Origin of the sequence: Azospirillum endophyticum, assembly GCF_016595245.1 — a bacterium.
Lineage (GTDB): Bacteria > Pseudomonadota > Alphaproteobacteria > Azospirillales > Azospirillaceae > Azospirillum > Azospirillum endophyticum.
Genome location: NZ_JAENHM010000017.1, coordinates 1 through 108,918 on the forward strand (window position 1 = coordinate 1; position 108,918 = coordinate 108,918).

Sequence of the window (108,918 nt, forward strand, 5' to 3'; positions counted from 1 at the left end):
CCACACCGCGTGCGGCTACCCCGAGTCCCTAACAGCCTCTAGCAAAACTCAAAGACACAAGGGGTGCGGCCGACCGAAGGTCGATGGAAATCAAACTTGCACCCCCTCACCCCAACCCCTCTCCCACGAGGGGAGAGGGGCTACGCGCAACGGTAAGATGCTTTTCTTGCCGCAAGCGCGAGATCTGTGCATGCCGTAGCCCCCCGGGGAGAGGGTCGGGGCGAGGGGGGAATCCGCTTTCAAACGCGATTGCCCTGATCAAGCGCCGCCGTCTCCCTGCGCCGGCTGACGCTCCTCCATCTGCAGGGCCGTCTGCAGGATATGGTCGGCGGTCAGCCGGCGCAGCGCGCCGGCGTCGCCGGCCGCGATGGCTTCGACCATGCGGAAATGTTCGCGGTTCGACTGCTCGATGCGCGCCCGCGTCTTCCACTGCGTGACCGGCGCCGACGGGCCGCGTCCCCGCAGTTCCCAGACGATGTTGATCAGCTCGCGGTTCGACCCCAGCGCCAGTAGCTTGGCGTGGAAGGCGATGTTGGCCTCGTAGAGGTCGAGCAGCGTCCCCTCCAGGATGAGGTCGGCGAAGTGCTGCGCCAGCGCATGAAGCTCGGCGATGTCGGCGGCGGTCGCATTGGCGACGACGCTGCTCGCCGCCGCGGTCTCCAGGATCAGCCGGACCTCGCGCACCTCCTCGGCCTGCCGGTCGTCGGGGGTGTGGACGTGGTAGCCCCGGTTCGGGACATGCCGCACCAGCCGCTTGAGCGCGAGCTGGTCGAGCGCGCGCCGCACCTCCATCCGTTTGGCCTCGTAGCGGGTCTCCAGGTCGATCTGCTTCAGCCACATTCCCGGCGCGAAGACGCCGGCCTGGATGTCGCGCGCCATGCGGTCGACGAGGTTGCCGGTGACGGGATCCGCTTTGACGCTCATGGGACGCAGATGACCTCGCATTCTGTCTGAACCCTCGCTCCGGCAACGCCGGAAGAGGCGCCGTATCGTAAGGCCGCCCCACGCACGCGGCAACGGATGTGGCGACGGATCTCCGGGGGATTCCCTCTCCGCCGAAGGCCAGCCGCCACTCTCCGTCATCCGGACCGGCGGAACGTTGTGTCCGCCGATCATCGGAAAAACGGAATTGCCCCCTTGCCAAGGCGCCGGCGATGTGTAACCAATTTTGGCGCCAATTTCTATACCAATTGGAATCGCGATGACTCTCCTCGACGTGCCGCCGGGCGGCCCTACCGGTGCCCAGGGCGGTGCTCCACAGGACCGCGGCCGGCAAATCTACGACCTCGGCCACACCACGGTGTTCGCCAGCCGGCAGGATCCGCGCTTTTCCTACTGCCTCTATGTTCCGCCGCCGGTCGAGGGCGTCGCTCCGGATCTGGCGGTGGTGGTGCACGGGACCGGCCGCGCCTTCATGGCCTACCGCGACGCCTTCGCCGACTTCGGCCGCTGGAACAACTGCGCCATCCTCTGCCCGCTGTTCCCGGCGGGGGTGCGTGGCGACGGCAACCGCGACGGCTTCAAATACATGCAGGAAGCCGACATCCGGTACGACGAGGTGCTGCTGTCGATCGTCGACGAGGTCGGGGAGCGCTACGGCTTCGACGTCTCCCGCTTCGCGCTGTTCGGCTATTCCGGCGGCGGGCATTTCGCCAACCGCTTCTTCCTGCTGCGGCCGCAGCGGTTGTGGGCGGTTTCGATCGGCGCGCCCGGATCGGTGACGCTGCTCGACCCGACGCGCGACTGGTGGGTCGGCGTGCGCGACATGAAGGCGCGCTTCGGCATCGAGGCCGATCCCGCCGCCATGGCGTCGGTTCCGGTCCAGATGGTGGTCGGCGCCGCCGATTTGGAGACCTGGGAGATCACCCACCGCGAGGACGGCCGCCATTGGATGCCCGGCGCCAACGACGCCGGCCGCACCCGGCCGGAACGGCTCGACAGCCTGCGCCGCTCCTTCGAGGCCGCCGGCCTGCAGGTCCGCTTCGATCTGGTGCCGAACGTCCCGCATGACGGCAACAAGGTGGTCGGCCATGTCCAGGACTTCTTCGCCGACATGCTGAAGCGCCGCCGCGCGGCCAGGGGCTGAGACAGGGGGGACGGACCATGGCGGCAGAGCGGATCGGGGACGCGATGATCGTCGCCCCGCAGCCCGAGGCGGCGGAGGCAGGCGCCGAGGTGCTGGAGCGCGGCGGCAACGCCGTCGACGCGGCCATCGCCTGCGCCTTCGTCCAGGGGGTCGTCGATCCCCAGATGTCGGGCATCGGCGGCTTCGGCTCGATGCAGGTCTACATGCCCGGACGCGGCGTCCACGACATCCTGGAATTCTACGCCCGCGCCCCGCTCGCCGCCCGGCCCGACATGTGGACCGACCTGCTGCTCGGCCAGACGCGCGACGGCTTCGGCTTCCTGCTCGAAGGCGGCATCAGCGAGATCGGCCATCTCGCCGTCTGTACGCCGGGCAGCCTGAAGGGCTATGCCGAGGCGCTCGGCCGCTACGGGACCTTCGACTGGGCCGACGTGATGGCCCCAGCCATCGCCCAGGCCAGGCGCGGCTTCATGGTCCGCCCCCATGTCCACTGGTATTGGTCGCTCGACCAGAGCGGCAGCGGCGAGGTCGATACCATCGACAAGCTGCGCCACAGCCGCACCGGCCGGGACATCTATTTCCGGCCCGACGGCACGGTGAAGCGCCCGGGCGACCTCGTCCTCAACCCCGACCTGATGCGGACGTTGGAACGCATCGCAGCGGGTGGTCCCGACCTGTTCTACCGCGGCGAGATCGCCGGGGAGATCGCCGCCGACATGGCGGCGCATGGCGGGCTGATCGGTCTCGACGATCTCGCCGCCTACGAGGTCTCGACCGCCGCGCCGGTCTGGGGCGAGTATCGCGGGCACCGCATCTCGACCAGCCCGCCGCCGGCGAGCGGCTTCCCGATGCTCCAGCTTCTCCATATTCTGGAGAATTTCGACATCGGCGCGCTGGAGCATGGCTCGGCCGAGCATGTCCGCCTGCTCGCCGAGGCGATGAAGCGGATGACGGTGGACAAGGACAGGCACATGGGCGACCCGGCCTATGTCGAGGTCCCGGTGGACCGGCTGATCGCCAAGGACTATTGCAGGGCGCTGGCCGAGGACATCCGCGCCGGCAACCGGGCCGAGGTCTCGCGGCTCGACAAATCCAGCCGAGACACCACCCACATCTCGGTGGTGGATGCCCGGGGCAACGCGGTCGCCCTGACCCACACGCTGGGCAGCCCGTCGGGCGCCATCACCGACGGTCTCGGCTTCATGTACAACGGGACCATGGCCCGCTTCGACCCGCGGCCGGGCCGCGCCGGCTCCATCGCGCCGGGCAAGCGGCGCGCCAGCTCCGCGGCGCCGACCATCGTCTTCAAGGACGACCGGCCCTTCGTGGTGATGGGGGCACCGGGCGGCAGCTACATCGCCCCGGCGATGGCGCAGGGGATCATGAACGTGATCGACTTCGGCATGCCGATGCTGGAGGCGGTCAGTGCCCCGCGGGTCATGGCGGTCTCCAACACCATCGACGTGTCGAACCGCATCCGCCGCTCGGTCACCGATGCGCTGACCGGGCAGGGCTACGCGGTGAAGCGGTCGTGGCAGAGCTACGCCTTCGCCGCCCTGCACGGCATCCGCATCGACGACGGCATCTGCAGCGGCGGCGCTGATCCGCAGCGGGACGGCATGGCGATCCGCGTGCGGCCGCCCGCCGCGATTTAATCTTTTCGGCGCCAGCCGGCAAAAAGGCCGGCGTTCAACGACAATGACGCATGAACAGAGGGGTAGGTCGATGACGAGGTTCCTGGCAGCCCTGTTGGGCACGGCGCTGGCGGCTGGAGCGGCCACCGCCTCCGCCCAGAGCATCACCGTCGCGCTGAACGCCGACATCCGCAGCACCAATCCGGGCGTGAACCGGGACGACAACACCGATGCCGTCGTCCTGCACATGGTCGAGGGGCTGGTGGGCTACCGCGCGAACGGCTCCGTCGCACCGCTGCTCGCGGAATCGGTCGACCGGTCGGACGACGGCAAGACCTACAGCTTCCGCCTGCGCCAGGGCGTGACCTTCCACAACGGCGCTCCGCTGACCTCGGCGGACGTGCTGTGGAGCTGGAACCGCTACATGGATCCGAAGACGGACTGGCGCTGCCGCTCCGATTTCGACGGGCGGAACGGCCTGAAGGTCGAGAAGGTCGAGGCGCCGGACGACCGCACCGTCACCATGACGCTCGATCACGCCAGCGCGCTGTTCCTCGATGCCCTCGCCCGCACCGACTGCGGCGGCACCGCCATCCTGCACAAGGACTCGCTCAAGCCCGACGGCAGCTGGGACAAGCCGGTCGGCACCGGCCCCTTCCGGTTCGGCGAGTGGCGCCGCGGCGAGTCTGTGACGGTCTCCCGCTTCGACGGCTACCAGTCGCCGCCGGGCGACAAGCCCGACGGCATGGTCGGCGCCAAGCGTACGGCCCTCGCGTCAGTGAAGTTCCTGGTCGTTCCCGACGCCTCCACGGCCAAGGCGGCGCTGGCTTCCGGCGCGGTGGACGTCGCCCAGGTGCTGGAAACCGACGTGCCGGAGCTGAACAAGACCAAGACGGTCGAGGCCGGCTTCTACCCGTCCACCACCAAGCACACCTTCCTGTTCCAGACGCGCGACCCGCTGCTCGGCAACGTCAAGCTGCGTCAGGCGATCGCCGCCTCGCTCGACATCCCGCAGCTGGTGGCCGCCGTGTCGAACGGCGAAGGCAAGCCGAACAATTCCGGCGTTCCCGTCACCTCCGCCTACTACGACGCCGTCCAGGCCAAAGGCTACGCCTACGACCCGGCCAAGGCGAAGGCGCTGCTGAAGGAGGCCGGCTACAAGGGCGAACCGATCAGAATCATCGCCAACAAGCGCGTCCATGTCCCCAGCTTCAACGCCGCGGTGATCGCCCAGGCGATGATGCAGGCGGTCGGCATCAACGCCCAGATCGAAGTGCTGGAGTGGGTGACGCAGCTCGACCGCTACAACACCGGCAATTACCAGATGATGTCCTTCTCCTATTCCGGACGCCTCGACCCGGCGCTGAGCTACGAGCAGTTCTCCGGCCCGAAGGACAGCCAGCCGCGCAAGGTGTGGGACGATCCCGCGGTCCAGGACCTGATCACGAAGGCGTCCACCATCTCCGACGAGGCGCAGCGCCAGGCGGTCTTCGACGAGCTGCACAAGCGCCAGATGGAGGCGACCCCGCTGATCATCTTCTCCAACGGCCAGGAGGCTTGGGCTCACACCAAGCGCGTCCAGGGGGCCGACCCGTGGGAAGGCAAGGCGCGCGTCTGGGGCGCCAGGGTGGTCGGGAACTGACCTTTCGCTGTGAAGGTCAGAGCAATCGCATTTGGCGAATGTGATCTTATGCCAGGAAACCCCGTCATTCCCGCGAAGGAGCCTGTGAAGAAATCGAACGCATCCATCCAAGAGCTGATCGAGTAGGTGCGCGCGTCTCCAATGCGTCATCCCCGCGAAGGCGGGGATCCAGAGCTCCCAGTGCAAGCACTTGCAAAGCCTGGATTCCCGCCTTCGCGGGAATGACGGTCGAGAGGGGCTCATGATGGGATCCGATGTGAAACGCTTCAAACCAGAGGCCTCTATCAGCAAGTCTCCGATTTCTTCACAAAGTCAAAGGCGGGAATCCAGCCAACCCAGCAACTTTTCGCATAAGTTTCCTGGATCCCCGCCTTCGCGGGGATGACGGAAATCCTGTCATAAGGAATGCCACTTTCAGAGGCGATTGCCCTTCCGTGAAGGCGGGGGCGCGGGGCACCCCTTGCGGGAGCCCCGCCGCGGAGAGGAGACGGGCGTGCTGCATTTCGTGTTCAAACGGGTCGCCATGGCGGTGCCGACGCTGCTGATCATGGCGGTGACGGTCTTCGTGCTGATCCGCCTCATACCGGGTGATCCCGCCGCACTGATGCTCGGCGATCTGGCGACCCCGGCCAGCCTCGCCGACCTGCGGGAGCGGCTCGGCCTCGACCAGAGCCTGCCGGTCCAGTTCGGCATCTGGTTCGGCAACGTGCTGCGCGGCGACTTCGGCATCTCCATCACCTCCTCCCAGCCGGTCCTGCCGCTGGTGCTCGACCGCTTCTGGATCAGCGCGCGCGTCGTCCTCATCGCCGTGCTGCTGGCCAGCCTGTTCGCGGTGCCGGCCGGCATGGTCGCCGCGTGGCGCCAGAACAGCAGCACCGACCTGTTCCTGGTCGGGCTGGCGACGCTGCTCTATTCGATCCCGACCTTCTGGCTCGGCCTGCTGCTGCTCCTCTTCCTCGGCCTGCAGCTCAACTGGCTTCCGGTGGTGGGCTACGTGTCCTTCTCCGAGGATCCGGGGGCGGCGCTGCTCTACATCGTCATGCCGGTCATGACCCTGTTCCTGCACGAGATGGGGGTGCTGATCCGTATGTCCCGCGCCAGCACGCTGGAGGTGCTGCGCCTCGACTACATCACCCATGCCCGCGCCAAGGGGCTGTCCGAATCCGCCGTGCTGTGGCGGCATGCCTTCAAGAACGCCTTCGGACCGACCTGGACGCTGATCGGGCTGGTGCTCGGCAACCTGCTGGGCGGCATCGCGGTGGTCGAGACGGTCTTCACCATTCCCGGGCTCGGCCGTCTCCTCGTCGACGCGATCTTCGCGCGCGACTATCCGGTCATCCAGGGCTGCCTGCTGTTCATCGCCTTCGTCTACGTGGCCGTGAACCTCGTGGTCGATCTGCTCTATCCGGTCTTCGATCCCAGGGTGACCGCGGAATGAAACGGCTTTCCCTCAATGTCGTCCTCGGCGGCGCGATCGTCGGCATCGTCGTCGCCGGGGCGGTGCTGGGCGCGGTCTGGACCCCCTACGACCCGCTCAAGATCAATTTCGTCGGCCGGCTGGCGCCGCCGGGGGCCGCCCACTGGTTCGGCACCGACGAGTTCGGCCGCGACGTGCTGAGCCGCCTGATGGCGGCGGCGGCGACCAGCATGCTGATCAGCCTGTCCACGGTCGCGGCGGCCGGCCTGCTCGGCACTGCGGTCGGCCTCGTCTCCGGCTATGCGCGCGGCTGGACCGACCGCATCCTGATGGCCTTCAACGACGCCCTCCTGGCCTTTCCGGCGATCCTGCTGGCGCTCGGCCTGCTGACGGTGGCGGGGGCCAACAGCACCGGGATCATCGTCGCCCTCGGCCTCGCCTACACCCCCTCGGTCGCCCGCATCGTGCGCGGCACGGTGCTGTCGCTGCGCGAGCGGGAATTCGTCGAGGCGTCGCGCGTGATGGGCAATTCGGAACTCTACACCGTCCTGCGCCACATCCTGCCGAACTGCGTCGGTCCGATGACCGTGCTGGCCACCTCGATGTTCGGCTGGGTGCTGCTGGCGGAAAGCGCGCTCAGCTTCCTCGGGCTGGGCGTGCCGCCGCCGGCGCCGACCTGGGGCAACATGCTGGCGGCAAGCCGCCCCTTCATCGCCCAGGCGGTCTGGCTCGCCATCTTCCCCGGCCTCTGCATCTCCCTGACCCTGCTCGGCATCAACCTGCTGGGCGACGCGCTGCGCGACAGGCTCGACCCGCGCATGAGAGGGGCCTCCTGACATGACCGGCACCACCCTCCCCGCCCCCCTTCTCGAGGTGGAGAACCTGAGCCTGGCGGTCACGGCCACCGGCACCGAGGTCGTCCGCGGCGTCGGCTTCGCGGTGGCGCCGGGCGAGATCGTCGGCATCGTCGGCGAGTCCGGCAGCGGCAAGACGCTGGCCGCACGCTCGATCATGGCGCTCCAGCCGCCGGCGATCCGCCGCACCGCCGGCACCATCCGCTTCGAGGGGCGCGACCTCGCCGGCCTGTCGGCGAAGGAGCTGCGGGATTTGCGCGGCGGCCGCATCGGCATGGTTTTCCAGGAGCCGATGACCTCCCTCAACCCGTCGATGCTCATCGGCCAGCAGCTGGAGGAGGGGCTGGCGGTGCATCGGCACGCGCTGTCCGCCGACGAACGGCGCGCCCTGGTGCTTGACATGCTGCGGCGGGTCGGCATCGCCGATCCCGACGGGGCGCTCGCCGCCTACCCGCACCAGTTCTCGGGCGGCATGCGCCAGCGGATCATGCTCGCCTCGGTCATGCTCCTCCAGCCGGCGCTGCTGATCGCCGACGAGCCGACGACGGCGCTCGACGCCGTGGTCCAGCGCGACGTCCTCGAACTGATGGTCGGGCTGACGCGGGCGCACGGCACCGCGGTGCTGATGATCAGCCACGACCTGTCGATGGTCGCGCGCTACACCGACCGCATCATCGTCATGCGCAAGGGCGAGATCGTCGAGCAGGGGCGCAGCGACGAGCTTCTGCGGGCGCCGCGGCACCCCTACACCCGGGCGCTGCTGTCGGCGATGCCGCGACGCCAGCCGGCGCGCCCCGTTCCGCCCGCCGCGACGCCGATCATCGAGGTGCGCGACCTCGTCGTTGACTATGGCGGCCGCCGCGGCCTGTTCCGCAGGGAGTCGGGCAAGCGCGCGCTGCACGGCCTGTCCCTGTCGATCATGCCGCGGGAGGTGGTGGCGCTGGTCGGCGGCTCGGGCTCGGGCAAGACGACTCTCGGCCGCGCCATCGCCGGTCTGCTGCCCCCCAGCGCCGGCACCATCCGCTATGCCGGCCGGCCGATCATGGCGGGCGGCGCGGGATGGGCCGACTACCGCCGCAACTGCCAGATGGTCTTCCAGGACCCCTATTCCTCGCTCGATCCGCGGATGACCATCGGCGCGCTGGTTGGCGAGGCCCTGCGTACCGTGCCCGCCATGGGCCGGCGCGAGAAGGCCGAGCGGGTGGCCGAGGTGCTGTCTGAAGTCGGCCTCGCCGGACCTTTCGCCGACCGCTACCCGCACGAGCTGTCGGGCGGCCAGCGCCAGCGCGTCGCCATCGCCCGCGCGGTGGTCCGCCGCCCGGCCTTCGTCATCGCCGACGAGCCGGTTTCCGCCCTCGACGTGACGGTGCGCGCCCAGGTGCTGGAGCTGTTCGCCGACCTCCAGGCGCGGCACGGCTTTTCCTGCCTGTTCATCAGCCACGACCTCGGCGTGGTCGAACAGGTGGCCGACCGGGTGGTCGTCATGCAGGACGGCCGCATCGTGGAACAGGGCGACCGCGACACCGTCTTCGACCATCCGGCCCATCCCTATACGCGGCGGCTGCTCTCCGCCATTCCCGCGCTGGAACCGGCTGGGGAAGGCGGCGTGCGGCTCAAATGGCGGTTCGACGACGCGGCTCCGGAGCCCGTGCCGTCCTGAAGACGCCGTCAACTTGTTGACCACCCAGTTTCCGCTCAGCCTGCGGATGGTCGAGGAACCGCTGGCGGCGCGCGGCATCACCGTGAGCTACGAGACGGTGCGCCAATGGGCCCGGAAGTTCGGCCCCGAGATCCGCTACCCGGTTGCGCCGACGGGCGCCGCGCCGGGGCGACAAGTGGCACCTCGACGAAGTGGTCCTGACCATCGGCGGCCGCAAATATACCTGTGGCGGGCCGTCGATCAGGACGGCTTCGTGCTCGACGTGCTCGTCCAGAGCCGGCGCGATACCAGGGCGGCCAAGGGTTTGGCGCGCGCAAGCTTCTGAAGGCTCAGGGCCGGGCGCAGCGGGTGCCGATCACCGACAAGCTGAAGTCCTACGCCGCCGCCAAGCGGGAGATCATGCCGGGAGTGGAGCACCGCCGGCACAAAGGCATCAACAACCGGGCCGAAAACTCGCATCAGCCGACCCGACGGCGAGAGCGCCAGATGAAGCGCTTCAAGTCGCCATGTCAGGTCCAGCGGTTTCTCTCCATCCACGATCCCGTTGCCAATCCCTTCCACCTTCGCCGAGGCCACCGACCCGTCGCCGACTACCGTACCGCCCACGCCCAGGCCTTCGAGGCTTGGGCGGAGGTGGCCGGCGCCCGACCTACCAGATCACACTCCTTCCGCAACATCCTTACTCAGCTTAAAGCAGCATCCCGGCTAAAGCTGGATGGGGCGCACCCGCTGCGAACAGGTTCTCATGCTGTCCCCGCTCGCCTCGATGCACCACGGTGACGGCATCGGCCGCTAGGGTGGCTGGTATCAACGGCGCACGGCTTCTACGCCGATCTGCAAGCTACCGCCAATCCGGCATCCCTGCACCACGCCGACCTGAGCGTCAACGGCTTTGCGGAGAACCCGACGCCATTCTCCGCAGAATATGCGGCGAATTGCTTGAGCACTGCGGCGAAAGCGCCTACACTCGCCGCAGGGGATGCGGAGAACGTGAACCATGGCGACCTACATTTGGCAGCGAGAAGACTGGCCGAGCTTCCGCTGGGACGCCGGCGCTCTGCTCTCCCCTCTGGCCGACGCACGGCATCGCCAGGGGCTGTTCCTCGGCAAGATGCGCGACATCGGCATCGATGGCCGTCTTGAGGCCGAGTTGGTGGCGCTGACCGAGGATGTCGAAAAGACCAGCGCGATTGAGGGTGAGGTTCTGAACCCGTCCAGCATCCGCTCCTCCATCGCGCGCCGCCTCGGCATTCCTGACGCCGGACTCGGCCCCACTGATCGGAAGGTCGAGGGGGTCGTCGAGATCGTCCTGGACGCGGCCAAGAACCACGCGGCGCCGCTGACCGACGAGAGGATCTTCGGCTGGCACGCAGCCCTGTTCCCGACCGGCTACAGCGGAAAAGACCGGATTGATGTCGCGCGCTGGCGTAGCGATCGCCACGGCGCCATGCAGGTGGTCTCCAGCACATTCTCGCCGGCCCCGGTCGTCCACTTCGAGGCGCCGCCGGCCGGTTGCGTCCCTGGCGAGATGGCCGCGTTCCTGGCGTGGTTCAACACCCCCCAGCCGATCGATCCACTGCTGCGGGCAGGGCTCGCTCATCTCTGGTTCGTGACGATTCACCCGATGGACGACGGCAACGGCCGTATCGCCAGAGCCATCGCCGACTTGGCGATTGCCCAAGCGGAGCGGAGTGGTCAGCGCTTCTACAGCATGTCGGGCGCCATCGAGCGGGACAAGCGAGGCTACTACGCCGCTCTGGAGGCCGCGCAGAGGGGCGATCTGGACATCACCGACTGGCTTCTGTGGTTCCTCGAATGTTACGCCCGCGCTATCGCCGCCGCTGAGGCCACCACCGACCGGGTCTTCACCAGGGCGAAGTTCTGGATGGCGCAGGACGGCTTGCCACCCTTCTCCGAACGCCAGCGCAAGGTGCTGACCAAGCTGCTCGACGACTTCGAGGGGAATCTGACAACGAAGAAGTGGGCGAGCATCTGCGGCTGCTCCGCGGACACTGCGTTGCGCGACATCAACGATCTCGTCACTCGCGGGCTGCTTGTCAGGAACCTCGGAGGGAGCAAGAATACGAGCTTCACCTTCCGCTGGCCGCCCACGCGACCGCCAGACACGCCAACCGGCTGAGCGCTCCTCCCGTGATGAAATGGCCCAACCTCAGCCGTAGCCGAGGGACATAGCGGTGTTCAACGATCACAGGGCTCGCGTCGGCGCCCGGCTCGCGGCGTAACATTGGGCTTCGCTGCCGGCACCGGTCTCCGCCGCGTCTTTCGTTGGCCACAGGTCAATCAACTTGACGATGCCTCCCGAGGACGCCGCCGGTTCTTCCGCCCCCACCGGGGCCATGGCCTCAATCGAGGGCCAGCAGGGGACCGAAGGCCTCCTCCAGGCTGCTGCGGTGCAGGCCGAGCTTCGCCGGGTTGCCGGGCGTCAGGTTCACCGCGCGGATCAGGCGGCGGACCACCCGTCCCTCCGCCCGCCCGCCCTCCCGGTCGTCCACCACGTCGATGTCGATTATGTTGAGGCAGCCGTAGTCCTGCTCGAAGGCCGACAGCGCCGACAGGCCGGCGCCGCAGGCCCAGGACAGCAGCATGCGGTTCACGCCATCATGGGCGACCAGCGCCAGATGGGTCCAGCCCGGTTGCCGCACCAGCGCCTCGACGGCGGCCACCACCCGGTCGCGCACGGCGGCGAAGCCGTCGCCGCCGGCGAAGCGCCCTCCCTCCGCCGCCGCGTCGAAGCCATAGACATAGGCGGCCTCGCGGTGCTCCTTCGGCACCCCCGACAGCCGGCCGGCGCGGATTTCCAGGAAGTCGGGATGATCCTCCACCGGCAGCCCATGCGGCGCGGCGACCAGTTCGGCCGTCTGCCGCGTGCGGGCAAGTCCGGAACACAGCACGCGGTCCAGCGGAACCCCGGCCAGCAGCGCGCCGGCGGCCCGCGCCTCCTCCCGCCCGCGCTCCGTCAAGGCTGCCAGCTTCGGGTTCAGCGGCTTGCCGTCGGCGTCGTAATAGGCGACATGGCCGTGGCGCAGCAGGTAGAGGCGGCGGCGGGCGGCCGTCCCCTCCAGGGGTGCAAACAGGCTCATCGGCTGGCTCCCTGCCCTTCGGCGACGAGGCGCTTCGGATTGCTCACCGCCAGCCTCGCCAGGGTGATGTCCTTCAGCACCGCCCGCAAGGCCGCCTGCCGGTCGGGCGCGTCGAAACGCCCGGCGTCGATGGCGGCGCAGAGCCGCGGCAGCAGCGCCGGAAGGTCGCCCGCCTCGCCCAGCAGGCCGCCGACGGCGGCGGCCAGGGCCGGCTCGGCCGTGGCGCCGGCGGCCAGCTCCCGCTCGGCGACCCCCAGCGCGTTGGCGATCATCAGGGCGATGAAGCGCTGGTCGGCCGGCACCACCGGCAGGATCGCCTCGCGAAAGCTGCGCAGCGCGATGGCGACCAGGTCGCGGGCACTGGGATCGTCGTTGATCATGCCCCGTCTCCGTTCATAGCGAAGCCTCGACGGCATCGAGGTGGCGCAGGAGGTCCATTTCGATCTCCGGCAGCATCCGGCCGGTCAGCGCCAGTTCCAGCGACGGCTCGGTGCCGGAGATGTGGCGGTCCGCCTGCTGGATGGCGATCACCGCCCAGCGCATGCAGGCGGCGGCCTCCCAATAAGCGACGGCCTTCGGGTCCACCCGCCGTCCGGCGGTCTCCTCGTAGCCGGCATAGAGGTCGCCGCGGTCGGCAATGCCGCCGGCCTCGCGGTCGTTGCGGCCGAAGCGCCAGCAGGCGGCGCAAAACCAGCCCAGATCCTCCATCGGGTCGGACCAGCCCGCGAACTCCCAATCGATGATCGCGGTCAGCTTGTCGCCATCGACCATGTAGTTGCCGGTGCGGTAGTCGCGATGGCACAGCACCAGATCGCCGGGCGGTGGCGCGTTCCGCTCCAGCCAGCGCAGGCCATAGGCCAGCACCGGATCGCTGGCGGCATGGCGCCCGGCCCAGCGGCGGAAATCGGCCGTCGCCTGCAGCGCCGCCGTCGGTTCGGGTTGCGCCAGGAACTCCAGCCCATCCGCACCCGGCCGCACCCGGTGGATCAGGCCGAGCTGCCGGCCAAGTTCGCGGGCCAAATCGCGCCGCGGCTCCTCGCTCTTGACCATGCGGAAGCCGGCGGCGGTGCCCGCCGCCCGCCGCATGATGTAGAAGGGCGCGCCCAGCATCGCCGGGTCGGCGCCGACGAACAGCGGTTCCGGCACGGTGGCGCCGGCGGCGAAGACAGCGCGCAGGACCGCGGCTTCCTCCGCCTTGCCCAGGCTGGCCGATACGCCGGAGGACGATCCGGTGCGCAGCACGCAAGGGTGGCGGCCGGACAGCGGTCCGCCGTCGATCTCCAGCGTCACCGCGAGGTTGAGCGAGATGGCTCCACCGCTGAGCCGCCCCTCGTCGATGACGGCGACCGACTGCGCCCCGGCCCGTTCAGCCAGCCAGGTTTCGAGAGCCGTCTTCCGGTCGGCTTCGAGACCGGCCTTCCCGCCGCCGCTCACCGCCAGCCCCAGAAATCGTCGCCCTCGGCGAGATAGCTGCGGCTCAGCACCATCTTGTGGACCTCCGACGCGCCGTCGACCAGCTTGGCCTGCCGGGCGTAGCGGTAGATCCATTCCAGCACCGTGTCCTTGGAATAGCCCCGCGCGCCGCAGAGCTGGATCGCCGTGTCCGCCGCCTTGAACAGCGTGTCGGCGACCTGGACCTTGGCCATCGACACCTCCTTGCGGGCGAAGCTGCCGCTGTCCAGCGCGTGCGCCGCCTTCATGGTCAGCAGCCGGCCGATCTCGATCTGCATCGCCGTCTCGCCCAGCATCCACTGCACGCCCTCATGCTCGGCCAGCGGCATGCCGAAGCTCTCGCGTTCCTTGACGTAGGCCGCGGCAATCTCCAGGCAGCGCTTGGCGAGGCCGGTCCAGCGCATGCAGTGGGTCAGCCGCGCCGGCCCCAGCCGGATCTGCGTCGCCTTCAGCCCGTCGCCGACCTGCATCAGCACGTTTTCGTCCGGGATCTCCAGCCCCTCGAAGACCAGTTCGCAATGGCCGCCATGCTCCTCCGGTCCCATGATCGGGATGCGGCGCTCGATGCGCCAGCCCGGCTGGTCACGATCGAACAGGAAGGCTGTCAGCCCCTTGCGCGGATCGTCAGAGGTGCGCGCCATCAGGATGAAATGCTGCGCCGTGCCGGCCCCGGTGATGAACCATTTGCGCCCCGTGACCACCCAGCGGTCGCCCTTGCGCTCCGCCCTGGTCTTCATCATCGACGGGTCGGAGCCGCCGCCCGGATGCGGTTCGGTCATGGCGAAGGCGCTGCGCACCCGGCCCTCGACGATGGGGGCGAGCCAGCGCTCCTTCTGGGCCGGCGTGCCGACCATGCTCAGGAGCCGCATGTTGCCGTCGTCGGGGGCGGCGGCGTTGAAGCAGACCGGCCCGAAGATGGAGCGGTTCATCTCCTCGTAGCAGGCGGCGATGCCGACCATCGGCAGGCCCAGGCCGCCGGCCTCCCTCGGCAGCTGCAGGGTCCACAGGCCGGCCGCCTTCGCCTTGGCGCGCAACGCCTCCAACGGCGCCTCGGCAATGTTCTCGTGTTCGTCCCAATTGGCGCGGTCGGCCTCGACCGGAAGGATCTCCTGCTCGACGAAGGCGCGGACGCGGCGACGGATGTCGTCCAGCTCCGGGGAAAGGGTGAAGTCCATGGATCCGCTCCTTATCGTTTAAAGCGACGAGACCAGATGGCCGCCGTCGACGGCCAGCACCGATCCGGTCATGTAGGCGCCGGCATCCGACGCCAGCAGCAGCAGCGGGCCGTCGAGATCGGCCAGCCGGCCGAGCCGGCGCTGCGGGATGCGCTTGACCAGCGCCTTGCCGGCGTCGCTGGCGAAGAAGTCGGCATTCAGTTCGGTCTCGACATAGCCGGGGCACAGCGCGTTGACCCGGATGCCGTAACGGGCCAGTTCCAGCGCCATCGCCTTGGTCAGATGCACCAGCCCGCCCTTGGCGGCGATGTAGGACGAGACCTGCCCCGCCACCCGCATGCCGAGGATGGAGGCGATGTTGACGACCGCCCCGCCCTGGCCGTCGTCGCGCATGCGCCGCGCCACCGAGCGCGCCACGCGGGCGCAGCCGGTCAGGTTGGTGTCGACCACCCGGTCCCACTCCTCCTCGCCCATGTCGAGGAAGGGGCGCGTGGCGGTGACGCCGGCATTGTTTACGAGGATGTCGACGCGGCCCAGCGCTCCCCAAGCCTCATCCACCGCGGCGGTGACGGAGGCCGAATCGGTCACGTCCATGGCGACGACGACGGCGCTGCCGCCTGCGGATTCGATCGCGGCGCGGGTTTCGGCCAGCGCATCGGTCCGCCGCGCCGCCAGGGCAACGCGGGCGCCCGCCTTCGCCAGCACGCCGGCGAAATGGCGGCCAAGGCCGCTCGATGCGCCGGTGACCAGCACCGTCTTGCCGATCAGGTCGATGGTGACGCTCATCGTTTCTCCTATGGGCGGGCTATGGGTGGGACCTCGCGGGACGGGCGCCGATGCGCCATCCCGGTGGCTCCCAAAAAATCGAGCGAGCGCTCGATTTATACCCTCGCCGCCCGTTCCGCGCAAGAATGATTGGCGGCGCGAACGGTGGGCACGGTACCCAGGACCTGGGCAATCGCATCCGGCGGCGGGCCGGCAGGGCTCCGAAGTCAGGTTAAGAAGGGCGCCTATAAGCCCTCTCCCCCCTGGGGAGAGGGTTGGGTGAGGGGGCAGCGCGGGCGGAACGCCCGTGCCAGGGGATTGCCAAGGGGCAGTATGCCCCTTGGCGGCGCGCTAAGCGCGCCGGCCCCCTCACCCTCCCCACGCCTTCGGCGTGGGTCCCCTCCCTCTCCCCGGGGGAGCTAACGTATCAACATATCTCTGTGGACGTGCGGCAGGTTGCCTCGGGGTGAGGAAAACGCTGGCGGGGTGAAGGGGCGGTCTGATTCTGTTCGTGACGTTCTTTGAGCGAGGACGTGACGAATGGACAGTCTGTTGCAGGCGGTGGGGCGCTTTTCCGACCAGCGGCTGGAAAAAGGGGGCAGCGTTTGCTGCAACGTATGGTTGAGTGTTCGACCGTCTGTCTGCGCCGTTTGGCCGAGAACCGCGTCGAGGAGATGCGCTTCGGGCGCTGGCTGGCCAATCCCAAGGTGAGGCTGGCCGCGATGGAGCGCGAGCTCAACGAGCAGATCGGCCCGCGCGTCGCCGGCCTGCACGTTCTGGCCATCCAGGACACCAGCGAAATCAACTATCAGGCCCATGCCCGACGGACCCGCGGCCTGGGCACCGTCGGCAACGGCCGCGACCGGGGCCTGTTCGTCCATCCGGTCCTGGCGGTGGATGCCGAGAGCGGGGCCTGCCTGGGGCTGGTCGGCACCCAGGTCTACGCCCGCACCGAGGCCGCCGCTGCGAACTACCGGGACCTGCCGATCGAGAGCAAGGAGTCGCTGCGCTGGCTGCGCGGGGCCTTGACCGCCAAGCGCGCCCTCGGCCAAGCCCGGCAGGTCACAGTCATCGCCGACCGCGAGAGCGACATCTACGAGGAATGGGATCGGCTGCCGGGACCGGGGTTCGACCTGCTCACCCGGGCCTGTCGCGACCGGGCGCTGAGTGGCGGCGGCAAGCTGTTCACGGCCGCCGACGCCTGGCCGGTGGCGGGACGTCTGGAACTGGAGCTTCCCGCCCGCCCCGGCAAGCGGACCGAGCGCACGGCCACCGTGGAGGTGCGCTACGGCGTGGTCACGGTGAAGCGCCCCAAGCACGGTTCAGACCCCAGCGCCGCACCGACGGTGACCTTGAGGCTGGTCGAGGTGCGCGAAGCGGCCGCCCCACCCGGCGAGGAACCGGTGCATTGGCGTCTGCTGACGACGCATGCCGTCGACAGCTTGCAGGACGCCCTGCGGATCGTGCAGTGGTATCGTCGGCGCTGGCTGATCGAGCAGCTTTTCCGAACCTTGAAATCGCAGGGGTTGGATGTCGAGTCGAGCCAAGTGGAAAGCGCGGAGGCTTTGAAGCGCCTGATCGTCCTGGCACTCCTTGCCGCCACCCACATCCTGCAACTGCTCGGCGTACGCGACGGCTTGATGATCCGGCCATTGGACGACGTCTTCGCGGCCGGGCAGAGCGGCGTCCTGACGGCCCTGTTGCCCAGCCTGGAAGGGCGCACCGCCGCCCGCAAGAACCCCCATCCGCCGCACACGCTGGCGTGGGCAACCTGGATCGTCGCCCGCCTCGGCGGCTGGGATGGATACCCCAAGTCAGCACCGCCAGGACCGATTACCATCGCCCGCGGCTATGCCCGTTTCTCAACCCTGTGCGAGGGCGCTGCCCTCGCAAAGTACTTGTGTTGATAGATTAGCCGGGGGAGAGAGGGCCTTACGTCGCATACCGTCAACCTGACTTCGTTACCCTGGGTGGGCCGGTCGGCTCAGGCGGTGGACACTTGGTCGCGCAGCACCCGCTTGGTCACCTTGCCGTTGGCGTTGCGCGGCAGCGCGTCGCCCAGCAGGGTGACGTAGTCGGGCACCTTGTACTCGGCCAGATTGGCGCGGCAGAAGGCGCGCACGTCGTCTTCGGTCAGGCCGCCGGTCTTGGAGATGACGAAGACATGGATCTTCTCGCCCAGCACCGGATCGGGATGGGCGACCACCGCCGCCTCCACCACGTCCGCATGGCGGACCAGCAGATTCTCGACCTCCACGCTGTAGATCTTGTGGCCGCCGCGGTTGATGACGTCGTTCTTGCGGTCATAGAGCCGCAGATAGCCCTGCGCATCCACCGCGCCGATGTCGCCGGAGCGCCAATAGCCGTCGACGAAGCTGTCGCGGGTGGCATCCTCGCGGTTCCAATAGCCGCGGATGGTCATCGGACCGCGGATCCACACCTCCCCGCTCACCCCCGGCGGACATTCGCGGCCCCCCTCGTCGACGATGCGCAGGTCGCCGCAGGGCACGCACAGGCCGACCGAATCCAGGCAGGCCCGGGTGTGGCCGATCGGGACCACGCTGATGATGGTGGCGCATTCGGTGGAGCCGTAGGCGTTCAGCAGATGCAGCCCGGGCAGCCGCTCCGCCATCGCCTCCACCGTCGCTTCCGGCATCGGGGCGCCGCCGAAACCGCCGATCCGCCAGGACGACAGGTCGTAGCGGCTGAAATCGGCGCGCAGCAGGCAGAGATTGTACATGGCCGGCACCAGCACGGTGGTGGTCATGCGCTCCCGGCTCGCCAGCTCCAGGAAGCCGGCGACGTCGAAGGCCGGCATCATCACGGTGCAACCGGCGACGCGGATCATCGCCATGACGATGGCAACCAGCCCGGTGACATGCGAGGCCGGAACCGCCAGCACCGCCCGCTCGCCTTCGCGATAGTCCCAGCATTCCTCGAAATGCATCGCGGAGTGGATGATGTTGACGTGGGCCAGCAGCGCGCCCTTCGGCTTGCCGGTGGTGCCGGAGGTGTAGAGGATGACGGCGGTGTCCTCCTCCCGCTGCGGTTCCTTCGGGTCGGGAAGGGAGGCGCCGGCTTCCAGCAGTTCCTCGAAGGGGCGGCAGCCCTCCGCCGCGCCGCCGACGGAGAAGCGCGAGACCAGCGACGGCACCTCCGCGGCATCGGGCATCCGGTCGGCCAAACCTGAGTCGTGGACCAGGATTGAAGCGCCGCAGTCGTTCAGGATGCCAGCGATGCCCGGCCGCTGTTCCCGCGCGCTGACCGGCACCGCCACGATGCCGGCGCGCGCCGCCGCCAGCAGGGCGATCAGGAACTCCGCGCGGTTGGTCAGGACCAGCGCCATGCGGTCGCCCGGCCGCGCCCCTTGCGCCAGCAGGGCTGCGGCGATGCGCGTCACCAGCCCTTCCAGTTGCCCATACTTGTAGCGCCGCTCGCCATCGACCAGAGCCTCCCCATCCGGCCGCCGGGCGACGGCGGCGCGGAACAGGGCGTCGATGGTGGCGGGACGCTCCCTGTAGCATGGTACGAGACGCGTGCCGAAAAGCAGCTCGCGCCGTTTGGGAACGCCCGTTCCGTCCGGCCAGGCCATGCCCGTCCTCCCTGACGATTTCGTTGGATTGCCGGGCGGACAACCGGTGCCGCGGTGAGGATGCTGCGCGGGCTCACCGGTGCCGCCCTTGTCGGTATCGCAAAAACTATGTCATTCTATGAACTGAGTGTCAAACAGTGGCACCATCAGTGTAACCAACATTTTTCTGCCGTCTGCCGCGGGCACACTCCGCGCGCCCGATCCCACGCATCGAAGATCGCCAGCCGAACGGCCAAACAACCGGCTGAACAACCGGGAGGAACCCCATGTCGACCCCCCTTTACGTGACCCTCGCCGACAGCCAGATGCGTGTCTGGCGCAGCGGATCCGGCCCGGACCTGCTGGTCCTGCCCGGCCTGATCGAGGCCGCCTCCGTCCGTGCCGACCGGCTGGCGCAGGCCTTGCCCGGTTGGACCGTCACCGCCTTCGACCTTCCGGGAACCGGCGGGTCGGTCACCTGCTGGGCGGAGGACATCGCCGGGCTCGCCGGCCTGATCGCCGATGCCGCCGGCAGGCTCGGCCTGACCGGCTGCCCGCTGCTCGCCTTCGACCTTGCAGCCCCCCTGGCCCGCGCGCTACCCGCCGCCGGCTGGCGGCCGGACGGGCTGCTGCTGGCCGATGCCGCCGCGGCCGCCGGCTGGAGCGGCCGGGATCTGCGCCCCGCCCCGCTGACGCCGCGTGCCGACGGAACCCATCTGGCCGTGCTGTGGGCGCATCTGCGCGATGCCCATATCCTGGAGCCCTCCGACCCCAGCCATCCGGCCGCGACCGGCGCCCCCCTGCCCGGCCCCGCCGACCTGGACGCGATGCTGCGCACCGCCGCCGTCGCGCCGGATCGCTATGCCGCCCTGTGGTCCTTCTGCCTCGACGCCCTGCGCGGGGAGCCCGGCGAGGATGGGGAAGTCCGCGCCGACGGACTGGAAGGGATCACCCGCCGTCTCGCACCGATGGCCGCCGGCCGCCGGGACGCCGCTCCGCCGCCGCCGGCCCGGCCCTTCGCCGACCCGCTGCGGGTCTGGCACGATTACGCCGACACGCCCCATGGCCGCATCCATTTGCGCCGCGCCGGGCGCGGCCGGCCGCTGCTGGCCTTCCAGTCGGCGCCGGGCTCGTCGGCGCCGCTGCTGCCGCTGCTGCACGGGCTGGCGCCGGGGCGGGAGATCATCGCCCCCGACTATCTCGGCAACGGCGAGTCCGACAAGCCGGAGCGGACGGTGGACATCGGCGCGCTGGCCGACGACATGCTGGCGCTGGCCGACGCGCTGGGCCTGGACGAGTTCGACCTGTGGGGAACCCACACGGGCGCCCTGGTGGCGCTGGACCTGACGGTGCGCCATCCCGAGCGGGTTGGCCGCGCCGTGCTGGAGGCGCCGGTGCTGATTGCCGCCGACTTCAGCGCCGACATCCTCGACCATTATTTCCCGCCGATCGCCGCCGATCGCTGGGGGCTGCATCTGCTCCAGGCCTGGAACATGCGGCGCGACATGTTCCTGTTCTGGCCGTGGTACCGGCAGGAGCGCGCCGCCGCCCGCGCCATCGGCGTCCCTGACGCGGCGGTGCTGCATGACTGGACCATGGGGCTGCTGGCGAGCGGCGGCCATTACGACCGCTCCTACCGCGCCGCCTTCCGCTACGATACGCGGGCGGCCCTGGTGCGCCTGACCCGTCCGGCCCTGATCTGCGCCGGCCCGGCCGACATGCTGGTCGAAGGGCTGGCGGAAGCCCGGACGCTGGCGCCTGCGGGGACGACGGTCATACCGACCCCGGCCACCGTCTGGTATCCCGGCCAGGGGGCCCAGGCGGTGCGGGACACCATCGGCTGCTACGCCGCCTTCCTCGACGGAGCGCTGGGGGCCGCGAATCCGCACCCGGTGTCATAAGGCGATACCGCGGTGATCCACTCCCGCTGCCCGCCTCAGCCGCCGATGGCGGACTGGGCGCGGGCGGCGCGGTGCAGCGGCGGGGCCGACAGTGAATGGAGGTTGGCCGAAATCTCCCGCACCGCGTCGCGCATCTCCTCCAGGAAATTGGGCTGGCCGTTGCGGACGATGTGGGGGGTCAGGCCGGTCAGGCTGACCGCGGCGATCAGCCGGCCGTCCGGCTCGAACAGCGGCATGGCGATGGCGGCCAGCCCTTCGATCACGTCGTCGATCGCCACCGACCATCCCCGCCGCCGCACCTCCTCCAGTTCCCTCGCCAGCTCACCGGGGTCGGTGGTGGTGTGGGGCGTCAGGCGGGTCGTCCCGCGGGCCAGCACGCGGTCGACCTCCGCCTCCGGCAGATAGGCCAGCAGCACGCGCGGCGCGGCGCCGCAATTCATCGGCAGCTGTCCGCCGACGATCCACCAGCGCACTTCCACCGAGCGGTCGCTGTGGAACTGGTCGAGGCAGACGGCCGACCCGTCGTGGTAGACCGACAGGAACACCGTGCTGCCGGTCGACTTCGCCAGCCGCGACAGGATGGTGGAGGCGATCTGGCGCAGGTCGCGGCGTTCCGGCACCGCCCCGGCCAGCTTCAGGATCTCGAGCCCCAGGCTGTATTTCTGGCTCTGCGCGTCGAAGGCGGCGAAGCCGTCCTGCACCAGAGTCAGCAGGATGCGCCGTGCCGTCCCCTTGTCGAGCTTCGCCGCACCGGCGACCTCGGTCAGGGTCAGCGTCGGGCCTTCCTGATAGAAGCTGCGCAGCACGGCCAGGGCCCGCGACACCGCGCGGACGCTGAGACCGTTCTTTTCCGTGGCCTGATCCACGCCCTGGTTGTCGTCCTGTCCGGTGTCCATACGTCGAAGCCCCTTATGGATGTCCCGCATCTCTGGTCCAGGCGGAAGTCCTGCCCTCCGCACAGCCGGCGGAAGACGGCAGACCCATGGTCATCCCGCCGCGGTAGCGGCGCCGGCTAGCATTGAAGGTCGGCGCGGAGTTCCGCAACCCCTTTCCACCGTCCCTAACGCGATGCGCCGTCCGTGTCAAACAGTGACACCAATTTTGCCTGTTGACACGATCCAGCGCAAATGGTTTCCTTGGCAAACAAACAAAACGAGCCAAACAGAACAAGCGCGCCCCACCGCCTCTGCGGATGGCAGGCGCCCCATGCTCCGGCACGCCGTCGTCCCCTGATTTCCCGGACCGGCCGCCGGCATCCTGCACGAGGGGAGGACTATGCACACCATCGCCCTTGGTGCGTTCACGGTCACGCGGATCGAGGAAATGCTGACGCCGGGCTTCGACCCCGGCTTCCTGTTTCCGGCCTACGATGAGGCGATCCTGACCCGGAACCCCGAACTGGCCGAACCGAATTTCCTCGACCCGGCATCAAAGCGCCTGATGTCGAGCATGCACAGCTGGCTGATCCGCACCGACCGCCATGTGATCCTGGTCGACACCGGCTGCGGCAACCACAAGGAACGCCACACCCCCGGCTTCGAGCGCTTCCACATGCTGGACAAGCCCTATCTGCGCAACCTCGCGGCAGCGGGCGTGCAGCCGGAGGACGTGACGCTGGTCATCAACACCCATCTGCACATCGACCATGTCGGCTGGAACACCCAGCTGGTCGACGGGCGCTGGGTCCCGACCTTCCCCAACGCCCGCTACATCTACGGCGCGCAGGAATTCAAGCACTGGCGCAGCCCGGAAGGCGGGCTGATCGGCATGCCCGGCAACGGCCCGGTGATGGAGGACAGCGTCCTGCCGGTCTGGGAAGCCGGACAGGTCGAGCTGATCGAGGACGGCGACCGCATCCTCGACGGGCTGTCGGTGGAGCTGGCCCCCGGCCACACCGCCGGCCAGATGTTCGTCCGGCTGGAGTCGGACCGGCACGCCGCCTACTTCACCGGCGACTGCCTGCACCAGCCGATGCAAGTAGCGCGCCCCGACTGGAACAGCCGCTTCTGCGAGGATCAGGCCCAGGCGATGGCGACCCGCCGCCGGCTGCTGGACCACGCGGCCGACCGCGGCGCCCTGGTCTTCCCCGCCCATTTCGGCGCTCCCCACACCGGCTTCGTCCGCCGGACGGCCGAGACTTTCCGGTTCGAGCCGCTCGCGGCCTGATAAATCAGAGGGACATCCCATGAGCATCGCCGCCCTCGACGGCCCGGCCACTCTAATCGACACCCTGCGCACGGCGCTCGGCCCCGACGGCCTGCTGGATGACGAGAAGAGCCGGAATTTCTACGCCAACGACGTGTTCTGGCAGCCGGGCATCGCGCCGCTCGCCATCGCCCTGCCGCGCGACCGCGACGCGGTCGCCGCCTCCGTGCGCGCCGCCCATGAGGCCGGGGTGGCGGTGGTGCCGCGCGGCGGCGGCATGTCCTACACCAAGGGCTATCTGCCCGAAGGCCCGAATTCGGTCGTCATCGACAGCCGCCGGCTGAACCGCATCGTCGAGCTGAACACCGACAGCCTCTATGTGACGGTGGAAACTGGCTGCACCTGGGCGGCGCTGAACGAGGCGCTGGAGGGCACCGGGCTGCGCACCGGCTATTGGGGGCCGCTGTCGGGCATCAACGCCACCATCGGCGGCGCCCTGTCGCAGAACAGCGCCTTCTTCGGCTCCGCCCTGCACGGCACCGTGGCGGAGAGCGTGCTGGGCGTCACCGTGGTGCTGGCCGACGGGCGCACCGTCACCACCGGGTCGGGCGGACGCGTCGGCACCAAGCCCTTCACCCGCTCGGGCGGTCCCGACCTGACCGGCCTGTTCCTGGGCGACAACGGCGCCATGGGCTTCAAGGTGGCGGCGACGCTGCGGCTCCACCGCCGGCCGGAGCACACCGATTTCCTGTCCTTCGGCTTCGCCACCATGCAGGCGATGGCTGCCGCCCAGGTGGAGATGGCGCGGGCGCGCTGCGTGTCGGAAGGCTTCGGCATCGACCGCACCAAGGTCGAGCATTCGGCCAGCGTGAACAAGCTGTCGGATGGGCTGAAGACGCTGGGCAACGTGGCGAAGGCCGGCAAGTCGCTGTTCCAGGGCGCCAAGGAGGCGCTCAGCGTCGCCACCGCCGGTACCGCCTTCCTCAAGGACCACAACTTCACCCTCCATCTGGTGGTGGAGGGGCGCAGCGAGACCCAGCTGCGCGAGGCGATGCAGATTGTGCGCGAGATCGGCGCCCGCCACGGCAAGGAGATCGAGAACAGCGTGCCCAAGGTCATGCGCTCCAAGCCCTTCGGGCCGGTGCGCGGCATGCTGGGGCGCGAGGGCCAGCGCTGGGTCCCGATCCATGCCATCTTCCCGCTGGGCGACGCCGACACGGTGGTCGCCGCCAACGACGCCTTCTTCGCGGAGAAGCGCGGCTTCATGGAGCGGCACGGCATCATCTATTCGGTGATGACCATGACGGTCGGCAACGACTTCTTCCTGGAGCCGGCCTTCTACTGGACCGACGAGATCACGCCGCTGCATGCCGCCAGCCTGGGCGACGAGGTGGTGAAGCCCTGGCGCGACCGCCCGGCCAACCCGGCGGCGCGCAACGCGGTGGCGGAACTGCGCCGCGCGACGCAGGAACTGTATTGCAGCCTCGGCGGCGTCAGTTGGCAGGTCGCCCGCGACTATCCGTTCCGCGAGATCGTGACCCCCGAAACCTGGTCGCTGCTGGAGGGCGTCAAGCGCGCCGTCGATCCGCAGGGGCTGATGAATCCCGGTTCCCTCGGCCTCGGCCGCTGAGGACCGGGAGCGGAGACATCCACGCCATGGGCTACACCATCACCGAGAAGATCCTGGCACGCGCGGCGGGACTGCCCGCGGTGCGCGCCGGACAGGACATCAAGGCGAAGCCGGACTTCGTGCTGGCCTACGACTTCCCCGGCTACACCGACGTCTATTTCAAGACGATGAAGGAGGATTTCGGCATCGAGCGGGTGGCCGAGCCGGAACGCTTCGGTATCTTCATCGACCACATGGTGCCGACCGCCACCGCCAAGGAGGAGGAGCTGCACATCAACACGCGCAACTGGTGCGCGGAGAACGATGTGCCGCTGTTCGAACGGCACGGCATCGGCCATCAGGTGGCGGCCGAGGTCGGCTATGCGACGCCGGGCGCCTTCGTCGTCCATTTCGATGGCCATGTCAGCCAGCTCGGCACCTTCGGCACGCTCGCCATCGGGCTGCGCCGCAACGTGATGGAAGCCTTCGTCAGCGACACGGTGTCGATCCGCGTGCCCGATACGGTGCGGGTGAACCTGCGCGGGTCTTTGCGGCCCGGCGTGATGGCACGCGACGTCTTCCATCATCTGGTGCGGCGTCTGGGCCCGAGTTCCTGCCGCTTCCAGGTGCTGGAGCTGGGCGGGCCGTCGGTGGCGGCGATGTCGACCGAAGGGCTTCAGACCATCACCGGACTAGCCATGTTCACCGGCGCCCTGACCGCCATCGTCAATCCCGACCCGGTGCGGCTGGACTACGCCCTGCCGCGCGCCCGCAAAAAGCTGGAGCCGGTGTCGAGCGATCCGGACGCCCACTATTCGGCGGTCCACGACATCGACCTGTCGGATCTGGAACCGATCGTCGTCGTCCCGCCGACCCCGGCGGATACCCGCGACCTGACCGAGTTCCTCGGGCTGGAGATCAATGCCGGCTATCTCGGGTCCTGCGCCTCGGGCCGGCTGGAGGATCTGCGGGCGGCGGCCAAGGTGCTGGAAGGCCGGCGGGTCAAGACCGGCGTCTCGCTGCACATCGTGCCGACCAGCCAGGAGCTGATGGCGGCGGCGGCGCGCGAGGGGCTGGTCTCCACCCTGGTGGAAGCCGGGGCCTTCGTCTCCTCCCCCAGCTGCGACTATTGCTTCGGCCGCATCGCGACGATGACGGCGGGCCAGCGCGCGGTATCGACCGGCACGCTGAACGTCCGCGGCCGCATGGGCAGCCCGGACTCCGAGATTTACCTCTGCAACGCCGCGGTGGTCGCCGCCTCCGCCATCGAGGGCCGGATCGCCGATCCGCGCCCGTACCTGTGAGGGCCGCCATGACGATGCCTGTTATGCGGGGCCGCGTCGCCTTCATCTTCGATGAGGTGAATTTCGACGTCGACCAGATCGTCGGCGTCAAGAACATCAAGATCACCGACGTGGCCGAACTGGCGCAGGTCGCCATGCAGGCCTACGATCCGGACTTCGCCCTGTCGGTTCGGCCGGGCGACCTGCTGGTCGGCGCCGACAATTTCGGCTACGGCCACCCGCACTACCCACCGATGAAGGCGATGCGCCATCTCGGCGTCAACGGGGTGATCGCGGAGTCCTTCTCGCCCGGCTACTGGCGCGGCGAGGTCAGCATGGGCTTCCCGCAGGTCAGCTGCCCCGGGATCCTCGGCTTCGTCCGGCGCTGGGACGAGATCGAGGTGGACTGGGCGGCGGGCGTGGTCCGCAACCACACCCAAGGCACCGAAATTCCCTTCGAGCCGCTGCCGCAGGCGGATGCCGAGATGATCGAGGCCGGCGGCCTCGTCCCCTTCCTGAAGCGGCAGGCGGCCCAGCAACGCGAACAAAAGGACCATGCCAATGTCTCGGGGATCTGAATTCCGCAACCGCATCCTGGCGCAGAAGACCGTCTGGTCGGCCGGCGCCTATGACGCCCTGTCCGCCCGCTTCATCGAGGCGGCCGGCTTCGACGCGCTGATGACCTCGGGCTTCGGCGTCTCGGCCTCCTTCCTCGGCCAGCCGGATGCCGAGCTGTACACCATGTCGGAAAACCTGACGGTGGTCCGCAACGTGGTGTCGGCGGTCAACGTCCCGGTCATCGCCGACATCGACACCGGATACGGCAATGCCATCAACGTGATGCGCACGATCCGCGAGTTCGAGGCGTCGGGCGTATCGGCCGTCATCATGGAGGACCAGGTGGCGCCCAAGCGCTGCCCGATCTGCGTCGGCGGAGTCGAGGTGATCCCGATGGACGAGGGCGTCGCCAAGATCCAGGCGGCGGTCGAGGCCCGGCGCGATCCCAACATGCTGATCATCGCCCGCACCGACGTGGTCGATCCAGCCGCCGCGATGGAGCGCGGACGCGCCTATGTCGCCGCCGGCGCCGACATGATCCAGCCGATCAGCAAATGCTTCAAGGACATCGACGGCTTGCGCGCCATGCGCGAGGCGGTCGGCGTGCCGCTGTCGCTGCAGCTGCTCGGCTGGCTGGAAAAGCTGTCGGCCGACGAGGTCGAGGAGGTGGCCGGCATGGCGACCTACGCGCTGGTGCCGCTGATGACCGTCGCCTCGGCGCTGAAGGAGAATCTGGCGGCGCTGGCCGAACGCCGCTCCACCCGCGACCTGCCGCGTCCGGTGACCGACCACAACAGCTTCATCGACTTCATCGGCTTCCCGCAGATCGAGGAATTGCAGAAGCGCTTCCTGAAGACCGCCTGACGATCCCTTGCCGGCGGGCATCACCCGCCGGGGCCAAGGGCAACGCAAAAGACGACCAATCCACGGAGGAACCCCATGTTCGGTAGGCGCACTCTCCTTGCCGCCGCGGCGGCCCTGGCCCTGACCCTTCCCGCCTTCGGCGCACAGGCGCAGCAGCCCCCGGTCCGCATCGCCCTCATCGGCCCGATGAGCGGCACCGGCGCCTTCGAAGGCCAGCTCGGCCTGGAGGGCGCGCAGGCGATGGCCGCGGTGATCAACGCCAAGGGCGGCGTCGCCGGCGGCCGCAAGATCGAGCTGCTGACCTACGACGACAAGGGCTCCCCCGAGGATGGCGTCAGCGCCGCCAAGCGGGCGATGGAGCAGGACAACGTCGACATGATCATCGGCGGCTGGTTCAGCGCCGTCGCCCTGTCGATGAAGGAAGTGACGCGCGACAAGATCATCACCGTGATGACCAGCTCCCAGCACCCGAAGGTGACGGAGGAGGGACACAAGTACCTGTTCCGCCTCAACGCCACCTCGGCGATGATGTCGGAGTTCTATTCAAAGGCGATCTGCGAGCGGATCAAGCCCAAGTCCATCGCCTTCATGAACGTCAACGACGACTGGGGCCGGCTGGAGCTGGACAACTACACCAAGCTGCTGACCGGCTGCGGCATCGAGGTGAAGGGGCACGAGTTCTACAACCGCACCGACACCGACTTCACCACCGCGCTGACCAAGCTGAAGTCGCTGAACGCCGACGCGATCTATGTTGCGGCGATCAACACCTCGCAGGGGGCGACGATCTACCGGCAGATCAAGCAGACCGGCTATCGCGGCAAGGTCATCGCGTCGGCCGGCAACATGAACCCGAAGCTGGTCGAGCTGTCCGGCAACTCGCTGGAGCAGGTCTATTCCGCCTCGCCCTTCACCGAGGACGGCGCCGCCCCGTCGCTGAAGCCGTGGCTGGACGAATACCGCAAGGACTACAAGAACGACCCGTCCTTCATCGCCGCGCTCGGCGCCCAGGCGGTCCAGACCCTGGCCTTCGGCATCGACGCCGCCGGCGGCGACCCGCGTGCCTACGACAAGATCGCCGCGGCCCTGAAGTCGCAGGCCGTCCCGACCGTGATGGGGGAACTGCGCTTCTCCGACAAGGGCCAGGCAAGCCAGGCGATCCATCTGGTGCAGGTCCAGAAGAAGCAGATCGTCAGCGTCCGGGATTAACGAGCGGCAGCGAAAGCCCTCTCCCCCTTCTTCCCCCTCTCCCCCCCGGGGAGAGGGTCGGGGTGAGGGGGACGCACAGCGAGGATTCTCGGGAAAATCCCGCCACGCCACCCCCTCACCCTAACCCTCTCCCCGGGGGGGAGAGGGAGCGCCAGGAAAGCCCCCCGACAGGAAGATTCGACATGGATTTCACCGTCTTCGCCCAGCAGATCGCGAACGGCCTGGTCAACGGGATGGCCTATGTGCTCATCGCCACCGGGCTGACGCTGGTCTTCGGGGTGCTGCGCATCGTGAATTTCGCCCATGGCGAGTTCTACATGCTCGGCGCCTACATCACCTATTTCGTCGGCACCCTGTTCGGGCTCGACTACATCGCGGCGGCGGCGATCTCGGCCGTGGTGGTGGCGGGGCTCGGCGTCGCCGCCAACAAGCTGATCTTCTGGCCGCTGCGCCGCGACCACGAATTCACCATCCTGCTGTCCAGCCTGGGCCTCGCCCTGCTGATCGCCAACGGCGGCGAGCTGCTGTTCGGCGCCGACCCGAAATATGTCGAGAGCCCCTTCGCCGACGAGGTGCTGGAGATCGGCACGGTGACCCTGACCCAGCAGCGCGTGCTGGTCTTCGCCGCCGCGGTGGTGGCGCTGGTCGCGGTCTACCTGTTCATCCGCTATTCGCGCTTCGGCAAGATGATGCGGGCGACGGCGCAGAATCCGGACGGCGCGGCGCTGACCGGCATCAACATCGGGCTGGTCCACACCTACACCTTCGCGCTCGCCTGCGGGCTGGCGGCGCTGTCGGGGGCCCTGGTCGGCCCCACCGTGATGATCTTCCCGACCATCGGCAACTGGGCGGTGCTGAAGGGCTTCATCGTCGTCATCATGGGGGGTCTGGGCAGCGTCACCGGCGCCCTCTTCGCCGGCCTGCTGCTTGGCGTCATCGAATCGCTGGGCGGCGGCTACATCTCCCTCGGCTTCATGGAGGCGATCGGCTACGCGATGATCATCGCGGTCCTGCTGTGGCGCCCCAACGGCCTGTTCAGCACGGCGCGGGGTCTGCGATGAACACCACCTCTCATGGGCATTCCCTGGGCCAGCCCCTGGCAATCGCCGGCGGCATCGCCGCCCTGGCGGTCCTGCCCTTCCTGGCCGGCAACGCCTATCTGGAGCATCTGCTGGTGCTGTGGATGCTGTATGCGCTGCTGGCGCTCAGCCTCAACATCGTGATCGGCTATCTCGGCGAACTCACCTTCGGCCATGCCGCCTTCGTCGGCGTCGGCGCCTACACCTCGGCGATCCTGTCGACGCAGCTGGGGCTGCCGCCGCTGTTGGGCCTGCCGCTGGCCGGGCTGGTGGCGGCAGGGTTCGGGCTGGTCATCGGCTATGCCGCGCTGCGGGTGGTCGGGCCGCAATTCGCCATCCTGACGCTGGGCTTCGGCGCCATCCTGTTCACCATCACCAACCATTGGGTGGACCTGACGCGCGGGCCGATGGGCATCACCGACATCCCGCCGATGGCGATCGGCCCGCTGGCCTTCGACAGCGCCCGCCCGACCTATTATCTGGTGCTGGCGCTGGTGCTGGCGACCGCCTGGCTCTGCCACGCGCTGGTCGGCAGCCGCACCGGCCGCGCCTTCCTGGCGGTGCGGGAGAATGCGCCGCTCGCCGCCTCGCTCGGCATCAACGTCTTCCACACCAAGCTGCTGGGCTTCGTCGCCGCCACCGCCATCGCCGGCATCGGCGGCGCCATCTACGCCCACTACATCCGGGTCATCACCCCCGACATCATGGGCGTCCACAACGTCGCCGCCCTGATCATCGTCGTCATCATCGGCGGGCGCGGCACCATCCTGGGGCCGATCCTGGGGGCGCTGGTCTATATCGGCCTGCTGGAATCGCTGCGCGTCGCCGGCCCGCTGCGCATGGTCATCTTCGCGGCCCTGCTGACCGGCACCGTCGTCTTCCTGCCGGGCGGGCTGATCAGCCTGTGGCAGCGCTGGCGCAACGCCCACAAGTCGGAGAACAATCTGCCGGCCACGCCCACCGGTCTGCCCAGCACCGAGGGAGGTGCGAAATGAACTCACCCGCTCAAGAAATTCTGGCGGTCAGCAACCTGACCCGCATCTTCGGCGGCCTGACCGCGGTGCGCGACGTCACCATGACGGTCCAGGCCGGCGAGGTGGTCGGGCTGATCGGGCCGAACGGCGCCGGCAAGACGACGCTGTTCAACATGCTGGGCGGCTCGCTGCCGCCCTCGTCCGGCAGCATCCGCTTCGCAGGCACCGACTGCACCGGCGCGCCGTCGCATGTCATGGGCCAGCGCGGCGTGTCGCGCACCTTCCAGATCACCAGCCTGTTCCCCAGCCTGACCGCGCTCGACAATGTGCGCAGCGCCGCCTTCCGCACCACGCGGGCCGGCTGGGGCGCCGCCATCCTGCGCAGCCCCGCCTACCGGCGGGAAGAGGCGGAGCTGCGGCGCAAGGCGCTGGAGATCCTGGAGTTCTGCGACCTCGACCACCGGGTCGACACGCTGGCCGACGCCATGTCCTACGGCGAGCAGCGCCGTCTGGAGATCGCCATCGCGCTGGCCGCCGCGCCGCGCCTGCTGCTGCTCGACGAGCCGGCCGCCGGCATGAACCCCGAGGAAGGCCAGCGGCTGGTCGAGATGATCCGCCGCATCCGCGCCCGCGGCGTCACCGTGCTGCTGGTGGAGCACCACATGCGCGTGGTCGCCAGCGTCTGCGACCGCTTGGTGGTGCTCGACCATGGAGTGAAGATCGCCGAAGGGCCGCCGGCCCAGGTGCTGAACGACGCGGAAGTGATCCGCGTGTATCTGGGACGGGAGCCGGTCGATGCTTAAGGTCGAAGGTCTGAAAGTCCGCTACGGTCACCGCGAGGCGGTGCACAACGTCTCCCTGACCGTCGAGGACGGCGAGCTGGTCACCCTGGTCGGCTCCAACGGCGCCGGCAAGACGACGACGCTGAAGGCGATTTCCGCCCTGCTGCGGCCGAGCGGCGGGACGATCACCTTCGACGGCGAGCGCATCGACCGGCTGGCGCCGCATCAGGTGATCGAACGCGGGCTGGTCCATGTCCCGGAAGGCCGCCAGCTTTTCCCCGAGATGACGGTGCTGGAACATCTGGAGCTGGGCGCGCTGCGCGGCCGGCCCGGCAGCATGGGCTTCGCCGAGCGGCTGCGCTGGGTCTACGAGCTGTTCCCCATCCTGGCGGAACGCCGCACCCAGAAGGCCGGCACCATGAGCGGCGGGCAGCAGCAGCTCGTCGCCTTCGGCCGCGGCCTGATGGCCAACCCGAAATGCCTGATGCTGGACGAGCCGACGCTGGGGCTGGCGCCGATCATCGTCGACACGCTGGCCGACACGATCAAGAACCTGCACGGCACCGGCATCACCATCCTGCTGGTCGAGCAGCGGGTGGATCTGGCCCTGCGCCTGGCCGACCGCGCCTATGTGCTGGAAACCGGGCGGGTGGTGATGGAGGATTCCGCCCAGACCCTGCTGGCCGATCCGCGCATCAAAACCGCCTATCTCGGGCTGTGACGGGCATGTCCGGCATGGAGGTGGTGGAGCGGGCGCGGGCGATCCTCGGGCCGGCGCATGTGCTGTCCGATCCGACCGACACCGCCCCTTTCCTGGCGGACTGGCGCGGGCGCTACCGCGGGGCCGCGCTGGCGGTGGTCCGCCCGGCCGATGCGGCGCAGGTCGCGGCCATCGTCCGGCTGTGCGCGGAGATCGGCACCCCGCTGGTGCCGCAGGGCGGCAACACCGGCGTGGTCGGCGGCGCCATTCCCGATGCGACCGGCCGCAGCCTCGTCCTCAGCCTGTCGCGCCTCAACCGCATCCGCGAGACCGATCCCGTCGGCGACAGCCTGACGGTGGAGGCCGGCTGCACCCTGGCCGCGGTCCAGGCCGCCGCCGAGGCGGCCGACCGGCTGTTCCCGATGAGCCTGGGCAGCGAGGGAAGCTGCCAGATCGGCGGCACCATCGCCACCAACGCCGGCGGCACCGCCGTCCTGCGCTACGGCCCGATGCGCGACCTCGTGCTCGGGCTGGAGGTGGTGCTGCCCGACGGCACGCTGTGGAACGGGCTGCGGGCGCTGCGCAAGGACAACACCGGCTATGCCCTGAAGCATCTGTTCATCGGGGCGGAGGGCACGCTGGGCATCGTCACCGCGGCGACGCTGAAGCTGTTCCCGCGTCCGCGCAGCGTCGCCACCGCCTTCCTCGCCCTGCCCTCGCTGGAAGCCGCCCTGCGGGTGTTCGCCCGGTTGCGCGGCGCGCTGGGCGACCGGGTGACCACGGCGGAAATCCTGTCGGAACCGCAGCTCGCTTCGGTGCTCGCCCATGTGCCCGGCACCGGCCGGCCGCTCGCCGCCGTCCTGCCCTGGTATCTGCTGGTCGAGGTCACCGACCCGTTGGCCGGCCTGGAGCTTGCCGAGAGGCTGGAGGATCTGCTGGCGGAGGGGCTGGAGGACGGCAGCGTCGCCGACGCGGCGGTCGCCCGCAGCCAGGCCCAGGCCGCTGCGATGTGGAAGCTGCGCCACAGCGTGTCGGAAGCCAACCGCAAGAGCGGCATCGTCGTCGGCCACGACACCGCGGTGCCGGTCGCCCGCATCCCCGACTTCGTCGCCCGCGCCACCGCGGCGGTCGCGGCGGTGCGGCCCGATGCCCGGGTGGTGGCGGTGGGGCATATCGGCGACGGCAACATCCATCTGGTCGTCCTCCTGCCGGAAAGCCTGCGGGCGTCGGCCGAGCCGCTGGACGCCGTCGCCCAGGCGATCAGCGCCGCGGTCCACCGCGAGGCGATCGCCCTCGGCGGCACCATCAGCGCCGAGCACGGCATCGGCCAGGGCATGCGCGACGCGCTCGCCGCCTTCAAGGGACCGGCGGAGATGTCGCTGATGCAGGGCATCAAGCGCCTGTTCGATCCGCAGGGGCTGATGAACCCCGGCAAGCTGGTGGCCCCGGCCCCCGACTGACCGCCACCCGTCGGCATTACGAGGTCGCCGCCGGTGTGCCATCCCGCCCCATCGATCACGGTGGCGGCATCGGCCCGGGTGCACGCCCTCATCCGATCCCGGCGACCGGCCAAGGACGCCCCATCCACCGGGTGGGGCATCTCCTCTGCGCATCCCTGTCAGCTTGCCGGGTTGCGCGCCATGACGATCCAGGTCGCGCCGTCGATCATCACAAGCCGCTCACCGGGACGGCCCGCGAAGGCAGCACGAACCGCGGCCGAAGCGCGGGCACGGATGTCGTCGGGCTGATCGGCGAGAACGCGCGACAGCGGGCCGACCTCGAGCGTCGTCTCCACCGCGTCGTCGATCGCTGCGTCCCGCGTCGCGCCCTTGCCGAACGGGACGGAAGCATCGAAGGGTGTGATGGCGATATCGGTGAAGCCCGCCAGCGTCAGGATGCGCGCCACCCGCTCCCGGTCGCCGAACGAGAATGGGCCGGGGGCTTCGGGATCGGGCGGCGCCAGCGGCGGGACGATGCCCTTGATCGCGCCCATCGGCAGGCGCACCCAATCATTCTCGGCCATGCCGCGCCAGCAGACGAAAACGACCCGCCCGCCCGGCCTGAGCGCACGGCGCATATGAGCGAACGCACCCGTCGGATCGTCGAAGAACATCACGCCGAAGCGCGAGAACAGGATGTCGAACGCGCCTTCGGGCAACTCGGCGCTGCTGGCGTCGGCCACCTGGAACAGGACGGGCGTATCCTGGGGCGCCAGCGCGCGCGCTCTGCCGATCAGCGGCTCGGATATGTCCACGCCCAGCACATGGCCCTCCGCGCCGACGCGGGCGGCCAGATCCAGACTGGACGCGCCCGCGCCGCAGCCGATGTCCAGCACGCGCTCGCCCGTCGCGGGCGCGGCGGCTTCGATCGCGGCTTGGCCGAACACCGCCAGCATGGCGTCGAGCCGGGCCTGGTGGGCGGCCCAGCGCTCCCCGCTTTGGTCATTCCAATCGGCGACCCGATCGGCATCGTGCTGTGCCATGACGTAGCCTTGTTCTGATTCGTTTTTGCCTACGGCGCCGTCGCCTTTGGTGGACGATCGGATTCACGCTGCAAGTCGATTCCGATTTCACGCGATCCGATCTAGGCGATCCCGCCTCCGCCAGCGATCAGGCGCCGGACTTCGACGGACAACCGCGCCCGCGGCAACCGGGGAAGGGAATTCTTGCCCTCAAACCAGCATCGATTGCTGGGCGAAGATACCCGCCATCGCGCCCTGCCAGGATGCGGTGGTGACCGAGGGCATGAGGGGATTGGCGAGGTCGCCGGCGGCGTAGATGCCGGGCATGCTGGTTTGGCGGCGCTCGTCGGTCTTGAGGGCGATGCCGACGGGCGTATCGGCCGTGGCGAGACCCAGTGTTTCATGCAGGCTTGCGGACGGCTTGTTGCGCGGATGGGCGAACAGGATGTCGACGTCGACATTGGGGCCGGTATCGAGCTTGACGGTGGCATCATGGCCCCCGTGACGGGCGATTTCGGTGATCCGGCCATCAATGACGGGTATCCCGCGGTGCGCCAGGTCGGCCTGGATATCGGGTGCAATGTCGTGACCATCCGCGAAGACCGTCAACCTGTCGGTCCAGTCGCGGAACAGCCTGACCTGATTGTGCGACTGCGGGCCGGACCAGACGAGGCCCCAATGCTGGCCGGCGACTTCGAAGCCGTCGCAATAGGGGCAGGGCACGATGGATGTGCCCCAGCTTTCGGCAAAGCCCGGAACATCGGGCATCTGGTCGACGACGCCATAGCTCAGGATCAGGCGGCGCGCCCCAAGGCTTTCGCCAGTGCCGGTGAGGACGCAGAAATTGTCGATGGCGCCGGAGATGCCGTCGGCCCGGACACTGGCCAGCCTGACCGTGGGATACCGTGTCAGCTGCCGCCGCGCCTCGGCCAGGATGTCCAGCGGTGGCTTGTGGTCGTGGCCGAGCAGGCCATGCGAGTGGCCAGCGAAGCGATTGCGCGGCAGGCCGGTATCGAGAACGGTGACCTTGCGGCGGGCACGGCCGAGCTGCAGGGCGGCGGCGAGGCCGGCAAAGCTGCCGCCGATGATGATGACGTCATCCATGGTGACGGAATCCGTATTGTGGATGGAGGGGGGCGGCCTGGGGAAATTCGCTTTGGCGGGCAGCTGAAGCCGGCCCAGTGGCTTGCGCCTTTCGGATACTGCATGGTATCGTAATGCAGGAATTTGGATACTGTCAAGTACCGGAATTGCGATGAGCGAAAAAAGCACCCAGGCCCGGCGGGGTCGGCCCGCCAACGAGGCGCTTGGCCAAACGATCGTCGACGCAGCATACGAACTCTTTATGGAGCTGGGTTTTCAAGCGACCACCTTGGACAAGGTCGCCCAGCGGGCGAAGGTATCCAAGCTCAGCATCTATCGGCACTTCGAGAGCAAGGAGGCGCTGTTCGGCGCGGCCATCGCGGCCCGCTGCCATCGGTTCGCACCACAGGTCTTCCTTGATGGCGTCGGCGGCTCGGCCGAAGAACAGCTGATGGCGGCGGGATCATCCCTGCTTCGCACGCTGTTGAGCCCCGACGTCCGCGGTGTCGAAGCCATGGTCATGGCCGACAAGACAAATCAAGAGTCGTTGAGCAGGCTCCATTACGAAGCCGGTCCCGCCCATGTCATCGCCCAGATCGAAACCCTGTTGCGGCAGTTGCACGCGAAGGCACTTCTGAACGTGCCCGATCCGCTCCGGTCCGCCCGCTTGTTTGGGGCACTTTTCAAAGGATCCGATTTGCTGATCATCGCACGCTTCGATCAGGCGCGAGCAGAGGACGGCGACGAAATCGAATCCTATTGCCGGTCGGCCGTCGCCATGTTCATCGCCGCGCACGGCGGCAACGGCCACGCCGGCGGATAAGCGTCCGTTTGCTCCGGGCAGCTTGGTCGGGACCGTCGTCCAGGCGCTTCGTCACATTGGGTCGGCGCATGCGGCCCAGGCGAGTTCCCGCTGGTGGTGCCGATCGATCGGCCCGAGAGCCGCCCAGCCTTGGATTTCCTGTGCCATTGCTCCCCGCCCCCCAATGACGTCCACTGTTACGTGAAGGATTCGGAAGTCAAACGCTTAACGGAGCACGACCGGGGCAGGCTTCGGACGTCATGGTAAGCCGGCCCTGCGGGATGGCGGAGTACACGCTCTCACCGTGTTCCCGCATCCCGGACAAGCTGGCCGCTTTCGTGTAGGGACCCCTTGGCCGGGATGACGAAAGTCCTCTTACGGGAATTCGGCTTTCATATCCGATCGCCTTGCCGTGGCCCTTGAATTCCGGCGCGAATCCGGCCATGGTCGGCGAACCATGACGTCTCCTGTCCACCATATCCGTGCTCTTCTGCGCGCCGGCCGTGTCCACGCAGGCACGCCCGCCCCGGATCTGGTCGCCTGAGGCAAGGCTCCCGGACCGTCCGGGGCCACCATACTTCGACGATTTCCGCACAATCGAGATAGCCGCCCCGGACCGCAGGACTGCGGCATCCGGGCAGTTGCGCAGGATCGCTGCCGGCCGAAGAGGCGCCCACCGGGAGGCGCGCCCGGCCGCCGCATCCCGCGCCCATCGGCAACCATGGGAAACCCACGATGCGTTCCGCAGGCCAATTTCCGCCCATCGTCCTCACCGCGACCGATCACGACCGGCTTTCCAGCCTGGCCGAAGCCGTCGCCGAGGGGGCGCCCGACGTCTACGATTACCTGTCCGCCGAATTGACCCGCGCGGTGGTGGTCGATGCCGGCGAGATCGCCCCGACGGTCGTCACGATGGGCGCGCGCGTGACGTTCCGGGACGAGACGGCGATGCAGGAGCGGACCGTCACCCTGGTCTATCCGCAGGAGGCCGACATCGCGGCCGGACAGGTGTCGGTGCTGACCCCCGTCGGTGCGGCGCTGATCGGCGTCGCGGAGGGGCAGTCGATCACCTGGTACACCCGCCAAGGCGAGGCGAAGACCCTCAGCGTCCTGCAGGTCGAGCATCCCGTGCAGGGCGCCGGCGCCGCCGCCGTTCCTCCGATCTGAGGCGGGCGCTTCGGGCCTTTCCCGCCGGACGCGCGAAATACGGCGGCGCCCCGCTACGCGACGGGGGAACCGGACCTCGAAGACCGTCTTCGAGGCGCGGCTCCCCCGGCCTGCCGCTGTCCGGGCATGCCGACATGCCGACCTCCCGGACGGTCGCCCGATCTCTGGTCTCCATCGCCCCCGGGCGAAATCCGTCCGCAGGCTGGGTTCCGCACCGAAGCCGCGGCAATGCGGCTACCGCTGCCTCTCGACCAGGGCATTCGCATAGGCGGCCTGGGCGCGCAGGATGTGCTGGGACAGCAGTTCCCCGAGCAGCGCCGCATCCCGATGTTCGAACGCCTCGATGATGCGGCAGTGCTCGCCGAACGACAAATCCTGCTGATCGCTGTGCGGCACCGAGAGATGGGCGCGCAACGCCGCCACCCGGCCGGAGATCGTCCGGTAGGCGTTCGCCAGATGCACATTGCCGCAATGGTTGACGAAGCTTTCGTGGAAAACGGTGTCGGCGCGGGCATAGGCCTTGGTATCGCCCGCCTCGCGCGCCGCGCGCATCGCCTCCAGGGCGGCGGCCATGTCGTCCCGCGTCTCCGTCGGCGCCCTCTCCATGCAGCGTTCCAGCGCGCTGGTCTCCAGCAGCAGGCGGAAGGAGGCGAGCTGTTCGACGTCCTCCAACGTCGGCTGGAAGACGAAGGTCCCCTTCTTCGGCACGATCACCACCAGCCCCTGCTGCTCCAGCCGGGTCAGCGCCTCGCGCATCGGGGTGCGGCTGACGCCGAGCGACAGCCCCACCGCATCCTCCGACAGGGCCTGGCCGAAGGACAGCTCTGCGTTGACGATGGCATCGCGCAGCCGCTCCTCGACGATCGTCGACAGGGGCTTGGGAAGCTCGATCTGCAAGCGGGGTATCATTGTCTGTTCCACGGTCCGCCGGTTGCGCGCGCCCTGTCAGGCCTTCATCGGGCGGTCATCGAACCGCCGGGCCGTCACGCAGAGATAAGCTCTCCAGCTTCGAAGAGCAATATCTTCCATCTTGGACACTGTATCCAAGGTACAGCGTCTTGCACACAGTTTGGCGTCATGATAGAGGGTATCCCCAGCAAACGGGCCGGCCAGACGCCGGAGACACGAAATCATGCGAGGGAAGACGCCGATGGAGATCGTGGCCACCCAGAGGATCCCGGACGCCGAGGGCGGCAGGCGGCTGCCGGACGCGATGCTGGTGGAGCTGCGGCAGCTTCTGGGCACGCGCTTGGCCCTTGGGCTGGCGGAGCGCGAGCAGCATGGGCGGGGCGAGTCCTACCACGCCACCCGGGCGCCCGACGCGGTCTGCTACGCGGAGAGCACGGAGGAGGTGTCGGCGATCCTGCGCCTCTGTTCCGCCCACGGCGTTCCGGTGGTGCCCTTCGGGGCGGGCACCTCGCTGGAGGGGCATGTCGCCGCCCTGCGCGGCGGCGTCTGCGTCGATCTCAGCCGCATGACGCGCGTCATTGCCGTGCGGGCCGAGGATCTGGACGCGACGGTCCAGGCCGGGGTGACGCGCGTCCAGCTGAACGAGGAGCTGCGCGCCACCGGCCTGTTCTTCCCGATCGATCCCGGCGGGGAAAGCACCTTGGGCGGCATGGCGGCGACGCGGGCGTCGGGCACCAACGCGGTGCGCTACGGCACCATGCGCGAGAACGTGCTGTCGATGACCGTGGTGACCGCCGACGGCGAGATCATCCGCACCGGCAGCCGCGCCCGCAAATCCTCGGCCGGCTACGACCTGACGCGGCTGTTCGTCGGCTCGGAAGGCACGCTCGGCATCATCACCGAGCTGACCGTCCGCCTCTACGGCATCCCGGAGACCGTCTCGGCCGCCGTCGTGCCGTTCGAGACGGTGGAGGCCGCCGTCGCCTCGGTCGTGTCGGTCATCCAGTGCGGCATCCCGGTCGCGCGGGTCGAGCTGATGGACACGCGCACCGTCCAGGCGACCAACCGCTACTGCGGCCTGTCCTACCGCGAGACGCCGACGCTGTTCTTCGAGTTCCACGGCTCGCCCGGCACCGTCGCCGAGCAGATCGCGATGACGAAGGAGCTGACGGCCGACCACGGCGCGCTGGATTTCGAATCGGCCAGCGATCCCGACACCCGCGCGACCCTGTGGCGCGCCCGGCACGCCGTCCATTACGCGGTCCAGGCCATGCGCCCCAGCGCCAAGGTGTGGAGCACCGACGTCTGCGTCCCCATATCGAACCTGACCCGCTGCATCGCCGAGACCCAGGCGGACATCGCGTCGGCGTCCTTCTTCGTCGCGATCGTCGGGCATGTCGGCGACGGCAACTTCCATCTCGGCCTCGTCATCGACCCGTCGGTTCCGGCGGAGCTGGAGGAGGCGGACGGCATCAACGACCGGCTGATCCGCCGCGCCATCGGCATGGACGGCACCTGCACCGGCGAACACGGCATCGGTTCGGGCAAGATCAAGTTCATGGAACTCGAACACGGCCGCGCCGTCCGCGTCATGCAGGCGGTCAAGGCGGCGCTCGACCCGGCCAACATCCTGAATCCCGGCAAGGTCCTGCCGGCGGCCTGACCGGCCGGCCCCTCCCCCCGGAATCGCAACGTCTTCACGACAAGAACGGCCGACGCCGTCATTTCGAGGAAACACCCATGCAGAACACCCCGATTTCCCGCCGCGGCCTGATCGCCGGCGCCGCCACCCTCGGGACCGGCCTCACGCTCGGCGCCGGGATCGCCGGCCTGGGCATCGCCGGCTCCGGCCGCGCGCAGGCGGCGGCGCCGATCACCCTGCGCGTCTCCTCCTCCGCCCCGCCGGACCGCTTCGGCGCGCATTACCTGTGGTTCAAGCCGTTCCAGGAGGAGCTGGCCAAGCGCGTCGGCGACCAGATCAAGCTGGAGTATTTCCCCAACGGCCAGCTCGGCCGCGAGGCCGACGTCGTCAACCAGGTGAAGGGCGGCTCGGTCGACATGATGCTGACCGGCGCCTCGATCTGGGCCACCATTGTGCCGGAGTTCGGGCTGCTGGATCTGGGCTTCCTGTTCAACAGCTACGACCATTGCGCCCGCGCGCTCGACACCGGGGTCGGCGCCGCCTACGACGCGATGCTCCAGGAGCGGGCCGGCGTCACCATTCTCGGCTGGGGCTTCCAGGTCGGCGCCCGCAGCATCTACACCAACAAGGAAATCGCCACGCTGCCCGAGCTCAAGGGCAACAAGCTGCGGGTGCTGCCGACCAAGGCCTTCATCGACACCTTCAACATCATCGGCGCCACCCCGACGCCGATGCCGATCAACGAGGTCTACACAGGTCTCCAGACCGGCGTCGTCGACGGCTTCGAGCATGATCCGGGCACGGTGCTGTCCTACAAATGGTACGAGGTGTCGCGCCACTGCCTGCTGACCCGGCACATCTACACGCCGCTGCTGGCCTACATCGGCAAGCGCGGGATGGCGAAGATTCCGGCCGCGCTGGTGCCGCAGTTCCAGGAGGCCGCCGCCGCCGCGACCGCCGCCTGCCGGGCCGAGGTGCCGAAGGTCGAGGAGGAGGCGATGGTCCAGCTGCGCGAGAAGGGCCTGACCTTCCTGGAGGTGAAGCCGGACGAGATGCAGGACCTGAAGCGCCGCATGAGCGAGCAGCTCTACACCGCCTACCTCAAGCAGTATCCCGCCACGGCGCCGCTGTTCGAGAAGATCAAGGCCAGCGCCTGACCGGTCCCCCGCCCCGCCCCCCTCTCCCAAGCGAGGTGACTGTCATGGAGATAGCGCTGCCCCCGCGCAGGGAATACGCCGACACGGCGCTGACCGGGCGCGTGCTCGCCCGTCTCGTCACGGCGATCGAATATCTCGGCGCCGCGATCCTGGCGCTGGACATGGTCATCGTGGCCGCCTCCGTCGTGGCGCGGTATTATTTCCACGCCCCGTTCGACTGGGCGGAGGAGATCGCCAGCGGCCTGATGTCGACGATGATCTTCCTGGGCGCCGCCAGCGGTCTCGGCCGCACCCAGCATATCGGCATCGACGTCGTCGTGAACCTGCTGCCCCCGCGCTGGCGGCCCTTCATCGCCTCCGTCGCGGCCTGGGCCACCGCCCTGATGGCCGGCATGCTGCTCTACTCGACCTACGACCTGATGCTCGACACCCACGGCCAGACGACGCCGATCGGCCTGCCGCAATGGTGGTTCCACCTGCCGGTGCTGCTGGGCGTCGCCGCCATGACGGTGTTCGCGGTCAACAATTGTTTCAAGGCGGAGCCGGCGGCCCGCTGGCCGGCCCTGGCCGTCTGCCTGACCGTCGTCGCCGGCATCCTGGGCTGGAACGCCCTGCTGCCGGACGACACGCTGTCGCCGATCCTGCTGCTCTGCGTCACCGCGATCGGCGGGCTGGTGCTCGGCGTGCCGGTGGCCTTCGCGCTCGGTCTCGGGTCGATGTCCTATTTCCTGATGGACCCGTCGCTGTCGATGCTGATCTGGGCGCAGCAGGTGTCCTCGGGCGCCCATCACTTCGTGCTGCTGGCCATCCCCTTCTTCGTGCTCGCCGGCCTCACCATGGAGGTGAACGGCATGTCGTCGCGGCTGATCGAGCTGCTGCTGCGCATGATCGGGCGGTTCCGGGGCGGGCTGAACCTGATCGTCATCTTCGCCACCATGCTGTTCTCCGGCGTGTCGGGGTCGAAGCTGGCCGACATCGCGGCGGTCGGCGGCGTCATCATGCCGGCGATCCGCAAGACCGGGCAGGACGAGAACGAGACCGCCGGGCTGCTCGCCTGCACGGCGGTGATGGCGGAGACGATCCCGCCCTGCGTCAACCTGATCATCTTCGCCTTCGTGTCCAACATCTCGATCGGCGGCCTGTTCATGGCCGGGGTGATCCCGGCCGTCCTGATGGCGCTGTGCCTGGCCGGCGTCGCGATCTACGCCGGCACCCGCGTCGACCTCGACCGCGTCTTCGTCGAGGTTCCGCGCCGTCCGCTGCTGCCGCTGATCGGCGGCGCCGCGGTGACGCTGGCGATGATCCTGATGATCGGCCGGGGCGTCACCACCGGCATCGCCACCTCGACCGAGATCTCGGCCTTTGCCGTGATCTACGCCTTCGTGGTCGGCGGGCTGATGTTCCGCGAGCTGACGCTGAAGATGACGGTCGCCCTGTTCGTGCGGGCCGCCGCGATGACCGGCAGCATCCTGTTCATCGTCGCCGTCGCCTCCAGCCTGTCCTACGCGCTGACGATCGAGCGCATTCCCGACCAGATCTCCACCGCGATGATCGCGCTCGGCCAGCAGTTCGGGCCGCTCAGCTTCGTGCTGGTGTCGATCGTCATCATGTTCGGCTTCGGCATGATCCTGGAGGGCGCGCCGGCGCTGATCCTGTTCGGGCCGCTGCTGACGCCCATCGCCGGCGCGCTCGGCATCAACCCGCTCCAGTTCGGCGTCATCATGGTGATCGCGATGGGTCTCGGCTTCTTCGCCCCGCCGATCGGGGTCGGGCTGTTCGTCACCAACGCGCTGACCGGCACCCAGATGAAGAACGTCGTGCGGCCGATGATGAAGTATCTCGCGGTGCTGCTGGCGGCCCTGCTGGTCCTGATCCTGGTGCCCGACGTCTCGCTGTGGCTTCCCCGCCATCTGGGGATGATCCGATGACGACGGCGCCGGAAGACTCCGCCCCGGTCCTGCGCTGCGCCTTCTTCCGGGGCCGGGTGTCGCCCGGGCGCGAGGCCGAGTTCGAGGCCCTGCTGGCCGAGCGGCTGGTGCCGCTGTGGCGCCGCTTTCCGGGCGCGCTGGAGGTGCGGCTGCACCGTCCGCTGGACGCCGACGACCACGCGCCGCCGCTGGCCCTCGTGCTGTCCACCCGCTACCCGAGCCTCCGGGCCATGCGGGACGCCCTGGCCTCGGACATCCGCGAACGGACGCGGGAGCCGACGCGCGACCTGCTGGCGATGTTCGAGGGCGAGGTGTTCCACACCACCTTCGCCGTCCAGGATTGCGGCACGACCCCGCCGGGCCTGGCCGCCTCATGAAAACCGGGCCGGCGCTTTTCCGCGCCGGCCGCCAGAACGGGACGCCGTCATGAATTCCGCGAAGACACTGAAGCAACTGCTCGGCCGGGGCGAGATCGTCATGGCCCCCGGCGCACAGGACGCCCTGACCGCCCGCCTCGTCCAGGCGGCGGGCTTCCCCGCCCTCTACATGACGGGGTTCGGCGCCACCGCCGTCCGGTTGGGAACGCCGGATCTGGGGTTGATGACCCAGACGGAGATGACGACCCACGCCCGCGACATGGCGCGCGCCGTCACCATCCCGATCATCGCCGACGCCGACACCGGCTATGGCGGCCCGGCCAACATCGAGCGCACGGTCCGCGAATACCTCCAGGCCGGGGTCGCCGCCGTCCATTTCGAGGACCAGATGGCCCCGAAACGCTGCGGCCAGCTGGCCGGCGTCAAGCTGATCTCCGCCGAGGAGAATGTGCGCCGCCTGAAATGCGCCCTCGCCGCGCGCGGCACCGACGATCTGCTGGTCATCGGCCGTACCGACGCGATGGCGGCGGTGGGACCCGGCGAGGCGATCCGCCGCGCCAAGCTGTACCAGGACGCCGGGGTCGACCTCGTCTTCGTGGACGGCATCAAGACGATCGCCGAGGTCGAGGCCGTCGCCCGGTCGGTCGAGGGGCCGAAGGTCGTCAGCATCGTCGACGGCAACGAAACGACGGCGCTGACGGCCGGCGTTCTCCAGGAGATGGGCTTTTCCGTCGTCCTCTACGCGGTGTCGGCCCTGTTCTCGGCCACCCGCGCCATCGCCCAGACGCTGGCGGCGCTGCAGGCCGAGGGGACGCCGAGGTCGCGGGAATCCGCCATGATGACCTATGCCGACTTCAGCGCCCTGGTCGATCTTGAGCGGTTCAAGACGCTGGACGACGATTTCGGCTGGTCGTGATCCTGCGCCGGCCTTCCGACCCCGAAATTGCGACGTTGCTGCAGCGAGGCGTCGTCTTAAATCGGACTCGATTTGAAGCGTGAATCCGATCGTCACTCGAAGCCTGCAGCGTCGCGCGTTTCAAATTGAACGCATGACGCTGTAGGAGAGGCCTGCCGTTCTCTCCACGTCCTGAGCCGGACGATCAAGGCAATCGGATGAAGGACTCCAGTCGTGAGACTAGGATTTCCCGTCATCCCCACTAAGGCGGGGATCCAGAGTTCGCAGAACGAATCTTGTGGGAAAGCCTGGATCCCCGCCTTCGCGGGGATGACGGCCGAGGGAAGCACACGATGCGATGCGATGCGAGGCGACGCGCTTCAAACTTGAGGCCTCTCTCGGCAAGTCGCCGATTTCTTCACAGGCTCGAAAGCGGGGAACCAGGATTTCCGTAAGAGGGGCAAAAGTCCGGGCGTTCACGGGCGAGTGGCGGCCTTGCGGATGAGGTTCGGGAGGTCGGAGACGCTGCGGGGCCGGCTTCCGGAAAGCCGGGGAGCGGTTTGATCCGGCGGGCAGTTTGCGTTTGCGCAAAGACATGGCGGCCCGGTCGTGTTGCCTTGGCCGGGCCCTCTCCGGGAGTTTTCCAGCGTGGGGGGCCGAACTCGTCAGCGTCGCCCGTCCAGCCAGCAGGAGTGCCAGCAAGGACCGCGCTCCTTCCCTCCGGCTCGATGGACCCAGCCATGTTCCGCATCACCCGCCGCAGCGTGCTCGCCGGCATCGCCGCCGGCTCCGGCCCCGCCTTGCTTCGTCCCGGCCGCGGATGGGCCGCCGCCGCATCTCCGGCCCCGGCACCGCTGGCGGAACTGACCCTGTGGGGACCGCCGGCGGGCCCCTCCATCACGCTGGTGCACGCCATCGCCTCCGGCCTGCTCCGCCCGGTCGCCGACAAGGTCGTGTTCAAGGCCTGGCGGACCCCGGACGAGCTGCGGGCCGGACTGACGTCCGGCACCATGAAGACCTTCGTGCTGCCGACGCAGTCCGCCGCCAACCTGTTCAACAAGGGGTTGGGCATCCGGCTGGTCAACGTGATGACCAACGGGCTGCTGCATCTGGTGTCGGCCGATCCGTCGCTCTCCTCGATAAGCGCGCTGAAGGGACGGACGGTCGCCCTGCCCTTCCGCAACGACACGCCCGAGTTCGTCCTTCGCCGCCTGCTGGCGGCCGGGGGGCTCGCTTCCGACGCGGCGCCCGGCGGGGAGAAGGCCGGCGGGGAGAGGGCCGGCGGGGAGAAGGTCGCGCTGCAGTTCACCGGAACGCCGATGGAAGCGATCCAGCTCCTCGTCACCGGCCGGGCCGACGCCGCCCTGCTGCCGGAACCGGCCGCCTCGGCCGCCATCCTGCGCGCCGGACAGGCGGGCAGGACGGTGACGCGGGTGATCGACATCCAGCAGGCCTGGGGAGCGGCCACCGGGCTCGGCACCGACCTGCCGCAGGCGGGCCTCGGTGTCACCGGCGATTTCCTGGCGCAGCACGCCCCCGCCGTCGAGGCCCTGCACGCGGCGCTGGCGGCCGCCACCCTTTCGGTCAACGCCGGCCCGGCACGGGCGGCGAACGACGCCGCCGCTCCGCTCGGCCTGCCCTGGCCGGTGATCGAGCAGGCGATCCCGCATTCCCGCCTGGTCTGCCAGCGCGCGAGCGCGGCGCGGAACTCGCTGGAGTCGCTCTTCCGCGTCGTGTCGGAGTTCGATCCCAGGATCATCGGCGGCGCGCTGCCCGCCGCCGACTTCTATCTGTAGGCGCTCCATGGGCAAGACGATGGTTCGCACGATCCTGTCGGTGCTGGTCGACCGGCTGGGCCGGGTCGGGCAACTCCTGTGGTCGGGCTGGGCCGGGCTGGCCGGGCTCGCCCTGTTCGCGGCACTGTGGCAGGCCGGGCACGAGCGCTACGGCGGCTTCATCCTGCCGGCGCCCCTGGCGACGCTGGCCGCCGGCGTGGAGATCGCCGCCGCCCCCGCGGCCTGGGCGCTGGCCGGCCAGACCGCGCTCCGCGCCGTCGAGGGATTCGCGCTGGCCGCCGCCGCCGGCACGGCCGGGGGGCTGGCTGCCGGCTACTCGGCCGCGACGATGCGGCTGGCCCGGCCGATCCTGACCGTCCTGCTCGGGGTGCCGCCCATCGCCTGGATCGTTCTGGCGATGATCTGGTTCGGCTCCACCGACGGGACGGTCGTCACGACGGTGCTGGTCGCGGCGACCCCGGTGGTGTTCGTCGGCGTGGCCGAAGGCGCCGCCACCCGTGACCGCGGGCTGGACGACATGGCCCGCGCCTTCGGCGCCGGCCCGCTCGCCCGGCTGACGACGCTCGGCCTGCGCCATGTCGCCGCCTTCCTGTTCCCGGCGCTGACCGTGGCGCTGGGGTCGGCCTTCAAGGTGGCGGTGATGGCGGAGCTTCTCGCCAACACCGGCGGCATCGGCGGCGCGCTCGCGACCGCCCGCGCCAATCTCGACGTCGCCGAGGCGATGGCCTGGGTGCTGATCGCCGTCGCCGGCCTGATCCTCGTCGAATACACGCTGGTCCACCCCGTCCGGTCCGAATTCGAACGCTGGCGCAACGCCGCGCGGCCCTGGGGCGTCAAGCGTTGACCGTCCATTCGCCACGCCTCGCCCCGCGGGACTGGCGCCGGATCCGCTCGGCCGCCCCCTTCGCATCGTTGAGCGACGGGGATTTCGCGCCGATTGCCGACAGGACCCGCTGCGAGACCCGCCGGGAGGGCCAGACCCTGTTCTTCCAGGACGAACCGGCGGAGGCCTTCTTCGTCGTCCTCGACGGCTGGGTCGTCCTGTCGCGCGACCGCAGCGACGGGACCAGGACCGTCATCAGGATCGTCGGCCCCGGCGAATCCTTTGCCGAGGCGATGATCGCCGAAGGCGCCCGCTATCCCGTCGGCGCCGAAGCCGCATGCCCGCTGCGGGTCGCCCGGTTCGAAACGGCACGGCTCCGCGCGCTCGTCGCCGCCACCCCTGGCCTCGGACTGTCCATCGTCGCGGCGACCTTCCGGCAGATGCACCGTCTGGTCGATCAGATCGAGCATCTGAAAAGCTGGCCGGCAGACCGCCGGGTCGCCGCGATGCTGCTGCGGATGTGCGATTGCCGGGCGGATCGTGACCGGGTGAGCTGTGACGAAGCAGGCAGCGATGCCGGTTCCTGCCGGTTCGACCTGCCGGTCAGCCAGCGCCTGATCGCCGCCAAGCTGTCGATCACGCCGTCGACCCTGTCGCGCAGTCTGAAGCGGCTGGAAGCGCTCGGCGTGACGGCCGACCGCGGATGCATCGCCATCGGCGACACCGCCCGCCTCGCCCGGTTCGCCGCAGGGCAGGGCGGCGAGCGCTGCCGCCGGGCCGGTGAGAAATCGCCCGTGCACGTCGCTTTTCCCGCTCCGACTTGACCAAGGACAAGTGGTCCCCCGGAAGGCCCGATAAAATGCGAACGACTATCACTCGCAATATCCGACCGGCCTTTGGGGGAAAGACCATCATGATCACACGGGCACAGGCAAGCCGCGCGCCCCTTCTTCTCGCCGGCCTCGCGGCGGCTTCGCTGACCGGCACGGCGCCGGAACCGGCCCGCGCGCAGTCGGCGGCGCCGGGGGCCGCCGTCGTCCTTGATGCGGTGACCGTCGAGGGGCATGGCGACGGTGCCGAGGCGGCGGCCCGCAAGCGGCTGGAGGCGATCCCCGGCGGGACCGCGCTGGTGGCGGACGAGGATCTGGCCGGCAAGGCGAACGTCACCGTCTCCGATGCGCTGGGCGGGGTGCCCGGCGTCGTGGTGCAGAATTTCTTCGGCGGCAACGACCAGCCGCGCATCCAGATCCGCGGCTCAGGGCTTCAGCAGAACCCGGTCGAACGCGGCATCCTCGCCCTGCAGAACGGCCTGCCGCTGAACCGGGCCGACGGGTCCTACATCGTCGGGCTGGCCAACCCGCGTCAGGCGGAACTCACGGAGATCTACCGCGGCTACACCGCCAACCGCCTGGGCGCCAGCGTGATGGGCGGGGCGGTCAACTTCATCTCCCCCACCGGCTCCTCGGCGCCGGGCGTCCGCCTGGGCATCGAAGGCGGCAGCTTCGGGCAGCTCAACACCACCGCGCAGGCCGGCGGCCGCGCCGGGGATCTCGACGGGCTGATCCAGTTCCAGCGCAGCCGGCGCGACGGCTTCCGCGACCACAACGGTTCCGAACGCACCGGCTTCGACGCGAATATCGGCGCCGCCCTGTCGGACACCGTCAGCACCCGCTTCTTCGCCGGCTACACCGACCTGTCCTTCGACGTCGCCGGCCCGCTGACCCGCCAGTTGCTGAACTCCAACCCCGAATCCGTCTTCGGCGGCCCCACCGTGGTGAACGGCGTCGCCACCAATCCGGGGCCTAACGTCGTCCGCGACCGGCCGCGCCGCGAGGCCAGGCAGTTCCGCATCGGCAACCGGACCACGGCGACCTTCGGCCCGCATCTGCTCGACGTCGCGCTCGGCTACACCCACACCGACGACATGTTCCGCTTTCCGGTGTCGTCGGGCATCCGCAGGACCGACGGCGGCGACGTCACCGCCGTCGCGCGCTACGCCTACAGCCCCGACGAGACCCAGCCCCTGCCGCTGTTCGAGACGACCGTCCGCTATGTCGTCGGTTCAGCCGACCGCGAGGATTACCTGAACAACGCCGGAACCCGGGGGGCGCTGTTCGGGCGCAGCAAGCTGGACGCCAGCACCCTGTCGCTCCATTCCGGCCTGAACCTGCCGCTGGCCGGCGGGGTCACGCTGTCGCCGGCGGTCACCGTCACCCACGCCACGCGCAAGAACGACGACACCTTCGGCGCCGCGCGGCGGCCCACCCTCGCCTTCAACCCGGCCAATCCGAGGGCGGCGCTGCCCGCCGGGTCGATCCCGGCGGGCGACACCGGCTACGACCGCAGTTACGACGGCGTCAGCCCCAGCCTCGGCCTGACCTGGAAGCCGCACGAGGACCACACCCTCTTCGCCGCCGTCAGCCGGACCTTCGAGCCGCCGACCCACGACGACCTGATCGCCACGGTCAACGGCACGCCCAACAGCAGCGCCGGGCGGCCCAATCCCGCCCAGCCCGGCTTCGTCTCCACCGCCTACCGCACGCCGGACCTGAAGGCGCAGACGGCGACCACCGTCGAGGCCGGATGGCGCAGCCGCCTCGGCAGGGTCTCGATCGACGCCGGCAGCTATTATTCCTGGGTCAGGAACGAGCTGCTGAGCCTGCGCGACGTCACCGGCGCCTCGCTCGGCGCGGTGAACGCCGGGCAGACGCGGCATTTCGGCGTCGATCTCGGGCTGTCGGCCAGCCTCACCGAGAAGCTGGGCGGCCGCATCGCCTACACCTTCCAGGATTTCCGCTTCCACGACGACCCGGTGCGCGGCGGGAACCGGCTGGCCGGCGCGCCGCGCCACGTCGTCAACGCGTCGGCGCGCTACGCCGTCACCCCGGCGCTGTCGCTGAAGGCGGAGGTCGACTGGTTTCCCGGCAGGACCCCGGTGGACAACATGAACAGCGTCTACACCGACGGCTACGCGACCGTCGATCTCGGCGCCACCTACGCTATCACCGAGCATGTCAGCGTCTATGGCGAGGCGCGCAACATCTTCGACAAGACCTATGCCTCCTCCACCCTGATCGTCGATCAGGCATCCCCCACCCAGGCGGTCTATCTGCCGGGCGACGGCCGCGCCTTCTACGCCGGGCTGAAGGTGAATTTCTGACCCGCCGCTCTTCCGACCCGGCTCCCGGCCGGTTCCCCGCCCGACGAAAGCGCATGCCATGAGCCGAGAGACCGCGTTCCCCTCCCCTCCTCCCGCCCCGTCCCTGACCCTGTCCGGCATCGGCCACGCCTATCTCGGGCGCACGGTCCTCGACGCGGTCGACCTGTCGCTGGCGGTCGGCGAGGTGGCGGCGCTCGTCGGTCCCTCGGGCTGCGGCAAGAGCACCCTGGCCCATATCGCCGCCGGGCTGGTCGAGCCGTCGCGCGGCCGCGTCCTGCGGGGCTACCGCCGCCACGGCATGGTGTTCCAGGACCCGCGCCTGCTGCCCTGGGCGACGGCGCGGGCCAACATCGCCTACCCGCTGCGCCTGCTCGGCCTGTCCCGGGGAGAACGGCGGGACCGGGCGGAGGAGGCCGCCGGACGGGTGGCGCTCGATGCCGCCGACCTCGACAAGTTTCCCGTCGAACTGTCGGGAGGCATGCGCCAGCGCGCGGCCATCGCCCGGGCGCTGGCGGTCGACCCCGACTTCGTCTATTTCGACGAACCCTTCACGGCGCTCGACGTCGCCCTGAAGCGCCGCCTGCAGGATCTGGTGATCGGCTCCTCGCGGGCCGCCCGCTTCGGCGCCCTGTTCATCACCCACGACCTGATGGAGGCGGTCCGCATCGCCCACCGCGTCCTGGTCATGGATGTCCTCGGCCGCGGCATCGCCGGGTCGCGCATCGTGCCCGGCGAACCGGGCGGCCGCGACGACGGCGACCTCTACCGGCTGGTCGGGGCTTTCCTGGCCGACGATCCGCTGTTCCGCCACATCCACGACATCGACGAAAGGCGGGTCCCATGACCGCCCTCGGCCGGACCGGCCCCATGCCGCCCCTTGCCCGCATCCTCGGCGACGAGGGGTTGCGGCTGTTCTTCCCGCTGGCGGCCCTGCATGCCGCCCTGTGGCCGCTGCTGTGGGCCGTGGTCGCCGGTTTCGCCCTGCCCGTCGACGGCACGATCCCGCCAAGCCTCTGGCACGCCCATGAAATGCTGTTCGGCGCCTTCGGCGCGGCCGTGATCGGCTTCGTCACGACCGCCATCCCGGAATGGACCGACACCCGGCGGATGCAGGGACGCGCCCTGTTCGCCCTGGCCGGGATCTGGGGCCTCGGGCGGGCCGGCGGGCTGTTCGGCGGCGACGCGGCGGCCGTCGTCGCCGCCGTCGCCGACACCGTCTGGCTCGTCCTCCTTCCCCTCTATGTCGCGGCGGTGTCCTGGCGCAAGCGGACCGCCCGCCTGTTCGGCATGCTGGTCTGGCTGGGTGCGCTGGCCGTGTCCGGGGGCGTCGTCCACGCCGCCTTCCTCCTTGGCGACGTCGGGCTGGCGCAGGCCGGACTGCACCGCGCCGGTCTGGTCCTGCTCGGGCTGCTCGGGCTCGTGCTGGCGCGGATCGCGGTGCCCATCACCAATCTGGTCCTCGATCCCGGCGGCACCAGTTCGCCCTACAGGCCGCATCCCGGCCGCCTCAACCTGGCGCCCGGGCTGGTCGCCGTCGCGCTCGCCGGGGACATCGCCGGCGTCTCGCCGGCCGTCGGCGCCTATTTGGCCATCGCCGCCGGAGCCGCCTTTCTCGACCGGGTCGCCGAGGCCTTCGTCGGCCGCGAGTTCTTCCGCACCGAGATCCTGGCGCTCGCCGGATCGAGCCTGCTGGCAGGGTCCGGACTGCTGCTCGCCGGCGCGGCGCGGCTGGGCGCCCCCTTTCCCGAGACGCCGGCCCTGCATCTGGCGCTGATGGGCGGGCTCGGCCTCGGCGTGCTGGCGGTCTTCGCCGTCGCCGGGCTGTTCCACACCGGCCGGGCGCTGCCCCTGCCGCGGCCGGCCCGGCTGGCGATCCTGCTGCTGGTCGCGGCGGTGCTGCTGCGGGTCCTGCCGGACCTCGGCGTGCTGCCCCCGCCGCCCGGGCCGCCGCATGCGCTGGCGGGGCTGTCCTGGGCGGCGGCCTTCCTGCTTTGGCTCCGCATCTACTGGCCGTTCCTGTCGGCCCCCCGCATGGCGGACGCCGATGTCTGCTGATCCGTCACCGTCGCCCCGGCCGGCCGGAGCGGCTCCGGCCGCCGCCGGTCCGGTGCTCCGCCCGCTCGTCCTGTGCGCGGCGCTCTACGCCGCCGGCCTCATCGCCGTCTGGGTGCCGTGGTTCCTCGGCTTCATCAGCCTGGACGTGGATATCCCTCCCGTCGCCTGGCACGCCCACGAGCTGCTGTTCGGCTTCGTGCCGGCCGCCATCGCCGCGGTCCTGCCGGTGGCCGGGCCGGGCCGGACAGGGTGCCGGCCAGGGCGCTGGCCAGGGCGCTGGATGCCCGCCGGGCTGGTCGCGGCATGGCTGGCGGGGCGGCTGGGGGTCGCCGCGTCGCCCACCCTCGGCCCCCTGGCGACCGCACTGGCCGCCCTGCTGTTCCCCCTGGCGCTCGCCGCCCTGGCCGGGCGGGAGATCGCGGCGGGGAACCGGCGTATCCTGACGGCCCACGGCGTGCTGTGCGTCCTGATCGGTGCCCAGATCCTCTTCCATTGGGAACTGTGGCGCTTCGGGCAGAGCGTTTGCGGCACACGCTTGGCCGTGGCGGCGATGGTGACGCCGGTCATGCTGGCCGGCGGCTGGGGCCGGTCGGACCCTGCCGGGCCGCACCCGATCGGCAGGTCGTCGATCCTCTTCCGCCTGGACAGGCTGGCGGCAGGTCTCGGGATCCTGGCCCTGACCGCCTGGGTCCTGGCCGGCCGCGGGAGCGTGGACCGGATGATGCGCGGGACATTGCTTCTGTCGGCGGGAATCGCGCTGTCAATCGCGTTGCCGGTGGCGTTCGCCCGCAGGCCGCGACCGTTTGGGCAACTTTGCGGGATGGCCGCTCCGTTCACCGTCACCGCTTCTGTCACCCGTGCTTTCGTTCCGGCCGGTTTCCTGGCCGCCGCCTGGGCCTCGTTCACCGCCGTCCCCGCCTATGACGGTGTGGCGGTGCACGCATGGACGGCGGGCGCCGTCGGCGGCATGATGCTGGCGGCGGCGGATCGTTCCAGACCGGTGCGCCCCCTCTCGTGGCCGACAGCCGTGATCCCCGTCGCCGTGACGGTTGGCGCCGTCACACGGATCGCCGCCGCTCTCGCCCCGCAACAGACGATGCTGCTGGTTCCGTTGTCCGGCATCGCCTGGATCATCGCCTTTCTGCTGTTCGGCATCGCCTGCTGCCGCTCCACCCCGATGAGGCTTTGAGGACGCGGCAGGCGTTCACCGGGCGGCCTTTTTCAAGTCGCCCAGGCCGGTACCGTCCCCCCCTGCGATCTTCCGGTGCCGCCGTGATGTCGACCGGCTGGACGGCGGGGCATCGAGGATTTTCATCCCGGCATTGCCGCGGAACACCGCTTGGTATAGGAATAATAGCACATTCTAAAATCACGGAGCCGCTGCCATGCCCGCCGATTGCCTGAATCCCGCCGCTCATGCCGCTGCCCCCGGCGGCCGTCCTTCCAGCAGCCTTCCCCATTGGGTGGCGGAGCCGCCGGAAGCGCCGGAGGGGCTGGTGCCCGGATCGCGCTTCCATGAAGAGCAATGGGTGATGGCCGCCGGCATGCTCGCCCGCGGCGCGTCCTTCCTCAACGTCTCGCGCGCCATGGGGTGCAGCCGCACCACCCTGTGGCGGGCCTATTACGGAGCAAAGGACTTTCGGCGGCGGGTGTGGTGGGAACGCCAGACGCTGAACCGCGAATCCGACCTCCGGCTCGCCTCCCTGCACGGGCTGTTGGCGGAGCAGCTGGAACGGCTGGTGTCGGCCGGCGATCCCGCCACCATCCGCTGGCTGGCCGACCGGCTCGGTCTGTTCTCCACCCTCGACGACACCAAGGCGCCGGGTGCGGCGGCCGGACCGTTGCCCGGTCCGCTCCCTGATCCCGTGTCCGCTCTGGCGGCCCAGCCGCTCCCGGATGACGACCCCGACGGCGACCCCGGCATCGCCGCGGTCGCCGCCGCTGCCGCCGCAATCGCCGACGACGATGACGATTCCGTGCCCGGCGCCTTCCGCGAACGCACCCCGCCCGACCCCAGGGCGGTCGCCGCCATCCTCGCCCAGCCGGAGGCCGAGGGGCCGAAGGGCGTCTATCCCTGGACCCTCAACCCCGACGACCCCTATCCCAATCTCGGCTCGGCGCAGGAGCGCCGGGGCGACAAGGGGGCGTTCCGCCGGTGAAGGGATGGCCGGTGAACGGATGGAACGCTGAACAGGGCGGGCCGCCATGGTTCACCCGGTTTCAAACGTTCCATCCGCCGCCCGGCCGCCGCCCGCAGACCCCCGCGGACGTCCGCCTCAGTGGCTGATCATCCACGGCCGCGCGGTCGGGAAGCCCTTGGCCCCGTCGGGGGTGCGCAGCACCGACCGCCCCTTTCCGCTGCTTCCGCAGCCGCAGCCGGGGCCGTGCTTATGCTTGGGGCCGACCTCGGACAGCAGGCTCGGCCGGTCGGCGCTGCGCTCGTTGGTGGCGTGGGCCGTCCGCGTCGCGGCGGAGACGGTGGAGAAGGCCGGCGTCCTGCGGATCACCCGCCGCGACGGCACCTCGCAATAGGGACAGGGCTGCGGCAGGCTGCTTTCCGCCATCGGCCGCATCTCGGTGAAGTCGCCGCAGGTCGGGCACTCGTAATCGTACATCGGCATGGCGCCGCCTCCTTCCTCTGCCGGTTACACGCGGTCGGGGGCGACCGGCATGTCGACGTCGCCGCTGATGAACTTGGTCGGGCCGTCGGCGTTGGGCGTGATGTCGAAGTCGAAGATCTGCGTCGGCAGGAACAGGGTGGCGCAGGCGTTGGGCACGTCGACCACGCCGCTGATGTGGCCCTGGACCGGGGCGGTGCCGAGGATCGAATAGGCCTGGGCGCCGGAATAGCCGAACTTCTTCAGGTATTCGATGGCGTTCAGGCAGGCCTGCCGGTAGGCGACATGGACGTCCAGGTAATGCTGCTCGCCCGCCTCGTCGACCGAGATGCCCTCGAAGATCAGGTAGTCGTTGTAGGTGGGCACGATCGGGCTGGGCTTGAAGATCGGGTTCCTGATCCCGTACTTCGCCATGCCGTCCTTGATCAGGTTCACCTTCAGGTGCGCCCAGCCCGCCATCTCGATGGCGCCGCAGAAGGTGATCTCGCCGTCGCCCTGGCTGAAATGCAGGTCGCCCATCGACAGGCCGGCGCCCTTCACATAGACCGGGAAATAGATGCGCGAGCCGCGCGACAGATCCTTGATGTCGCAGTTGCCGCCATGCTCGCGCGGCGGCACGGTGCGCGCGCCCTCCGCCGCCGCCTTGTCGCGGGCCTCGCCCTTCAGCCGGCCCATATGGGCGGTCGGCGCATAGGGCGGGTTGGCGAGGCCGGGAACCCGGGTCGGGTTGGTGTCGATCAGCGCCTGCTCGCGCTTGTTCCACTTGGCCAGCAGGTCGTGCGACGGCAGGCAGCCGATCAGGCCGGGATGGATCAGCCCGGCGAAGCGCACGCCCGGAATGTGGCGCGACTTGGTGAACATGCCCTCGAAATCCCAGATCGACTTCTGGGCCAGCGGAAAATGCTCGGTCAGGAAGCCGCCGCCGTTCTGCTTGGAGAAGAAGCCGTTGAAGCCCCACTGCTGCTGCGGGAAGGCGCCGATGTCCAGCAAATCGACCACCAGCAGGTCGCCCGGCTCGGCCCCCTCGACCCCGACCGGGCCGGACAGGAAATGGACCTGGCTGAGGTCGACGTCGCGCACGTCGGCGGCATCGTCGTCGTTTTTGATCTGGCCGCCGGTCCAGTCGTAGCATTCCAGGATGAAGTCGTCGCCCGGCTTCACCGTCACTGCCATCGGGATGTCCGGATGCCAGCGGTTGTGGATCATGTCGTTCTCGTAGGGAGACTGCGACAGGTCGGCCTTGATCAGGGTGTCAGCCATGGTTTGCTCTTCCTTGTTTTGCGGATTGTTGAGCGGTGTTGGCGTGGTCGCACGGCCCCCACCCCGACCCTCCCCCGCTGGGCGGGGGAGGGGGAGAGGAGCCTTGTCGGTGCGGCGGCAGTCCCCTCCTCCGCCCAGCGGGGGAGGGTTAGGGTGGGGGCACCGGCGGGAGACCTAAGCCGCCAGTTCCCGGAAGCCGTCCGGGAAGGGATTCGGCTCGATCAGGTCCCGGGTCTCGAAGACCACGTCGAACTGGCCGTCGCGCCGGGCGCGGCCGATGCGGGTCCGGGTCCACAGGTGATGGTTCTCGTGGATGCGCAGGGGGCCGGCCGGCGCCCCGGCGAACTCGATGCCGGGCGAGGCGGCGGCGACGCGCGCCACGTCGAAGCTGCCGGCCTTTTCCACCGCCAGCTTCCACAGCCAGGGGCCGAGATAGGCGTTGTGGGTGACGTCGCCGATGACGCTGTCCGCCCCCCACATCGCCTTGAAGGCGGCGACGAAGGCGCGGTTGGCCGGCAGCTCCAGGCTCTGGAAATACTTGGCGCAGGTGAAGGCGCCGGCGATGTTGTCGCCGCCGATGCCCATCATCTCGTCCTCGGTGACGCTGTTGGTCATCAGGATCTGGCGGTCCAGCTCGATCCCGGCCGCCTTCAGCTGCTTGTAGAAGGCGACGTTCGACCCGCCGACGACGATGGCGTAGATCACGTCGGGCTTGGCCGCCCTGATGCGCGCGACGATGCTCTCGAAGCGGGTGTCGCCGAGTTCGGCATACTCCTCGCCGACGACGCGGCAGCCCTTGGCCTCGATGTGGCGCCGGGCGATGGCGTTGGAGGCGCGCGGCCAGATATAGTCCGACCCGACCAGGAAGAAGCTCTTGGCTTTCTTCTCGCGCATCACCCAGTCCAGCCCGGCCAGGATCTGCTGCGTCGCCTCCTGCCCGGTGTAGATGACGTGTTTGGACTGCTCCAGCCCCTCGTAGAAGGTCGGGTAGTAGAGCAGGCCGTCGCGCTTCTCCAGCACCGGCAGCACCTCCTTGCGCGAGGCCGAGGTCCAGCAGCCGAAGATCGCCGCCACCTTGTCCTGCGCCAGCAGCTTGTCGGCGCGCCCGGCGAAGATCGGCCAGTCGCTGGCGCCGTCCTCCTGGACGATCTCGATCCGCCGGCCCAGCACGCCGCCGGCCTCGTTGATCTGCTGGATCGCCAGCATCTCCGCCTGGATCGACCCGCCCTCGCTCAGCGCCATGGTGCCGGTGGCGGAATGCAGGATGCCGACCTTCACCGCCTCGTCGGTGACGGCGATGCCGCTCTTGTTCACCACGGCGGTGGCCGGCGCGCCGGCAGCCAGCCCCTGGGTGCGCCGCACCGTGGCGGCGGCCAGCCGTCCTGCGACTGAGGCGCGGCGGCGCAGCGCCGATTGCAGGCTGACCTCCGCCAGGAAGTTGTTGACCTCGCGGCTCAGCTCGTCGGCATGGCCGGCCACCTGGGAGGCGACGCCCAGCACCTGCCCGGCCGCCATGCCGGTGTCGGACGCCGCCTCCGAGACCCCGGTGATGTTGGACGCCACGCTTTCGGTGCCGCGTGCCGCTTCCTGGACGTTGCGGGCGATCTCGCCGGTCGCCGCCCCCTGCTGTTCGACCGCGGCGGCGATGGCGGCGGCGATCTCGTTGATCTCGGCGATGGTACCGGCGATGGAGCGGATGGCGGCCACCGCCTCGGCCGTCGCCGACTGGATGGCGCCGACCTGGGTGGCGATGTCCTCCGTCGCCCGGGCGGTCTGGTTGGCCAGCGTCTTGACCTCGCTGGCGACGACGGCGAAGCCCTTGCCGGCCTCCCCCGCCCGCGCGGCTTCGATGGTGGCGTTCAGCGCCAGCAGGTTGGTCTGGCCGGCGATGCCCTGGATCAGCCCGATCACCTGCCCGATCCGCCCGGCGCTGTCGGCCAGGCTCTGCACCACCGCGTCGGTGCGGCGGGTGTCGGCGACCGCCTTGCCGGCGATGGCGGCCGAGGACGCGACCTGCCGGCCGATCTCCTGGATCGAAGCCGACAGCTCCTCGGTCGCCGTCGCCACGGTCTGGACGTTCATCGACGCCTGGGCCGAGGATTGCGACATAGCCGCCGACAGCCGGTTGCTGCGCTCGGCGGTGTCGCTCATCGCCGTGGCGGTTTCCGTCATCTCGCCGGCGGCCGACGAGACGGTCTGCACCAGCCGGCCGACCTTGCTCTCGAAATCGCGGGTCAGCGCCTCCAGCCGCGCGGCGCGCTCCTCGCTCGCCTTACGTTCGGCCTCGCGCTCCGCCTCCCGGGCCTCGCGCAGCTCCGCGGCGGCGGCGATGCGGTCGAGGGCGTCGGCAAGCTCCTGCACCGGATCGTCGCCCGGATCGTTCCCCGTGCCCGACAGAGCCGCGGCGCGGGTGCCGAGCGGACCGAGCGCGGCGTCCCGCCGGTGCGCAAAGGCGGCGGCGGCGGCCGCCAGCGCCGCGGAAACGACGAGGCCGGCGGTCGCCACGTCGGTCGAACCGGTCAGCGGCACCGCCATGGCGGACAGCAGGGCGACCACGGCACAGGCGGTGGATGCGGACTTCGCAGCAGTCATGGCGCTTCCCTCTGTGGTGGAGAGGCGGGATGCGGAAGGGCGGAGGGACGGCAACCTGTCTGGGGGTCAGACCGACAGCAGCCGCGCCACCTTGGCCTCGTCGATGCGGTCGCGGCTGTCCTCATGGACGATCTCGCCGTTCTCGATCACCAGCACGCGGTCGGCGATGTCGAGCGCGAAGCTCAGCACCTGTTCCGACACGATGATGCTCAGCCCCTTCTCGTCGCGGATGCGGCGCAGGGTGCGGGCCATCTCGCGGATGATCGACGGCTGGATGCCCTCCGTCGGCTCGTCCAGCAGCAGGACCTTCGGCTTGGTCGCCAGGGCCCGCGCGATGGCGAGCTGCTGCTGCTGGCCGCCCGACAAATTGCCGCCGCGCCGCCCCTTCATCTCCAGCAGCACCGGGAACAGCTCGTAGAGGTCGCCCGGCACGCTGCGTCCGCCATGGACGGTCAGCCCCGTCTCGATGTTCTCCTGAACGGTCATGGCCGGGAAGATCATGCGGCCCTGCGGGACATAGGCGACGCCCTTCGCCACCCGCTCGTAGCTCTTGAGGCCGGTGATCTCGGTCGCGCCGATGCGGATGGCGCCGGACCGCGCCGGCACGATCCCCATCAGCGACTTCATCAGCGTCGTCTTGCCCATGCCGTTGCGGCCCATGACGGCGACGATCTCGCCCGGCTCCACCGCGAAGTCGAGCCCGTGCAGGACCTCGCTCTCGCCGTAGGACACGCGGAGTTGGTTGACGGACAGCATCTGTTGATCCCCCGCTCAGTGGCCCAGATAGACTTCGACGACCTTGGGATCGTTCTTCACCCGCTCCATGCTGCCTTCCGACAGGATCTTCCCCTGGTGCAGCACGGTGACGCGGTGGGCGATGTCCTCAACGAACTTCATGTCGTGCTCGATCACCAGCACCGACCGGTTCTGGATGATCTTGTTGAGAAGCTCGGCGGTCTTCCTGCGCTCGTTGACGCTCATGCCGGCGACCGGCTCGTCCAGCATCAGCAGCTCCGGGTCCTGGATCAGCAGCATGCCGATCTCCAGCCACTGCTTCTGGCCGTGGCTGAGATATTCGGCGCGCTGGTCGAGATTGTCGGCCAGGAAGATCATCTCGGCGATCTCCGCCACCCGCTCGCGCACCGCGGCGTCGCGCTTGAAGGCGAGCGCGCCGAACACGGTACGGCCGCGGGGATAGGAGATCTCCAGGTTCTCGAACACCGTCAGGTCGTCGTAGATCGACGGGTTCTGGAACTTGCGCCCGACCCCGGCCTTGACGATCTGATGCTCCTTCATCGCCGTCAGTTCCTTGTTGCGGAACTTGATGGAGCCGCCGGACGCCTTGGTCCGTCCGCAGATCAGGTCGAGCACCGTGGTCTTGCCGGCGCCGTTCGGGCCGATGATGACGTGGATCTCGTTGCTGTCGACGTAGAAGGACAGGTCGTTGACCGCCTTGAACCCGTCGAAGGAGACGGTCAGCCCTTCGACCGCCAGCAGGTAATCGGTGGAATTCGCCATGGGATCCGTCCCTCCTCAATCGGCGGCGGTGTGGGGCGGGATGATCGGCGCGCCGGCATCGGCGGCCTCATCAACCCGTCCGGCCGCCGTCCGGCGCAGCCGCGGCGCGATGAATTGCTGGTAGAGACCGGCCAGGCCGTTGGGGAACACCATCACCACGCCGATGAACAGGGCGCCCATGGCGAACAGCCACAGCTCCGGGAAGCTCTCCGACAGCATCGTCTTGGCCCAGTTGACCAGCAGCGTGCCGTAGACCGCGCCCAGCAGCGACAGCCGGCCGCCGACCGCGCAGTAGATCACCATCTCGATCGACGGCACGATGCCGACGAAGGACGGCGACATGAAGCCGACCTGGAGCGTGAACATGGCGCCCCCCACCGCCGACAGCGCCGCCGCGAAGCAGAAGACGAAGATCTTGAAGTTGGCGACGTCGTAGCCGGAGAAGCGGACCCGGTCCTCCTTGTCGCGCAGCGCCACCAGGATGCGGCCCAGCTTGGAGCGGCGGACATAGAGGCACAGCAGGATGCAGCCGATCAGCAAGGCGGCGTTGACGAAGTACAGCACCAGCTTCGCCTCGTCGGTGCGGATGTCCCAGCCCTTCAGCGTGCGGAGATCCGTGATGCCGTTGATGCCGCCGGTGTAGCCCTGCTGGCCGACGATCAGGATGGTCAGGATGGCGGCGAAGGCCTGGGTGATGATGGCGAAATAGACGCCGCCGACCCGCCGCTTGAACATCGCCAGCCCGACGATGAAGGCCAGCAAGGCCGGGACCGCCACCACCGCAATCGTGGCGAAGGTCAGGCTGTGGAACGGCTCCCAGAACCAGGGCAGCTCCTTCAGCTGGTTCCAGTCCATGAAGTCGGGAATGCCGGGGGTGGACTGGATTTTGGTCGCTTCCGGGCTGGACGCCTCCAGCTTCAGGAACATCGCCATGCAGTAGCCGCCGATGCCGAAGAAGATGCCCTGCCCCAGCGACAGGATGCCGGCGCTGCCCCAGCACAGCACGAGGCCGAGCGCCACGAAGGCGTAGGTCAGGTACTTGCCGACCATGTTCAGCCGGAAGATGTCGAGCCCGAGCGGCAGGACGATGACCAGCAGGGCGGCCAGCAGGAGAATGCCCACGATGTCGCCGTCGATGCGCCCGACAAGACGGCTTTGAGGGGTGCGCGTCATGGATATGCCTCCTCAGCGGCGGACTTTGAGGACGAACAGGCCCTGCGGGCGCAGCATCAGGATCACGACGACGGTCAGCAGCGTCAGCACCTTGGCGGTCGAGCCGCTGAGGAAGAACTCCATCGTCGACTGCGCCTGGCTGATGGTGAAGGCCGACGCGATGGTGCCGACCAGGCTCTGGGCGCCGCCGAACACCACCACCAGGAAGGTGTCGACGATGTAGAGCTGGCCCGAGGTCGGCCCGGTCGATCCCACCATGGTGAAGGCGCTGCCCGCCACCCCGGCGATGCCGCAGCCGAGCCCGAAGGTGTAGCGGTCGACCTTCTCGGTGTTGATGCCGACGGCGCCGGCCATCACCCGGTTCTGCATCACCGCCCGCACGCCCTGGCCCCAGCGCGAGCGGAACATCACGGCGTAGATCACGATTGTGATGGCCATGGTCAGGCCCATGACGAACAGGCCGTTGATCGGCACCTCGATGGTGTCGGTGACGGCGACCGATCCCATCAGCCAGTCGGGCAGCACCACGCCGACCTCGCGCGCGCCGAAGACCGAGCGGAAGACCTGCTGGAGGATCAGGCTCAGTCCCCAGGTCGCCAGCAGCGTGTCGAGCGGGCGGCGGTAGAGGAAGCGGATCATCCCCCATTCGACCAGCATGCCCAGCGCCCCGCTGGCGAGGAAGGCCAGCGCCATGGCGATGAAGAAATAGGCCGGGAACAGGGCCGGCGCGTAGGTGGAGATGAAATTGGAACAGAGATAGGTCACATAGGCGCCGAGGATCATGAACTCCCCGTGCGCCATGTTGATGACGCCCATCTGCCCGAAGATGATGGCGAGGCCAAGCGCCATCAGCACGAAAACGGAAAACAGGATGAGCCCCGCGAATCCCTGCATGGCAAAGATCGACCCGAGCTCGGCCAGGCTGTAGCCCTCGAACATGATGGGAACTCCTGTGACGCTTGCCCCCACCCCGACCCTCCCCCGCTCTCAGCGGACCTTCGGTCCGCCTGTCGCGTCAGTACAAAGCGCAGCTTTGTGCGAGAGCTCTCGCGGCGGAGGGAGACAGGAGCTTTGTCGGCGTTCGGCGGCAGTCCCCTCCCCTGCATAAGCGGGGGAGGGTTAGGGAGGGGGCAATCGAAGCCGATGCCCCGCCGCCCCTTACTGGTAGCCCTTGGGGAAGGGGTTCGGCTCGATCAGGTCGGCGGTCTCGAAGACGACGTCGAACTGGCCGTCGGTGCGGGCGCGGCCGACGCGCGTCTTGCTCCACAGGTGATGGTTCTCGTGGACGCGGACATAGCCTTCCGGCGCGCCGGTGAACTCGATGCCGGCCGACGCGGCGGCGATCTTGTCGATGTCGAAGCTCTTGGCCTTCTCCGCCGTCAGCTTCCACAGCCAGGGGCCGAGATAGCCGGCCTGGGTGACGTCGCCGATCACGCTCTCCCCGCCCCACATCTTCTTGAAGGCGGCGACGAACTTCTCGTTGTTGGGGTTCTTCAGCGACTGGAAATACTTCATGCAGGCATAGGCGCCGGCGATGTTCTCGCCGCCGATGCCCAGCATCTCGTCCTCGGTGACGGAGATGGTCATCAGCGTCTGCTTGTTCAGGTCGATGCCGGCCGCCTTCAGCTGCTTGTAGAAGGCGACGTTCGATCCGCCGACGACCGAGGCGTAGATCACGTCCGGCTTGGTCAGCTTGATCTTGTTGATGACCGAATTGAACTGGGTGTGGCCGAGCGGGAAATACTCTTCGCCGACCACCTTCTGCCCATGCATCTCGATGTGCTTGCGGGCGATCTTGTTGGAGGTGCGCGGCCAGATGTAGTCGGAGCCGATCAGGAAGAAGCTCTTCGCCCCCTTCTCCTTCGTCACCCAGTCCAGCCCGGCCAGGATCTGCTGGGTGGCTTCCTGCCCGGTGTAGATGACGTTCTTCGACTGCTCGAGCCCTTCGTAGAAGGTCGGGTAATAGAGCATGCCGTTGTACTGCTCGAACACCGGCAGCACCGCCTTGCGCGAGGCGGAGGTCCAGCAGCCGAACACCGCCGCCACCTTGTCCTCGACCAGCAGCTTGCGCGCTTTCTCGGCGAAGGTCGGCCAGTCGCTGGCGCCGTCTTCCTGGATCACCTCGATCTTGCGGCCCAGCACGCCGCCCATCTCGTTGATCTGGGCGATGGCCAGCTTCTCGGCCTGCACCGAGCCGGTCTCCGAGATCGCCATGGTGCCGGTGGTGGAGTGCAGGATGCCGACCTTCACCGTGCTGTCGGTGACCGCCAGCTTCGTCGTGTTGACGGCGTCGGTCGGCAGCGCCTGGGCCAGCGCGCCGCGCGGCAGCAGGCCGATGGCCGGCAGCGCCGCCATGCCGAGGAGGAGCTTGCGGCGGAGCGGCGAGTGCGCGCCGCCGGTGAGCTTGTCCGCATTGATCTTGTCCGAGGACATGAAACCTCCTGTGTTGGCCGTTGTCGCCTTGCAAAGCCGCCCACGACCGGGCGAGGGCCTTTTGAAAGGCGGTATTTTTTGGGGGGAGTTGGCGGAACCATCCGCGATATGACGGGCCGATGGTTGGCCGAAAGGTGCGGTGCAGCAATACGTGGATTTGCGTATAGGGGTGCCGGACGGCAAATCGTTATAAAATCACGCCAATGCGGAATCGGCCGGACACTCGCGACCACCCGAAAGCGAGTGGAGCAGTCGTGTTCTCTCGCAGGAAAGAACGGCTGCCCGGCTTTGTTGTTCGGCCGATTTATTCCTGACAGACTGACAGGACGGCAGGCTTTACTATGGGTGTCGCATAGAAACGGGGTTCTTGAACAATCTGTAGAGCGGACTGATTTTCAGGAGGGCGAATGGGGCCGATGGCGGGACGCCAGAGGGTGATCGCGGTCCGGCGGACCTACAACAGGTGGGTCGCCAACCAGACGCTGGAGGATTACGCGCTGCGCTTCACCGCGCGGAAGGCGCGGCGCTGGTCGCCGTCGCGCGTCGCCAACACGGCGCTCGGCTCGATCTCCTTCCTGGCGCTGGAGGCCATCGGCGGGGCGATCACGCTGAATTACGGCTTCACCAACGCGCTCTTCGCCATCCTGGCAGCCGCCGCCCTGATCTTCGCCAGCGCTCTGCCGATCAGCTATTACGCCAGCCGCTATGGCGTGGACATGGATCTGCTGACGCGCGGCGCCGGCTTCGGCTATATCGGCTCCACCATCACGTCGCTGATCTACGCCTCCTTCACCTTCATCTTCTTCGCCATCGAGGCGGCGATCATGGCGACGGCGCTGGAGATGGCCTTCGGCCTGCCGCTGGCCGCCGGCTATGTCGCCAGTTCGGTTCTGGTGATCCCCTTGGTCGCCTACGGCTTCACCGTCATCAGCCGCCTCCAGCTGTGGACCCAGCCGCTGTGGCTGGCGCTGCACGCCCTGCCCTTCCTGTTCATCGCCGTCCAGGACGGCGAAGCCTTCACCGCCTGGACCCGCTTCCCCGGCCGGGCGTCGGATACGGGCGCTGGCGGCTTCGACCTGATGCTGTTCGGCGCGGCGGCGTCGGTGGTGTTCTCGCTGCTGGCGCAGATCGGCGAGCAGGTCGATTTCATCCGCTTCCTGCCCTACGACCCCGACGCGAAGGGCCGCCGGAAACTGTACTGGTGGACGGCGCTGGTGGCGGCCGGGCCGGGCTGGATCGTCATCGGCACGATCAAGCTTCTGCTGGGATCCTTCCTGGTGGTGCTGGCGCTGCAGAATGCCGTGCCGCTGGAACTGGCGGCGGAGCCGACGCGGATGTATCTCGTCGCCTTCCAGTATGTGACGCCGTCGCCGCAGCTGGCGCTCGGCCTCACCGGCCTGTTCGTCGTGCTGTCGCAGCTGAAGATCAACGTCACCAACACCTATGCCGGCTCCATCGCCTGGTCGAACTTCTTCTCGCGCCTGACCCACAGCCATCCCGGCCGGGTGGTGTGGGTGGTGTTCAACGTCGTCATCGGCCTGATGCTGATGGAACTCGGCATCTACAAGACGCTGGAACCGGTGCTCGGCCTCTATTCCAGCGTCGCCGCCTCCTGGATCGGCGCCCTGGTCGCCGATCTGGTGGTGAACAAGCCGCTCGGCCTCAGCCCGCGCCATGTCGAGTTCAAGCGCGCCCATCTCTACGACATCAATCCCGTCGGCGTCGGCGCCATGCTGCTGGCGACGGTGCTGTCGATGCTGGCTTTCCTGGGCGGGTTGGGGACGACCCTGAAGGTCTGCGCCCCCTTCCTCGCCTTCGCCACCGCCTTCCTCGCCGCCCCCGCCATCGCCTGGGCGACCCGCGGCCGCTACTACATCGCGCGCCGCCCCTTCGAGGACTGGAACGGCGAGGAGGCGATCCGCTGCCGCATCTGCCAGCATGCCTTCGAGCCCGACGACATGGCCTTCTGCCCGGTCTATGCCGGGGCGATCTGCTCGCTCTGCTGCTCGCTGGACGCCCGCTGCGGCGACGGCTGCAAGCGCGACGCCCGGATGGGCGTCCAGCTCCGCCACGCGCTGGATGCCGTCCTGCCGCCGCGGGCGGCGACGGCGCTGAAGGCCCGGCTCGGCCATTATCTCGGCGTCCTGCTGATGCTGGCGCTGGCGGTCGGCGCCGTGCTGGCGCTGGTCTATGTCGAGGTCGCCTCCGTCAATGCCGAGGCGCAGGCGCTGATCCGCAGCACGCTGTGGAAGGTCTTCTTCATCCTGATGATCGTCGCCGGCGTCGCCACCTGGCTGTTCGTGCTGGCCCGTGAAAGCCGCAAGGTGGCGCAGGAGGAAACGCACAAGCAGACCTCCCTGCTGATGCAGGAGATCGAAGCGCATGAGCGCACCGACGCCCAGCTTCAGAAGGCGAAGGAGGCGGCGGAAGCCGCGAACCTCGCCAAGAGCCGCTATCTGGTCGGCATCGGCCACGAGTTCCGCACGCCCTTGAGCGCCATCTTCGGCTATTCGCAGATGCTGGAGCGTGATCCGGCCATGCCGCCGCACCGGGTGGATGCGGTGCGCGTCATCCGCCGCAGCGCCGAGCATCTGTCCGGCCTGCTTGACGGGCTGCTCGACGTGTCGAAGATCGAGAGCGGCCGGCTGCAGCTGAACCGGGCGGAGGTGCGTTTCGGCGACCTGCTCGACCAGCTCGTCGGCATGTTCCGCCTCCAGGCGGAGGGCAGGGGCATCGCCTTCCGCTTCGAGGCGCCGGAGGATCTGCCGCCGGTGGTCTTCACCGACGAGGGCCGCATCCGCCAGATCCTGATCAACCTGCTCTCCAACGCCATCAAGTTCACCGACAGCGGCACCGTCTGCCTGCGCGTGCGCCACCGCAGCCAGATCGCCGAGTTCGAGGTCGAGGACACCGGCCCCGGCATCGTCGCGACCGATCTGGAGCGCATCTTCCAGCCCTTCGAGCGCGGCTCGGCAGCCAACCCGATGGTGCCCGGCATGGGGCTCGGCCTGACCATCACCAAGCTGCTGACTGAGGTGATGGGCGGCGAGATCACCGTGACCAGCACGCCCGGCAAGGGCAGCCTGTTCCGGGTGCGGCTGATGATGTCGGCGGCGATGCTGTCCACCGCCGCCGCCCAGCCCGACCTGCCGATCCGCGGCTATCACGGGCCGCGCCTGACCGTGCTGGTCACCGACGACGACCTCGCCCACCGCAACCTGCTGGCCGATCTGCTGGCCGAGCTTGGCTTCACCGTCTTCAAGGCCACCGACGGCCCGAGCTGCCTCGCCCTGGCGGATCTGCACCGGCCGGACATCCTGCTGCTCGACATCTCGATGCCCGGCATGAACGGGCTGGAGGTGGCAAGGCGCCTGCGCGGCGCCGGCCATGCCGAGACCACCATCGTCCTGGTGTCCGCCGACACCCGTGAGGATCGTCTTGTCGACAGCCGGGACGCCGACGGCGGCCAGCCGCAGGACGGCTTCGTCGCCAAGCCGGTGTCCATCCCGAAGCTGCTCGCCTGCATCGGCCGGCTGCGCGGCATCGATTGGGAGTATGAAGCACCCGCCGGCACCGACGACGGCCCGCCGGACTTCGCCGCGTCGGAGCTGCCGCCGCAGCACCACATCGCCGAGCTGATCCATCTGGGCCGCATCGGCTATGTCCGCGGCATGCAGGCCAAGCTGGCCGAGATCGCCGCCGCCCATCCGGAGCTGGAGCGCTTCGTCGGCCGCATGCGGACGCTCGTCAGCAATTACGACCTGAACCAGTATATGGCCGCGCTGGAGGCGGTGTACCGCGATGACAGCCATGATGATGCCAGCCATGACGATGAAATCCGTAACCAGACCGCGTGACGTCGTCCTCGTCGTCGACGATTCGCCCGAAGCCCTCAGCTTCCTGACCGACGCGCTGGAAGAGGCCGGGGTAACCGTGCTGGTGGCGCTGGACGGCCGCAAGGCGCTGGCGCTGCTGGAGCAGGTGACCCCGGACGTCATCCTGATGGACGCCATCATGCCGGGGCTGGACGGCTTCGAAACCTGCCGCCAGCTCAAGCGCAGCAGCCAGGTCGCCCATGTCCCGGTCATCTTCATGACCGGCCTGACCGAAACGGAGCACATCCTGAAGGGCTTCGCCGCCGGCGGGGTCGATTACGTTACCAAGCCGATCATCGCCGAAACGCTGATCGCCCGCATGTACGCCCATCTCGCCAACGCCCGTGTCGCCCAGAGCACGCGGGCGGCGCTGGACGTCACCGGCCGCACCCTGCTGGCCACCAATCACAAGGGCGAGGTGCTGTGGTGCACGCCGCAGACCACCCGCATGCTGGAGGCGGCCTTCGGCTCCTCTGCCGACGGCCTCGCCACCGGCGTCTCGCTGCCGGAGGAGGCGCGCCGCTGGCTGGCCGACCGTCAGGCCGGCGGTGCCGGGCGCAAGCCCGACAGCGTGGTGATCGCCACTCTTGCCGACGGCCGCCGCCTGCGCCTCAGCCCGGTCGGCCAGACCGGCCCCGACGAGATCCTGCTGCAGCTGGCCGAGGAATCCGGAGCCGGCGAGGACAGGCAGCTGAAGGACAAGCTGTCCCTGACCCCGCGCGAGGCGGAGGTGCTGATGTGGGTCGCCAACGGCAAGCCGAACCGCGACATCGCCGAGATCCTCGGCCTCAGCCCGCGCACGGTCGACAAGCATCTGGAGCAGATCTATGCGAAGCTCGGCGTCGAGAACCGGGCCGCCGCCGCCGCGATGGCGGTGCGGGCGCTGAATGGCCGCTAGGACGCCGGGTCTTTCATCCAGTCAGCTTGGCATAGATCGCCGGTAGCAGCCCCGGCAGGCGCTCGACGCGGTCGACCGCAAGCACGTTGCGCCGGCCGAAGATGTGGTGGTGCGTCCCGGGATCGCCGCCCAGCGCCACGCAGACCACGTCGATGCCCCGGCCGGCCAGCTCCTGCACCGCCTTGCGGGCGTCCTCCACCAGATGGCGCGGGTCGGGGCAGTCGATGTCGGATGGCTCGCCGTCGGTGACCAGCAGCAGCAGGCGGCGGAGCGTCGGCTGGCCGGCGAGCAGCGAACCGGCATGGCGGATCGCCGCCCCCATCCGCGTCGACCAGCGCCCGTCCAGCCCGGCAAGGCGCCCGCGCGCCGCCTCGTCATAGGCGTCGCCGAAGCGCTTGACCGGCAGCCACTGCACCGCCTCCCTCCCGTCGGACCGGAAGCCGGCAAGGGCGAAGCGGTCCCCGGCCGCGTCCAGCGCACCGGCCAGCAGGTCGGCCGACCGGCGTTCGAGGTCGAGCACCGTGCCGTCTCCTGCCGGATCGTTGGTGGACTGCGAGGCGTCGAGCAGCAGCAGAGCAGACAGGTCGCGGCCGCGGCGCCTCACCCGCTGGTAGACCTGCATGTCCGGGGCATGGCCCTGGCATCGGGCGACGGCCGCGGCGATGCAGGCGTCGAGGTCCAGGCGGTCGCCCTCCCGCTGCCGCCGCAGCCGCTCCGGCCGCGCGACGACGGCATGGCGGATCAGAGCGTGCACCCGGCTCGTCAGCCGTCGGTCGTCAGGCGCATCCGACATCGGCCGCCGTTCCGGCACGCACTCCACCACCCGGACGAAGTCGGGCCGATGCAGACCGATGCGATGGTCCCATTCCGGATGGCGCGCCACCGGCTGCATGGCAGCCGCATCCGCTACGGCAAACGGGGCCGGCCGTGGCAGGGATCGTGGCGGTCCGTCGCGGCGGTCGCTCTGCTCGGCCTCGATGCGGTCCGGCCGGACCGCATCGAGCGGATCGTCTACATCGCGCGGTGGCTCCGGTGGGGTGTCGTGCAGCCAGAGACCGCCATTGTCGTCGCGGTAGGGCGGTTCGACGCGATGGCCCCGGGCGTTGATCTGGACCCGCATCTTGCCGAGGTCGCCGGCCAGTGTGCCACCGAGCATCAGGCTGAAATCCGGGTCGTCCCAGCGGTCCGGCCGCTCGAAGAACAGCCGCTGTCCCTTGTCGACCCAGGCGTTGCCGTCGCGATAGGCGGGATCGAACAGGGCCCGCGCCATCCGCTCCATCAGATCGGCCGCCATCAGCGACGCCGACGGCTCCGTCCGATGGAAGGGAGCCCACAGCCGCCGCAGTCCCGGCAGGCGGCGCATGGCCAGATGCTCCACCCGCGCATCCTCGAACAGCGAGACGACGAGGATCAGCAGGGGTTTCAGCCCCCTCGCCGGCCAGGGGCGCGAGAACATCCGATGCGCCCCGACATGGGCCAGCGCCGCGCGGTAGAGGTCCATGCCGGGCCAGACCGCAGGCAGCCTGACGAGGGCGTCGTCGAAACGGGGCCGCATCGCCGCCGGGTCACCGTCCTGCGGCAAAGGCCGCAGGGGCGGATCGATTCCCCACAGCGCCGCCACATAGGCCTTCAGCCGGCGTTCGGCATCGGCCAGGGCAACCCCGCTTTCCATCGCCGGTCAGAAGCAGGCGCCGACCGCCGCCGCCAGCGCATCGCGCAGGTCGGGATCGTCGGTCAGGGGCAGCACGACGGCCATGCGGCAGGCTGCTTCGGGCGCGACACCACGGGCGATCAACCGGCCGGCATGGATCAGCATGCGGGTCGATGCGCCCTCTTCCAGCCCGCGGCCGCGCAGGTTGCGGCTGCGCTCGCCCACCGCCACGACGCGGCGGGCCAAGGCCGGCTCGATCCCGGACTCATGCGCGACGATGTCGGCCTCGATCCCGGCCGCCGGATAGCCGAACTCCAGCGCGGCGAAGCGTTGCTTGGTGGACTCCTTCAAATCCTTCGCCACGCTCTGGTATCCCGGATTGTAGGCGACGACGAGTTGGAAGTCCGGGTGGGCGGCCACCAGTTCGTTCCGCTTGTCGAGCGGCAGCGCCCGTCTTTCGTCGGTCAGCGGATGGATGACGACGGTGGTGTCGGCCCGCGCCTCGACGATCTCGTCGAGATAGCAGAGGGCGCCATGGCGCACCGCCAGGGTCAGCGGCCCGTCCTGCCACACCGTTCCCTGGGTCTCCAGCAGGTGGCGGCCGACGAGGTCGGAGGCCGTCAAATCCTCGTTGCAGGCCACGGTGACGAGCGGCCGGCCGAGCCGCCAAGCCATATGTTCGATGAAGCGGGTCTTGCCGCAGCCGGTCGGCCCCTTCAGCATCACCGGCATGCGGTCGGCGTGGGCCGCCTCGAACAGGGCGATCTCGTCGCCGGTCGGGCGATAATAGGGTTCCCGCTCGATCCGGTAGGACTGGAGCGCCATGCCTGCGCCTTTCGCAATGAGACTGCCCAGCGGTCAGCGGTGCGCCGGCTCTTCCGTTGGGATGCCGTCGATCGGGCATTCGGGCGTGCCGACCGTCTTGCGGGTGAAGGATTCCACCATCGTCCGCGTGCCCTCCGGGTCGCTCACCCACTGGCGATAGAAATCATAGGGACAGGCCGCCTCGCCCTTCACCCCGTCATGGCTGTTGATCATGCCGGTGTAGCCGCGGTGGACCAGCTTGAAGAGGTGGTTCTCCGACTGGCCGTTCCTGCGGAAATCGCGGATCAGCATCTTCGACAGCTGGGCATACTGGATGCCGTACTCCTCCTCACCGCATTCGCCCAGTGTGCGGCCGTCGAAGCCGACGATGGCGGAATGGCCGAAATAGGAATAGACGCCGTCGAAGCCGGCGGCGTTCGCCACGGCGACATAGACGTTGTTGGCCCAGGCCATCGCCTTGGCCATCAGCACCTGCTGGTCCTTGGCCGGATACATGTAGCCCTGGCAGCGCACGATCAGCTCCGCCCCCTTCATCGCGCAGTCGCGCCAGATTTCGGGATAATTGCCGTCGTCGCAGATGATCAAGCTGACCTTCAGCCCCTTCGGCCCGTCCGACACATAGGTACAAGTGCCGGGATACCAGCCCTCGATCGGCACCCAGGGCATGATCTTGCGGTATTTCTGGACGATCTCGCCCTGGTCGTTCATCAGGATCAGCGTGTTGTAGGGCGCCTTGTGCGGGTGATCCTCATGCCGCTCGCCGGTCAGCGAGAAGACGCCCCACACCTTCGCCTTGCGGCAGGCCGCGGCGAAGATCTCCGTCTCGTCACCGGGAATGGTGGCGGCCGTCTCGTACATCTCCTTGGAATCATACATGATTCCATGGGTCGAATATTCGGGGAAGATGACGAGGTCGAGGCCGGGCAGTCCCGTCTTCATGCCGATCACCATGTCGGCGATCTTCCGCGCATTCTCCAGCACCTCCGCCTTGGTATGAAGGCGGGGCATCTTGTAGTTGACGACGGCGACGCCGACGGTGTCGTTGCTGCTGGTGATATCGCCGTGGATCATCTCGGTCTCCCTGCATGACGGGGGCATGGGGCGGAGCGTGCGGGAAGCGGACCGAATTCCCGGCTTCCCTGCTGTTTTCGCACGTCTCTTCGTCGCCACCGATCATCGGGGAGCGGCCGATCGACGGGAATACGCGATTCCCCGTATGGGCGATCGGGGAGAAAGCCCGGCGATCATTTCATCCGGCGCAATGATGAAGTGCCGAACCCGGTCATTCTCGCGGTGGGGCAGATGCAGCAGTCTGGTGATGCGGAACGGGAATGACCCCGTCCAACAGATCACGGACCCTGAAAATGAAGCTCTATCATCACTCCCTGTCGGGCCACGCGCATCGGGCTCGCCTGTTCGTCTCGCTGCTCGGCCTGCCCCATGAACTGGTCGAGGTCGACCTCGCGGCGGGCCAGCACAAGAGCCCCGAATTCCTGAAGCTCAATCCCTTTGGCCAGGTTCCGGTCCTGGATGACGCGGGCGTGATCGTCACGGACTCGAATGCGATCCTGGTCTATCTCGCCAAGAAGGCGGGGCGCGGCGACTGGCTGCCGGAAGACCCCGCCGGTGCGGCCGCGGTTCAGCGCTGGCTCTCCGTGGCGGCCGGAGAAGTAGCCTACGGCCCGGCAGCCGCCCGGCTCATCACGGTGTTCGGAGCGAAGTTCAATGCGGACGAGGTCATCGGCCGGGCGCACACCCTCCTGGCGCGTCTCGAAAGCCGGCTGAGCGGGCAGGACTGGCTGGTCGGCGACCGTCCGACGATCGCCGACGTCGCGATCTACAGCTACGTCGCCCGGGCACCGGAGGGCAACGTCGACCTCCGGGCCTACCCCTCCGTCAATGCCTTCCTCCGCCGCATCGAGGCGCTGCCGGGCTTCGTTCCCTTCGCGCAGACACCGGTCGGCTTGGCGGCCTGATCTGCCGACCTGACCCCGCAACCCCCGGCATGGGATACCGACGATGACCGCGACACTGACGACGCTGCCGACATGGCATGAGGGTGAGACGTTCATCCAGGAGAAGCTGGGGGTGGCCGAGCGGATGGCGGCCGTCGGCCAGCGGGTGATCCGCGACCATATGCCCGACCAGCACCGGGACTTCTATGCCCAGCTTCCCGTCATCGTGCTGGGCAGCGTCGATCCGGCAGGCGACCCGTGGGCCACCCTCCTCACCGGCAAGCCGGGCTTCCTGTCGTCGCCGACGCCGACGCAGCTCGACATCGCCGCCCATGCCGATCCCGGCGATCCGGCGAGCGCAGGCATGCGGGACGGCGACCCCGTCGGCCTTCTGGGAATCGAAATGCACACCCGCCGCCGCAACCGCATGAACGGCATCCTCACGGTGGCTGAGTCCGGATTTCGGGTCGATGTCGACCAGAGCTTCGGCAACTGTCCCCGCTACATCCAGCTTCGCGACCTCGGTTTCGCCAGGGATCCGGCGGAGCCCTTCACCGGCTTGGTGGAGGAACTGCCCCAACTCGACCCGTCGGCGCGTGCCATGATCGATACGGCGGACACCTTCTTCGTCGCGACCTACGCCGACCGGGCCGAGCGCCGGCAGGTCGACGTGTCCCATCGCGGTGGCAAGGCGGGCTTCGTCCGCGTCGCCGAGGACGGTACCCTCACGATCCCCGACTTCAACGGCAACCTCTTCTTCTCGACGCTCGGGAACATCGTCCTCAACGGCAAGGCCGGGTTGGTCTTCGTCGATTATGAGAGCGGCGACATGCTGCAGATGACCGGCGACGCCGAGGTGATCCTGGACTCGCCGGAGATCGCCGCATTCCAGGGAGCCGAAAGGCTGTGGACCTTCCGGCCGCGCCGCATCCTGCGCCGGGTCGGCGCGCTGGCTCTGCGCTGGTCGTTCCGCAAGGACGGCTGGTCCCCCAGTTCGCTGATGACCGGCGATTGGACGCAGGCGGCGGCCCGCTTGCAGGCGGCGACGCTGGCGACGGGCTGGCGGCCCTACCGGGTGACGAAGATCGTCGACGAGACTCCGGAGATCCGCTCCTTCCACCTGCAGCCCGCCGATGGGGCAGGTCTTCTTCCCCATGCCGCCGGTCAGCATCTGCCGATCCGCGTGACCGTTCCCGGTTCCGACAAGCCCGTCGTCCGCACCTACACACTGTCCGCTGCGCCGTCCGACGGCCTCTACCGCATCAGCGTCAAGCGCGAAGGGCTGGTGTCGCGCCACCTGCACGACACCATCCGCGTCGGCGACATCATCGAAGCGCGAGCGCCCGACGGCAGCTTCACCATCGACCCGCAAGGGACGAGGCCGGCGGTCCTGCTGGCCGGCGGTATCGGGATCACGCCGCTGCTGGCGATGCTGCGTCACATCGTCTACGAGGGTCTGCGCAAGCAGCGGCTTCGGCCGACCATCCTCGTCCAGGCCGCGCGCTCGAAGTCCGATCGCCCCTTCGAGCGGGAGATCGCCGAATTGGTGAACGCCGCGCAAGGGGCGATCAGATGGATCCGGGTCCTCAGCGATCCAGGCCAAGCCGAGGAAGGCGTCGACTACGACGCAGCCGGCCGCATCGACATGGCCCTGCTGACGCGTTTCCTGCCGTTCGACGACTACGACTTTTACCTGTGCGGTCCGCCGTCCTTCACGCAGGCTCTGTATGACGGGTTGCGCAGCCGCAACATCGGCGACGGGCGGATCCATGCCGAAGCCTTCGGACCGTCGTCGCTGAAACGCACGGCGGATGCGGGTGCCGCCGTCGCGGTCCGTCCCCCGCCCTCCACCAAACCGGTGTCCGTGGCCTTCCTGGACTCGATGAAGGAAGACCGCTGGACACCGGCGTCCGGCACATTGCTGGAACTGGCGGAAGCGCGCGGCCTGACGCCCGAGTTCAGCTGCCGCGAAGGCACATGCGGAACCTGCCGGACCAAGCTGCTCAAGGGGGCCGTGACCTATGTCCGGGAACCGACCGCAAGCATCGCCGACGGCGAGGTCCTGATCTGCAGCGCCGTGCCGGCCGAAATGGGGCCGGATGAGGAAAACCGCATCCAGCTCGCCCTCTGACACAAGCTTTCCCCCACAACCGGAGAAAAGACGATGTCCTACATTCCGACCCCGGCGACCATCGAAGACGCCCCCGAGGCATCGCGCGCGATCCTGGAGGGCGTGCAGAAGCAGCTCGGACGGGTGCCGAACATCTTCCGCCTCGTCTCGAACAGCCCGGCGGCGCTGGGCGGCTGGACCGCCTTCCAGGGCGCTCTCGGCAAGGGCAAGCTGCCGCCGGCGACCCGCGAGCGGATCGCGCTCGCCATGGCCGAAGTGAATGGCTGCGACTATTGCCTGTCCGCCCACAGCTTCACCGGTGCCAAGTTCGCGAAGCTCGACGACAGCGAGATCGCGGCCAACCGCCGCGGAAGCTCGAACGATCCCAAGGCCGCTGCGGCGGTGGAGTTCGCCAAGGAACTGGCGGTTGCCCGCGGCGCCGTCGGACCACAGGCAATCGAGGCGGTGCGTGCCGCCGGCTATGGCGATGCGGAGATCCTCGAGATCATCGCGCATGTCGCCCTCAACACCTTCACCAACTACGTCAACGAAGCGCTTGGCACCGAGATCGACTTCCCCCGCATCGACGGCCTCGCCGCGTGACCTGAAGAACGGGCGGCAACTCCCCTGCCGTCCTCCTCCCCTGCCCTTTCTCAGTCCATCTCAAGGAGCATTCCATGTCCCGCCCGCCGCTTCCCCCCTTCACCGAAGACACCGCCATCGAAAAGGTTCGGCTCGCCGAGGATGGCTGGAACAGCCGCGATCCCGCGAAGGTCGCTCTCGCCTACACCGAGGACAGCCGCTGGCGGAACCGCGCCGAATTCGTGACCGGCCGCGCCGAGGTCCAAGCCTTCCTCACCCGCAAATGGAACAAGGAGCTCGAGTATCGGCTGATCAAGGAACTCTGGGCTTTCGCGGGAAACCGCATCGCCGTGCGCTATGCCTATGAGTACCGCGACGACAGCGGCCAGTGGTACCGCGCCTATGGCAACGAGAATTGGGAATTCGCCGAGGACGGGCTGATGCGCGCCCGGCATGCCAGCATCAACGAACACCCGATCGCCGAGGCGGACCGCAAATTCCGCTGGCCGCTCGGCCGCCGGCCGGACGACCATCCCGGTCTCAGCCATTTCGGCTTCTGACGCCGATATCTGCCAACGAGGATTGCCGTCTTGGCTGGATTCACTCTCAACGAGCGGGCGCGGTTGTCGATCGAACTCGCTCTGACCGCCGGCAGCGGTGACGGGCCGCTGCTGCGCAGGCAGGATGCCGACGCCAGGAGGCTTGGCCTGACCGGAGCCGAAGTCGATGCGGCGAGAGAGGGATCCAGCTTCGACTTTCCCATCTCACAGGCGATCGCGCTCGCACTCGCGTCGGGCGACGAGGATCGCGCGGTGCGGCGGGAGCGTGCGGCAAGGGCCGGGATCGATGGCCCGACCTGCCTGGAAATCGAACATCTGGCGGCGGTCTTGCTGAAACCCCTGTCCGCAAAGGACCGGCATCATGGACCATGACCTTGGAAACCCCGTTCTGCGTCCCTTCGCGGCGGTCGCCGCGCTGTGGCCTCGCCTGCGGCATCCGTTCAAACTCCGTTTGCCGGACCGGCAATCGCCCGGCTATTACGAGGATATGCTGAAGCTGGATCCCGGTGCCGGTTCAGAGTCACTCATGAAAATCCTTTGAGCGGGCGGGAGGCGGCGGCAGATGGATCGTTGGCAGGCGATGAGGGTTTTCGCGAAGGTGGCGGAGACCGGGAGCTTTGCCGAGACTGCCCGCCTCATGCACCTGAGTGCGCCCGCGGTGACGCGTGCCGTGGCTTCGCTGGAGGATGTGATCGGCGCCAGACTGTTCGTCCGCACGACGCGTTCGGTCAAGCTGACAGAGGCGGGGATCCGCTACTTCGAGGATTGCCGCCGGATCCTCTCGGACATTGCCGAAGCGGAAGCAGCGGCAGGCGGTTCTTATGCCTCGCCCGCCGGGACGCTTGCCGTCACGGCCTCCGCACTGTTCGGCCGGATGCATGTGCTGCCGATCGTCACCGAGTTCCTGAACACCTATCCCGCGATGCGCGCCCGGACGCTCTTCATCGACCGGCCCGTCAACATTGTCGAGGAGGGCATCGACGTCGCGGTACGGATCGGCCATCTGCCGGATTCCGGCTTTACAGCCGTCAAGGTCGGGTCGGTCCGGCGGGTGATCTGCGGCTCTCCCGCCTATTTCGAGCGTCATGGAGTTCCGGCGGTGCCGGCCGATCTCAGGAGCCACCGGATCGCCGCCTCGACCAGCGCATGGGCGTCGCCGGAATGGCGGTTCGCGGGAGATCAGCGGGTGACGATCGACCCTGTCCTTCAATGCAACACCAATGAAGCGGTCATCGCGACCGCCAAGGAGGGCTGGGGCCTGACGCGGATCCTCCACTATCAGATCGGCCCTGCCCTCGTCGAAGGGACCCTGCGGATCGTGCTCGGAGACCATGAAGAGCCGCCATTGCCCATCCATGTCCTCTACCCCGAGGGACGCCATGCTCCTGCCAAGGTGCGGGCGTTCGTCGACCTGGCGGTTGCCCGCCTGCGGGCGAATCGTCTGCTGAACTAGCGCGACCGGACTTCGGAACCTCCGGCGGAATTTGCATTCGAAAACCACGAGCAAGCGCTCAGCGCCGGATCATCGCTTTCAGCCATGGTGAAATCGCGAAGACGTCGGTGAAATAGCCTTGCTGGATCACCGCGCGTCCCGCCTTGTGGATGTTGGCGGGTAGCGCCCCCAACTCCCCCTTCCGGGTCACCACATGGATGGCGCGGCGGAAGCCGGAGGTCGGCAGCGGCAGCACGCGCATATGGGTCAGGTGCTGACGGCTTTTCACCAGCGCGGTCGGCGGCAACAGGCTCCATCCCATCTCCTCGGCGACCATGGCCATTACGGTATCGGTCGCATCGAAGGCGAAGCTGCGCGGCACCTCCATGCCCAATCGCCGCAGATGCTGATCGACCAGCCGGCCGAGCGCGCTGTCCGTCGTGCTGCGGATCAGGGGCAAGGTGCGCGACAACGCCCGCAGCGCGGCCTCATCGACGATTTCGGGGCAACTGCGCGGCAGCAGCAGCACGAAGGGCTCGGTGAGCAGGCACAGGCTGTCGACCTGATCCATGTCGTCGAAGCTGTCATTGGTGAACAGCACGTCCAGGCGGCGGGCGAGGAACTGCTCGCGCAGCTGCCCGCACAGCCCCGACACGATGCTGAAGGATGGCACATGGTCGCGCAGCCGTTGCAGTAGCCGCGGAATGAAAGGGGCCGCCAGCGTGTCGATGCAGCCGATGCGCAGCTCCGGCATGAAGGGGGCGTCCGCTCCGCCGATTGCGGCCGGCAATTGCCGTGCATCGGTCAGGATGCGGTTGCTCCAATGCCAGAGCCGCTGCCCGGCGGCGGTCAGTGCCATCGGCCTGATGCTGCGGTCGAGCAGCTGAGTGGCGAAGGCGGTCTCCAGTTGGCGGATGACATGGGATACCGCCGATTGGGTCAGCCCAAGCCTGCCGGCGGCGCGGGTCATGCTTCCCAGCTCGGCCACGGCGACGAACACCTCCAGGGATCCCAGGTCGAAGTCTCGGTGATGCATGGGGCTCCGATCCGCGGGGTGGCGTGGCAGATTGCCATCTGCATACTATGTTATGACCGCCGTTGTCATGAATGCGGCTCATCCCGATCATGAGTTAAATTTCTTTAGCGACCGGGAACAGGGATTCCGCGGCAGCCTGACGGCTCGCCTGCAAGTTCCGCTGGAGCCCCCTGCCATGACGCTGTCCCCTGATGACATCCCCTCCCGCACCGCCGTGGCCCGCCGGATCGGCGACTGGGTGGCGGGGGTGCGGCGACGCGATATCCCGGAACCGGCTGCCGCCGTCGCGCTGGATTGCATCGTCGACACGCTGGGAGTGGCGCTCGCCGGCACCGGGGACGCGGCGGCCCGGTTGGCAGCGGACGAGGCGCGCGCCAGCTATGCCGCCGGTCCGTCGCGCCTGCTGACCGGCGGCCGCCTGTGCGCGGAGGGGGCCGTCTTTGCAAATGTCGCGGCCGCCCACGCGCTGGATTTCGACGACAACAGCTATGCCGGCTTCGTCCATGGCTCAGCCGTCGTGGTGCCGACGGCGCTTGCCATGGTCGAGGTGGCGGGTGGCGGTGGAAGCGACCTGCTCACCGCCGTCACGGCCGGCGCGGAGGCGCAATATGCCTTGGCGGAGTCTGTCGGCAACGGGGTCTATCATGACGGCTGGTGGACCACCGCGTTGTTCGGCGCCGTCGGTGCCGCCGCAGCCGGTGCAAAGGCGCTTCGGCTGGACGGACGGACGACGGCTGACGCCATAGCCTTCGCGCTGTGCGGGACCGGCGGCATGCGCGCCTGCTTCGGTACCGGCGCCAAGCCGCTGCTCGCCGCGCAGGCCGCCGCGAATGGAGTGCGCGCCGTCCGGCTGGCCGCGCGGGGTTTGTCGGTACCGCATGGGGTGGTGGAGGATCCGCGCGGCTTCGCCCGGCTGATCGCCACCGACCGGTTCGATCCGGCTGCCGTGGAAGCGCTCGGCCGGTGCTGGCGCCTGCTCGATCCCGGCATCGACACCAAACTCTATCCGGTCTGTCTGTCGGCCCATGCCGCCATCGATGCGGTGCGCGACCTGATGACCGAGCGGGGCCTCACATCCCACGATATCCGGTCCATCCAGTGCCGCGTCCCGCCGGTGGTGGCCGCCAACCTGACCTATGGCCAGCCGGCGACGGCGGGAGAAGCCCGCTTCAGCCTGCCGTTCGCGGTGGCCTGCGCGATGCTGTACGGAACACTGGCGCTGGAGCATCTGGACGAGGCGACGCTCGCCGACCCGCTGCTGCGCCAAGCCGCCGGACGTGTCTCGATGACCGCGGACCCCGACTGGAACGCCGATCCCGGACGCGCCCGCATCGCGCCGGAGGGCGCGGAGGTGAGCGTCGAGACGATCACGGGGGAACGCCTCGTCCGTTTCTGTGCCTCGGCCCGCGGCACGGCGGCCCGGCCGCTGTCGGCAACGGAGCATGCTGCCAAGTTCCGGACCTGCGCCGCCCGCGCCATCGGACCGGATGCGGCAGAACACCTCCACCGGAAATTGTGCCGGATTGAAGCGGAGGTCGGCCTGTCGGGCTTGTTCGACCCTGCCCACCATGCGGACCGTTCATGATGCCGATGAAAATCGATCATGATGAGCGGCCGGCGCATCGGCATCGGCCTGCTTTTTCATCAAGCGCAACCATCGAACCGTCTTGGGAAAACTCAGGGAAACCAACAATTTCATCGAAAGTGCGCTGCACAAAATCTGATCGCCATGGCTGCATGCCTATAATTTAACCCGATTGTGACCCTGATCTGCGTCCTGCCGCCGCCCTTTCCTCCAGCCGCGGCCCTGTGAGACCGTTTCGATCAAGCAGGAACCAAGGCCCGCCGCAAGGGCCGGCAAACAGAGGGGCTTTCATGATGATGCGACGTTTGGTGGCACGCACCGTGCTCTCGGCGATCCTCCTGTCCGGGACAGCGATGGCGGTCCAGGCCGCGGGTACGCTCAAGGTCTCGGTGGATTCCAACCTGAACACGTTGGACCCCGCCAAGATGAAGGGCGGCCAGGAGTATGTTGCCGCCTATCTGATCTTCAACGGCCTGACCGTCATCGGCCATGACATGACGGTGAAGCCCGATCTGGCCGAACGCTGGGAGCGCAGCGACGATCTGAAGACCTGGACCTTCCACCTGCGCAAGGGCGTGAAGTTCCACAACGGCCGCGAGCTGGAGGCCGAGGACGTCGTCGCCACCATCGCCCGCATCCAGGACAAGGCGACCGGCTCCACCGCCCGCGTCAATTTCGAGATCGTGGAGTCGATGAAGGCGCTGGACCCGCTGACCGTCCAGTTCCAACTGAAGAGCCCCTATGCCGGCTTCGCCGAGCTGTTCGGCGAGCGGCAGGCGCGCATCGTCCCGCGCGACGCCGTCGACACGCTGGCCTCCAAGCCGATCGGCACCGGCCCGTTCGAGTTCGTGTCCTTCGCCCCCGGCGACCGCATCGTCCTGAAGCGCAACCCGAACTACTTCGAGCCGGGCCTGCCCAAGCTGGATGAGGTGATCGTCCGCATCCTGCCGGAATCCTCGGCCCAGGTGGCGGCGCTGACCACCGGTGAGCTGGATCTGGTGTGGAACCTGCCGCTGGAGGCCATCGACAAGGTCAAGGCCGACCCGAAGCTGAAGATCGATTCCGTCCCGACCTCGACCTGGGACGGTGTCATCATGAACAACACGGTGAAGCCCTTCGACGATCCGCGTGTGCGCAAGGCGGTGGCGATGGCGCTCGACAAGCAGGCGATCACCCAGATCGCGCTGTTCGGCAACGGTACCCCGACCCACTCGCCGATCCCGCCGAGCCACCCCTACTACAACAAGGATCTGAAGATCGCCAAGGGCGACCCGGCCGGCGCGAAGAAGCTGCTGGCCGAGGCGGGCTACCCCAACGGCTTCGAGGTCACGCTGCACACCCCGGCCGGGCGCGCCACCCGCGAACGGCTCGGCCTCGCGGTACGCGAACTGCTCAAGCCGGCCGGCATCACCGTCAATGTCCAGCGCGTTCCCTTCGACGTCTTCCTGAAGGATATCGAGGGCAAGGCCGGCTTCTACATCGACGGCTTCTTCAGCCGTCCGACCATCGATACGTCCGTCTATCCCTGGTACCACTCGCGCGGGTCGTGGAACACCGCGCTGTGGAGCTATTCCAATCCGAAGATGGACACGCTGCTGGACGGCGCCCGGCAGGCCAAGAGCGAGGATGAGGCGAAGTCGCTCTATACCCAGGTCCAGGCGCTGGCGGTGGAGGATTCGCCCGGTGTCATCCCCTACGTCATCAACCACATCAACGGCCTGAGCGCCAAGGTCCATGGGTTCCATTCGCACCCGATGATGTTCCTCGACCTGCGCGACGTGTCGATCGATTGAGGCCAACCGGGGACCGGACGCGCCCGCCGCGACCGGTCCCCCTTCTTCCCGCCGGGGATGCTGCCATGCTTGCCTACACGCTGACCCGTCTCGTCTATCTGGCGCTGGTCCTGGCCGTCATGTCGGTCCTGGTCTTCCTGGTGACGCAGGCGATGCCGGGCGATGTCGCCTCGATGATCGCAGGCCAGTTCGCCTCGAAGGAGGTGGTGGACGCCATCGCGGTCAAGCTGGGTCTGGACCAGCCGCTGATCGTCCAGTACGGGCATTGGGCCGCCGGCATCCTCCGGGGCGACCTCGGCCGCTCGCTGGTGCTGGAACAGCCGATCGCCCCCATCCTGCTGGAGGCGCTGGGTCGGTCGCTGGTGCTGGCGGTGGTGGCGCTGGCTGTGGTGGCGGTGGTCGGCATCGGGCTCGGCGTCCTGGCGGCGGTACGGCGCGGCAAGCTGACCGACCAACTGGTCTCCGGCGTCTCCTATCTCGGCATCGCGGTGCCCGACTTCTTCTGGGCCATCGTGCTGGTGCTGGTCTTCGGCAGCTACCTGAAGCTGCTGCCGACCGGCGGCTATGCTCCGATCACCGACGGCTTCCTGCCCTGGGCCTCGCATCTGGTGCTGCCGGTGGTGACGCTGGTGCTGATGCTGCTGGCCCGCATCGCCCGGCTGACCCGCTCCAGCATGATCGACGTGCTGCAGACCAACTACGTCAAGTTCGCCCGGGCCAAGGGCATGCCGGAATCGGTGGTGATCCTGCGCCATGCGCTGAAGAACGCGCTGCTGCCGACCATCACCGTGCTCGCCATCGATTTCGGCCTGATCCTTGGCGGCGTCGTGGTGATCGAGACGATCTTCTCCTATCCCGGCATGGGCCGGCTGCTGCTGTTCGCCATCCAGCGCCACGACCTGCCGCTGATCCAGGCGACCATCCTGATCGTGTCCGCCGCCTACTGCCTCGCCAACCTGACCGCCGACCTGCTCTACGCCTTCGTGAACCCGAAGATCCGCCACGGCATGAGGGCCTCCTGAGATGACCGACGCGACCCCCGTCCAATCGGCTCCGTCCCGCGGCCTCCTGGCGCGCCTGCCGTCCCTGCCCGTCTCGCTCATCATCGGCATCGTTCTGCTGGCTCCCCTGGTGGTGGCCGCCGTCGCGGGGGGATCGCTCGCCCCCTACCCCTACGACGAGATGAACATCATGAGCCGGCTGCAGCCGCCGGGCGCCGATTTCTGGTTCGGCACCGATGAGTTCGGCCGCGACGTGTTCAGCCGCACCCTGGTCGGCACCGGCAGCTCGCTGGTGATGGGCGTCGCCGCCACGGCACTGAGCCTGCTGGCCGGCGTGCCGCTGGGTCTGATCGCCGGCTACAAGGGCGGGCGCGTCGGCGAGGCGATCATGCGCGCCATGGACGTGCTGATGTCCTTCCCGCCGATCCTGCTGGGCATCCTGGTGCTGGCCGTCACCCCGCCGGCGCAGTGGAAGGCCATCGTCGCCATCGGCATCGTCTATGTGCCGCAGGTGGTCCGCCTGACCCGCGCCATCACGCTGGAGCTGATGCAGGAGGAGTTCATCACCGCCGCCCGCCTGCGCGGGGAGAGCGCCGCCTACATCCTGTTCCACGAGATCCTGCCGAACATCTGGCCGCCGCTGGCGGTGGAGGCCAGCCTGCGCGTGGTCTTCGCCATCCTGCTCGGCGCCTCGCTCAGCTTCATCGGCATGGGGGCGCAGCCGCCCTCCTCCGACTGGGGCCTGATGATCAGCGAGGCGCGGCCCTTCGTGGAACAGGCGCCGTGGATCGCGCTGTGCCCCGGCTTTGCGCTGGCCACGGCGGTGATCGGCATCAACCTGCTGGGCGACGGGCTGCGCGCCCTGCTCGACCCGCGCAACACGGGAGCGCACTGAGATGATGACCGCTCCGCAAGCCCGCCCGGCGGTTTCCCCGGTGGTCGCCAGCGCATCGGCACCTAAGCCGGCGCCGCTGCTGGATGTCCGCGGCCTGACCATCAGCTACGGCAACGCCCGCGGCACGCTGCGCGCCGCCAGCGACGTCGGCTTCGCCATCCGCCCCGGCGAGGTGATGGGGCTGGTCGGCGAATCCGGGTCGGGCAAGAGCACCATCGCCATGGCCATCCTCGACCTGCTGGGCGGCGGCGGCCGGGTGGACTCCGGCGAGATCCTGTTCGACGGCACCGATCTGCGCAAACTGCCGGCGTCCGAGCGCCGGGCGCTGCGCGGCGACCGCATCGCCGCCGTCTTCCAGGATCCCTTCACCTCGCTGAACCCGGCGCTGACCGTCGGCCGCCAGATCGCCGAACCGCTGATCCAGCACAAGGGCCTCTCCCCCCGGCAGGCCGCCGTCCGGGTCGAGGACCTGTTGGCCGAGGTCGGCATCCGTGATCCGCGCCGGGTCGCCGCCGCCTATCCGCACGAGCTGTCGGGCGGCATGCAGCAGCGGGCGCTGATCGCCACCGCGCTGGGCTGCGAGCCGAAGCTGCTGATCCTCGACGAGCCGACCACCGCGCTGGACGTGACGGTCGAGGCTCGCATCATCGAGCTTCTGGCCAAGCTGTGCGACAGCCACAAGCTGAGCGCGCTGTTCGTCTCGCACAATCTCGGCATTGTCAACCGTATCTGTCAGACCGTCACCGTCCTCTATGGCGGGGTGGTGGTGGAGACGGGGGCGACCGGCCGCGTGCTGTCCCGCCCGGCCCATCCCTATGCCAAGGGGCTGGTCGCCGCCCTGCCGCGCATCACCGCCGACCGGCGCCACCGCCTGCCGTCGATCCCCGGCACCGTCGCCAAGCTGTCCGGGTCGCCCGCCGCCTGCGTCTTCGCCCCGCGCTGCCCCTTCGCCGAGGAGACCTGCCGCAGCCGGCCGCAGGCGATGCTGACGGACGGCGACGGCGATGGCGTGCGCTGCTGGAAGGCCGACGCGCTGGCCGGCACCCCATGGCCGGACGAGGAGGCCACGGGGCTCCGCCGGCCGCGGACCGGGGAAACGGCGGAGACGCGCTCCGCCCCGCTGGTGGAGGTCGACCATCTCCGCAAGATCTACGGCGCCAGCCGCTCCATCCTGCCCTGGCTACGCCGGGCCGGCACCGTGGCGGTGGAGGATGTCTCCTTCACCATCGGCCGTGGCGAGGTGGTCGGCGTGGTCGGCGAAAGCGGCAGCGGCAAGAGCACCATCGGCCGTGCCCTGCTGGCGCTGACCGAACCCAGCGCCGGCACCGTGCTGTTCGACGGCGCCGATCTGACCCAGCAGGTCAAGCGCGGTGATCAGACCCTGCGCCGGCGTGCCCAGCTGGTCTTCCAGAACTCCGCCGCCTCGCTGAACCCGCGCAAGACGGTGGGGGCGGCGATGGACCGGCCGCTGGTGCTGGCCGGCCGGGCGGACGCGGAGGAGCGGCGCAAGACGATCGCCGGCCTGCTGACCCGCGTCGGCCTGCCGGCCGCCTATGCCGACCGCTTCCCGCATGAGCTGAGCGGCGGCGAGCGCCAGCGCGTCAACATCGCCCGTGCGCTCGCCACCGATCCCGACTTCGTCGTCTGCGACGAGGCGGTGTCGGCGCTCGACGTGTCGGTCCAGGCCAACATCCTGAACCTGCTGGCCGAACTGCGCGACGAGATGGGGCTGTCCTATCTCTTCATCACCCACGATATCGCCGTGGTGTCACACATCGCCGACCGCGTGCTGGTCGTCTATGGCGGCACCATCTGCGAGGAAGGCCCCATCGGCCGCGTGCTCCGCCCGCCCTACCATCCCTACACCGAGGCGCTGCTCTCCGCCGTGCCGCGGCTGGCCGGGGATGGGCCGGAGGCACCGCGCATCCTGCTGGAGGACGCCGCCACCGCTCCCGGCGGGCGGGGCTGCGCCTTCGCCGCCCGCTGCCCGCGCAAGCTGGGGGCGGTCTGTGACGAGCAGGCGCCGCCGGTCCATGAGACCGCCGACGGCCACCGCATCGCCTGCCATATCCCGCTGGCGACGCTGGCCGAACGCGCGGCGGTCTTCCCGGAACTCGCGGACGCAGACGCCCTGCCCCGCTGACCGGGTCCGTTGCGAACGCCTTTCCCACCGGCGCTCCCGAAGCAGGGCGCCGGACGCCTTTCCCTTGCCTTTCGATCCAAACCCCAACCAAGCCAGGGCATCCGCCATGACCGTCCACACCCGCATCCGCCAGTTCAACACCAAGAAGACCTATCCCGAACAGGCGCTGGACAACGATCTGTGCCAGACCGTGGTCGCCCGCGGTACCATGGTCTTCGTCCGCGGCCAGATCGGCCAGAACCTCGACACCAGCGAAAGCGTCGCCGTCGGCGATGCCGCCGGCCAGACCGAGCAGGCGATGGCCAACATCAAGATGCTGTTGGAAGAGGCCGGCTCGCAGCTGGAGCATATCTGCAAGATCACCGTCTACATCACCGACCCGCGCTACCGCGAGCCGGTCTACCGCACCATCGGCAAGTGGCTGAAGGGCGTCTATCCGGTGTCGACCGGTCTGGTGATCAGCGCGCTCGCCCGGCCGGAATGGGTGGTCGAGGTCGATGCGATCGCGGTGATCCCCGACGCCACCTGAGGCTCCGGCCCCGTTGCCGACCGTTCCGCCAACCGACAAGAAGAACCGCCACCATGAGCACCAGCCTGACCAACCCGCCGCGCCGCGAGCTGCAGAGCTTCCTCGACTTCCCGATCTGCACCGACCTCGACCAGCTCGACGGCCATATCGGCATCCTCGGCATCCCCTACGGCGATCCCTACTCGATCGACGAGGTGACCAACGACCAGACCAACGCCCCGACCTGGGTGCGCCGCTATACCGAGCGGGCGCTGCGCAAGCTGGAGCGCTGGGATTTCGACATCGGCGGCCCGCTGCTGGGCGGCAAGGACATCAAGGTGGTGGATTGCGGCGACGTGAAGGCCGATCCCCGCAACCTCGACCTGCATTACGCCAACGCCGAGGCGGTGGTGCGGCGGATGCTGGCCAAGGGCATGCTGCCGATCGTCATCGGCGGCGACCACGGCATCCCGATCCCGGTGCTGCGCGCCTATGACGATCAGGGGCCGATCACCCTGGTCCATATCGACGCCCATCTCGACTGGCGCGACGACGTCAACGGCGCCCGCAACGGCTATTCCAGCCCGATCCGCCGTGCCGCCGAGATGGACCACATCGGCCGGATCTTCCAGATCGGCCTGCGGTCGGCCGGCAGCGCCCGGCCGGAAGAGGTCGAGGCGGCGATTGCCTATGGCGCGGTGCTGGTGCCGGACGTGGAGTTGCAGGACATCGGAATGAAGGCGGTGCTCGACCGCATTCCCGACGGGGGCCGCTACTACCTGACCATCGACGCCGACGGCATGGACCCGACCATCATGCCGGCGGTCAATGGTCCGGCGCCGGGCGGCGTCACCTATCCGCAGATCCGCACCCTGATCCATGGCCTGGTCGCCAAGGGCCGCGTCGTCGGCATGGACATCGTCGAGATCACGCCGAAGAAGGATCTCAACGGCATCACCGCCATCACCGCCGGTCGCATCATTTGCAACCTGATCGGCAAGACCATCCAGGCCGGGTATTTCGACGCCAAGTGACGGCCACGGAATGACGGCAGTGGAGAGGATGGAACGATGACCGCCGCGCGCCGGCTCGACCGGCTTTTCTGCGACCGGGCGCTTTTGGCTGATGGCTGGGCGTCGGGGGTGCTGCTGCGCTTCGACGCCCAAGGTCTGATCGTCGCCATCGAAACGGGGCTGGACACTCCGCCCGCCGGGGTGGAGCGTGCCACCGGGACGGTCATCCCCGGTATGCCCAACCTGCACAGCCATGCCTTCCAGCGGGCGATGGCCGGGCTGACCGAGCGGTCCGGTCCGGCGGAGGACAGCTTCTGGACCTGGCGGGAGGTGATGTACGGCTTCGTCCGCCGCATCGATCCCGATGGGCTCCAGGCGGTGGCGGCGATGGCCTATGCCGAGATGCTGGAGCAGGGCTATACGTCGGTGGCGGAGTTCCATTACCTCCACCACGACCCCGACGGCCGCCCCTATGCCGACCCGGCGGAGATGTCGATGCGCATCCTGGCGGCGGCGGACGCCGCCGGGATCGGGCTGACCCACCTGCCGGTGCTCTACGCCCAGGGCGGCTTCGGCGGGCAGCCGGCAGGGGAGGGACAGCGGCGCTTCCTCAGCGATCCCGACCGGCTGCTGGCGATCGTCGAGGCCTGCCGCAGCGCGCCCGGCAGCCACCGTACCGGCCTCGCCCTCCATTCGTTGCGCGCGGTGTCGCCCGATGCGATGGCGGCGGCGCTGGACGGGCTGTCGGCGCTCGACCCGGCGGCGCCGGTCCATATCCACGTCGCCGAGCAGACGGCCGAGGTCGATGCCTGCCTCGCCTGGTCGGGGAGGCGTCCGGTGGAGTGGCTGCTCGACCGCGGTTGGCTGGGGCCCTCCTGGTGCCTTGTCCATGCCACCCATGTCACGCCGGACGAAGTGGCGGGCATGGCCGCATCGGGGGCGGTGGCAGGCCTCTGCCCGACGACGGAAGCTGATCTGGGTGACGGGCTGTTCCCGGCGCGCGACTTCCTGGCGCAAGGCGGGCGCTTCGGCATCGGGTCCGACAGCCAGATCATCATCGACGCGGCGGAGGAACTGCGGCTGCTGGAATTCGGGCAGCGACTTGCCACCAAGCGGCGCAATCTGCTGGCACCGGGACCCGGGGCCTCGACCGGGGCGGCGCTCTACCGTGCAGCGGTAGCCGGGGGCTCGCAGGCGCTGGGGCTGCCGGAACCGGCCGGCGGGCTCAGAGCCGGACAGCGCGCCGATCTGGTCGTGCTGGATCCGGACGATCCGCGCCTGTACGGCCGCAGTGACGACACGCTGCTGGACACCTATGTCTTCGCCGGCGCCCGCAATGCCGTGCGCGACGTGGTAGCGGGAGGGCGGCTGGTGGTGCGGGACGGCCTGCATGTCGATGCAGAAGCGATCCGCAGCGGTTGGCGCCGTGTCGTCGACAGGTTGCAGGCTGCCTGAACACCTTCCGGAACAGACAAGGACCAATCTCCGATGACGGCGACCATCGATATCCTGGAGCGGCTGGTAGCCTTCAACACCGTCAGCCGTGACAGCAACCTCGACCTGATCCGCTGGGTGCAGGAACGGCTGGAGGCCGCCGGCGTGGCGACATGGCTGGTGCCGAGCGAGGATGGACGCAAGGCCAACCTGTTCGCGACGCTGGGACCGGCGGACCGCCCCGGCGTCCTGCTGTCCGGACACAGCGACGTGGTGCCGGTCGAAGGTCAGGCTTGGAGCAGCGATCCCTTCCGGCTGGTCCGCCGCGACGGGAGGCTGTTCGGCCGGGGCACCGCCGACATGAAGGGCTTCATCGCCGCGGCGCTCGCCCTGTTCGACCGCGCCGCCGAGCGGCCCCTCTCGCAACCGTTGCATCTGGCCCTGTCCTATGATGAGGAGGTCGGCTGCCTCGGCGTGCGGCGGCTGATCGAGATGATGGCCGCCCTGCCCGTCCGCCCGCGCTTCTGCATCGTCGGCGAGCCGACCGGCATGCAGGTGGTCACCGCCCACAAGGGCAAGACCGCGCTGCGCGCCGACTGCCGCGGGGTCGAATGCCATTCGAGCCTGGCGCCACAGGGCTTGAACGCGATCCACATGGCAAGCGACCTGCTGACCGGGTTGCGCCGCATCCAGGACCGGCTGCGGGACCAGGGCGCGCAAGACGATGCCTATGACGTGCCTTGGACCACGATTCATACCGGCGTGATCCGGGGGGGCGAGGCGCTGAACATCGTGCCCAACCATTGCCGTCTCGATTTCGAAATCCGCCACCTGCCGCAGGACCCGGTCGAGCCGTTGCTGGACAGCATCCAGGCCGAGGCCGAGGCCATCCTCCGCCGCCTGCGTCCCGATTTCCCGTCCGCCGGGCTGAGCATTGGCGAGCTGTCCAGTTATCCCGCGCTCGATACCGACGACACCGCCGATGTGGTGGCCTTCGTCAAGGCGCTGACCGGCGGCAACAGTACCGGCAAGATCTCCTTTGGGACGGAGGGCGGGCTGTTCCAGCGGCGGCTGTCGATGCCGACCGTGGTGTGCGGTCCCGGCAGCATCGGCGAGGCCCACAAGCCCGACGAGTTCATCGCCGAGGAGCAGTTGGCTGCCTGTGACCGTATGCTGGACGCCCTGCTCGTCCAGCTGGCCTGATGGCGTTGTCCGCGCAATACCGGTGCCTCGCGACGGAGCGCCCGGGCTCTTGGACGGGGACCGTCCGGTGTCCGGCGGTCCGGAGAGTATCGACCACAGGTCGGAGCTTTTCGGAAATGGTATCAGGGCACTGCGAGCGCCCCATGCCGGCGTAGCTTCCCGGCAGTCTGATGCCGGTAGGCGCGCCATGCTAAACAGCTCCAGTCGCTGCGGGCGGGCGCAAGCCGCCCACGCGGGTCAGGAATTTCCGGATGGGGTATCCGGCGGGTGACGCCAAGGGAAGGAGGGGGCGGTCGGCCGCTCCCTTTTTCCAGGACATCCCCGGTCAAGGCCAAGTCGCGCCGGGACTGTAGAGCCCGATCGCCAAACTGGCGTTGTCCCGTCCGGCAAATCCGAGGCCCGCCCCGCTTGCCGGGGCTGCCATCTCACGCTGGTCGACCATGCTGGAACTGCCGGTCTCCGGTGTCGAGAAGCGCGGGAGAGCATCCTCCAAGCGTGCATCGGCCAAATTGGCGAAGCCGGGGATGCCGGTCTGGGACCCGCCGCCCTGAAGCTGGTTTGCGGCGGCCAGCGTCACAGGCGGCCTGGAGATCGTCGGAAAGACGAAGGTCGGCCGTCCTTCGCGAGCCCCATACTCAACATAGTGCTTCGTCGCTGCGGCGGTATCGGTGCCGAACGCGGCCCGCAGATCCGCGTTGGCGGCGAGATAGGACTGAACGTCGAACCCCGTGGTCTTTCGCCCTTCCGCCCGCCCATGGTCGAGGTAGTGGCGCGCGCCCGCCTTTACGTCGCGGCCGAACGCGAACAACAGGTCAAGATTGCTCGCCAGATATCCATAAGTGTCGAAGGTCACCGACCGTCCCTCGGCCAAGCCGGTGGTGACGAAGTGCCGGGTTGCCGCCGCTTCATCGCGCCCGAACGCCGCCTCCAGGTCGCCATGGCTCGCAAGGTAAGCGTCCGGATTGAAGCCGGCCGTGCTCCGCCCCTCCCGGAAGCCGCTATGGACGTAATGGTCGGTACCGGCCGCCTCGTCGGCGCCGAAGGCGCGGACCAGGTCGGTGTTGCTGGCGATGTATTCCAGGGCATCGAACCTCGCGCTGCGTCCTTCCCAGATGCCGGCGACCAAGTAATGGTAATTCGCCGCGCCGGGGTCGGCTCCAAAGGCGCGCAGCAGATCGGGGTTGGCCGCGAGGTAGGATTGGGCCGTGTAGCCGGCGGGGAAGGCCCGATCGGCCGGCACGTCCGGACCATAGAGATACCGGATCGCCGCAGTGTCGTACGGACCGATCTGACTTTGGAAACCGCCCGTGTAGCTCATCACCGTGTTGCTGGTCCTGTCCTCTCCAGCCGGAAGCGTGACGCCCGTTCTCAGCGGCTCGAACGGGTGCTTGAGCCCCAATGCATGCCCCAACTCATGCAAGGCCAGCCCGACATTGATCTCACTCCGGGTGTTGAAATACACGTCACCGCCAGCGTCATATCCGGGGTAGCTGGCATATCCACTCAGGCCATCGGACCCCGTGGCTCGGAAGTCATAGGCGCCAATCTGGATTTGCCCACTGCCGCTGCCGACTTCCATCATGATAACGCCCGAAGCGTTGTCCCAAATGGTGGCCGCGGTGCGCACCGCAGCCCTCTCTGTATCCGTGAGCGGTCGTGAAGTGGCCGACGCGGCCTGCGGCATATGGCTCGGCAGCGTTTGGTCGAACGAATAGGTGACGACGGTAGGCGAGCCGAGCGGTCGAACATAATTTGTATTTAGCGGATAATTGCGGAAATTAGTCCAACGAACATCATTGCCGACGATGAGTGAGTTGACCTGAATGCTGTAATCGACCGCCATAATAAGGCTCCGTGGGTTCGGCTTTCTTGGAGTACCTATACCTCTATATCGCTTGAAGGGGCGGCGTCCAAGGTGTCGCAGTCGGAGAGTGCCCCGGCGCTACCCGACCTCGCCCAATCCATTCTTGACGGGATCCCGGATCTCGAAAGGAAGCAGCAGGGAGGACCGCCACGGTGGCTCGGTCCGATTTCCTGGATGGGCGATCGACCAAGCGGGGCGATGTGAGTAAGAGCGGCAGTTGGTCGAGTGTCTCCGCAAGCTGTCGAGCACGAGTCTGCGGAAGTCTTCGGTTCCGAGTTTCGGTCGAAGGGCTGAAAGGCAGTGTTTCCGCCGCTTTTCCTGACCCTGTGCTCGGTCGGTGCGGTCGAAAGGACAAGGTTGGCGACGAGACGCTACGATGATCACACTCAGCCCTTCCGATCGCCGTTGACAGGGTGAGTGTCTCATTTTATGCGTGGAGCCGCTGAACTCGAATTGCTGGGGGAGAGAGCTATGCTCGGCGAGCATTTGAAGGTGTATCGCGAGGCTCGTGGGCAATCGAGGGAGGACTTTGCGGCGTTTCTGAACCAGGGCCTGGGTCGCTCTTACGATCGCCAGCGGATCTCGCGTTGGGAAAATGGGGGGGAGCGTATCCCACAGGCCGTCGTCGTCTTCGTCCGCAAGCACCCGGTGCTTCCCGTCGAGAAGCCCGGCCCGGCGCTCGTCGTGTCCCTGGCGAACCAGAAGGGCGGGGTGGGCAAGACCACAGGCTGCGTCAATGTCGGCCGTATGCTGGCCGACCGCGGCTACTCCGTCGTGCTTGTGGACTCCGACCCCCAGGCCAACGCTGGAATCCATCTCAGTGTGGACGTCGTCGCCTGCGAGGAGGCCGAAAAGACGCTCTATTACGTCCTCAAGGGGGTCGTGAATGCCGAGGATTGTCTCGTCGAGACGCGCAACCCGCGCCTGCGGGTTCTGCCATCCTCGCTCAAACTGGCCGAAAGCGAGACCGAACTTGCCGCTCAGCAGTTTTCGCACAACACGTTGCGTAGCCGCCTCGCCGAGTTGCGCCGCAGCGTCGACTTTATTCTCATAGACTGCCCCCCCACACTGGGGCATTTGGTGACCAACGCTCTGGTGGCCAGCGATACGGTCCTGATCCCCTGCCAGACGCAGCCCCTCGCCTTCATGGGCATGGGCACTCTGCGCAAACAGATCGACTTCGTGCGCGAACGCGGCAACCCCGCCCTCTCCCTGCTCGGCATCGTGCCGACGTTCTACTCGGGACGCACGACCCAGGATCAGGCCACCCTGAAGGATATGCATGAGACCTATGGGCGGGAGATTCACATCTTCCCGCCAATCCCCACCACCACGCTTTACCCGCAATCATCGGCCGGTGGCGACGCTCTGGTCGCTTTCAATGCCAAGGCCCCTGGCGTCGGCACTTTCGACATGGTGGTGCAGACCTTGATCGGGGAGCGCGACCATCGCGTCGTAACCACCGCACACGGAGTGACGGCGCATGGCTAAGGGGATTCCGCGCTCCAATATGGGGCTCATCACCAAAAGCAGCGATCAGACCAGCACCAACCCGGTGCGGCTCGACAGCAACGCGCTGACCGGCAAGGCCGTGCCCTTCGAGAGGCCATTCGCCTGCGACATCGGGCTGGTGGTTACCAATCCCGATCAGCCGCGCAAAATATTCCGCGAAGAGGACCTTGCCTCTTTGGCCGCCTCGCTTGACAAGCATGGCCTGAAGCAACCGATCGGAGTGCAGCAGCAGGCCAACGGCGAATATCTCCTTGTATGGGGAGAGCGGCGCTGGAGGGCGGCAAGATCGCTTGGATGGCCGACCATCACCGCGGTCCTGACCGCGGGTGACCCGCTTGAGGTGGCGTTGGTCGAGAACGTGCAGCGTGTCGACCTGTCCCCGTTCGAGCAGTCCGATGCACTGCAGGGGCTGAAGGAGCGTCACGGGTATACCGACGAGGCGCTTGCCGGTATCGTCGGCAAGGACCGCAGCATGATCTCCAAACTGCTCCGATTGCAGTCTCTGCCTGAAGCTATCCGCTGGGAATATGCGGATCATGAGCCGACGCTCCGCTTTCTCCTCACTCTCACCCGAGCCGCGTCGGAAGCGTCCGCCCTTGCCCTGTGGAATCAATGGAAGAGCAGCGGCACGGCTGGAGAGTCCGAGCTTGGCGGTGAACCGCGGCACGCGAAGAATACAGGAGAGGACGGTGAGCGCCCCTCCCGCAACCCGGCTGACAAATCGCCGGAGATGGCGTTGAGTGCCCTGCCACAGCGGGTGTTCCGCGTCATCACTAGGGCACAAGAGACCATTGGCGCGATGGTCGAGAAGCCGCGCCCTTTGACCGACGAGGACTGGGAGCGTCTGACGCAGATGCGTTCGCTGATTGACACCCTGCTCCAACAGCGAAAGGCAGGGAAGACGTGAAGTGCAATGGGAACCGTTCCCATTGCACACTCCTTCGGCCGGCTGCGTGTCGGCGTTCGCAGGCGACCGATCCTCGTCCGGCACGTTGCTTGATTGTGTCTGGGTCAGAACGGTTGAGGGGGGGCGTCACTGGCCCCTGTCAAATGGCTGTTCCTGCTGACCTGTCCAATGGGAACGGTTCCCATTGATGAAACAAGCGCATTGACCGCAGCACACTGATGTGCAATCGCCCCGCTGTTTTTGAACCCGGCATCCATCCAATCGGCGCCATGAAAAACAACAGGGAACAGCTTATCCAGGCCGCCAATCCGTCCAAAGAAACGGAGCCACTGCTCATTTTGCGCGAGAGCCGCATGCAGGCGAGATCGCAGCGATCATATGCAGGTTCCTTTCCGGGCTTCTCAAGAGCGCCGCGAGCCCGGCTGACGCCCATTCGACCTTGACATCCGTTTGCTACCTTACAAATATTGTATGGTAGCAAACGAAATGGAAGGCTCTTCACATGCGGGATCAGGCGGATACCGACGCCTCCGTGGGAGCGTGGACGAAGCGGTGTTATCTTGCGGGCCGCGCGCTCATGGACGCGACCTTGCGGCACTATGATTTGGGATCCACGCAATGGTATGTTCTCTGGCATCTCGCGCACAACGGCGCGTCCGTTCAGCGTGACCTCGGACGTGCCCTCGAACTCGAACGCGCGACCTTGAGCGGCATCATCTCCACTCTCGTCCGTAAAGACTTGGTGGAGCAGACCTCGAGTGGAGAAGATCAGCGTCAGCGTCTATTGACGTTGACAGGCGCTGGTGAGGCGCTGTGGCGCAAACTTCCCGACCTTTCGTTCATTCACGAAACTGCTTTTGGCGGCATCGACGAGGCCGAACTGGCCACGACCGTTCGGGTCCTGCAATCGGCGACCGAAAGGCTGCAGACCCTGTTGCGAAAGGTTTGAGCAAATGACGGTACTGATAACCGGAGCCACCGGGCTCGTTGGCGAACGACTTCTTCCACGGTTGGTGGATGCCGGCTTCGCCTGCCGCGCCCTGCTGCGGGCGGGCAAATCATGCCCCCATGGCTCAGAGGCCGCGACGGGAGACATTCTCGACCCTTCGACCCTCCCAAACGCCATCCGAGGGGTTGCCGCCATCGTGCATCTGGCCGCCGTGTTTCGCACGCAGGATGCCGATCTCATCTGGAAGAGCAACCTCGACGGGACACGCAACCTGATTGCCGCCGCAAAGGCTCATGCTCCTGATGCGCGGTTCATCATGGCGAGCACCAGCCATGTCTACAACAAAGACCATCCTCATCCGGGACGAGAAGACGACCCGCTCGATCCCCAGCAGGCCTATCCGGCGAGCAAGGTGGCGGCAGAAAGGGAATTGCGCGAAAGCGGTCTGAACTGGTCTATCATACGCTTCCCTTTCGTCTATGGCGACGGAGACGGACATCTCGAAGCTCTTCCCAATTACGTCAGAAATTGGCATCCGGCCCAGCGCATGAGCACGGTTCATCATCGTGATATCGCCACCGCGGTCAAGCTTGCGCTGGCCGGCGCATTTGATCGGCGCATCGTGAACGTCGCGGACGAGGCGCCAGCTTCCATCTATGAGCTCTTAAGCATACTGGGTGCTCGGATGGAATCGAGCGCTGAGCCACTTTCAAATCCCTGGCACCTGCACGTAGACGGTTCACTTGCCCGCAGCCTGGGCTTTCGCCCCACTGTCAGAACCGTCCATCAGGCCCAGCAAGAGGGGCTTTTATGACCACTAAACTCGGAATGCAGGAGTGAACCGCCCCGGGTTTCCCGGTTGCGTATGGGGACGCTATCCTGGTCCACGTCGTGTACCACGGCCACCGCTCTTGCCCGGAGACAGTCACGAGCCAGGTGCAGGGCCACGCGCCTTGCTCGGCATCCGGCCGAATTGGGCCTTGAAATCACGCGAGAAATGCGCGGTATCGGCGAACCCGCAATCGAACGCGATGTCGGTGATCGAGCGGCGCGTGTTCTCCAGCAGCCAGCGCCCGTAATCCAGCCGCAACCGGCGCTGGAAGGCCGCCGGCGACACGCCGAGCGCCGCCTGGAAGGCGCGCTCCAACTGTCGGGCGCTCACCCCGACATAGCGGGCGATGGCGTCGACCGACGGCGGGGAATCGAGCCTCTGCTCGATGAAATGCGACGCCTGCCGGACGCGGATGTCGGCGATGCCGTCCAAATTGGCATAGAAATGGGCTTGCGGCAGCGCGGCGGACCGGATGTCCTGCAGCATCATGTGACGGACCGCCTGCCGCGCTTTCTGGCCGCCGCAGTGCCGGCCGACGAGATAGAGGCCGAGATCGATGGCGGCGGTCGATCCCGCGCAGGTGATCAGGTCGCCCTCGTCGATGAACAGCTGGTCGACCGTGGCGGTGACGGTCGGGAAGCGCTCGCGGAAGGTGTCCAGGACGTTCCAATGGACGCACACCCGCCGGCTGCCGACAAGGCCCGCCTGGGCGATGGCGAAGGTCCCGGTGCAGACGCCGAGCAGCCGGACGCGGCCGCCCGCCGCCCGCCGCAGATAATCGGTCAGCTGTGCCGGCTGCAGGGCGTTCCGGTAATCGTTGCCCCCGCAGACCGCGACGTAGTCGAAGGACGTCGGATCGCGCAGATCCTCGTTCGGCGTGACCAGCACGCCGCAGCTCGATCGCCGGGCCTGCCCGCCGAGGCTCATCACCGTCCAACTGGCGTCGATCTGCCGGCTGCGCCCGCCGAGATCGGCGGCGAGCCGGACCGCGTCGATCAGCCCCGAAAAGGCGGTCAGCGTGAATTGATCCAGAAGGACGAAGCCGATCCGCAGCCGGGGGACCGTGCCGGGGTCGGTACCGGACGGGGAGCGGGGGGACGCGCCGGAAAGGGATCGGGTGCCGGAGTGTTCGCTGCTCATGTCGGAATTATTCAAGCATCCGTCCGCATTCTTCTATCGGAAAAAGCCACCCCCTCGCTAGCATCGACCTTGTTGCAAGGGTTTTACGCCCGAAAGGGCCGACATCGAGGGAGAGCGTCATGACTTCTCTGCGTGCTGCCACCTGTTGCGCCGCTCTGATGGCCGGCGCCGCCTTCTCCCAGCCCGCTGCCGCGCAGACTTCCCTGACCGTGGCCTGGTACGGCGGCAACTGGGGCGAGGCCTTCCGGACCTGCGTCGCCGAACCCTTCACCAAGGCGACCGGGATCAAGGTCGTGCCCGAGATCGGCACCTCGACGGTGACGCTGGCCAAGCTCCAGCAGCAGAAGGGGGCGCCGACCATCGACGTCGCCTGGATGGATGGCGGCATCAGCGAACTGGCGCAGGCCGCCGGCGTCACCGGGGCCATCGACCCGCAGGCCGTGCCGAACCTCGCCAAGGTCTCGCCCGAAGCGGTCTACAAGGCCGACGGCGCCGTCTTCGCGGTGGGAACCGGCTACTACTCGCTGGGTCTGACCTACAACACCCAGAAGGTCAAGACGCCCCCCACCTCGTGGAACGACCTGTGGAAGCCGGAATTCGCGGGCGCCGTCACCATCCCGTCCCCGGCCAACTCGTCGGGCGTTCCCTTCCTCCTGTTCCTCAACAAGATCTGGGGCAATCCGGCCAACGACCTGTCCAAGACCTTCGCGAAGCTGAAGACCCTCGACACCGCGCTCTATTTCGACAGCTCGGGCGCGGCCTCCAACGCCTACCAGAGCGGCGAGGCGATCATCGGCGCCCATTTCAGCGTCGGCGCCTGGGATCTGGCGGACAAGGGCCTGCCGATCGGTTTCGTCGTTCCCAAGGAAGGCGTATGGGCAACCGACGCGCGCCTGCATCTGGTGAAGGGGACGCCCCGCGCGGCCGAAGCCGCACGCTTCATCGACACCGCCCTGACCCCGCAGGCCGCCTCCTGCCTCGCCGAGAAGCTTTATCTCGGCCCGTCCGTGCAAGGCGTCTCCGTGGCACCGGACATCGAGCGCAAACTGCCCTGGGGCGTCGGCGGGTCGGTCAAGAACCTGCAGCTTTTCAACTGGGCCGACATCAACCGCGACCGGGGCGCGATCACCGACGCTTGGAACCGCGAACTCGCGCGCCAGTAAGGGGGACGAGGCATGCTCCCGGCCCTGCTGTCCATCCGCGATCTCGGCAAGCGCTTCGGTGGATTCCACGCGCTCAAGGGCGTCTCGCTGGAGGTCGAGCATGGCGAGTTCATCGCCCTGCTCGGCCCCAGCGGCTGCGGCAAGACCACGCTGCTGCGCTGCATCGCAGGTTTCCTCACTCCCGATTCCGGCGACATCCGGATCGGCGGGGATAGCGTGACGCGGCTGCCGCCCCACCGGCGGCCCCTGAACACGGTCTTCCAGAACTACGCGCTGTTCCCCCACATGAGCGTTCTCGACAACATCGCCTATGGCCCCCGCCGGCACGGCGTTCCGCGGGGCGAGGCGGCGGAGCGCGCGGCGCAGGCGCTGCACCTGGTCGGGCTGGAGGCGCTGGGCGCGCGGTACCCGCGCGAGCTGTCCGGGGGGCAGCAGCAGCGCGTCGCCCTGGCGCGCGCGGTGGTCAACCGGCCCAAGCTGCTGCTTCTGGACGAACCGCTGAGCGCGCTCGACATGAAGCTGCGCAAGCGGATGCAGATCGAGCTGAAGCATCTCCAAGAAAAGCTGGGCATCGCCTTCGTGTTCGTCACCCACGACCAGGAGGAGGCGATGAGCATGGCCGACCGGATCGTCGTGATGAACCGCGGCCTGATCGAGCAGGTCGGGTCGGGGACGGCGGTCTACGCGACGCCGGCCACGCGCTTCGTCGCCGAATTCATCGGGGAGGCGAATTTGCTGCCCGGCGCGGCGGACGGCGACGGCGGGCTGCGGCTGGCCTTCGGGACGGCGGCGGTTCCTCATCCCTGCCCCCATCCCGGCCCCTGGCCCGACATCGACGCCGGTCAGAGCCGCACCGGCGTGCTGCGGCCCGAGCATCTGGAGCTTCTCGACCGCGCCGACGAGCCCGGTTTCCTCACCGAGCGCGGCATCGTCGAGGACGTGATCAACACCGGCGGCCAGACCCTCGTGATGGTCCGGGTCGGCGACGCCCTGCTGGCGAGCCGCCGCCTGGGCATGCCGGGCGCCGGCCTGGGCCGGGGAACCCAGGTCGTCGTCGGCTTCCGCCCGGAGCATCTGCACGTCGTCGTCGGCGAGCCGGCGCCATGACCGCCGCCCTGACCGGCGACCCCGCGGTGGCCCCCGCCGCACCGCCGCCCACCGCCCTGCGCCGCGCCCTGCCGCTGCTGGCCGCCCCCGTCGCCTTCTTCGTGGCCTTCTTCGCCGTGCCGATGGTCGTCGTGCTGTCCTCCAGCCTGATGGCCGGCGGCGCGCCGTCCCTGGCGAACTACGCCCGCGTCCTGCTCGACCAGTATCATTGGGACGTCCTGGCCGTCACCTTCCGGATCGCCGCGCTGACCACGCTGGCCGTCACGCTGCTGGGATATCCGCTGGCCTATTATCTGGTGCGGGTGGTGTCGTCGAACGCCCTGCGGCGAAGCTGCGTCATCCTGCTGCTGCTGCCGCTGTTCACCAGCAACATCGTCCGGTCCTTCGGGTGGATGATCCTGCTCGGCCGCAACGGTCTGGTCAACGACACGCTGGTCGGCGTCGGGCTGCTGGAGCGGCCGGTCCGCTTCCTCGGCACCGAGACGGGCATCGTGATCGGCCTCGTCTACATCCTTCTGCCCTTCATCGTCCTGGCGGTCGGCAACGCGCTGGCCACGGTGGATCCGACGCTGGAGGAGGCCTCGGCCGATCTCGGCTCCAGCCCCTTCACGACCTTCTGGACCGTGACCTTCCCGCTGTGCCTTCCCGGCCTGATCGCGGGCGTGATCATGGTCTTTACCCTGGCGGCGAGCGCCTACGTGACGCCGGCGCTGCTGAGCGGCGGCAAGATCACCGTCTTTCCGATGCTGATCTTCCAGCAGTACAGCACGGTGTTCGACGTCCATTACGGCGGCGCGCTCAGCATCACGCTCCTGGTCTTCACGCTGGTGCTGGTGGCGCTGGCCGGACGGATCGGCAACGGCGGAGGCAACCGGTCATGATCGCGCGCGTTCTCCTGCGGATCGTCGCCTGGGCGGTGATGACCTATCTGGTGCTGCCGCTCGTGGTCATCATCGGCGCGTCGCTGACCGCCACCAGCTATCTGGCCTTCCCGCCGCAGGGCCTCACGCTGGACTGGTACGGGCGGATGCTGGCCGACACCTCCTACGTGGCGGCCTTCGGGACCAGCACGGCGCTGGCGCTGGCGGCCACGGCCGGGGCGGTGCTGCTGGCCCTGCCGGCGGCCCTGGCCATCGCGCGCCATGATTTTCCCGGCAAGCGGACGCTGCTGTCGCTGCTGATGTCGCCGCTGGTGCTGCCGCACGTCGTGCTGGGCGCCGCCCTGCTGCAATACTGCGCCGCCCTGGGCCTGATGCGCAGCTTTGCGGCCCTGCTGGTCGGCCATGTGGTGATCGTGACGCCCTTCGTGCTGCGCTCCGTCCTGCCGCAGCTGACGCCCGAGCAGCGCGCCCTGGAGGAGGCCTCGGCCGACCTCGGTGCCCGGCCCTTCGAAACCTTCCTGCTGGTGGTCCTGCCGCAGATCCGCGGCGGGCTGACGAGCGGGGCGATCTTCGCCTTCATCTCGTCCTGGATCAATGTCGAGCTCAGCATCTTCAACACCACCGCCGAGCTGACGACGATCCCGGTCAAGCTCTTCAACTACGTCCAGTACACCATCGACCCGGTCATCGCCGCAGTGTCGTCGATCACCATCGCGGTGGCGGCGTTCACCATCGTTCTTCTCGACCTGACCGTGGGGCTCCACGTGCTGTCGAAGCGGCGCTGACCCCGTCCCCGTCCTTCATCCCCTTTCTTACCGCCAACACCCCGAGAGGCCCCAAGTCATGCGCAAGCAAGACGTGTTCGACGTTGTCTACACCCACACGGAGGGCGAGCCGCTCTGCATCATCCACAGCGGCATTCCCTATCCTCCCGGCTCCAGCATCCTGGAGAAGCGCCAGTTCCTGGAAACCCACTATGACTGGCTGCGCTGCGCCCTGATGCGCGAACCGCGCGGGCACAAGGACATGTTCGGCGTCTTCCTCACGCCGCCGTCCGGTCCGGACGCCGACGCCGGGCTGATCTACATCGACGGCACCCAGTATTCGCACATGTGCGGGCACGGCACGATCGCCGTGGCCATGGCCATGGTGGCGCTGGGGCTGGTCCGGCGCGGCGAGGGCGACCGCACCACCATCCGCTTCGAGACCACCGCCGGCCTCGTGGTCGCCGAGGTGGCGACGGACGGCGACGCCGTGCTGTGGACCCGGTTCGAGAACGTGCCGGCCTACGTCGCGGCCCAGGACGTGCCGTTCGAGCTGCCCGAGATCGGCCCCCTGAAGGCCGACATCGTGTGGGGCGGCAATTATTTCGGCATCATCGACCTGACCGGCACCACGTTGCGCATCGGCGCGGAGAACGGCACGGCCCTGTCGCGCTACGGCGTGCTGGCGCGCGAGCAACTGCGCGAGAAGGTCGCCATCCAGCACCCGGCCTCGGCCCACATCAACAACTTCAACTTCGTGACTTTCTGGCACGAGCCGACGATCAAGGGCGCCTTCTACAAGAACGTCCATGTGTTCAGCGCCGGCCAGTTGGACCGCTCGCCGGGCGGCACCGGCACCAGCGCGATGATGGCCATGTTCGAGGCGCGCGGCAAAATGACGATCGGCCAGACGATCCGCTCCGAGGGCCTGCTGGGCAGCGGCACCTTCGAGGGCTGCCTGCTCGGCGAGACCCGCCTGAACGGCGTGCGCGCGGTGCGGCCGACCGTCAAGGGCACCGCCAGCATCCTGGGGACGGCCCGCTGGGTCATCGACCGCAACGACCCGGTCGGATCGGGCTTCCTCGTCGCCTGATGGAACCGGCGGCGGCCCCGGTCCATCGGAACCCGGGCCGTCGCCGATCCCAGTGATCGTTGGGAATTTGCAAAGGTCAGGATCCGAGGTGGAGTGGTCGCCCAAGCAGCTTGAGCGCTGCTTCGTGGAAGACCTCGCCCAGAGTCGGGTGGGCGTGAATCGTTCCCGCCACATCCTCCAACTCCGCCCCCATTTCCAGCGCCAGCGCGAACTCTCCCGACAGTTCCGAGACATGGGTGCCCACCGCCTGGATGCCGATCACCCGCCGGTCGTCCCGGCGGGCCACCAGCCGAACGAAGCCGCTCTCGCCGGCGTCCAGGGTCAGCGCGCGGCCGTTCGCGGCGAAGGGGAACTGGTCGACGATCACATCGATCCCCTGTGCCGACGCCTCGGTCGGCGACAGGCCGACGCTGACGATCTCCGGCTCGGTGAAGCAGACCGCCGGGATCGCGGCCGGCGCGAAGCGGCGGCGGTGGCCGGCGATGATCTCCGCCACCATCTCGCCCTGCGCCGACGCCTTGTGCGCCAGCATCGGCTCGCCGACCAGATCGCCGATCGCCCAGACATTGCGCATCGAGGTCCTGCACTGGTCGTCCACCGCGACGAAGGCTCCCCGGCGCTCCACGCCCATCGCCTCGAAGCCCCAGCCCTCCAGCCGGGGACGCCGGCCCACGGTCGACAGCACGGCGTCGACCGGCAGGCGGATCATCCCGCTGTCCGCCGTCTGTACGACCAGCGCCTGCCCATTCCCCTCGGCTTCCATCCCCAGTGCACGGGCCCCGAGATGAAGGGTCACCCCGGCCCGTTCCAGCCAGCGCCGCACCGGATCGGTCAGAGCCGCGTCGTACAGCGGCAGGATGCGCGGCTGTGCCTCGACCACCGTCACCGTGGAGCCCATCTTTGCGAAGGCGCTGCCCAACTCCAGCCCGATATAGCCGCCGCCGACCACCACAAGCCGGCGGGGCAGCCGCTCCAACGACAGCGCTTCGGTCGAGGACAGAACCGGACCGGCGAAGGGAAGATTAGGCAGCGGCACCGGTTCCGAGCCGTTGGCGAGGATCACATGCTCCGCCCTCACGGTCAGCGGACCGTCGCTGCCCTGGACGGTGCAGGTCTTGGCGTCGGAGAAGACCGCCCAGCCACGCAGCACGCGCACCTTCGCCTTGCGCAGCAGGGCTGCCACGCCACCGCTGAGGCGGTCGACGATGCCGTCCTTCCAACGCATGGCGGCGGCGAGATCGAGACGCGGCGGCAGGTCGAGCGCGATGCCGAAACGGCCGTCGCCCAGCGACTGCTCCATCGCCTCGAACCGGCTGGCGACATGGATCAGCGCCTTGGACGGGATGCAGCCGCGGATCAGGCAGGTACCGCCCAGACGGTCGGCCTCGACCAGCACGGTGTCGAGCCCCAACTGGCCGGCGCGGATGGCGGCGACATAGCCGCCCGGCCCGCCACCGACCACGAGCACCTTGGCGGTGACGGTCTTTGCGCTGGGTATGGTCATTGCGGTTGGTCCATGAAGAGGGTGGCGGGCTGTTCCAGCGACGTCTTCACCCGCTGGACGAAGGAGGCGGCGTCCCAACCGTCGACGATTCGGTGGTCGAAGGAGCAGGACAGGTTCATCATCGACCTCACGACGATGCTGCCCTTGCGCACCACCGGCCGCTCGACGATCCTGTTGACGCCGACGATGGCGACCTCCGGCCGGTTGATGATCGGCGTGGTGGCGAGGCCGCCCAGCTCGCCAAGGCTGGTGATGGTGATGGTGGAGCCGCTGAGCTGCTCCCGCCCGGCCTTCCCGTCGCGCGCGGCGGCAGCCAAGTCGCGGATCGCGTCGGCGGCCTGCCAGAGGTCGAGCGTCTCGGCATGGCGGACGACCGGCACCACCAGCCCGCCCGGCGTCTGCGTTGCGATGCCGGCATGCACCGCCTCGAACTGCTGGACGACATTCGCCGCATCGTCGTAGCGGGCGTTGATCTGCGGGAACTTCGGCAACGCCCGCACCAGGGCACGGACCAGGAAGGGCAGCAGGGTCAGCTTCGGTCGCGCTCCGCCACTCTCGGCGTTGAGGTGGAGGCGCAATTCCTCCAGGGCGGTGACGTCGATTTCCTCGATGTAGGAGAAATGCGGGATGTGGCGCTTGGCCTCCTGCATGCTCTCGGCGATCCTGCGGCGCAGGCCGCGCACCGGCACCTCCGACACCCCGGTTCTGGCCGAGGAGGACGGCCGCTTGGCCAAGGCGACACCGCCGCCCTCAACCCCTCCGCCAGCGAGATGGCGGTCGAGGTCGCGGTGCAGGATCCGGCCGCCGGGGCCGGAGCCGGCAACGAACTGCAAAGGAATGCCAAGGTCCCAGGCACGGCGCCGCACCGCGGGCGAGGTGGTCGGCTTGACGCCGGGCGGCCGGCGGACCAGAAGGGCGGGCGCGGCATCCAGTGCGGGGGCACCAGCGGCGGGCATTGCAACGGTGGCTGTCGGGAGCACCGCTGCGGGGACGTCATCGAGCGGGTCATCTGGGGCGTCACCGGGGCTGTCGCTGGGCACCTGATCGCCCGTTCCCTCGACTTCCAGCACGACCAGATCGGAACCGACCGCCAGCATCGCGCCGGGGGCGCCGTTGAGCGACAGCACCGTGCCGGCGACCGGCGAGGGGATCTCGACCGTCGCCTTGTCCGTCATCACGTCGACCAGCGTCTGGTCTTCGGCGACGCGGTCGCCTGGCGCGACATGCCAGGCGACGATCTCGGCCTCGGCGGTGCCTTCGCCGACGTCGGGCAGCTTGAAGACATAGCGCGCCATGCTCACTCCTCCATCACGCGGCGCAACGCCTCGGCGATCCGGGCCGGGCCGGGGAAATACTCCCACTCGAAGGCGTGCGGGTAGGGCGTATCCCAGCCGGTGACCCGCTCGATCGGCGCTTCCAGATGGTGGAAGCAATGCTCCTGCACCAGGGCGGACAGTTCGGCGCCGAAGCCGCCGGTCCGGGTCGCCTCATGCACGATGACGCAGCGGCCGGTCTTGCGCACCGACGCCTCGATCGCCTCGATGTCGACCGGCACCAGGGTGCGCAGATCGAGGATCTCGGCATCGACCTGCGCGTCTCGGGCGGCGGCCATCGCCACATGCACCATGGTGCCGTAGGCGAGGATGGTGACGGCAGTGCCGCTGCGCACCGTGGCCGCCTTGCCCAGCGGGATGGCGTAATGGCCGTCGGGCACCTCGCTGGCGGGATGCTTGGCCCAGGGCACCACCGGGCGGTCGTGATAGCCTTCGAAGGGGCCGTTGTAGAGCCGCTTCGGCTCGAAGAACATCACGGGATCGTCGTCCTCGATGGCGCTGATCAGCAGCCCCTTGGCGTCGTACGGGGTCGAGGGGATCACCGTCTTCAGCCCGGCGACATGGGTGAAGATGGCCTCCGGGCTTTGGCTGTGGGTCTGGCCGCCGAAGATGCCGCCGCCATAGGGCGCACGCACCGTGACCGGTGCCGTGAACTCGCCGCCGGACCGGTAGCGCAGCCGCGCGGCTTCGGAAATCAGCTGGTCGCAGGCCGGATAGATGTAGTCGGCGAACTGCATCTCGGCGACCGGGCGCAGGCCGTAGGCCGCCATGCCGACCGCGATCCCCATGATGCCGGCTTCGGTGATCGGGGTGTCGAACACCCGTGCGCGCCCATGCTTGCGCTGCAGCCCGTCGGTGCAGCGGAACACGCCACCGAAATAGCCGACATCCTCGCCCAGAACGACGACGTCGCCGCTCCGCGTCAGCATCACGTCCATCGCCGCGTTCAGCGCCTGGACCATGGTCATGGTCGCCATCGCTCAGACCCCCGCCTGCCGGCGCTGGCGCTCCAGATGCCAGGGCATGGTTTTGTAGACGTCCTCGAACATCGTGCGGGCCGAGTGGTACGGTCCCTTGTCGAGGGTGCCGAGGGATTCGGCCTCTTTCCCGGCGGCCTGGACCGCCTCCGCAACCTCCCGCGCCAGATCCTCCTGCCGGGCCTCCGACCAGACGCCCAGCGCGATCAGGTGCTGGCGCAGCCGGTCGATCGGATCCCCCAGCGGCCAGTGGGCGCCGGCATTCTCCGGCCGGTATTTGGCGGGGTCGTCGCTGGTGGAATGGGCGGCCGCGCGGTAGGTGAACAGCTCGATCAGGCTCGGGCCGAGGTTGGCGCGAGCCCGCGCCGCCGCCCAGCGCGTCGCCGCGAAGACCGCCAGGAAATCGTTGCCGTCCACCCGCAGGCTGGGGATGCCATAGCCGAGGCCGCGCGCCGCGAAAGTCGTGCGCTCCCCGCCGGCGATGCCGTGGAAGGAGGAGATGGCCCAATGGTTGTTGACCAGAGTGAGGATCACCGGGGCACGGTAGACCGAGGCGAAGGTGAGGGCATGGTGGAAGTCGCCCTCCGCGGTGGCGCCTTCGCCGATCCAGGCCGCGGCGATGCGGGTGTCGCCCTTGATCGCCGAGGCCATCGCCCAGCCCACCGCCTGGCTGTACTGGGTCCCCAGATTGCCGGAGATCGAGAAGAAGCCGGCCTCCTTGCTGGAATAGAAGACCGGCATCTGCCGGCCCTTCAGCCGGTCGCCGGCATTGGAGAAGACCTGGCACATCATGTCGACCAGCGGCCAGTCACGGGCGATCAGAAGGCCCTGCTGCCGGTAGGTCGGAAACAGCATGTCGCTGCGGTCGACCGCCATCGCCTGCGCGACGGCGATCGCCTCCTCCCCGGTGCATTTCATATAGAAGGAGGTCTTGCCCTGGCGCTGGGCACGCTGCATGCGCTCGTCATAGGCGCGCACCGTCATCATTGACCGCAGCCCGCGCATCAACGTGTCGGGGGCGAGCGCCGGGTCCCAGGGACCGACGGCATGCCCCTGATCGTCGAGCACGCGCACCAGATCATAGGCCAGATCGGTCATGTCGGCTGCAGGACAGTCGATGGCGGGACGGCGGGCGGTGCCGGCCGGCTGCACGGCGAGGCCAGTGAAATCGATCTCGCTGCCGGGCCGCTGCGGAGGCTCCGGCACATGCAGACTCAACGGCGCTGGAACAGGCATGGGGGCATCCATGGCAGTCCTTCCAATGGCAGGGGCTGGCATCGGACGCTGTGTCCGAGCGGCGGCGGTTGCTGAAGAATGAGGGGATGAGGAGGCGGCTCTGGTCGCGCGCCTTCGTGAGTGATCCCCTGCGTCCGATTATACCGTTGGCGCAGCGAATTTTCTTTGCGTTCTAATGCCTCTTATGGAGAAAGTACGCATCATTCAATTCGTGCTTTGCGGTTTCGTTAGAGGAATTCATGCAGATCGAACTTGACGCGATCGACCGCCGCATCCTGGCTCTGCTGCAGTCGGACGCCCAGCTGTCGAGCGCCGACATCGCCGAGCGGGTCGGATTGTCGCAAGCCCCCTGCTGGCGCCGGATCAAGCGGATGGAGGAGAACGGCGTCATCCGCCTGCGCGCCACCCTGCTCGACCGGAAGAAGCTCGGGCTGAACGTTCTGGTGTTCGCACAGGTGAAGCTGGCCGCCCATGACCGCGCGACCCTGCCGGAATTCGAGGAAACGGTGCGCCAGTTGCCGGAAGTGCTGGAATGCTACACGCTGTTGGGAGCCACCGATTACATCATCAAGGTGGTCGCACGGGACGTCGAATCCTACGAGCACTTCTTCCGCGAGAAGCTGTCCCAGCTTCCGGCGGTGCGTGAAACCAACTCGGCCATCGCACTGTCCGAGATCAAGTATACCACCGCCTTGCCCCTGTCCTTGCTTGAAGGACCCGACCGGCCGGCACGTACGGCAAAGGCCCGCTGATGCCTGCGCAAAAGCAGCGGGTTCGATGGTCTGGACCCAAGGATCGTCTCCATCTCAGTGCCCCCCTTCCAGATAGGCCGAGCGCACCTCCGGG

92 protein-coding genes and 1 pseudogene are annotated in these 108,918 nt (G+C 68.5%); 64 read left to right on the forward strand and 29 right to left on the reverse strand.

Translation table 11 applies throughout. From position 1 onward, the window contains the following. Positions 1–258 precede the first annotated feature (258 nt). A complete protein-coding gene (locus tag JHL17_RS04455; protein ID WP_200190853.1) occupies positions 259–924 on the reverse strand; it encodes a GntR family transcriptional regulator in 666 nt (221 codons plus the stop codon). A 277-nt stretch (positions 925–1,201) separates the two neighbouring features. Here JHL17_RS04455 and JHL17_RS04460 point away from each other — a divergent pair, with 277 nt between their 5' ends. The 8 genes and pseudogenes from JHL17_RS04460 to JHL17_RS04495 all read left to right on the forward strand — a co-directional run bounded on the left by JHL17_RS04460 (position 1,202) and on the right by JHL17_RS04495 (position 11,433). Beyond that, the gene (locus tag JHL17_RS04460; protein ID WP_200190854.1) at positions 1,202–2,086 is read left to right on the forward strand and encodes an alpha/beta hydrolase family protein; all 885 of its coding nucleotides are present in this window, start codon (positions 1,202–1,204) and stop codon (positions 2,084–2,086) included. A gap of 17 nt (positions 2,087–2,103) precedes the next feature. Continuing rightward, entirely contained in the window at positions 2,104–3,741 is a 1,638-nt protein-coding gene (ggt, locus tag JHL17_RS04465) for a gamma-glutamyltransferase (RefSeq protein ID WP_247893310.1), read from the forward strand. Positions 3,742–3,811: 70 nt separating this feature from the next. Continuing rightward, the gene (locus JHL17_RS04470; RefSeq protein ID WP_247893311.1) at positions 3,812–5,362 is read left to right on the forward strand and encodes an ABC transporter substrate-binding protein; all 1,551 of its coding nucleotides are present in this window, start codon (positions 3,812–3,814) and stop codon (positions 5,360–5,362) included. A 493-nt stretch (positions 5,363–5,855) separates the two neighbouring features. Next, complete coding sequence (locus JHL17_RS04475) at positions 5,856–6,800, forward strand: ABC transporter permease subunit (protein WP_200190856.1); 945 nt, start codon at positions 5,856–5,858, stop codon at positions 6,798–6,800. Then, a complete protein-coding gene (locus JHL17_RS04480) occupies positions 6,797–7,615 on the forward strand; it encodes an ABC transporter permease (RefSeq protein ID WP_200190857.1) in 819 nt (272 codons plus the stop codon). Before JHL17_RS04475 ends, JHL17_RS04480 begins: the two co-directional genes overlap by 4 nt. Before the next feature lies 1 nt (position 7,616). Beyond that, the gene (locus JHL17_RS04485; RefSeq protein ID WP_200190858.1) at positions 7,617–9,293 is read left to right on the forward strand and encodes an ABC transporter ATP-binding protein; all 1,677 of its coding nucleotides are present in this window, start codon (positions 7,617–7,619) and stop codon (positions 9,291–9,293) included. Between the two features lie 13 nt (positions 9,294–9,306). Continuing rightward, positions 9,307–9,962 (forward strand): annotated as a pseudogene (locus JHL17_RS04490) (IS6 family transposase); the annotation flags it as partial. A 328-nt stretch (positions 9,963–10,290) separates the two neighbouring features. Then, entirely contained in the window at positions 10,291–11,433 is a 1,143-nt protein-coding gene (locus JHL17_RS04495; protein ID WP_200190859.1) for a Fic family protein, read from the forward strand. Between the two features lie 223 nt (positions 11,434–11,656). On the opposite strand, the gene JHL17_RS04500 is transcribed toward JHL17_RS04495, so the two are convergent. Genes JHL17_RS04500 through JHL17_RS04520 form a run of 5 tightly spaced genes read right to left on the reverse strand, consistent with a single transcriptional unit; the run spans position 11,657 to position 15,807 of the window. After that, positions 11,657–12,394, reverse strand: a complete 738-nt coding sequence (locus JHL17_RS04500; protein ID WP_200190860.1) for a histidine phosphatase family protein — start codon at positions 12,392–12,394, stop codon at positions 11,657–11,659. Further along, positions 12,391–12,774: a DUF6285 domain-containing protein gene (locus JHL17_RS04505; RefSeq protein WP_200190861.1), complete on the reverse strand. Its 384-nt coding sequence runs from the start codon at positions 12,772–12,774 to the stop codon at positions 12,391–12,393. The genes JHL17_RS04500 and JHL17_RS04505 overlap by 4 nt, the downstream gene beginning before the upstream one ends. A gap of 13 nt (positions 12,775–12,787) precedes the next feature. Next, positions 12,788–13,828: a phosphotransferase family protein gene (locus JHL17_RS04510; protein WP_345773751.1), complete on the reverse strand. Its 1,041-nt coding sequence runs from the start codon at positions 13,826–13,828 to the stop codon at positions 12,788–12,790. Further along, positions 13,825–15,021 carry an acyl-CoA dehydrogenase family protein gene (locus JHL17_RS04515; protein WP_200190863.1) on the reverse strand — a complete coding sequence of 399 codons (1,197 nt, stop codon included), beginning with the start codon at positions 15,019–15,021 and terminating at the stop codon, positions 13,825–13,827. Before JHL17_RS04515 ends, JHL17_RS04510 begins: the two co-directional genes overlap by 4 nt. A gap of 18 nt (positions 15,022–15,039) precedes the next feature. Next, the gene (locus JHL17_RS04520; RefSeq protein ID WP_200190864.1) at positions 15,040–15,807 is read right to left on the reverse strand and encodes an SDR family NAD(P)-dependent oxidoreductase; all 768 of its coding nucleotides are present in this window, start codon (positions 15,805–15,807) and stop codon (positions 15,040–15,042) included. 596 nt (positions 15,808–16,403) lie between these two features. Here JHL17_RS04520 and JHL17_RS04525 point away from each other — a divergent pair. Next, on the forward strand, positions 16,404–17,693 hold the full coding sequence (locus tag JHL17_RS04525; protein ID WP_200190865.1) for an IS4 family transposase: 1,290 nt from the start codon (positions 16,404–16,406) through the stop codon (positions 17,691–17,693). Between the two features lie 77 nt (positions 17,694–17,770). On the opposite strand, the gene JHL17_RS04530 is transcribed toward JHL17_RS04525, so the two are convergent. Continuing rightward, positions 17,771–19,378 carry a class I adenylate-forming enzyme family protein gene (locus JHL17_RS04530; RefSeq protein ID WP_200190866.1) on the reverse strand — a complete coding sequence of 536 codons (1,608 nt, stop codon included), beginning with the start codon at positions 19,376–19,378 and terminating at the stop codon, positions 17,771–17,773. Between the two features lie 266 nt (positions 19,379–19,644). Here JHL17_RS04530 and JHL17_RS04535 point away from each other — a divergent pair, with 266 nt between their 5' ends. After that, complete coding sequence (locus JHL17_RS04535; RefSeq protein ID WP_200190867.1) at positions 19,645–21,258, forward strand: alpha/beta fold hydrolase; 1,614 nt, start codon at positions 19,645–19,647, stop codon at positions 21,256–21,258. A gap of 35 nt (positions 21,259–21,293) precedes the next feature. Here JHL17_RS04535 and JHL17_RS04540 read toward each other — a convergent pair whose 3' ends face one another. Further along, entirely contained in the window at positions 21,294–22,154 is an 861-nt protein-coding gene (locus JHL17_RS04540; RefSeq protein ID WP_200190868.1) for an IclR family transcriptional regulator, read from the reverse strand. Between the two features lie 379 nt (positions 22,155–22,533). On the opposite strand from JHL17_RS04540, the gene JHL17_RS04545 reads away from it, so the two are divergent. The 11 genes from JHL17_RS04545 to JHL17_RS04595 all read left to right on the forward strand — a co-directional run bounded on the left by JHL17_RS04545 (position 22,534) and on the right by JHL17_RS04595 (position 33,921). Then, positions 22,534–23,424, forward strand: a complete 891-nt coding sequence (locus tag JHL17_RS04545; RefSeq protein WP_200190869.1) for an MBL fold metallo-hydrolase — start codon at positions 22,534–22,536, stop codon at positions 23,422–23,424. A 19-nt stretch (positions 23,425–23,443) separates the two neighbouring features. Continuing rightward, positions 23,444–25,033 (forward strand): FAD-binding oxidoreductase, encoded by a 1,590-nt coding sequence (locus tag JHL17_RS04550; protein ID WP_200190870.1) that lies wholly within the window; start codon positions 23,444–23,446, stop codon positions 25,031–25,033. A 26-nt stretch (positions 25,034–25,059) separates the two neighbouring features. Continuing rightward, a complete protein-coding gene (locus JHL17_RS04555; protein WP_200190871.1) occupies positions 25,060–26,316 on the forward strand; it encodes a 3-isopropylmalate dehydratase large subunit in 1,257 nt (418 codons plus the stop codon). An 8-nt stretch (positions 26,317–26,324) separates the two neighbouring features. Beyond that, a complete protein-coding gene (locus JHL17_RS04560; protein WP_247893312.1) occupies positions 26,325–26,873 on the forward strand; it encodes a 3-isopropylmalate dehydratase small subunit in 549 nt (182 codons plus the stop codon). Then, positions 26,857–27,717 carry an isocitrate lyase/PEP mutase family protein gene (locus JHL17_RS04565; RefSeq protein ID WP_247893313.1) on the forward strand — a complete coding sequence of 287 codons (861 nt, stop codon included), beginning with the start codon at positions 26,857–26,859 and terminating at the stop codon, positions 27,715–27,717. Before JHL17_RS04560 ends, JHL17_RS04565 begins: the two co-directional genes overlap by 17 nt. Before the next feature lie 75 nt (positions 27,718–27,792). Then, a complete protein-coding gene (locus JHL17_RS04570; protein ID WP_200190873.1) occupies positions 27,793–28,926 on the forward strand; it encodes an ABC transporter substrate-binding protein in 1,134 nt (377 codons plus the stop codon). Between the two features lie 182 nt (positions 28,927–29,108). Then, positions 29,109–29,987: a branched-chain amino acid ABC transporter permease gene (locus JHL17_RS04575; protein ID WP_200190874.1), complete on the forward strand. Its 879-nt coding sequence runs from the start codon at positions 29,109–29,111 to the stop codon at positions 29,985–29,987. After that, the gene (locus JHL17_RS04580) at positions 29,984–31,000 is read left to right on the forward strand and encodes a branched-chain amino acid ABC transporter permease (protein WP_200190875.1); all 1,017 of its coding nucleotides are present in this window, start codon (positions 29,984–29,986) and stop codon (positions 30,998–31,000) included. Before JHL17_RS04575 ends, JHL17_RS04580 begins: the two co-directional genes overlap by 4 nt. Next, positions 30,997–31,782, forward strand: a complete 786-nt coding sequence (locus tag JHL17_RS04585) for an ABC transporter ATP-binding protein (protein WP_200190876.1) — start codon at positions 30,997–30,999, stop codon at positions 31,780–31,782. Before JHL17_RS04580 ends, JHL17_RS04585 begins: the two co-directional genes overlap by 4 nt. Continuing rightward, positions 31,775–32,482 carry an ABC transporter ATP-binding protein gene (locus JHL17_RS04590; RefSeq protein ID WP_109050988.1) on the forward strand — a complete coding sequence of 236 codons (708 nt, stop codon included), beginning with the start codon at positions 31,775–31,777 and terminating at the stop codon, positions 32,480–32,482. Before JHL17_RS04585 ends, JHL17_RS04590 begins: the two co-directional genes overlap by 8 nt. A 5-nt stretch (positions 32,483–32,487) precedes the next feature. Next, positions 32,488–33,921 (forward strand): FAD-binding oxidoreductase, encoded by a 1,434-nt coding sequence (locus tag JHL17_RS04595; protein ID WP_247893314.1) that lies wholly within the window; start codon positions 32,488–32,490, stop codon positions 33,919–33,921. A 158-nt stretch (positions 33,922–34,079) separates the two neighbouring features. On the opposite strand, the gene JHL17_RS04600 is transcribed toward JHL17_RS04595, so the two are convergent. Next, entirely contained in the window at positions 34,080–34,943 is an 864-nt protein-coding gene (locus tag JHL17_RS04600) for a class I SAM-dependent methyltransferase (protein ID WP_200190877.1), read from the reverse strand. A gap of 189 nt (positions 34,944–35,132) precedes the next feature. Next, a complete protein-coding gene (locus tag JHL17_RS04605) occupies positions 35,133–36,026 on the reverse strand; it encodes an NAD(P)/FAD-dependent oxidoreductase (protein ID WP_200190878.1) in 894 nt (297 codons plus the stop codon). Between the two features lie 151 nt (positions 36,027–36,177). On the opposite strand from JHL17_RS04605, the gene JHL17_RS04610 reads away from it, so the two are divergent. Together JHL17_RS04610 and rnk are read left to right on the forward strand one after the other, a co-directional pair. Further along, positions 36,178–36,828, forward strand: coding sequence for a TetR/AcrR family transcriptional regulator (locus JHL17_RS04610; protein WP_200190879.1), 651 nt, complete (start codon positions 36,178–36,180; stop codon positions 36,826–36,828). 714 nt (positions 36,829–37,542) lie between these two features. After that, the gene (gene rnk / locus JHL17_RS04615) at positions 37,543–37,974 is read left to right on the forward strand and encodes a nucleoside diphosphate kinase regulator (protein ID WP_200190880.1); all 432 of its coding nucleotides are present in this window, start codon (positions 37,543–37,545) and stop codon (positions 37,972–37,974) included. Positions 37,975–38,208: 234 nt separating this feature from the next. Here rnk and JHL17_RS04620 read toward each other — a convergent pair whose 3' ends face one another. Beyond that, entirely contained in the window at positions 38,209–38,883 is a 675-nt protein-coding gene (locus JHL17_RS04620; RefSeq protein WP_200190881.1) for a GntR family transcriptional regulator, read from the reverse strand. Between the two features lie 241 nt (positions 38,884–39,124). Between JHL17_RS04620 and JHL17_RS04625 the strand changes: the two genes are divergently transcribed. The 13 genes from JHL17_RS04625 to JHL17_RS04685 all read left to right on the forward strand — a co-directional run bounded on the left by JHL17_RS04625 (position 39,125) and on the right by JHL17_RS04685 (position 54,875). Next, positions 39,125–40,546, forward strand: coding sequence for an FAD-binding oxidoreductase (locus JHL17_RS04625; protein ID WP_200190882.1), 1,422 nt, complete (start codon positions 39,125–39,127; stop codon positions 40,544–40,546). A gap of 77 nt (positions 40,547–40,623) precedes the next feature. Beyond that, positions 40,624–41,682, forward strand: a complete 1,059-nt coding sequence (locus JHL17_RS04630) for a TRAP transporter substrate-binding protein (protein WP_200190883.1) — start codon at positions 40,624–40,626, stop codon at positions 41,680–41,682. Positions 41,683–41,726: 44 nt separating this feature from the next. Beyond that, positions 41,727–43,610 (forward strand): TRAP transporter large permease, encoded by a 1,884-nt coding sequence (locus JHL17_RS04635; RefSeq protein ID WP_200190884.1) that lies wholly within the window; start codon positions 41,727–41,729, stop codon positions 43,608–43,610. Then, entirely contained in the window at positions 43,607–43,987 is a 381-nt protein-coding gene (locus JHL17_RS04640) for a putative quinol monooxygenase (RefSeq protein ID WP_200190885.1), read from the forward strand. The genes JHL17_RS04635 and JHL17_RS04640 overlap by 4 nt, the downstream gene beginning before the upstream one ends. 49 nt (positions 43,988–44,036) lie before the next feature. Next, a complete protein-coding gene (locus JHL17_RS04645; RefSeq protein WP_200190886.1) occupies positions 44,037–44,903 on the forward strand; it encodes an isocitrate lyase/PEP mutase family protein in 867 nt (288 codons plus the stop codon). A 719-nt stretch (positions 44,904–45,622) separates the two neighbouring features. Next, positions 45,623–46,678: an ABC transporter substrate-binding protein gene (locus tag JHL17_RS04650; RefSeq protein ID WP_200190887.1), complete on the forward strand. Its 1,056-nt coding sequence runs from the start codon at positions 45,623–45,625 to the stop codon at positions 46,676–46,678. A gap of 19 nt (positions 46,679–46,697) precedes the next feature. Continuing rightward, the gene (locus JHL17_RS04655; protein WP_200190888.1) at positions 46,698–47,522 is read left to right on the forward strand and encodes an ABC transporter permease; all 825 of its coding nucleotides are present in this window, start codon (positions 46,698–46,700) and stop codon (positions 47,520–47,522) included. Continuing rightward, positions 47,519–48,325 carry a Crp/Fnr family transcriptional regulator gene (locus tag JHL17_RS04660; protein WP_200190889.1) on the forward strand — a complete coding sequence of 269 codons (807 nt, stop codon included), beginning with the start codon at positions 47,519–47,521 and terminating at the stop codon, positions 48,323–48,325. The genes JHL17_RS04655 and JHL17_RS04660 overlap by 4 nt, the downstream gene beginning before the upstream one ends. A gap of 89 nt (positions 48,326–48,414) precedes the next feature. Beyond that, entirely contained in the window at positions 48,415–50,661 is a 2,247-nt protein-coding gene (locus JHL17_RS04665; RefSeq protein WP_200190890.1) for a TonB-dependent receptor family protein, read from the forward strand. 58 nt (positions 50,662–50,719) lie between these two features. Continuing rightward, positions 50,720–51,505: an ABC transporter ATP-binding protein gene (locus JHL17_RS04670; protein WP_200190891.1), complete on the forward strand. Its 786-nt coding sequence runs from the start codon at positions 50,720–50,722 to the stop codon at positions 51,503–51,505. Further along, complete coding sequence (locus JHL17_RS04675; protein WP_200190892.1) at positions 51,502–52,716, forward strand: NnrS family protein; 1,215 nt, start codon at positions 51,502–51,504, stop codon at positions 52,714–52,716. Before JHL17_RS04670 ends, JHL17_RS04675 begins: the two co-directional genes overlap by 4 nt. Beyond that, the gene (locus JHL17_RS04680; RefSeq protein ID WP_200190893.1) at positions 52,706–53,905 is read left to right on the forward strand and encodes an NnrS family protein; all 1,200 of its coding nucleotides are present in this window, start codon (positions 52,706–52,708) and stop codon (positions 53,903–53,905) included. The genes JHL17_RS04675 and JHL17_RS04680 overlap by 11 nt, the downstream gene beginning before the upstream one ends. Positions 53,906–54,101: 196 nt before the next feature. Continuing rightward, positions 54,102–54,875, forward strand: coding sequence for a hypothetical protein (locus tag JHL17_RS04685; protein ID WP_200190894.1), 774 nt, complete (start codon positions 54,102–54,104; stop codon positions 54,873–54,875). Positions 54,876–54,992: 117 nt separating this feature from the next. Here the strand turns inward: JHL17_RS04685 and JHL17_RS04690 are convergent, their stop codons facing one another. The 8 genes from JHL17_RS04690 to urtA (JHL17_RS04725) all read right to left on the reverse strand — a co-directional run bounded on the left by JHL17_RS04690 (position 54,993) and on the right by urtA (JHL17_RS04725) (position 64,310). After that, a complete protein-coding gene (locus JHL17_RS04690; protein ID WP_200190895.1) occupies positions 54,993–55,337 on the reverse strand; it encodes an FmdB family zinc ribbon protein in 345 nt (114 codons plus the stop codon). Between the two features lie 24 nt (positions 55,338–55,361). Beyond that, on the reverse strand, positions 55,362–56,594 hold the full coding sequence (gene fmdA, locus JHL17_RS04695) for a formamidase (RefSeq protein WP_200190896.1): 1,233 nt from the start codon (positions 56,592–56,594) through the stop codon (positions 55,362–55,364). A 174-nt stretch (positions 56,595–56,768) separates the two neighbouring features. Continuing rightward, entirely contained in the window at positions 56,769–59,186 is a 2,418-nt protein-coding gene (gene urtA, locus JHL17_RS37950; protein ID WP_425599581.1) for an urea ABC transporter substrate-binding protein, read from the reverse strand. Positions 59,187–59,252: 66 nt separating this feature from the next. Next, positions 59,253–59,942, reverse strand: a complete 690-nt coding sequence (gene urtE / locus JHL17_RS04705; protein ID WP_200190897.1) for an urea ABC transporter ATP-binding subunit UrtE — start codon at positions 59,940–59,942, stop codon at positions 59,253–59,255. 15 nt (positions 59,943–59,957) lie between these two features. After that, entirely contained in the window at positions 59,958–60,704 is a 747-nt protein-coding gene (urtD, locus tag JHL17_RS04710; RefSeq protein ID WP_200190898.1) for an urea ABC transporter ATP-binding protein UrtD, read from the reverse strand. Positions 60,705–60,719: 15 nt separating this feature from the next. Next, positions 60,720–61,877, reverse strand: coding sequence for an urea ABC transporter permease subunit UrtC (gene urtC / locus JHL17_RS04715; RefSeq protein ID WP_200190899.1), 1,158 nt, complete (start codon positions 61,875–61,877; stop codon positions 60,720–60,722). 12 nt (positions 61,878–61,889) lie between these two features. Then, the gene (gene urtB, locus JHL17_RS04720; protein ID WP_200190900.1) at positions 61,890–62,816 is read right to left on the reverse strand and encodes an urea ABC transporter permease subunit UrtB; all 927 of its coding nucleotides are present in this window, start codon (positions 62,814–62,816) and stop codon (positions 61,890–61,892) included. 219 nt (positions 62,817–63,035) lie between these two features. Further along, complete coding sequence (gene urtA, locus JHL17_RS04725) at positions 63,036–64,310, reverse strand: urea ABC transporter substrate-binding protein (protein ID WP_200190901.1); 1,275 nt, start codon at positions 64,308–64,310, stop codon at positions 63,036–63,038. Between the two features lie 416 nt (positions 64,311–64,726). Between urtA (JHL17_RS04725) and JHL17_RS04730 the strand changes: the two genes are divergently transcribed. Together JHL17_RS04730 and JHL17_RS04735 are read left to right on the forward strand one after the other, a co-directional pair. Beyond that, the gene (locus JHL17_RS04730) at positions 64,727–68,167 is read left to right on the forward strand and encodes a hybrid sensor histidine kinase/response regulator (RefSeq protein WP_200190902.1); all 3,441 of its coding nucleotides are present in this window, start codon (positions 64,727–64,729) and stop codon (positions 68,165–68,167) included. Further along, positions 68,136–69,083: a response regulator transcription factor gene (locus JHL17_RS04735; protein WP_247893315.1), complete on the forward strand. Its 948-nt coding sequence runs from the start codon at positions 68,136–68,138 to the stop codon at positions 69,081–69,083. Before JHL17_RS04730 ends, JHL17_RS04735 begins: the two co-directional genes overlap by 32 nt. A gap of 13 nt (positions 69,084–69,096) precedes the next feature. Here the strand turns inward: JHL17_RS04735 and JHL17_RS04740 are convergent, their stop codons facing one another. Genes JHL17_RS04740 through JHL17_RS04750 form a run of 3 tightly spaced genes read right to left on the reverse strand, consistent with a single transcriptional unit; the run spans position 69,097 to position 72,630 of the window. Next, positions 69,097–70,755, reverse strand: a complete 1,659-nt coding sequence (locus JHL17_RS04740; protein WP_200190903.1) for a nitric oxide reductase activation protein NorD — start codon at positions 70,753–70,755, stop codon at positions 69,097–69,099. A 6-nt stretch (positions 70,756–70,761) separates the two neighbouring features. Further along, positions 70,762–71,559, reverse strand: a complete 798-nt coding sequence (locus tag JHL17_RS04745; protein WP_200190904.1) for a CbbQ/NirQ/NorQ/GpvN family protein — start codon at positions 71,557–71,559, stop codon at positions 70,762–70,764. A gap of 33 nt (positions 71,560–71,592) precedes the next feature. Further along, positions 71,593–72,630, reverse strand: coding sequence for an aliphatic amidase (locus JHL17_RS04750; RefSeq protein ID WP_200190905.1), 1,038 nt, complete (start codon positions 72,628–72,630; stop codon positions 71,593–71,595). A 293-nt stretch (positions 72,631–72,923) separates the two neighbouring features. Between JHL17_RS04750 and JHL17_RS04755 the strand changes: the two genes are divergently transcribed. The 7 genes from JHL17_RS04755 (at position 72,924) to JHL17_RS04785 (ending at position 78,219) form a co-directional block, all read left to right on the forward strand. Beyond that, positions 72,924–73,535 carry a glutathione S-transferase family protein gene (locus JHL17_RS04755; RefSeq protein ID WP_200190906.1) on the forward strand — a complete coding sequence of 204 codons (612 nt, stop codon included), beginning with the start codon at positions 72,924–72,926 and terminating at the stop codon, positions 73,533–73,535. A 43-nt stretch (positions 73,536–73,578) separates the two neighbouring features. Continuing rightward, entirely contained in the window at positions 73,579–75,645 is a 2,067-nt protein-coding gene (locus tag JHL17_RS04760) for a 2Fe-2S iron-sulfur cluster-binding protein (RefSeq protein WP_200190907.1), read from the forward strand. 33 nt (positions 75,646–75,678) lie between these two features. After that, on the forward strand, positions 75,679–76,227 hold the full coding sequence (locus JHL17_RS04765) for a carboxymuconolactone decarboxylase family protein (RefSeq protein WP_200190908.1): 549 nt from the start codon (positions 75,679–75,681) through the stop codon (positions 76,225–76,227). Positions 76,228–76,301: 74 nt separating this feature from the next. Beyond that, a complete protein-coding gene (locus JHL17_RS04770; protein ID WP_200190909.1) occupies positions 76,302–76,766 on the forward strand; it encodes a nuclear transport factor 2 family protein in 465 nt (154 codons plus the stop codon). Between the two features lie 63 nt (positions 76,767–76,829). Next, positions 76,830–77,138 carry a hypothetical protein gene (locus JHL17_RS04775; protein WP_200190910.1) on the forward strand — a complete coding sequence of 103 codons (309 nt, stop codon included), beginning with the start codon at positions 76,830–76,832 and terminating at the stop codon, positions 77,136–77,138. After that, positions 77,128–77,307, forward strand: coding sequence for a hypothetical protein (locus JHL17_RS04780; RefSeq protein WP_200190911.1), 180 nt, complete (start codon positions 77,128–77,130; stop codon positions 77,305–77,307). Before JHL17_RS04775 ends, JHL17_RS04780 begins: the two co-directional genes overlap by 11 nt. 21 nt (positions 77,308–77,328) lie before the next feature. Continuing rightward, a complete protein-coding gene (locus JHL17_RS04785) occupies positions 77,329–78,219 on the forward strand; it encodes a LysR family transcriptional regulator (RefSeq protein WP_200190912.1) in 891 nt (296 codons plus the stop codon). A 58-nt stretch (positions 78,220–78,277) separates the two neighbouring features. On the opposite strand, the gene JHL17_RS04790 is transcribed toward JHL17_RS04785, so the two are convergent. Then, positions 78,278–79,234, reverse strand: coding sequence for a LysR family transcriptional regulator (locus tag JHL17_RS04790; RefSeq protein WP_200190913.1), 957 nt, complete (start codon positions 79,232–79,234; stop codon positions 78,278–78,280). Between the two features lie 175 nt (positions 79,235–79,409). Here JHL17_RS04790 and JHL17_RS04795 point away from each other — a divergent pair, with 175 nt between their 5' ends. The 9 genes from JHL17_RS04795 to argE all read left to right on the forward strand — a co-directional run bounded on the left by JHL17_RS04795 (position 79,410) and on the right by argE (position 90,809). Continuing rightward, the gene (locus JHL17_RS04795) at positions 79,410–80,819 is read left to right on the forward strand and encodes an MmgE/PrpD family protein (RefSeq protein WP_200190914.1); all 1,410 of its coding nucleotides are present in this window, start codon (positions 79,410–79,412) and stop codon (positions 80,817–80,819) included. A 290-nt stretch (positions 80,820–81,109) separates the two neighbouring features. Next, entirely contained in the window at positions 81,110–82,612 is a 1,503-nt protein-coding gene (locus JHL17_RS04800) for an ABC transporter substrate-binding protein (RefSeq protein ID WP_247893316.1), read from the forward strand. Positions 82,613–82,677: 65 nt separating this feature from the next. Then, entirely contained in the window at positions 82,678–83,634 is a 957-nt protein-coding gene (locus tag JHL17_RS04805) for an ABC transporter permease (RefSeq protein WP_200190915.1), read from the forward strand. 1 nt (position 83,635) lies between these two features. Further along, positions 83,636–84,508: an ABC transporter permease gene (locus JHL17_RS04810; protein WP_200190916.1), complete on the forward strand. Its 873-nt coding sequence runs from the start codon at positions 83,636–83,638 to the stop codon at positions 84,506–84,508. A 1-nt stretch (position 84,509) separates the two neighbouring features. Continuing rightward, on the forward strand, positions 84,510–86,651 hold the full coding sequence (locus JHL17_RS04815; protein ID WP_200190917.1) for a dipeptide ABC transporter ATP-binding protein: 2,142 nt from the start codon (positions 84,510–84,512) through the stop codon (positions 86,649–86,651). A gap of 106 nt (positions 86,652–86,757) precedes the next feature. Further along, positions 86,758–87,180 carry a RidA family protein gene (locus tag JHL17_RS04820; RefSeq protein ID WP_200190918.1) on the forward strand — a complete coding sequence of 141 codons (423 nt, stop codon included), beginning with the start codon at positions 86,758–86,760 and terminating at the stop codon, positions 87,178–87,180. A gap of 53 nt (positions 87,181–87,233) precedes the next feature. Beyond that, entirely contained in the window at positions 87,234–88,193 is a 960-nt protein-coding gene (locus tag JHL17_RS04825; RefSeq protein WP_200190919.1) for an agmatinase, read from the forward strand. 36 nt (positions 88,194–88,229) lie between these two features. Further along, positions 88,230–89,627: a formimidoylglutamate deiminase gene (locus tag JHL17_RS04830; protein WP_200190920.1), complete on the forward strand. Its 1,398-nt coding sequence runs from the start codon at positions 88,230–88,232 to the stop codon at positions 89,625–89,627. A 33-nt stretch (positions 89,628–89,660) separates the two neighbouring features. Next, complete coding sequence (gene argE / locus JHL17_RS04835) at positions 89,661–90,809, forward strand: acetylornithine deacetylase (protein WP_200190921.1); 1,149 nt, start codon at positions 89,661–89,663, stop codon at positions 90,807–90,809. Positions 90,810–91,134: 325 nt separating this feature from the next. Here argE and JHL17_RS04840 read toward each other — a convergent pair whose 3' ends face one another. Next, the gene (locus JHL17_RS04840) at positions 91,135–92,652 is read right to left on the reverse strand and encodes a zinc metalloprotease (RefSeq protein ID WP_200190922.1); all 1,518 of its coding nucleotides are present in this window, start codon (positions 92,650–92,652) and stop codon (positions 91,135–91,137) included. 492 nt (positions 92,653–93,144) lie between these two features. Here JHL17_RS04840 and JHL17_RS04845 point away from each other — a divergent pair, with 492 nt between their 5' ends. The 4 genes from JHL17_RS04845 (at position 93,145) to JHL17_RS04860 (ending at position 96,855) form a co-directional block, all read left to right on the forward strand. Next, positions 93,145–94,164 carry an AAA family ATPase gene (locus tag JHL17_RS04845; protein ID WP_200190923.1) on the forward strand — a complete coding sequence of 340 codons (1,020 nt, stop codon included), beginning with the start codon at positions 93,145–93,147 and terminating at the stop codon, positions 94,162–94,164. Next, on the forward strand, positions 94,157–95,092 hold the full coding sequence (locus JHL17_RS04850; protein ID WP_200190924.1) for a ParB/RepB/Spo0J family partition protein: 936 nt from the start codon (positions 94,157–94,159) through the stop codon (positions 95,090–95,092). The genes JHL17_RS04845 and JHL17_RS04850 overlap by 8 nt, the downstream gene beginning before the upstream one ends. Positions 95,093–95,594: 502 nt before the next feature. Then, complete coding sequence (locus JHL17_RS04855; RefSeq protein ID WP_200190925.1) at positions 95,595–96,041, forward strand: MarR family winged helix-turn-helix transcriptional regulator; 447 nt, start codon at positions 95,595–95,597, stop codon at positions 96,039–96,041. A gap of 4 nt (positions 96,042–96,045) precedes the next feature. Then, positions 96,046–96,855 (forward strand): NAD-dependent epimerase/dehydratase family protein, encoded by an 810-nt coding sequence (locus JHL17_RS04860; RefSeq protein WP_200190926.1) that lies wholly within the window; start codon positions 96,046–96,048, stop codon positions 96,853–96,855. A 111-nt stretch (positions 96,856–96,966) separates the two neighbouring features. Here JHL17_RS04860 and JHL17_RS04865 read toward each other — a convergent pair whose 3' ends face one another. Further along, positions 96,967–98,013: a GlxA family transcriptional regulator gene (locus JHL17_RS04865; protein WP_200190927.1), complete on the reverse strand. Its 1,047-nt coding sequence runs from the start codon at positions 98,011–98,013 to the stop codon at positions 96,967–96,969. A gap of 119 nt (positions 98,014–98,132) precedes the next feature. Between JHL17_RS04865 and JHL17_RS04870 the strand changes: the two genes are divergently transcribed. Genes JHL17_RS04870 through JHL17_RS04890 form a run of 5 tightly spaced genes read left to right on the forward strand, consistent with a single transcriptional unit; the run spans position 98,133 to position 103,021 of the window. Continuing rightward, on the forward strand, positions 98,133–99,176 hold the full coding sequence (locus JHL17_RS04870; protein ID WP_200190928.1) for an ABC transporter substrate-binding protein: 1,044 nt from the start codon (positions 98,133–98,135) through the stop codon (positions 99,174–99,176). A 12-nt stretch (positions 99,177–99,188) separates the two neighbouring features. Then, a complete protein-coding gene (locus JHL17_RS04875) occupies positions 99,189–100,283 on the forward strand; it encodes an ABC transporter ATP-binding protein (protein WP_200190929.1) in 1,095 nt (364 codons plus the stop codon). After that, a complete protein-coding gene (locus JHL17_RS04880) occupies positions 100,280–101,164 on the forward strand; it encodes an ABC transporter permease (RefSeq protein WP_200190930.1) in 885 nt (294 codons plus the stop codon). Before JHL17_RS04875 ends, JHL17_RS04880 begins: the two co-directional genes overlap by 4 nt. Next, positions 101,161–101,949: an ABC transporter permease gene (locus JHL17_RS04885; RefSeq protein WP_200190931.1), complete on the forward strand. Its 789-nt coding sequence runs from the start codon at positions 101,161–101,163 to the stop codon at positions 101,947–101,949. Before JHL17_RS04880 ends, JHL17_RS04885 begins: the two co-directional genes overlap by 4 nt. Positions 101,950–102,007: 58 nt before the next feature. Beyond that, the gene (locus tag JHL17_RS04890) at positions 102,008–103,021 is read left to right on the forward strand and encodes a proline racemase family protein (protein ID WP_200190932.1); all 1,014 of its coding nucleotides are present in this window, start codon (positions 102,008–102,010) and stop codon (positions 103,019–103,021) included. 76 nt (positions 103,022–103,097) lie between these two features. On the opposite strand, the gene lpdA is transcribed toward JHL17_RS04890, so the two are convergent. The 4 genes from lpdA to JHL17_RS04910 are packed head-to-tail and all read right to left on the reverse strand — an operon-like array spanning position 103,098 to position 108,072. Beyond that, a complete protein-coding gene (gene lpdA, locus JHL17_RS04895; protein WP_200190933.1) occupies positions 103,098–104,525 on the reverse strand; it encodes a dihydrolipoyl dehydrogenase in 1,428 nt (475 codons plus the stop codon). Beyond that, positions 104,522–105,820 carry a dihydrolipoamide acetyltransferase family protein gene (locus tag JHL17_RS04900; RefSeq protein ID WP_200190934.1) on the reverse strand — a complete coding sequence of 433 codons (1,299 nt, stop codon included), beginning with the start codon at positions 105,818–105,820 and terminating at the stop codon, positions 104,522–104,524. Before JHL17_RS04900 ends, lpdA begins: the two co-directional genes overlap by 4 nt. Before the next feature lie 2 nt (positions 105,821–105,822). Next, positions 105,823–106,836 (reverse strand): alpha-ketoacid dehydrogenase subunit beta, encoded by a 1,014-nt coding sequence (locus JHL17_RS04905; RefSeq protein ID WP_200190935.1) that lies wholly within the window; start codon positions 106,834–106,836, stop codon positions 105,823–105,825. A gap of 3 nt (positions 106,837–106,839) precedes the next feature. Beyond that, positions 106,840–108,072, reverse strand: a complete 1,233-nt coding sequence (locus JHL17_RS04910) for a thiamine pyrophosphate-dependent enzyme (protein WP_200190936.1) — start codon at positions 108,070–108,072, stop codon at positions 106,840–106,842. A 239-nt stretch (positions 108,073–108,311) separates the two neighbouring features. On the opposite strand from JHL17_RS04910, the gene JHL17_RS04915 reads away from it, so the two are divergent. After that, positions 108,312–108,824, forward strand: coding sequence for an Lrp/AsnC family transcriptional regulator (locus JHL17_RS04915; protein ID WP_200190937.1), 513 nt, complete (start codon positions 108,312–108,314; stop codon positions 108,822–108,824). Positions 108,825–108,918 lie beyond the last annotated feature (94 nt).

Bases quoted from the DNA above. Each gene is read 5' to 3' on its own strand.
- JHL17_RS04455 (WP_200190853.1), bottom strand. From the start codon at position 924: ATGAGCGTCAAAGCGGATCCCGTCACCGGCAACCTCGTCGACCGCATG.
- JHL17_RS04460 (WP_200190854.1), top strand. From the start codon at position 1,202: ATGACTCTCCTCGACGTGCCGCCGGGCGGCCCTACCGGTGCCCAGGGC.
- ggt (WP_247893310.1), top strand. From the start codon at position 2,104: ATGGCGGCAGAGCGGATCGGGGACGCGATGATCGTCGCCCCGCAGCCC.
- JHL17_RS04470 (WP_247893311.1), top strand. From the start codon at position 3,812: ATGACGAGGTTCCTGGCAGCCCTGTTGGGCACGGCGCTGGCGGCTGGA.
- JHL17_RS04480 (WP_200190857.1), top strand. From the start codon at position 6,797: ATGAAACGGCTTTCCCTCAATGTCGTCCTCGGCGGCGCGATCGTCGGC.
- JHL17_RS04485 (WP_200190858.1), top strand. From the start codon at position 7,617: ATGACCGGCACCACCCTCCCCGCCCCCCTTCTCGAGGTGGAGAACCTG.
- JHL17_RS04495 (WP_200190859.1), top strand. From the start codon at position 10,291: ATGGCGACCTACATTTGGCAGCGAGAAGACTGGCCGAGCTTCCGCTGG.
- JHL17_RS04500 (WP_200190860.1), bottom strand. From the start codon at position 12,394: ATGAGCCTGTTTGCACCCCTGGAGGGGACGGCCGCCCGCCGCCGCCTC.
- JHL17_RS04505 (WP_200190861.1), bottom strand. From the start codon at position 12,774: ATGATCAACGACGATCCCAGTGCCCGCGACCTGGTCGCCATCGCGCTG.
- JHL17_RS04515 (WP_200190863.1), bottom strand. From the start codon at position 15,021: ATGGACTTCACCCTTTCCCCGGAGCTGGACGACATCCGTCGCCGCGTC.
- JHL17_RS04520 (WP_200190864.1), bottom strand. From the start codon at position 15,807: ATGAGCGTCACCATCGACCTGATCGGCAAGACGGTGCTGGTCACCGGC.
- JHL17_RS04525 (WP_200190865.1), top strand. From the start codon at position 16,404: ATGGTTGAGTGTTCGACCGTCTGTCTGCGCCGTTTGGCCGAGAACCGC.
- JHL17_RS04530 (WP_200190866.1), bottom strand. From the start codon at position 19,378: ATGGCCTGGCCGGACGGAACGGGCGTTCCCAAACGGCGCGAGCTGCTT.
- JHL17_RS04535 (WP_200190867.1), top strand. From the start codon at position 19,645: ATGTCGACCCCCCTTTACGTGACCCTCGCCGACAGCCAGATGCGTGTC.
- JHL17_RS04540 (WP_200190868.1), bottom strand. From the start codon at position 22,154: ATGGACACCGGACAGGACGACAACCAGGGCGTGGATCAGGCCACGGAA.
- JHL17_RS04545 (WP_200190869.1), top strand. From the start codon at position 22,534: ATGCACACCATCGCCCTTGGTGCGTTCACGGTCACGCGGATCGAGGAA.
- JHL17_RS04550 (WP_200190870.1), top strand. From the start codon at position 23,444: ATGAGCATCGCCGCCCTCGACGGCCCGGCCACTCTAATCGACACCCTG.
- JHL17_RS04555 (WP_200190871.1), top strand. From the start codon at position 25,060: ATGGGCTACACCATCACCGAGAAGATCCTGGCACGCGCGGCGGGACTG.
- JHL17_RS04560 (WP_247893312.1), top strand. From the start codon at position 26,325: ATGACGATGCCTGTTATGCGGGGCCGCGTCGCCTTCATCTTCGATGAG.
- JHL17_RS04565 (WP_247893313.1), top strand. From the start codon at position 26,857: ATGTCTCGGGGATCTGAATTCCGCAACCGCATCCTGGCGCAGAAGACC.
- JHL17_RS04570 (WP_200190873.1), top strand. From the start codon at position 27,793: ATGTTCGGTAGGCGCACTCTCCTTGCCGCCGCGGCGGCCCTGGCCCTG.
- JHL17_RS04575 (WP_200190874.1), top strand. From the start codon at position 29,109: ATGGATTTCACCGTCTTCGCCCAGCAGATCGCGAACGGCCTGGTCAAC.
- JHL17_RS04580 (WP_200190875.1), top strand. From the start codon at position 29,984: ATGAACACCACCTCTCATGGGCATTCCCTGGGCCAGCCCCTGGCAATC.
- JHL17_RS04585 (WP_200190876.1), top strand. From the start codon at position 30,997: ATGAACTCACCCGCTCAAGAAATTCTGGCGGTCAGCAACCTGACCCGC.
- JHL17_RS04590 (WP_109050988.1), top strand. From the start codon at position 31,775: ATGCTTAAGGTCGAAGGTCTGAAAGTCCGCTACGGTCACCGCGAGGCG.
- JHL17_RS04595 (WP_247893314.1), top strand. From the start codon at position 32,488: ATGTCCGGCATGGAGGTGGTGGAGCGGGCGCGGGCGATCCTCGGGCCG.
- JHL17_RS04600 (WP_200190877.1), bottom strand. From the start codon at position 34,943: ATGGCACAGCACGATGCCGATCGGGTCGCCGATTGGAATGACCAAAGC.
- JHL17_RS04605 (WP_200190878.1), bottom strand. From the start codon at position 36,026: ATGGATGACGTCATCATCATCGGCGGCAGCTTTGCCGGCCTCGCCGCC.
- JHL17_RS04610 (WP_200190879.1), top strand. From the start codon at position 36,178: ATGAGCGAAAAAAGCACCCAGGCCCGGCGGGGTCGGCCCGCCAACGAG.
- rnk (WP_200190880.1), top strand. From the start codon at position 37,543: ATGCGTTCCGCAGGCCAATTTCCGCCCATCGTCCTCACCGCGACCGAT.
- JHL17_RS04620 (WP_200190881.1), bottom strand. From the start codon at position 38,883: ATGATACCCCGCTTGCAGATCGAGCTTCCCAAGCCCCTGTCGACGATC.
- JHL17_RS04625 (WP_200190882.1), top strand. From the start codon at position 39,125: ATGGAGATCGTGGCCACCCAGAGGATCCCGGACGCCGAGGGCGGCAGG.
- JHL17_RS04630 (WP_200190883.1), top strand. From the start codon at position 40,624: ATGCAGAACACCCCGATTTCCCGCCGCGGCCTGATCGCCGGCGCCGCC.
- JHL17_RS04635 (WP_200190884.1), top strand. From the start codon at position 41,727: ATGGAGATAGCGCTGCCCCCGCGCAGGGAATACGCCGACACGGCGCTG.
- JHL17_RS04640 (WP_200190885.1), top strand. From the start codon at position 43,607: ATGACGACGGCGCCGGAAGACTCCGCCCCGGTCCTGCGCTGCGCCTTC.
- JHL17_RS04645 (WP_200190886.1), top strand. From the start codon at position 44,037: ATGAATTCCGCGAAGACACTGAAGCAACTGCTCGGCCGGGGCGAGATC.
- JHL17_RS04650 (WP_200190887.1), top strand. From the start codon at position 45,623: ATGTTCCGCATCACCCGCCGCAGCGTGCTCGCCGGCATCGCCGCCGGC.
- JHL17_RS04655 (WP_200190888.1), top strand. From the start codon at position 46,698: ATGGTTCGCACGATCCTGTCGGTGCTGGTCGACCGGCTGGGCCGGGTC.
- JHL17_RS04665 (WP_200190890.1), top strand. From the start codon at position 48,415: ATGATCACACGGGCACAGGCAAGCCGCGCGCCCCTTCTTCTCGCCGGC.
- JHL17_RS04670 (WP_200190891.1), top strand. From the start codon at position 50,720: ATGAGCCGAGAGACCGCGTTCCCCTCCCCTCCTCCCGCCCCGTCCCTG.
- JHL17_RS04675 (WP_200190892.1), top strand. From the start codon at position 51,502: ATGACCGCCCTCGGCCGGACCGGCCCCATGCCGCCCCTTGCCCGCATC.
- JHL17_RS04680 (WP_200190893.1), top strand. From the start codon at position 52,706: ATGTCTGCTGATCCGTCACCGTCGCCCCGGCCGGCCGGAGCGGCTCCG.
- JHL17_RS04685 (WP_200190894.1), top strand. From the start codon at position 54,102: ATGCCCGCCGATTGCCTGAATCCCGCCGCTCATGCCGCTGCCCCCGGC.
- JHL17_RS04690 (WP_200190895.1), bottom strand. From the start codon at position 55,337: ATGCCGATGTACGATTACGAGTGCCCGACCTGCGGCGACTTCACCGAG.
- fmdA (WP_200190896.1), bottom strand. From the start codon at position 56,594: ATGGCTGACACCCTGATCAAGGCCGACCTGTCGCAGTCTCCCTACGAG.
- urtA (WP_425599581.1), bottom strand. From the start codon at position 59,186: ATGACTGCTGCGAAGTCCGCATCCACCGCCTGTGCCGTGGTCGCCCTG.
- urtE (WP_200190897.1), bottom strand. From the start codon at position 59,942: ATGCTGTCCGTCAACCAACTCCGCGTGTCCTACGGCGAGAGCGAGGTC.
- urtD (WP_200190898.1), bottom strand. From the start codon at position 60,704: ATGGCGAATTCCACCGATTACCTGCTGGCGGTCGAAGGGCTGACCGTC.
- urtC (WP_200190899.1), bottom strand. From the start codon at position 61,877: ATGACGCGCACCCCTCAAAGCCGTCTTGTCGGGCGCATCGACGGCGAC.
- urtB (WP_200190900.1), bottom strand. From the start codon at position 62,816: ATGTTCGAGGGCTACAGCCTGGCCGAGCTCGGGTCGATCTTTGCCATG.
- urtA (WP_200190901.1), bottom strand. From the start codon at position 64,310: ATGTCCTCGGACAAGATCAATGCGGACAAGCTCACCGGCGGCGCGCAC.
- JHL17_RS04730 (WP_200190902.1), top strand. From the start codon at position 64,727: ATGGCGGGACGCCAGAGGGTGATCGCGGTCCGGCGGACCTACAACAGG.
- JHL17_RS04735 (WP_247893315.1), top strand. From the start codon at position 68,136: ATGACGATGAAATCCGTAACCAGACCGCGTGACGTCGTCCTCGTCGTC.
- JHL17_RS04740 (WP_200190903.1), bottom strand. From the start codon at position 70,755: ATGGAAAGCGGGGTTGCCCTGGCCGATGCCGAACGCCGGCTGAAGGCC.
- JHL17_RS04745 (WP_200190904.1), bottom strand. From the start codon at position 71,559: ATGGCGCTCCAGTCCTACCGGATCGAGCGGGAACCCTATTATCGCCCG.
- JHL17_RS04750 (WP_200190905.1), bottom strand. From the start codon at position 72,630: ATGATCCACGGCGATATCACCAGCAGCAACGACACCGTCGGCGTCGCC.
- JHL17_RS04755 (WP_200190906.1), top strand. From the start codon at position 72,924: ATGAAGCTCTATCATCACTCCCTGTCGGGCCACGCGCATCGGGCTCGC.
- JHL17_RS04760 (WP_200190907.1), top strand. From the start codon at position 73,579: ATGACCGCGACACTGACGACGCTGCCGACATGGCATGAGGGTGAGACG.
- JHL17_RS04765 (WP_200190908.1), top strand. From the start codon at position 75,679: ATGTCCTACATTCCGACCCCGGCGACCATCGAAGACGCCCCCGAGGCA.
- JHL17_RS04770 (WP_200190909.1), top strand. From the start codon at position 76,302: ATGTCCCGCCCGCCGCTTCCCCCCTTCACCGAAGACACCGCCATCGAA.
- JHL17_RS04780 (WP_200190911.1), top strand. From the start codon at position 77,128: ATGGACCATGACCTTGGAAACCCCGTTCTGCGTCCCTTCGCGGCGGTC.
- JHL17_RS04785 (WP_200190912.1), top strand. From the start codon at position 77,329: ATGGATCGTTGGCAGGCGATGAGGGTTTTCGCGAAGGTGGCGGAGACC.
- JHL17_RS04790 (WP_200190913.1), bottom strand. From the start codon at position 79,234: ATGCATCACCGAGACTTCGACCTGGGATCCCTGGAGGTGTTCGTCGCC.
- JHL17_RS04795 (WP_200190914.1), top strand. From the start codon at position 79,410: ATGACGCTGTCCCCTGATGACATCCCCTCCCGCACCGCCGTGGCCCGC.
- JHL17_RS04800 (WP_247893316.1), top strand. From the start codon at position 81,110: ATGATGATGCGACGTTTGGTGGCACGCACCGTGCTCTCGGCGATCCTC.
- JHL17_RS04805 (WP_200190915.1), top strand. From the start codon at position 82,678: ATGCTTGCCTACACGCTGACCCGTCTCGTCTATCTGGCGCTGGTCCTG.
- JHL17_RS04810 (WP_200190916.1), top strand. From the start codon at position 83,636: ATGACCGACGCGACCCCCGTCCAATCGGCTCCGTCCCGCGGCCTCCTG.
- JHL17_RS04815 (WP_200190917.1), top strand. From the start codon at position 84,510: ATGATGACCGCTCCGCAAGCCCGCCCGGCGGTTTCCCCGGTGGTCGCC.
- JHL17_RS04820 (WP_200190918.1), top strand. From the start codon at position 86,758: ATGACCGTCCACACCCGCATCCGCCAGTTCAACACCAAGAAGACCTAT.
- JHL17_RS04825 (WP_200190919.1), top strand. From the start codon at position 87,234: ATGAGCACCAGCCTGACCAACCCGCCGCGCCGCGAGCTGCAGAGCTTC.
- JHL17_RS04830 (WP_200190920.1), top strand. From the start codon at position 88,230: ATGACCGCCGCGCGCCGGCTCGACCGGCTTTTCTGCGACCGGGCGCTT.
- argE (WP_200190921.1), top strand. From the start codon at position 89,661: ATGACGGCGACCATCGATATCCTGGAGCGGCTGGTAGCCTTCAACACC.
- JHL17_RS04840 (WP_200190922.1), bottom strand. From the start codon at position 92,652: ATGGCGGTCGATTACAGCATTCAGGTCAACTCACTCATCGTCGGCAAT.
- JHL17_RS04845 (WP_200190923.1), top strand. From the start codon at position 93,145: ATGCTCGGCGAGCATTTGAAGGTGTATCGCGAGGCTCGTGGGCAATCG.
- JHL17_RS04850 (WP_200190924.1), top strand. From the start codon at position 94,157: ATGGCTAAGGGGATTCCGCGCTCCAATATGGGGCTCATCACCAAAAGC.
- JHL17_RS04855 (WP_200190925.1), top strand. From the start codon at position 95,595: ATGCGGGATCAGGCGGATACCGACGCCTCCGTGGGAGCGTGGACGAAG.
- JHL17_RS04860 (WP_200190926.1), top strand. From the start codon at position 96,046: ATGACGGTACTGATAACCGGAGCCACCGGGCTCGTTGGCGAACGACTT.
- JHL17_RS04865 (WP_200190927.1), bottom strand. From the start codon at position 98,013: ATGAGCAGCGAACACTCCGGCACCCGATCCCTTTCCGGCGCGTCCCCC.
- JHL17_RS04870 (WP_200190928.1), top strand. From the start codon at position 98,133: ATGACTTCTCTGCGTGCTGCCACCTGTTGCGCCGCTCTGATGGCCGGC.
- JHL17_RS04875 (WP_200190929.1), top strand. From the start codon at position 99,189: ATGCTCCCGGCCCTGCTGTCCATCCGCGATCTCGGCAAGCGCTTCGGT.
- JHL17_RS04880 (WP_200190930.1), top strand. From the start codon at position 100,280: ATGACCGCCGCCCTGACCGGCGACCCCGCGGTGGCCCCCGCCGCACCG.
- JHL17_RS04885 (WP_200190931.1), top strand. From the start codon at position 101,161: ATGATCGCGCGCGTTCTCCTGCGGATCGTCGCCTGGGCGGTGATGACC.
- JHL17_RS04890 (WP_200190932.1), top strand. From the start codon at position 102,008: ATGCGCAAGCAAGACGTGTTCGACGTTGTCTACACCCACACGGAGGGC.
- lpdA (WP_200190933.1), bottom strand. From the start codon at position 104,525: ATGACCATACCCAGCGCAAAGACCGTCACCGCCAAGGTGCTCGTGGTC.
- JHL17_RS04900 (WP_200190934.1), bottom strand. From the start codon at position 105,820: ATGGCGCGCTATGTCTTCAAGCTGCCCGACGTCGGCGAAGGCACCGCC.
- JHL17_RS04905 (WP_200190935.1), bottom strand. From the start codon at position 106,836: ATGGCGACCATGACCATGGTCCAGGCGCTGAACGCGGCGATGGACGTG.
- JHL17_RS04910 (WP_200190936.1), bottom strand. From the start codon at position 108,072: ATGCCTGTTCCAGCGCCGTTGAGTCTGCATGTGCCGGAGCCTCCGCAG.
- JHL17_RS04915 (WP_200190937.1), top strand. From the start codon at position 108,312: ATGCAGATCGAACTTGACGCGATCGACCGCCGCATCCTGGCTCTGCTG.